This is a genomic window from Methanococcus maripaludis, assembly GCF_013760955.1.
GTDB classification, from domain to species: Archaea; AGJL01; Methanococci; order Methanococcales; family Methanococcaceae; genus Methanococcus; species Methanococcus maripaludis_A.
The window spans coordinates 115,344-230,686 of sequence record NZ_JACDUL010000004.1; the positions used below are offsets into that span (position 1 = coordinate 115,344).

Sequence of the window (115,343 nt, forward strand, 5' to 3'; positions counted from 1 at the left end):
ACAATCTCAGCTTTTCCCTTGTACTGGAATGGGTGTGCCCTACAGTCTGCGACATTTATTGCAACAACCGGATTTTCTTTGATATTATTGAGAGTTTTGTTCATGAAATTATCTGAAATTACGAGTTTATCCCCAACAAACTGGTTTGCACCCATTGGAGCAACGTTTGGAACCCCATCTTTTGAAGATGTTGCTAAAAATAAAAGACCTGTTATATCAGTTTTCATTTCTTCTGTTAACTTAACCATTTATATCCCCTTTTCTGTTTTTATTTTCAGTTTATTTTTTGATTTGTCATTATTTAAACTTAATTATCCTTGTTTTGGTGTTGGAAGGTACGGAGTTATGAAATCAATGAAACTTTCGATATTTCTGGTCTGAATATAAACTTTACCCGTTCCGCTGAAATTGTAGACTAAACCTTCGCCACCAAGAAGTGTTGATTTTAAACCGCCCACTTTTCCAAGATTATATTTTAAATCACCGGTAAATGCAACTAAATTTCCATTATCGACCATTATTGATTCATTGTCTAATTCTATTTCTTCGATTGCACCGTATGATGATAAAAATACATCTCCTGAACCTTCAATTTTCATTAAAAAAAGTCCTTTTCCACCGAAAAATGTTTTTCCACCACCAAATTTCGTATCAATTGATAAATCTGGTGAAGATGCTAAGTACGCACCGCTACTTGCATATAAGGTTCCATTGAGTTCATGGTGAATTATATCTCCAGAAAATCCCGGTGCAAGTGCAAGTTTTCCAGAACCACTTAATTTATTCATAAATATGCTTTCTCCAACAACTGCCCTTTTTAAAACACCTAAAACTCCGCCTTTAGCAGATGTTTCGATATTTACCCCAACATCTTTATAAACCATTGAACCTGTTTCTGTCATTATTTCCTGATTGTTTAAGTTTATTTTTAAAAGGGAGTATGAAGGTCTGCTCGTTATTTCAAAATCGTAGTCTGCCATGTTTTCACCAACCTAGTTCTTTATATTAATATCAAAACTGTATTTTATATATCTTCGCTTTAATTATTTTTTAAATCTTAATTTATAGAGTTTTTTAGATAAATCCAATAATAAATCCCTATTTTGAAGGTTTGATATCCAATTTTCAGGAATATTTGATATTCCATAATATGCCCCTGCAATTGCCCCGTACATACTTCCCATGCTGTCAGTATCCCCTCCCGCATTTACACAAGAAATCATTCCATCTTTAAAGTTATCAGTTCTTAAAAACGTTGCAATTGCTGAAGGAACACATTCAATTGCAGGAAGCCCAGTATTAAATAACTCATAAGCTTCTTCAGCTGAATTTAACTCATTTATAAGGAGTATTTTCTCAGAAAAGTCGTAAGAAACTTCTTCAATAAATTTTGCACATTTTTTAATGGATTTTTCAGATTTGACATTATTTACTGACTCTGCAACAAAAAATGCGATTGAAAGAGCACCGGCAATTGCTTCATCGTTGTTATGGGTTAATTTTGTAGCACTGATTGTTATTTCCTTTAATTTTTCGTATTCTCCAAAATAAAAAAGTCCTAGTGGCCCAACCCTCATTGAAGAGCCGCATGTTCTAGAATCACAACCCGTTTTATCCCCTTCAATTAATTTTTCGATCGCTTTTGTACTCGTTGGCCCCATTCCAACCGGATCATTGTTGTACCACTTTATTAATTCCTCGATAAAAATATCATTATTAAAACCTTTTTCATCAAAAGAATTCAGTATTGCAATTGTTTGATCCGTATCGTCAGTATACTGTCCTGCTTTTAAAATTCCATTAAATTTATTCAGCGGATCTACAAAATTATCGATTATTCCGTATTTTTCTGCAATTTCTTCTTTTGTAAACCATTCTGTTGGCATACCGAGTGCGTCCCCGATAGAAAGCCCCAAAATGCTTCCCTCAAACTTTTCAAGCATTTTGTCCATAATATCCCTCAAAACATTTATAATTCAAAATAACAATATTTAAATCATGGTAAAAATAGGTTGCTCATCACTGTTTTTCTGGGAATATACTATTGAAGAGATTGTAGATATCTTTTTAGAACTCGGCTTAAAAAATATGGAATTTTTCCCGGAAAATCCAGAATTTTGGAAAAAAAGAAATGATTTAGATTATATTAATAGCATTAAGTCTGAAATATCAAAAATAGATATAACAATCCACGCACCCTATATCGAATTAAATCCTTCATCCACCAATGAAAATATACGGTGCGTTACACTGATGGAAACATTTTGGGCAATGGATCTCTCGAAAAAATTCAATGCAAAACTTATTACAATTCATGCTGGAAAAAGACCAACCAATAGGATACCCACAGCTGAGGAATACACTAATTTTGATGATTATCTAGAAAAATCGATAAATTATGCATTAAAAAATGAAATAACCCTTTGTCTTGAAAATTCCCCTAAAAAAATAAATAATATCTGTTACAGCGTTGAATCGATGAAAAAAACCCTTGATAACTTTAAAAGTTTGTATATGACTCTCGATATTGCACATGCACGTGAAAACTCACTTGAATTTATCAAAAATCTCCATGAAAAAATTAAAAATATGCATATATCCGGAGTAAATTCAAAAGACCACTATCCATTAAGCGAATCTAAAATAAATTTTGATGAAACACTAAATCTACTTGTAAATAACTACAACTATAATGGAGCCCTAAATTTTGAATTCAACGATTTAATATACGAAAAAACGCTTTCTAAACATGAAAAAATGGATATTTTAGCCAATGAAATTAATTATCTCGAAAAAATAATAGAATAAATTAAAAACCAAAAAATAATTTAATGGCCTATCATTTCGTCTTTTTCTTCTTCTGACAATATTTTTACAATTTCGTCAGGTTTTCCGATTTTAATTATTTTTCCGCCTCTAGCAAGGGCAGCTCTGTCACATACGTTTAATACAAAGTCCATATCGTGGGATACAATGACATATGTTTGATCGAGGTCACTTCTTGACTTTTGAATGGATTCTGCAACCTGATTTCTGGTTATTGGGTCCATAGTTCCAGTAGGCTCGTCCAAAAGAATCAGGTGTGGTTCACGAATTAAAACTTGCGCAAGTGCAACTCTGTGCTTTTCACCGACACTGAGTTCTGAAGGATATTTATCAAGCATTTTTTCAGCTTCTTCTTCAGTAAATCCAACAGAAACTAATGTGTGTTCTGCTTTCATTTTCGCAAATTCACCAGGCATTTCAAGTCCGATTGATTCTGTCAGGTTATAGAGAATTGTTCTGTGAGGGTAAAGGCTGTATTCCTGGAATAACATTCCGATGTATCTTTTTGCACGTCCCCTAAATAATGGACCTACTTTAGTCATGTCTATCCATTCATCAGCGAGTCTGAACTCATATTTTCCTTTTGAAGGAGGAATTACTGCTGCAATTATTTTTGAAAGTGTGGTTTTACCTGCCCCACTTACACCAACAAGCCCGAAAATTTCTTTTTCATTTATTGAAAGGTTTACTCCATCAACAGCTTTTACAATACCCCTATCAACTGAAACATACCGTTTTTCAACGTTTTCAATAGTTATAAGTTCATCTTTTACTTCAACTTTTTCAAATTCTTTCATTGAAGTAACAGTTTTCATAAATTCTTTTACAACGGATTTACTGTCCCCTGAAAGTTTCATGTCTCCTTTGTCGAGCCATATTGCTTTTTGACAGAGTTCTTCGATTACTTCTGGCCAGTGCGAAGTAATAACCATTGCAATATTGTGTTTTATAACTGCCTCAATAAGGGCAGTGTGAACGAATTTTGCAGTTCTAGGATCGAGTGTTCCTGTTGGTTCATCCGCAAGGAATATAACAGGATTTTTTGCAATCTGCCTTGCAAGAACAACCCTCTGTTTTTCACCACCACTTAAATCCCTTGAAATGTGTGCAATCCTGTGTTCTAACTTTACCATTTTGATAAGATTTAATGCCCAGTCTGTTGCATCTTTTCCTTCGTATCCTGCGGCAGTTAGTGCTTCCATGATGTTTTCTGCAACGGTTTTCTCACCATAAAGTGCAAAAGTTCTCTGAAGCATTATCGCAATTTTTTTCTTTAGAGAATATGTGATTTCATTTTGGTTCCAGAAATCAACGGATTTTGCGACGTATTCTTTTCCGCAGTCGCATTTTTTTCCGACATATGATGGAACTTCAACATTTTCACATCTTGGGCAGTAAGCAACGTGATATATAACCTGTCCAGATGTAGGGTCGTACCCTTCCATGCCCCTCAACATGTGCAAAAGTACTGATTTTCCAGAGCCACTCCTACCTAAAACTCCAATAACTTCCCCTTCATCTAATTCAAAACTTACGTTTTTTAGTACTTCCACATCCCCATAACTCTTTGAAACATTTTTTACTTCCAACAATAACATTGATATCACCTAATCGATGCAATCACTCACTATCCTTTTTTAATGTTAGACAATTTGATACTCCGTATCTACAATTTCTACCCCGTTGACATTCGTCTTCGTAATTACATTCCCTTATTTTGTAGTATCCACCACCAATATCAATCATTTTTCCATTTATAAGGGCATCTGCAACTTTTTTTCTTGCAGATTTTAAAATATTCCAAAATACTCGCCTTGATATACCCATTGCATCCGCAGCTTCTTCATGTGGCTGATTTAAATAATCTACAAGTCTGAGGGACTCCAATTCTTCGAAAGTCAGAACTTCGGATTCAAGTTCTGTTCCTGGCGTTCCAGCAGGCTTGAATAATTTAAATTGGGGTTCTTCAGAAATTAAACGAGGTATTTTTGGCCTTCCTTTTCTAAATTTCATTTACAATCACTATTCTGGTGAATTAACTACTATTCCCAAAACAGGAAGTTCGACTAATGTATATTTTTCATTTTCAAGTCTTTCCTTAACCTGTTCTTTTATTTTCCCAAGACATTCGATATTTACTATAGAATTTATAACAACAGTGTCTTGTGATAATTCATTTACGAGTTTTACAGCCATTTCAGGTTCTTCAGAAATTAAAAAACCTTTCCAATCTCCTGGGGACATTCCCTGGTATTCTTTTAAATAAAATCCAGAAATTCCTCCTTCAGATAATGCATTTATTGCCTTTCCAAGGTTTTGGCTTTCAACAAACAGTTTTAAGAGTATTCTCATACGATTCCCCCCTTATAAAATGACTACTTACACATATGTGTGAAACATTCTATATATAGTTTTTTTATAAAGCACAGGTTTAAATTAATATAATAAAAAAAAAGTGTATTAATAGGACTTATTTATTATTTCAAGGCCATTTTGAAGTATTCTAAATCTTAAATTTTCCCCTTCTTTAGCGTGCCTGTGTTTTTCCAATGTGAGTTTTCTAACAGATTCAGCTTTTTCGAGTTTTATTATCGATTTGCTCCAATACTCTAAAAGCCTCCCTCCAGCAGGTTCAATGCCGTTTGCAGAATCTTTTACCTGATTGGTAATTAAAATTCCAGAATTTTTCTTTCTGGCAACTTTTAAAAGATTTGAAATCTGTTTTCCAAGCATTCTGTTTAGTTTAGTATTTTCATTGATGTTGTCACAGAGTTCAAGCCTGTAAAGTGAAACAATGCCATCAATAATTATAAGTCCAATATTTTCAAGAAGAAATATCTTTTCTAAAGCTTCTGATTGTTCTTCAAATGTTGAAGGCTCATAAATTATAATATTTTTAAGCAACTCCTCACAATTTTTTCCAGAAAGCTGTTTTATTCTTTCGATTGATAAACTACCCTCAGTATCGATATAAACAACACTTTTACCGTTTTCAATTGCATTTAACATTGAAAGGATGCATATGTTTGTTTTTCCAACACCAGGAGGTCCGTAAATTTGAGTTATCGTCTTTTTTTCGATATTTCCGTTTAAAAGTTCTTCAAGCATAAAATCACATTAGATATAATAATAAATTTAATTTATATTTTCAAGGTTAAAATCATATAGCACAAGGGGTTTACTTAAGTGTCTTCTCGCAGAAGGTGGAACTTCGTAAAATCCTTCTTTTAAATCCCTTTTTAATTCATTCAATTCGATTTCATCATAATTAAGCTTTTTACCACAAATATTACATTTATAACCACTTTTTAATCCTTTAGCTTTCAGGGTTCCGCCACAAACACAGGATTTGTTCTTTTCATATATTTTTTGAAGTGTTACTATTTTTAATTTCTCGATGTTTATTTCGAAAGGCTCTTCTCGAACTGTTCCGTAAACTCCAACAAGATCGCCACATATGAGTTTTCTTACAATATTTCTAAATTCTTTAGTTGGTTCATAAGCAATACAGTCTATTTCGCCAGTAATATCTTTTATTTTAAATACGACGTGTCCACCAGTTATTTCTTTTGGATTTTCAACAATTTTACCATAAGAAATAACTCCAGTATCTGAATAAATATCTTTTATTTCAGAAAATCTCAAATGAACGTCAGTTCCCTGATTTGTAATAAAAATCTGGCATTTATCAACTTCACCGGAATTTACAATATTTTTTGCTTTTTCTAAAATTTCCCTTGAAATTCCCCTTATTCCATAAAGAACCGGACATGGCGTGTGCGGAGTAATTATCGATTTTTTTCTATCAATATTATTAAAAGTAAATGGAAATGTTTCTAAATCCATTTTTATTATGGACTCGGCATCGATTTCTCGCTCAGTTCCCCATTTTTCGCTTTTTCGGTATGATAGAAGTTCATATGTAAAAGGCGGTTTTGAAGCAATTGCACCAAGAGATCCGATTATCCCGTGTCCTTTTTTGTATTTTATGTATTCTGCACCGATTTCATTTAAAACCTTTTCAGAATCGTCCACTTTTAAAATATCGTATAAAACTGAAGTATAATAACTTTCAAGCGTTTTTTTATTTTTTTGATAGTTTTCTTCGCTTAAAAAAACAATTCCAGGATTTGTATTTTCACAGTCAAAATCGCTGAATTTTTCAACTGTTTCAATTACCAGTTTTTTAATGGATTCAATTTCGGATTCACTTAATTTTTTTTCATCTTCAATAATCCGTAAACAAACCCCGCCATTTCCCCGGGTTTTATATTTAACCATTGGATTCATCCTGATTAACTTTGGGGCATCCATTTCATAGTTTTTTTCAAGTTCTTCCTGAAGGAGGGTTCCAACATAGGTCGTGCAGTAGTGTTCCCTACTATCTGTGTCGTCAATTCCAATATACATAATTACCACTCAAAATCGGTAAAATTTAAATTAAATTTAATTTAGAAATTTTTCTTCCCTTAAAAACATATTTATGTAAACATCACTATCAAATTATATAAAACTAATTTTTAAATGGAGATTATCATGAAAACCCTTTTCATTCAAAATGCGAGAAAAAAAGAAAGTAACGATATAATTAACCAGTTTAGGAAAGAAAAACAGTTTAAATTTAGAAATAATAAAATAAGGCAGAAATTAAGCGAACTGCCGATAAATATTAACAAATTTATTTTAGATATGGAAAGATTTGACGGAACACTTAAAAAATACCCGGAAGATTTCATTGTTGAAGAGATAACTTCTGAGGAAACGGTTTTAGAAGTTGGAAAAGAAATTGGTTTTAAAGATGTTGAAACGTGGCACGGTTCATTTATCCATTTTACAGTTGAAAAAACGAACTGGAACACGATGGATGCACTAAAACAGATTGTAAAAGCAACAAAAACAAAAAGGAAGAATTTTGGATTTGCAGGAACCAAAGATAAATTTGCTGTAACTACACAGAGATTTGGATGTTTTGGCATTAAAAAAGAACAGCTTGAAAATATCAAAATTAAAGATATTGTAATTCGCGATGTTCAAAAATCGAACAAAAAATTAAGAATGGGCGACCTCTGGGGAAACAAATTCACGATAAAAATTAGAGACCTTGATCTTTCAAAAAAAGAAATTGAGAGAATTTCTAATTTAAAATTGGATTACGTATTAAATTACTACGGAATACAGAGATTTGGGCTTGTTAGACCGATTACCCATATTGTTGGAAAATTTATCTACGAAAGAGATTTTGAAAGCGCGTTTTACACTTACTGCGGAACCCCAATAAACGAAACCGGCGATTCCCTTGAAGCTAGACAGCTTGTTGATATGGGCGAATTTAAAAAAGCTTTGAAATTATTTAATAGAAACCATGACTATGAAAAAAGGTTGATTCAGCAGTATTTAAAATATAAAGACTTTAAAATGGCTTTTACTGCATTACCCCCGCAGTTAAACAGCATGTTTGTAAATGCGTATCAGGCATACTTATTCAATGAAATGATAAACAAAAGATTTGATTACGGGTTTGATGTAAAAGAAGGAGATATTTTAGAAGATAACACTCCAACAGGAACCCTAATTGGATACGATACCAAATTTAGCGGTGGAATTCAAGGCGAAATTGAAAGAGAAATTTTTGAACGGGAAAATCTTGATTTAAAAAAATTCAAAATTGAAGACTTTGGAAATTTCTACGGAACAAGAAGAAAACTGGTAACTCCAATTTATGACTTTAAAAGCAGCTTTGATGACAATATTTTTGAATTAAGCTTTAAACTCGAACGCGGAAATTACGCTACAATCGTTACAAGGGAGTTTACCGGAAATTTGAGTTAAATCAAGTATATATAATAAAAAATATAACATTACTTGGCAGTTGATTTCGTGATACTGTCACTAGCAGTTCTACCTACAAGGCGGCCATCTTGAGTATCTGTTGAGAGTCAATGAAAACATGGTTTTCCAAAGGTAGATACATTAATCCTGCTTTTTTGAAAAATTTAAAAAAAGATTTAGACGATTTTAAAGATTATTTTATATTTATTTGTATTATTCGTTGATTTTTTTTAAAAGCCACGCCATATTTTGGCCAAGTAGTTCCATTGTATGCAGTCCTTCAGCATCTTTTTGAACGTCTCCAATATCGAGCCCCATTCCCAAATTCCAGTAGTCTGAACCAACAGTTACCATCTGGTTTATTGAAAAGAAGTGGTTTAATGTATCAAAAACATGCGTTCCACCAGCTCTCCTTACAGACACAACTGCGGCCCCCACCTTTCTTTTTAAAATATCATCGTTTGCTTTTGCCACAAAGCCTACCCGATCGATTAATGCTTTCATTTCAGCAGTAACGTCTGTAAAATATGTGGGCGACCCTAAAATTATTCCATCAGCTTCAACCATCTTTTCTATGCAGTTATTTATAATATCGCACTCGATTATGCATTTATTGTTCAGTTTTTCAAAACACTTGTAGCATGCGGTACACCCCCGAAGCTTTCCACCGGCAATATGCATGTGTTCCGTAGAAATTCCTTCGTTTTTTAGCTCTTTTAACACCCTATCTATCAAAATAGACGTATTTCCATCCCTTCTCGGACTTCCGTTAAATGCAACTACCTTCAATATCCCACCCTCAAAAATAATCCATGTTTGATTTTATGGGTTTGAGAAATGATATATTTTTGCATTAATTTAATAAAAAAAGGTTTAAAAAAAGATTTATTGTTTTTCTACGATTTTTAGGTCATTTTCAAGATCATCTGAAAATTCCATGCTATAAAATTCTCCAGAAGTTGGAAGAACCATATAAAATTCTGGCGTTGTATCAAATGAAGCTTCAACAGACTCTATTTCAAAATCAAGAATGTGTCCTCCAGCCAATTTATCATCAGTTATGAAATGTAAGTGGTATAAAGGAACATTTAACCCAGACATAAATTCAGGAACCCAAAACCCAACAACAGTTCCAGAAACATTTTCAAATTCAAATACTGACTGATTTTTCACAACATCTACAAGTTTTTCATAAGGTTTTTCTTGGGATGGAACACTTCTCGTTTTCATTTTTGAGAAATTTCCTGTCAATTTTACTGCATAAACCATGTTTTTCGACGGGAATTTCGATTCAAAATAGGATTCAAATTCAGAAATATTCATATCATTTAAAAAATACGTTTCATCGCATTCAAATGAAGTAACCGTTGCAAACGGAGTAGTTACATTTTCAACCACATATGCAACACCATCTGCTTTAACCTGATAGCATATTCCATCCAAAACAACCATTTCCCCATCGAGTTTGTCAAAAGTACCTATTCCAAAATCCCCGTGAGTTACAAGTTCATCCACAGGAATAAATCCATCATATATGCTTTCCATCAATGCATTTATCGTAGATACTTGATATAAAACATCTGAAATCTGTTCTGACTTGATTTCGGAATTAGAACCATCATTCGTAGAGATGCAACCGGAAAATAACACCATCATGATTACCAATAATTTTACAAATACATTCATATTATTCACCTGTTTTAAATGAAAATACTTATAATTAAAAGGTTATAAATAATAAATGATTTGGTTTTAGGTGTAATTTATGAAATGGCTTGAAGAATTGATAGATTTACTGGAGTGTCCGAATTGTAAGGGCGATTTAGAACTTTTGGGCAACAAAGTATGCTGTAAAAATTGTAAAAAAATTTATTCTATTAAAGATAAAATCCCAGTACTTCTTGATGAATAGGTGATTTTATGAGATGTTTCCTTGCAATTGAATTAAAATCTGAATTAAAGGACATTTTGGAAAATTTAAAAAAACAATTTAATTTAAAAGGCATAAAAACAGTTGAAAAAGAGAATTTGCACATAACTGTAAAATTTTTAGGCGATGTTGACGATAAAAAACTTGAAGAAATACTTGAATCTGATTTAAAAATTGAAAAAGTTATTTCTGAAATAAAAGGAGTTGGAACGTTCCCAAATGAAGAATACATCCGGGTAATATGGGTTGGAACTACAAATCTTGAAGAAATATTCAAAAATATTGATGAAAAACTCTTTAAATTGGGTTTTAAAAAAGAAAAAAGTTACGATCCACACATTACCCTTGGAAGGGTTAAATTTATCGAAAATGATTCAAAAGAAACTTTAAAAAATTTAATTGAAAAGAATAAACACGTGGATTTTGGAAAAGTCGAAATAAATTCAATTTCTCTAATGAAAAGTACGCTGACTAAAGAAGGCCCTGTTTATGAAACCGTTAAAAAGTGGGACTAAATTAAAGATATTCTGAAGTGTACAACATTCCATAATGCCCAGTTATAATATTCTTTTTTAGAGATACAATTTTTTGAATTGATTTTTTTGAAAGTTCAAGATCTATTGCAATTGGAAGATCCAAATTTTCTAAAACATTTTCCTTACGATGAACTGCAGCAGGTGCAACCACGTAATCGTCATACATTACAGAAATACTGTCGAAAGTGTGCCCCGGAGTCCATAGTATATCTATCTCCGGATCTTTGAATTCATTTATGGATCCATCAGAATACCTAACAACTTTGGCATTTCTAAAAAGGTCGTTATTTCCATTGTGGTTGTTGTGATTATGCGAACTTATAACATAATCGATATCCTTTAATTTAACGTCCAATTTATTCAAATTCGAGATTATAATCTTCTTCTTATCCCTTGAAGAAGTATCAACAATTATTTTATTCTCTGATGTTTCGATATATGTACAAGATGAACTCGGGCCCACAAACATGCCATTTTCCTCATCGAGATATGTAATCGAACCATCATAAAGTAGTTTTAACAAGTAATCACTTCCATAATATTAAAAGTAATTTAGATTTTAAGTTAATAAAGTTATTTTTTCAATCCACCACGAAGAGTTACCGCGACACCGTAATCGAATTCCATCAATTCACGACCATTGAGTATTGTCGTACCGTATGCGAGTAACTCATCATCAGAATTTACAACCAATACTTCTTCAAATGGCCTTAATTCTGGATCGCAGTCTTTAACGAATTTTGAATAAACGGATTTTCCAGCTCTTGCATATTCTTCAACACTGCTGTCAATTACAATTCTGTACTTTGGAAACTCGAGTTTTTCATGTAAAAGTTCAGCACCGGATTTTGCAGGAATTAAGAAGTTATCGTTTGCTCTTAAGGTAAACAAAACCTCTTTTTCAAGTAAAAGATTTCTAATTCTTCCGGTATTTTTGCTTCTTCTTGTTTTTACTTTTTCCATTAACTCTTCGTCGAGTATTTTTGCTCCGTACTGGTATTCGAGCATTTTTCCAACTCTGAATACATCAGGATTAATTTTATCGCACTCTTTTTTCTTACCGTAGTGATTTATGTAGTAATTGTATGTACTTATATCGAGTATTTTTTCAGAATGTTTTTCCTTAAATTCGCTTACAAATTCATTGTTGTATTTTTTTTCAAAATCATACAAATCAGGCACTTCATTTTGAGCTAATGGATACATTGTATCTATATTTAATGGAACTAACCCAAATACGCCATCTTTTATAAGTACGTCAACATCACAAGGAACATTACTTAAATTTTCATGATAAGGTTTTGAAGTGTTTTCAGAAACGCTTGTTACGTAGATTTTATCGTACTGAATTCTATCAAGCCTTTGTTTGTGCCTGTATATTTCAGGCCGATTCATGCTTTCATATCCTGTGTAGAAAAATCCTGACTTTTTAGAAACAGGGTCGTGTTTTTCGATAAAATCCATGTATTTTGAAATAACTCTCAAACCATTCAAAAGTTTAGGGTGGCTTCTGCATCTCTCTTCAACGAGTTCCCAGAGGTTTCCTTCTTTTATTGCATTTTTAATTCTGTCAATTTCTTCAAAAGTAACGTAGAGATTGTGTTCTGCAAGTAATCTCGTTTTTTCCTTTTCTTCCAAGTTGTAGAGCTGTTTTGGAGTGTATTCACTACATACTTTACAGGTGCAAGGGAAACTTTTCAAATCCTTCATGTCTTCAAGGTGGAGTGTTCCATCTGCTGTTAAATATCTTCCATTTTTAGCGTAAAGAGCATATGCTGCACTATCAAATAAATCACATCCAAGAGCAACTGAAAGTGCAAATAACATCGGGTGTCCGCATCCAAATAAGTGAACAGGCTTGTTTGTTGGTAGATGCATTTTTGAATTTAAAATAACTTCTGCAACTTCTCGATACCTATAATCTTCCATTAAAGGAACTACTGCGCCAATCGGGTAAATATCAAAGTCCATTTTACCCATAACTTCAGCACTTTTCTGCCTTAAATCCAAATATTTTGAACCCTGAATAGTTCCATTAAGTGCGAGTTTGTATCCCATTTCTTTTCTTCTTTTAATCGAGTCTTCTGCTCTTTTAAAAGTTTCAATTAGATCGCTTTCAGCTTTTTCTCTTGAAACATCCGGACCAGTTGGGATATCAAGTATTGTTCCAACATCTACACCGATTTTTTCCTGAAAATCGATTATTTCCATTGGGCCGACATTTACGTCCCCATAAACGCTCAACTGGAATGAACCGCTGTCAGTTACAACAACATTTTTAAAGTCTATTAATTCATGAATTCCTTTTGTTTCCGCAATTTCTCTAAGTTCGGGTGTCGTGTACGTTATATACGAATTTGTAATTACAACATCTGCCATTTTATTTATTAAATCCATTGAAACAGTCTGTTTTTTAGGATTTGGATGAATTACGGGCATAATCGTTGGAGTTTCAATTTTTTTTCCGTTTATCGTGATACTCCCGAGTCTACCCATTGCGTCACGAGCTTTTATTTCAAACATGTTTCCACCATAAATTAAACTTCATAATCGTAAAAATCGATAATTTTCAATAATAATCCCAAATGTTAAAATAGCAATTAACTATTAGATATATTACTTCATATAAAAAGAGGTTCTTATTTAAAATATTTTTGGTTGGCGAGAAAATGTATGAACAGGCTATTGTTATTCGAAATGATCTAAAAATGGGAAAGGGGAAAATGGCGGCTCAAGCCTGTCATGCATCGATTCAAGCTTTTTTACACGCTCAAAAAATAAGTTCATCTGCGGTTAGTGGCTGGATGAATGAAGGGCAGAAGAAAGTTGTTTTAAAAGTAAATTCTGAAAAGGAACTTTTAGAAATATTTAAAAACGTCAATATCGAAGGACTTCCATGCAGTTTGATAAGAGATGCTGGAAGAACCCAGGTTGAACCCGGAAGTCTTACTGCTGTAGGAATTGGTCCTGAAAAAGAAGAAAAAATTTCAAAAGTTACAAAAGATTTAAAATTACTTTAAATTTTAAATTTACAAGAGTTTTGAAAAATTTAAGCACTATTAATAAATATTTGAAAACAAAATAAATAACATACAAAATTTAAGTCTAATCGATTCTTTTATTCTTTAAGAGTTAATTTTAATCTGGTGATAATTGTGGCTGTTAAAATTGCAGAGCTTACCTGCGGAGCAGAATACAGTGGTGTTCAAGCTGAAATTGAAAAAGCTGCGAAAGAAGTCGGTGGAGAAATTGTATATCCTGAAGTCGATTTAGAATATATCGATAAAGTTAACGACTATTTAGGATTTGAAGTCGCGTCTGCTAACTTAAAATTAATGTTTGCAAGAGCAATGTCAATTATTGAAGGAAATACTGATGCAGAAGCAGTTTTTATTTCAACCTGCTTTAGATGTGCCGAAGGAGCCCTTGTAAGAAATGAAGTTAGGAGATTGATACAGCAAAACACTGATTTACCGGTTGTTATGTATTCGTTTACCGAAAGAACGAAAGCTTCAGAGTTACTTACAAGAATGGAAGCACTTGTTACGATTGTTGATAAAAAAGCACTTCTTGCAAGGAAAAAACAAGATGGAGTAAGTTTAGGTCTTGATAGTGGTTCAACTACAACAAAAGCCGTTATTATGAAAGATAACGAGGTTATAGGAACCGGTTGGGTTTATACTAAAGATGTTATCGAATCTGCACAAGAAGCACTTGATGCTGCTTTGAAAGAATCCGGACTTAAAATGGAAGATATTGAAACAATTGGAACTACAGGTTATGGTAGACATACACTTGGAGACCACTTTAAAGCTGATTTAGTACAGGAAGAATTAACTGTTAACTCAAAAGGAGCTGCATTTTTAGCAGGTGCCCAGAAAGGAGAAGCTACCGTGATTGATATTGGTGGAATGGATAACAAAGCAATTTCACTAAATAATGCGATTCCCGATGGTTTTACAATGGGTGGAATCTGTGCAGGTGCAAGTGGTAGGTTCTTTGAAATCACTGCAAAAAGACTCGATGTTTCAATTCAGGAGCTTGGTGACATTGCAGCGACTGGCGACTGGCGAAATGTTATGATGAACAGCTATTGTATCGTATTTGGAATTCAGGATTTAGTAACTGGTCTTGCAGGAGGTGCTACACCAAATGACGTTGCCGCGGCTGCTGCCCACTCTGTTGCAGAACAGATTTACGAACAGCAACTTCAGGAAGTTGATGTACGGGATCCTTTAATTTTGGTTGGTGGAAGCAGTCTTTTAAAAGGAATGGTTCTTGCACTTGAAGAAATACTCGGTAAAAAAATAATAGTTCCAAAATATTCTCAATATATCGGTGCAGTTGGTGCAGCATTGATCTCTTCAGGATATCGGAATCTCAAAAAATAACTTTTTTTGGTTAGTTAAGCTAATAGGTGTGGCTTTATGGACAGTAATATCGATGTTGAAATATTATCTATACTATCAGAATCATCTGCCCCAGTCGGTGCAAAAATAATCGCAGATGCACTGAAAGACAGAGGTTATGATATAGGGGAACGGGCGGTTAGATATCACTTAAAAGTACTTGATGAAACCAGCCTTACTAAAAAATTGGGATATTCAGGAAGAGAAATCACTGAAAAAGGAATTGAAGAACTTGAAAAAGCAAATATTTCATTTAGGATTGGTTCAGTATTTTCACAAGTGATTGAAAAACTTTATTTATCAGATTTTCCTTCAAAAGTTCTTATAAATACTGCAAAATTTGAAGGGGACTATAAAACAATAAAAGAACTTGTCTTAAAATCATTTGAAGCCGGTTATTCTGTAGGAGATTACCTAAATATCAAGAAAAAAGGATATTCAGTATTCGTTGAAACACTTTGTAGTATCACATTCGATAATTTTCTATTGAAAAACGGAATAATTCCTACCCCTGAATACGGTGGAATCGTTAAATTTGAAGACTACGAACCTGTAAATTTTGAAGGAGTAATTGAATTTAAAAGTACCTCAATTGACCCATTGGTTGCATTTATCATGCAGGGAAAAACGGATGTAATTGGAGTAATTGAAAATGGAGAAGGTCTCGTTCCTGCAAACTTTAGGGTAATTCCAAAATCAAGTGAAAAACAGTTTGAAAATATTCTTAAAAAAGATATGTTAAATTCTGTTTTGGCATATGGCACTGAAAACGTACTTGGAATGAATTTAAATCCCGAACAGATTGGAGTAGTGTTGGTTGGTGGATTAACGCCGTTATGTATTCCACATGAATCAGGATATACTGCAGACATCAGTGCTGCCACACAACTTAAAGATATTTCTTCGATGGAGAAAAAAACAAAAGGATTCCTTGAACCAAAGAAAAAGAAAGGAAAATTTAAGGTAACTCCAGTTTTATCAAAAATGCTTTCGAAAATGCAAGCCGTAAATTACGATATTGAAGATAAAAAAGGCAATGTAGTTGTAAATACTGCAAGAGTTCCGATTGAATACAAAGAAGAAGCAATAAACGCATTAAAAGACAGCTACGAAAATAAACTCGCAATTTCAGATAGATTAAAAATAGAATATGACGGAGAATTCTTAAATGCATACACAATCTGTTCATTAACCGTTGATGGGGTATTCTTAAAGAATAAAATCCCCGTAATCCCCTACTACGGTGGAATTTTAGAAGTTAAAACAGATAAAAAACGGTTTATCGAAGCAATTGACTACGAAGGAACTTCTCTTGACCCTCACGAAGTATTTTTCAATAAAGCTGATGGTAAAAACTACATTTTAGCCGGTATTCGAAAAGTTCCGATGTCTGCAACCGAAAAATTAATCGAACTTAACGAAAAACTTGGCTGGAATTCGATAATTGAAATAGGGCGGCCAAATAACGACATTTGCGGCGTTCGTGTTGAAAAATGTATGTTTGGAATTACCACGATTGGTGGAACAAACCCATTTGCAAATATGCGCAAAAATAACATTCCAGTAGAAATGAAGACCCTTCACAGATCAATTGACTATTCAGAACTAACGCATTATGAAGATATTTAAATTTTAATTTAAGGAGATATTTATGGGAAAAAAGGACAAAAGATGGGTTCTTCAAAGGAAAAACGACCATTATTACAATCTAGCAAAAAAAAGAAATTACAGGTCAAGAGCAACGTACAAACTATTCCAGTTGAATGAAAAATTCAATTTAATAAAGGAAAGAAACGTTGTTGTAGATTTAGGCTGTGCTCCAGGAGGATGGCTTCAGGCTGCACGAGATATTGTGGGAGAGAAAGGGTTTATCGTTGGAATTGATTTACAGACTGTAAAGCCACTACCTTATGAAAATGTCATTGCAATTAAAGGCGACATGACAAAAGAAGAAATTTTAAAACAGGCTAAGGACTTACTTCCAGAAAAACCTGACGTTATAATCTGCGATGCATCTCCAAACATCAGCGGGGTATGGGATGTAGACCATGCAAGGTCCCTTGAACTTACAACTATGGCACTCATGACTGCAACAAAAATGTTAAAAAAAGGCGGAAATTTTGTTGTAAAAGTATTTCAGGGCGATTTGTTCGAAAAATACGTTCAGCTCGTTTCAGAATACTTTGATAAAGCATTTACGACAAAACCAAGAGCTTCAAGAGACGAAAGTGCCGAAGTATATGTGATTGGAAAAAGATTTAACGGCAGAAAATTTGACATAAATTCAAAATCGCCAATCGTAAAACTGCTTGATACCAATCCAGAAGAAAAAGAAATTACGAGCCCAAGTTTAAGAAAAGAAATATCTAAAGAAGATAGCGGACTCATGATCAAAAGAATAAAGGAAATGAGATCCAAAAAAGAATAATTTTTGCATTAATATAAATTTAATACTTTTTTAACACTAAAAAAAATTAAAATAAATTTTATTTCCAGAGTCTAAGTTCACTTCTTTTGACATCCTGTCTGTGTCTTTCTAAAAATTTATACATTTTTGAGTGCGACGTTCCCCTTAAGAGCATTTCAATTGCATCTTTTGCAATCTTTGCAGTTTCGATTTCCCCGATTATTGAAACGGTTTTTCCGTAAACTGAAATGTGCGTTGAAGTTAATTCTTCAATGTACCTTCTTGATTTTCCGCCACTCCCAATAATCCTTCCTTTTAATCTTTGAAGAGCTTTATCGGAATTTCCGTATTCTGAAATATCTATTACTTCGAAGGCATATTCATCTGAAACCAGTTTTAAAGCTTTTTCAGGATTAAATCCTCTTCCAATAGCTTTTACAATATCTCTTGCTTTCCAGAGTGCCAAAGGGTCTTCTTGATCTTCAGTTGAATAAATACTAACTTCTCCTTCGGAATCGATTTCTAGTTCAACTCCAAGCTCACTTTCAAGCTGTTTTCTAACTTCTCCGTGAGTTCCAATAAGGATACCGGTTCTCTCTTTTGGAATCTTCACTACTTCCACATTCTCGTACATAATATCTCACCAATTACGCAATTAAATTTCATTAAATATTATATAATCACTACTTAAAAAAAGATGTTGTAAAAAATTTTTTAATACGTTTTTGCCATTTCTTCATCAATTAATTCCAGTTCTTCTCCTGAAACAAATTTATAGAACTCTTTGTAATCCGTATCAATTCCTTTTCGTTTAAAGAAACTGCAGACATTTTTAACATCCCGAATAAGGAGAGTTTTCGAAAGAGGATGTTCTTTAACGACCCCTTGTGAAAAGTCAATGTATACGGGCTCATCTTCATGAACTAAAATATTATATTCTGACAAATCCCCGTGAACTAACTGAGCATCATTATATAATACCTTCATATCTTCTCGTATCATTTCGTAGAATTCGGAATAATCGACTTCGATATCTTTTAATCTTGGAGCTGGAACTCCATCTTCATGAACCATATCCATTAAAAGTATATTTTCCCGTTTTAATAGTGGTTCTGGCGTGTTTATATAATCTCCCGCTCTTAAAAGGTTTCTAAATTCTTTTTCCACCCATGCAGTTATAATCTGTCGAGTACTGCTTCTTCTAAGGTGAAATCTAGGGTCTCCCTGAATATACTTCCACATTGTTTTAAAATCACATGTAGAAACACGATAAACCTTCAGTGCGTAGAGTTCATCTTCTTTATTTGCAGAAAACACAACAGCTTCCTTTCCAGAATTAACAACTCCAGAAATTTCATCGATATGTTTTGCAACAAGTAAATTATAGATATTTAGGAGAGTTCGTTGATCAAAAACTTCATTTTCGGTTTTTAATTCTTCCAAAAACTTCTTTTTTCGCTCAACTATCTTTTTTTGAAATTCCCTATCAAGTTGTTTTTCTTTTTTATCTAAATCCATTTTAAGGACATCTTTCATCAATATCCCTTATCTCATGAAGTCTAGGTATCCTTTTTTGTTCAACCAGTCAACCTGTCCTTTTGTGTATCTCCAGATTACATCGCATTTCTCATCGGACTGTACTTCCCAAGGAGTAACAATTACGACATCGTCTTCCCTTACCCAGATTTTTCTCTTCAATTTTCCGGGAATTCTACCCATTCTGAGCTTTCCATCCATACATCTTACTCTAACTCTGCTTGCACCGAGCATTTGTTCGATTACTCCAAGAACTTCATTTTCATTCTCTCTTGGGGTCCTTACTCTTGTTGGTTGTTGTGGGGGTGCTTGTTGTCCTCGCATAGTTCTCACCTTTTTTTCGATAATTTTAAAAAATTAGTTAATCGATAGTTTTAAGAAATCAAAAGAAAAACGTAAAACGAAGATTATTCGTTTATTTTAAATCTTTTTATAGTAATGAAGTATTAATCATTTATATAGTTAATTATGTATGGTGAGAGTTTGGTAAAATTAATGCTTGCACTTGATGTAATGGATGAAAAAACGGCAGTTTTGATTGCTAAAGAAACTTCAGAGTACGTTGACTCCATAAAAATAGGATATCCCTTAGTTTTGGCTACAGGATTAAATATAATCGACAAAATAAAAGAAGCCACCAACAAAGAAGTGATCTGTGATTTCAAAGTTGCAGACATCCCTTCAACCAATGAAAAAATTGCAGAATTAACGCTAAATCATGCTGATGGGATAATTTGTCAGGGTTTTGTTGGTTCAGACAGCGTTTCTGCAATTTTAAACGTTGCAAGAGCGAAAAATAAAAAAGTAATAATGGTAACGGAAATGTCTCACCCCGGAGCTACAGAATACTTACAACATGTAGCTGAGGATATGGCAAAAATGGCTGACAAATTAAAAGTTGATGGAATAGTTGCACCATCAACTAGACCTGAAAGATTAAAAGAAATCAAATCAATTGCAAAAGATGCTTTTGTAATATCCCCTGGAGTTGGGGCCCAGGGTGGAAATTTAAGTGATGTTTTAAACGTTTTAAGCGAAAATGACTACGTAATTATTGGTAGAGCGATCTATGAAAATGAAAATCCCAAAGAAAGCGCTAAAAATTATAAAATACAGATGTAAAGCCCAAATTAAAAATTTTATAAGGTCATCAAAACGTATTTATAATTTTAATGAGTATATGTTAATAAATTTAATTTATTAAATATTTTAACTACCAAATTGATATTGTTAGGCGATAGTTATGATATTAAATTCAAAAAAAGGACAGCTTTCAATAGAAATGGTTATACTGATTCTTGCAATTTTGTTATCTGGAACAATATTTGCTACATATATGACTAAAAATACTGGAAGCAGTGACGAAATTTCAGATGTTAAAAAACAGGTTTTTAGTGGAACCTCATCATCATTAGTTACAATAAGCCACTCTAATGGACATTTTGATCCAATAGCTACTGAAGATGAAGAACCTGACGAAGGTGGAGAAGAACCTGAAGAAGAGAATAATTTTGATAAAATATATGCTAAAGTATTAAACATAAACCCGACTTCATCAGATGAGAATAATAAATTTGAAGCCACCATATATGGTGGAGGCACTATTGAATTAAAAAAGAAAGGTAATCCCAAAGGAGTTACTGCCAATGGCGTATTTTATAATCTGGAAAATAGCCAAATGGAATTCAATGTAACTAAAGTTATTTTACGAATAAAAGGTGATTCTACAATAATAATTAATGATAGTATAGTATTTGATAAAAATAACAAAAAGTTCACCATCGAATGTGTTGAAGGTGGAACCTGCCCGATACCCGTAACAATTGGAATGGAAAATGGTGCTGGGTCATACTGGCTTGAACTAGATGTAGATGATGTCAAAGTAACTTCTGAAAGTAGTGGCTCTAGAAAAAATTAAAAAATTAATAATTTAAAATTAATCATTCTTTTTTTTTCAACTTTTTAATTAATTATTTATTCTAAAAAATTCTATTTTTATATATGATTATATTATTTTGTCAATTGGGGCGTGGTATATATGACAAAATTTTCAAAAGGCCAGATTTCAATAGAATTAATACTTTTAGTAATGGCCGTACTTCTTGCAGGTATTTTGGTATCATTTCACATGACAAAGTTTACTTTCGAAGGAGATATTCTATCAGATGTTCGGCATGGTGCATTTCAGGTATTTGGATTGAGCACCAATCCAACAATAATAATTTATTCATTGAATTTTTCTGACGTAAAAATAAGCCCTTCAACAAATTTAGATAATGCATGGCTTCAAATAAATGATACTGGAAACGAAACATATCTCTGGTACTATGGCGATGGAACATTCAAAGGTCTGGCAAACACAAGCGATCCTACTGAAAGTATTACTGAAGACAATCTAGTAATATTACCTCATGGAGGATATGCATCAAATATAATATTCAGATCAGATGTTCCAACAGATATGAACTGGGAGGGCATACCCTTTACTTTTACAGACATTAAAAAATTTGAAATAATTGCAAATAACCCAGACATACCGATAAAATATAACATATCTCATGAAGGATCACCAGAACAGTCAAACCAGGCTTATTTAGATATTGAAGCCGATGATGTAACCATAATTGTTACAAAAGCCAATAATAAAGTTTTTGAATTGATCGCAAATACAACTAGTGGAACTATAGAACTGTTAGCATATGAACCATAATTATATAATTATTATTTTTTAAAAATCGTGAAAACATGAACATATGGATTCGTGGCGGAACTAGTGACGCAAACAAAATTTCAGAAGAAATTAAGAAAAATTTTAAGGACTCTTTTTTAATTTTAACCACTACAACGGAATTTGGTGGAAAAATTGCAGAAAAGTATTCTGATCTGGTTATTTCAGAAAAAATGAGCTATGAAAATTTAAAAAAAACACTTCTTGATAAAAAAATAGATGTTTTTATTGATGCAACTCACCCTTTTGCAACCCATGCAAGTGAAACAGGCATAAAAATTTCAAAAGAATTGAATATTCCATATATCCGGTATGAAAGGCCGATTAAAGAGTTTAAAGATGCTTTTTACGTTGAAACTTTTGAAGAAGCTGCTAACCTAGCTTTAAAAATTTCTAAAAAAAATATATTTTACATGTCAGGAATAAAAAATTTAAAAACCGTTTCTGAAATTATCCCTATCGAAAAATTAATTGTAAGAATACTTCCAACTTCAGTCTCAGAAGCTCTAAAAATACTTCCTTCAAAAAATATTGTTGCAATGCAAGGGCTATTTTCAGAAAATTTAAATAAACATTTAATAATTGATTACGATTGTGATGTAATCATTACAAAAGATAGTGGAAAAAGTGGAGGCCTTTATGAAAAGGTTTCATCTGCAATTTTAGCAGGTGCAAAACCAATAATCATTAAGCGACCGGAAATAAATTATCCATTAAAATTTGAAAAAATAGTTGAATTGATAAGTTATTTAAAGACTATGTAAATTAATTACTTCAAATGTTCGAGATCCTCGTCTGCAGGAATATACTCCAGTAAATACCCGCCAGGCCTTAAACCGTAAAGTAATGCCCTATTCATATAATTTAAAATTAAATTCAATACTTCGTCATGCCCAATTCTTAAGGGGCCCATATAACAGTTTTTTTCAGAAAATTCCATGATACAGTCTTTTCTAACATTTTTTCCACTTACCATTATGACATAATCTTCCCCTGAATTCACAAGGTTGCCTATTGCAGGATAAAGCCCATTTGCGCTAATTACAATAAGTGTATCCTCCAAATCAGTGAGTTTTTCAAGACATGCATCTATCTTTTCTATATACTTTACTTTTTCAACAGGATCTTTAATTTGATACTGGGGAATATCTGAAATGGGCACGTGAACTAAATCATAGTGATCCAGATATTTAATTGAAGAATTTATTGAATCTTCAAAATCTTTTGATAAGATATAATCTACTTTTATAAACTTTGAAAATCCTTTTGCAATCCCACATGATGCAATAGATAATGTTTTTAAGCCGTATTTTTCCGAAAATGAGGGTACTTCGAAATATTTACCAGGAAATCTTGTTATAAGAAAGTTTATAGGATATTTTCCTTTTCTTTTTCTTTTGATATTTATTTCATGATTTTCCAAAATTTTATTGCATCGCAGTAAAAATTCATTTAAAGCATCTGAAGTATTTTTTGCACGTTTGCATTCTCCAGAAGAACCACAGAGTTCATAAACTGGCAGTACCTTATTTACATGCCTTCCAGGATAATAAGGATCAGAATCGGAAATTTTATCAGAAATCCAACCGTTTTTATCAGTCATTACTAAAACACAGCCGCAATCAGCACAATTTTTCAGCGTAAATTCGTAACCGCCATAATTTGCAGGGATACTCTTCATTAGCTGGTTTAAGTCATTATCCATTATATCGCATGTTGTTCTATCTATAACCCTGTGACCGTAATTGTCCTCAATTGTTGTAACAAACATGCATTCGAAATATACCGAGTTGTCATTAAGTTCTACGTCTTCCCCAAGTGCCTTTAAAACACTTATCCCTGGAAATTCTTCCACGGGATATCCTGCCATTATAAATAAATCATTTATAGACTGCATTGGCACGCCTCTTTTGTAAGGTGCCAATAATCCGCAAGAACCATTTTGAACCAATTTATCAAAATTAGGAGTATTCGCATATTCTAAAGGGGTTTTATTGTCCAAAATTTCATAGGGGTTATCCAAAAGTCCGTCGAAATAGAAAATAAGCGTCTTCATAAACCACCGCCCTGTAAAATAAACGTATTAATTCATATTAATTATATAATGACGTCTATATAAAGTTAAAAATACGAACTAATTTCGATTAGTTTATATTGTATAAAAAAGAAATATTTAAGTTTATTGAAAAATTAAACTGTAAATAATTAATATTTAGTTTCATTCCAGATTCCAACCATCATCATGTGATCTTTTTCGAAAGGTTCTATATTTATTTCATCAACAATTTCAAATCCGCCTTCGATCAATATTTTTTTCTGTTCAGCAAATATTTCTCTTGGATTTTTTGTAACGTCGACACTTCTTGCTTTTATGGATATCATTGCGTATCCATTTTCTTTTAAAAACCATCTTGCATTCTTTACAAGGATTTCTGCTTGATTTGGCTGTGCAACATCTTCAAAAATAACGTCAACTTTTTCAACGATATTTGAATAGTCCTGAGGCCTGTTTGCATCCCCTAAAACAGGAATTAAATTTTTTCTTTCATTGCATGAATCGATAAATTCTCTCATGATTCTTGGCGCAAATTCAAGAGCATAAACTAGGGAATTTTCTGCAATATCTGCAACGTGTGAAGGAGTAGTTCCAGCAGAAGCTCCAAGATAAAGAACTTTCGTTCCTTTTTTGATAGGCATCTTTTTTAAGCCGTTTATAATTGCAGCACCGAGTTTACTCTTGTTTGGATTCCATACTCTGTATTCGATACTATCAGAGTATACTAACTTTTCACCGTAAACTCTTTTTCCAGGAACTAATGATTTTGTAGCAATTCTTTTAAGTCCGTCTCCAAAATCTACTGAATAAACGTTGTTAAAAATTTCTTTTACCTTAATTTTTTCCATTTAACTCACCATAGGGATTAATTCTGTGAAGAAGTTTTTCCAATTACTTTTCTTTCAGCTTTAACTTTTTTTGTTGAATCTCTTCTTTTTTCGCCAGATCTTTCCTTTGGAGGCTGGTTTCCACTACCTTTTGGCTTTCCACCAAATGGTTTTTTATCACTTTTTCTGTCGTCCCTTCTGTCATCTCTTCTGTCGTCCCGTCCAGCAGGTTTTTTACCAAATGGTTTTCCACCTTTTTTAGAGTCTCCTTTTCTAGGCTCACCTTTCTTGTCGAATGGTTTTCTGTCACCTTGTGACCTTCTATCTCTATCTTGGCCGCCCTTATTACCGAAACTTCTCGTATCAGGTCTTGGTCTTCTTTTTCTCGTTGGTTCAGGAAATTTTTCTTTTATTTCAGCTACTTTTTTGTTCATGTCTTCAACTAACATGTCTGAAATATCATTTCCAAAAGCATCTGCCCTTATCGCAATTGAAATTTTACAGGAAATTGCCCTTGCAATTTTTCCGTGTAACCACCAGGGATTTCCCTGAATGAGCGGGTGCTGGAAGATTACACCGTGTTTTGGAGGTAATGCTCTTTCTCTTAAGTGTGCAAATAATGCTTTTTCTGCACCTATAACCTGAATTGTTGATGCAGGAAGTCTTAAAAGTCTTTCAATTCCACCAGCAAGGCTTATCAATCTTGCACCAAGTGATGCACCTGCAACTTTCGTCAAATTTGGAGCAATCTCTTTCATTGAAGTCTCCAAATATTCTTGCAATTTTTCTCTGTATTCATACATACTTTTTATTTCATTTGCAAGGTTTTTCATGATTTCTAAATCAAATTCAGATACATCTGCACCCATCGATTCTTTTGCAGCAAGTGAAATCGTTCTCGCAACATTTGAAGGCATTGTTTTTTTGAGTTTCGTTCTTGTATACTCTTCCCTATCCCCGTATTCGGAAACTAAACCCACGTAGATATCGTGTTTCTTAATCAAATTATCCATTTCTGGGAAGTATAATGAATACCATTCTCTAAGTCTTTCTGAAAACAAATTTAAGGTTTCATCAAGGTTATCAAGGGCATTTACAGTCTGAACTATCAATTTATCTTTCTGTTCTGATGACTTTTTCATCATCAATTTTGTGAAAGAAGTTGCCCAAGCGTTCATTTTTGAAACAAAATCAGTTTCGTTTTCAAAAACTTCGTATTTTTGACCTAATTCATATAAATTATTTCGAATAAGTTCTCCAAGCGGATTTTTGGAAGTTGTGTATTCAAAACTAACGCTTTCTTCCTCAATTTCCCATTCGTTTTTCAATTCATTGATTATTTCAAAATTTCCCTGTCTCAATTCATACATTACTTTTGGAACATCCTCGTTTTCAAATATTTTGTAATATTTGATGTCTTCTAAGGAATATTCGCCGTTTTTCGAGTTTGCTTCAAGTGCAAATGCTCCAAATGGTGCAAAGGCAATGAATAACATAAAATCACCTAAAAATTTATAAATCCATGAAAAATGTATTCTTAACTTCTAATCAATCTAGAACTATTTAATCATTCGGGTATTTAATACTACGTAAACCCAGATAAAAAAGATTATAAATAATCGCGATTAAATAAATTTAAACGGATTTCATTAAATATAATGGATATTTTAATTTTATCAACGTGATATAATGCTCGATTTTAACATTGAAGGGTTAATTCCAAAAAATATGGAAAAAAGGGGAGAATTAGTACTTAACGAATATTTAAAAGAAATTGAAGATGTGTTTAATCATCGAAAAATTCCAGAAAACGGAATTAATGACGAAAAGATAAAGCTTTTTTTAAAATTTCTCTCGATGATGGACACAGATAAAGATCCAAAATCTGTAAGAATCGGGGAAAGGGAAGCAAGAATTTATTCTAAAATTCACGACGAACTATCTTCAGGATTTTGTCACGGAATTGGAAGAAGTGGAAATTTAGTTGATCCCCAACCAAAAGCGTCTGGTGCGAGTATCATGTATGCACTGACAAACAAGATTCTTGAGAGCTTCTTTAAAACTCTCGGACTAAATGTTCACGCAATTGCAACTCCCGTGTCAACAGGAATGTCCATATCACTGTGTTTAAGTGCTGCAAGAAAAAAATACGGATCAAATGTTGTAATCTATCCATATGCATCCCATAAAAGCCCTATAAAAGCAGTTTCATTTGTTGGAATGGATATGAGACTTGTTGAAACGGTTTTAGATGGCGACCGAGTATACGTTCCAGTTGAAGACATCGAAGATGCGATAAAAAAAGAAATTGAGCTTGGAAATAAGCCTTGTGTTTTGAGCACGCTTACATTTTTTCCCCCAAGAAACAGCGACGATATAGTAGAAATTGCAAAAATTTGTGAAATTTACGATATTCCCCATATAATTAATGGAGCTTATGCAGTTCAAAACAATTATTACCTTGAAAAGTTAAAAAAAGCATTTAAATATCGAGTAAATGCAGTTGTAAGTTCAAGCGATAAAAATTTACTCACACCCATCGGCGGGGGAATAATATATTCGACAAACAACGATTTTATAAGGGAAATATCCCTTTCATACCCAGGAAGGGCGAGTGCAACGCCTGTTGTGAATACATTGGTATCCCTTTTATCAATTGGATCTAAAAATTACTTAGAATTGATGAAAAATCAGAAAAGCAGTAAAAAACTGCTCGATGAACTTCTAACGGATTTATCCAAAAAAACAGGTGGAAAATTTTTAGATGTTGAAAGCCCGATTGCATCCTGCATTTCAGTAAATTCAGATCCTGTTGAAATTGCTGCAAAACTCTACAATTTAAGAGTAACGGGTCCAAGAGGAATTAAAAAAACTGACAATTTTGGAAACTGCTACATGGGGAATTATCCTCATGATTATATCGTAATGAATGCCGCGATTGGCGTTAGAACTGAAGATATTTTAAATTCGGTATCCAAACTTGAAAATATTATTTTATAATTTATTAGGTGCTTTTATGATAGGCGTTTCTAAAATGTATTCTGAAATCATGGAACTTTGTGGAATTAAAGATTTTGAAATTGTAAACCCGTACAAAAATTCCTGTAACTGTGATTATTTACTCATTTCAAAAGGATACTTTGAGAAAGTCCACAAACTAAACCCCAATTCTAAAATAATCGAAATAAATTCTGCTACTTTTTTAGATCTGATTAAAAGTCTTGAAAGCTTAAAAAAAGAAAATATTGGAGATAATGAATCCATAGGTCAATCGATTGAAAAATTAAAAAAACTCGATTTTAAAATAAAAAACGATAATCTTGAATTTGTAAAAAATTTCAAATACAACATCGACTCCGATTCAAAATTTATAAAAAAAATACTTTATGATCTAGGATTTAAAAATAAAATTTGTAGAACTATTAAAATAATTCCCGATTATAATTTAATAGAAAATTCAGATTTAAATGACATTATTGTTTTAAAAACCCACAGATACGATCTCAACCTTATCGAAAGAATTGAAGACAGGTATCTGTCGATACTAAATTCGTTAAATAATATAATCCTAAAGAAAACATAAAAAAGTTATATACTATTTCACTCATATTCTAGTAAGATATAATAAGGCAATTAAAATATCGAAAAGGTTGTGAGAACATGGCTATAACAATTGCAGTAGCTTCCGGTAAGGGCGGCACTGGAAAGACAACAACCTGTGCGAACTTGGCGGTTGCACTATCTCAATTCGGTAAAGAAGTAACGGTAATCGATGCAGATATTGCAATGGCTAATCTCGAACTTATCATGGGGATTGAGGGAAAACCAATTACATTAAACGACGTGTTATCGGGAAATGCAGATATTAAAAGCGCGATTTATGAAGGCCCTGCGGGTGTAAAGGTGGTTCCAGCAGGTGTTTCACTCGATAGCTTTAAAAAAGCAAGACCTGAAAGACTTCTTGAAATATTAACAAAACTTGATGAACAGAGCGAAGTTTTACTTATCGACTGTCCTGCAGGAATTGGTAAAGAGGCACTTACCGCAATTTCAGCTGCAGAACATTTGTTAGTTGTTGTAAACCCTGAAATATCCTCAATATCTGATGCATTGAAAGTTGTATCCATTGCAAACCGGGTTGAAACAAATGTACTCGGTGCAATCATTAACCGGGTTACAGAAGACAGTTCTGAATTAAGTTCAAGATCTATTGAGACTATTTTAGAAATCCCAATTGTTGGAATTGTACCTGAAGATCCAAATGTTAGAAGAAGTTCTGCTTTTGGTGTTCCCATTGTTTTAAAACATAATGAATCCCCAGCTTCGCAGGCAATAATGGAACTTGCTGCAAAATTGGTGGGTAAAAAGTACATCCCTAAAGAAATCAAAAAAGATTCTTTCGTTAAAAAATTCTTTAAAGGAGTATTTGGGGGTAAGAAAAAATGATAAATCTGGATCCAAGTGTACTTACAATTTTAGTTCTTATAAGTATTGTTTTGAACGTATTTTTATTTATGAAACTCGTTGTTCTAAAAGGTGAACTTGAAGGTATTAAACAGTCCACAAGACTCACGAACGATGAAGTCAACAAATTACAGGAACGAATAAAAAGCATTAAATTGAGGTAGGGTGAAAACTTATGAAAAAAATGTATTATCTGTTTTTTTTAAGTTTACTACTTATCCCCGCGATTAATGCTACTGAACTTGCTCCTGACACAGTTAGGGTTAATGACAGCATTTACTTGGTATTTGACTGGATAGCACCAGAAAACATTGAAAATTTTAGTTTAGTAATAGATGCGGACGATAGTATTGTTTTTGATGAATACGAATATAACGTAAGTAAAATTAAAGCAGGTACATCAGTATTTAAAATGTTCAAAGGAACTGCTACTGAAATTGGAAATTACAAAATTAAGCTTTTAAAAAGATACTTTCAGAATGGAAGCTTGATTGGATCTGTTGAATTCTTCGAACTTTCAGTGGTTCCAGATGCAGGCGTTAGAATTGTTGAAAAAATAGTTACTACAGAAAATTACGAACCTCTAGAAGAATTAGAAACTGAAGATGTTTCTGAAGAAAGTTCAAATAGCTATGAAAATGTTTCAGTTTTGGAAAATGAAACTTCAAACGAACCCGAATTAATTGTTAAAGCTGAAGAATCATCAGAAACTCCATCAAAAGTTAATGAAAGTTTAATTGGTCCTGGCGGTATCTATTATATACTAGGAGGACTCATCTTAGGTATATTACTCGGTGCAATTATTGCATACGCAAAAGAATAAAAAAAATCACTTTTACTTTTTTTAATGTGATACGATGATTGCGGTCATTCCGGCATACAATGAAGAAAAAAACATTATCTCTGTTTTAAAGGACTTGAGCGATATAAATATTGACGTAATCGTGGTAGATGACGGAAGTACCGATAAAACAAAAACGATAATTACAGAATTCTTGGAAAAAAACGAATTTAAAAACAAAATATTTCCAATTTTCAAGGAAAAAAATGAAGGAAAATCAAAAGCACTTGAAGATGGCACAAGATATGCAATAAATTTAAATTACGATGCTATTGCATATCTTGACGGAGATTATCAGCACAAACCTTCTGACATTATACCGATGTACGAAAAAATGAAATCTGAGAATGCAGATGCGGTTTTTGGAATTAGAAAATACAAACACATCCCATTTCACAGGCAGTTTTCAAACTTTCTTGCAAGTGTTATAATGTCAATTACGGTTTCAATATTCTCTGGAAATTTCCACATCTTTAGAGACATTCAGTGCGGATTTAGAATAATAAAATCTGAATTTTTAAAGGATTCATATTTTGGTGATGGATACAGTGTTGAACATTTGATTGCACTTCAGTTAGCGAAAAAAAATGCAAAAATAACCGAAGAATACGTGACAATTGAATACCACAACGATGCAATTTCGTATATTACTACAAAAAAGATACTGGATGTTGTAAAAGAAGTTGCAAAATATGTTCTATCTAAAAATTAATTTTTATTTTGCTATTTTTCCAGTTATAGATCTTCTCCCATAGCCCGTTACTTTTATATCAACAAATTTTCCAATTTCAACGTTTTTTTCGGCAATTCCAATCAATATCGGGTAGCTTCCAAACTGCCTTCCAAAATAAAGATCATTTTTCTCTTTAAATTCGACTAACACGTCCTTTAATATCGTTTCTGTTGGAAGCATCCTTTTTAACATTGGATTATCTATTTCAGTTCTTATTTTCTCTTTAAATTTCAAAAATAAATTTTTCCGTTTTTTTGCTTTTTCAACGTCTTTGACAGTTATATCCGTTCCAAAAAATGGAACTACCTGCCTTATATTTATCCTTCTAATCATATTTCCTGAATCATATATCTCTTTTAAATAATCGTAATTTATCTCAAAAGTATCATTTGATTCTCCTTTTAAGCCGGAAAGCAGATTTATTCCGGGAAGAAGATAGGGCATTCCATTTTCTCCCCTTTTTCCACCAATTTCATTTAAAATATCAACTGCTTTTAAAACGTCTTCTGGTTCGGTTAAAAGACAGTTTTTTGAAATTACTTTTTCATCGAAACTTTCAACTCCAAAAGCCGCAACATTTCCCGGAGTACAGTATTTTACAAGTATCTTTGCAATTTCTCGCCCCTCTTTTTCATGCCTTGCGATAACTGACGGGTTTGCATTGTCAATATGCAAAACATTTGGTTTTGAAACTGAAGTTATTCCTTTAAAGAGTTTTTCTATCTCTGAAACGTTTGGTACTGGAACATCTGTTGTTTCTACATCTTTTGCAAGGTATGAAAACATGCACGGCTGCCTTCCGATTCTAAAATACTTAATCCCATTTTCATAGAGATTTCTTACTTCTTCGATTATATCTATCGAATTTCTAAATTTGGGGTAACCATATCGTCTTGGTTCCGTACAAAAACTACATCCACCACTAAATGCTCTTGCACAGCCACGATACGTTTCAATTTCTGCAATGATATTTGGATAGCTTGGATGAAGTTTTACAATTTTTGCGCCAATTCTCGCAAATTCATCGAGTTCATCGTAAGTTCTAAGCTTTGTTCCATCCACACTTTCAAGCTTTAAATTGTTTTTTAAAATATCATGTAAAACAGCATCTAAATCGCCTTCGGAAATCACATCAAAGAAGTATTTCAAATTTGATTCATCTTTTATTTTTCCGCCTTCAGGGGATGAACCAAATTTAGTCGCGACAGGACCTCCAAGAATTTTTAAGCCCTTAAAATTATACAAAATCGATACAAATTCCCTCAATGTTGCAGGATTTGCATTTAAATACTTTCCAGGGGTGTGAAATCCACATATCGCAATTACAGCATCAAATTTATTAAAATCATATCCTTTTTTAAGTTCTTCTCTTAATTTATCAATTGTTATGTAATCAACGTCGTGTTTAAACTTGTAAAGAACTCCTGCGGCATATCTTGGATACATTCCAATATATGGCGGAACTCCAAGTCCTGCTGGCTCATCAGTATACCCATCAAGAATTAAAAATTTCATAATAACCCCTAGAAAAATTGAGATTTGGTTTATAATGCATATGTTTAAATTAGATATATAAAAGATGTTTAAAAAATTCTTTTTTAAGTTTTCCAGTCGGTGATGAAAATAACCAGCTCTGAATTAAACTCAGGTTTAATAATGAAGAACCGTATGAGCTCTGAGACGGAATATCTTTTATTTTTTTATTATCACTTTTTTAAAAAAACAGTTATTTTTATTAACTTTAAAAATTAAAAAATTAAATATACGGGGTGGGAGCTGTGGTAGATGATACTAAAATCATATATTTGCTAATGATTGGATTTACAGTTATGGGAGTCGGATTATCATTTAAATATTATTTAAGCCTAGATTCTGGGGTCAGATATATTATGCACGTAGTTTACGTTTTTGCACTGATCACTGCAGCTTACTTACTTGCAAAGTCGTCAATGCCCGTAAATCCGTGCAAAGAAGCTTAAAAATTTTTTAAATATTTTCAAATAAATATTTTAAAGCGTCTTCTTCCATGAAATGCAGTTTTCCAGGAATTATCACGCAGTGAAGTGGAGTTCCAAAATCATAATTTATTAGGTCTTTTATTTTTCCATAATATAATCCAGGTTTAATGCTTCCAGCTCTTGCAACAACTGCGGCATAAGTTTCTCCAGAAATTACGTTTTCATTTCTTTTTTCTTCGATTTTTAAAAGGGCATCAAGACCTTCGTTTGCAGTCATAAATCTTTCTTTATCTGCCTGAATATCTAAAAGACATAGTGTGTGGTATCCCAGTTTTAAATTGTCTTTTATTACATCATAAGGAGTTTCTGGAAAGTAATTTGGTTCAGGAAATACTACTGACGTTGTTTTTCCAAATTTGTAGAGTTGAAGTCCAGTAATCCCAATTGCAGAATAAATTGAAGGTGCATTTATAATTACAACTTCTATTCCTTTTTTTCGAGCTTCAACTGCAATATCCACGTGGGTTGTTGCAACCATCGGGTCTCCTGCAGTTAAAAACATGATATCTTTATCTACTGCTTCTTCAATTAATTTATTCGTTTCGTACTCTACTTTTTCCCGATCTAACACAGTTATTGGTTTTTGAAGAGTGTTTTCAATTTTTTCCATTGATGTTCCAGTGAGAATTGCCGTATAAAATTCAGCGTAAATTTTATCAACCTTTTTTGCGAAATCGAGAGTTTTTAGTGTAACATCTCTTTCATCGTAAAGTCCTAATCCTGCCATAACAAGCATGTGTTTCACCCATTTTGATAAATACAAATATAACTCATAAAGCTTAATTATAAAATACTTAAGTGCTAACGGTGTAATAAATGGATAGCTATTTTTTATTTTTTATTATTCTAACATCAATTTTCATTGTGCCCCAAATACTCAAAAGATTCAACGTTCCAACAATTACTGCGACAATGCTTGCTGGAATAATTATCGGGCCTTTTGGATTAAATTTACTTCAAACAAGCTCAACACTTGACACTTTCGCATCATTTGGAGTTATATTTTTAATGTTTTTGGCGGGAATGGAAGTTGACAACGAAACACTCAAAGATGAATTTAAAAAATCCCTAGTTTTAAGTTTATTTTCAATGCTTATCCCATCAATTGGCGGATTCTTAATCGGACAGTATTTTGGACTTGATTTTATAGGTTCACTACTTTACGCAGTCATATTTTCTTCACACTCCGTTGGAATAGTCTATGCACTTATGGATGAACTTGGACTTATCAAATCTCGATTTGGAACAACGGTAATCAGCGCATCTGTTGTAATCGACCTTATAAGTTTAATAGTTATTTCAATATTAATAAAAATGGGCGGAAGCGGGATAAATGCAGATATTATTCCATTTATAGTCCTTATTGCAGCATACATCATCGCACTTCTCATAATAATTCCATTAATTTCAAAATTGATATTAAATGAGCTTCAAAAGTTCCACGTCCAAAAAATTCACTTTATTCTCCTGATAATATTAATTTCAATTATCGTTGGAGAACATATTGGAATTCACCCGATAATTGGAGCATTTATTATAGGAATTGCAGTTTCGGAAGAACTTACAAAAGAAGAACATGATAAAATATTAAATGAAAACCTAAATGCAATTGGTTACGGAATATTCATTCCATTATTTTTCTTAAATTTAGGAATGACTACAGATATTAGTGTAATTTTTAATTTTGACAATTTAAGCCTAATACTTGTATCAGTTATAAGTTTAATAAGTCTTAAAATTATTTCTGGATATTTTTCACTCAGAATTTTAAATTATAACAAGCTGAAAAGCTTTTGCGGAGGGCTTTTGACTGTCCCATCCCTTACTGCATCGTTAGTTGGTGCAACACTTGGAAGGGATCTTGGAATACTTCCAGAAAAATTCTTTGTTGCAGTTGTCGTTATTGCACTTTTAACTTCAACAGTTGCTCCGATATACGTTAAAAACCTGGTTTCTAAAAGTTATACTGTATTAAAATGAAATTAGAATAAAAATCAAAACTAAGGGAAAATATGGAATATAAAGAAATTTTACAGATTATTTACGACTATTTATTCGAGTTGTACGGCCCACAAGGTTGGTGGCCACTTTTAGAAGTAAATGGATGTAACCCTACAAAAACAGGTTGTGTAAACGGATACCACCCAAAGAATTATGAATATCCAAAAACAAAAAATCAGTGTTTTGAAATCTGTATAGGTGCAATTTTAACTCAAAATACATCGTGGCCGTCTGTTGAAAAATCATTGAAAAATTTAAGAAATTTAATAGAAATAACTCCCGAAAATGTAATTGAGTTAGATATTAAACTTTTAAAAGAAGCAATTAAACCAAGCGGATATTTCAATCAAAAATCGGAACGTTTGAAAGGGTTTTCAGAGTATTTTATCAAATTAAAAAATACTCCGACAAGAGAAGAACTGCTAAAATTAAAAGGGGTCGGTCCAGAAACTGCTGATTCGATGCTTCTTTATGCATTTAAAGTTCCTAGTTTTGTAGTTGATTCATACACCAAACGAATACTTTTTAATTTAAATTTAATTGAAAATGACGAAAAATACGATAAAATTAAAGAACTATTCGAAGAAAATATCGAAAAAAACCTTGAAATGTATCAAGAATACCATGCACTTTTGGTTGAACATGCTAAAAATTACTACCGAAAAAAAGAAAATTATTGCAAATGTCCACTTCTAAAAATAATAAAATAATTTATTTATTCAGAAGATTTTACTAAGAGTACCGGACAGTGCGACTTTTTCAAAACTCTCTCTGCAACACTTCCGAGTAATAGTTTATCGAGTCCTGTTTTTCCAGTTGTACCCATAACAATCAAATCTGCCTTTTTTGATTCAGCATATTCGACAATTTCTTTTGAAGGAGTTCCTTCCAAAATTTCGGTCTTTATTTCTACACCTTTTTCTTTTGCAATGTCGGTTAAAGTTCTAAGTGCAGTATGACCTTCTTTTTCCAAAACTTCCTTCATACTTTCCCAAAGTCCTTCAGTTGGAAGACCTACAAATGGAACTATGTCAATTACATAAACTCCGTAAACTCTCCCGCCAGTAGCCTTTGCTAATTCCATTGCCTGCTCTGCAGCTTCGATTGAGATTTTTGATCCGTCTGTGGGCATAATAATTTTTTTATAAACCATGAATTCACCCCGTTCTAATTAATTTAATATTAATTTTTAAAATATATATTACTATTTATTTAAATCGATTAAAACAGCCAAAATAAGATATTTTGACTAATGTAATACAATTTAGCATTTAACCAAAAACTAATATAGAAACAATATTTAAATAGGTTAAATAAACCATTTATATATCCTATAGATATTATTTAAGAACGGATGATGATGAAAAGAGGGTTATCTGATAATCGTGATGATATCTTTCAGAAGCTGAATCTGTTATTTTTTATTATTACCTGCATTACAAATATAAATTTAAAAACACAAGTTCATGATGATTATATCAATATTATGTTAGATTATGTTGAAAATTTCTTATAAAATTCTTATCGATTTTAAACGTTGATTTACCGCAATTTGAGGGAAATAATGGAAATAAAAGAAGAATATTCAATAGAACTTGAAAAAAAAGTTCAGGAAAAATGGGAAGATGAAAAAACATTCAAATTTTTAGAAGATGAAAAAAGGCCCCCATATATTATAGACACACCTCCACCATATCCAACGGGTAGAATGCACCTTGGACACGGTCTTAACTGGACATATATGGACATTATTGCGAGATTTAAAAGAATGAATGGATATGATGTGCTTTTCCCCCAAGGCTGGGACTGCCACGGACTTCCAACCGAAGTTAAAGTTGAAGAATTAAACAATATCACAAAGTCCGATATTGACAGACACGAATTTAGAAGACTCTGTGTAGAATTAACCGATGAAAACGTAGAAAAAATGAGAAACCAGGTTAAATCCCTTGGAATCTCGATCGATTGGGATAGGGAATATATTACAATGAATCCCGACTACGTTAGAAAATCACAGACTGCATTTTTAAAAATGTACGAAAAAGGACTGATTTACAGGGGGAAACACCCAGTAAACTGGTGCCCAAGATGTGAAACTGCGATTGCATTTGCAGAAGTAGAATATCAAGAAAGAACTTCCAAATTAAACTACATAAAATTCCCTTACGCTGAAAATGCTGAAAAATACCTTGAAATTGCAACATCAAGACCCGAATTAATGGCTGCCTGTGTTGGAATTGTTGTACATCCTGAAGATGAAAGGTACAGCGATGTTATTGGAAAAACAGTTAAAGTTCCATTATTTAATCAGGAAGTTACAGTTTACCCTGATTCCGATGTAGAACAAGACTTTGGTACCGGAGTTGTAATGGTATGTACTTTTGGTGACAAAACCGATGTTACATGGGTAAATAGGCATAAATTAGAAGTTAAAAAAGCAATTAACGAAAAAGGACAGCTTACAGAAATCTGTGGAAAATACGCAGGTCAAAAATCAGACGATGCACGAAAAGAAATTATTTCAGACTTAATATCCGAAGACTACATGATAAAACAAGACCCCCTTGAACAGAACGTTGGTTCATGCTGGAGATGTAAAACCCCTATCGAGATTATTGTTGGAGATCAGTGGTTTGTAAACGTTACAAAGTTATTAAAAGAAGTAGAAAACGCTGCAAACGAAATTTCATGGGTTCCAGAGCATATGAAAGCACGACTTTTAAAATGGGTCGAAGATATGGGCTGGGACTGGTGTATTTCAAGGCAGAGATTGTTTGCAACCCCAATTCCAGTATGGTACTGTAAAGACTGTGGGGAAATTATTGTAGCTAAACCTGAAGATTTACCAATAGACCCAACAAAAGAAAGCCCGTACACCTGTAAATGTGGAAACTCAAAGCTTGTTGCAGAAACCGATGTTTTGGACACTTGGATGGATTCATCAATTACTCCACTCGTTATAGCAGGATGGCTCGAAGATGAAGAATTCTTCAAAAAACACTACCCTGTTCAATTAAGACCTCAAGGTCATGATATCATCAGAACATGGGCTTTTTACACAATTGTTAGATCACTTGCAATCACCGGCGAAAAACCATGGGATGAAATCGTAATTAACGGAATGGTTTTCGGCGAAGATGGCTTTAAGATGAGTAAAAGTAGAGGAAACGTTGTTGAACCCGGAGAAATTACCAAAACTTACGGTGCAGATGCTTTAAGGCTATGGGCTTCAAACAGCACCATTGGAAAGGACGTTCCATTCGCTTGGAAAGAAGTAGAATACGGTGGAAGGTTTTTGCGAAAAATATGGAATGCATGTAAATTTGCAAAAATGAACATTTCTGATGAAGTAATTTCTGAATTGAAAACCATAAACACCATTGAAATTGAAAATCCTGTTGATTTGTGGATTTTGAGTAAATTAAATGATCTAATTTCAAAAGTTTCAAAAGATCTTGGAAATTACAAGATAAATACAGTTGTAGAAATTCAAAAATTCTTATGGCATGAATTCTGTGATAACTACATCGAAATGGTAAAACACAGACTTTACAGCAAAGAAGAATCTGAAAGCGCTCAAAAAGAAAAATTAATGGCACAATACACCCTTTATAAAGTAATTACAGAATCTGTAAAATTACTTACGCCATTTACCCCGCACTTTGCAGAAATTGTCGGACAAATCTACGAAATTGATAATTTGCATACCTCATGGCCAGTTGCGGATGAAAGCTTGATAAGTTTAGAAAACGAATTTGTCGGAGAAGTTGCAAAAAATACGGTTGCGTCAATTCGAAGATATAAATCAAACAAAGGAATGCCACTTAATGCAGAATTAAATAAAGTTGAAATGTACGTAAGCGATGAAAAAGATTTCAATGCTCTTTCAAAAGTTTCAAAAGATATTGAAAAATCTTTGAAAATTAAAGAATTAGAAATAAATCTTGGAAAACCACTTCTAGAACAGAAGATTGCAGAAGTGACTCCGAACAAGTCCAAAATCGGTCCAGAATTTAAAAAAGATGCTGGAAAAGTAACTGCATTTATCAAAGAAGCTGATGCAGAAACGATTGAAAAAATCCTTTCAGAAGGAATTGAAACCGAATTTGGCGTTTTAAACAAAGAACACATCAAAGAAGTAAAAAGAGCAATATATAACAAAGGAGAAATTGTTGAAACTGCAGATATTGACAATTTGATCGATACAATTGCAATAATCCAATAATTTTTCAAATATTCTTTTTTAAATATTTTTAAAACTTTATTTTTCCAATTTTTAAAATTAAATCATCACGTGCACAATGTATGCGCCAATTATTCCCCCAAATACCACGATTATCACGTTTAATCGATAGTATGCCAGGATTAAAGAAACAATTCCCCCGAATATGGCTGAATAGATGTTTCCTGTCGAATAAATTATTCCTGGAAATATTAAAGATGCGAGTGCCGCATATGGAATATAGCTAAAAAATGCCCTCCAAAAATGAGAAAGTTTTGCATCCTTGAGCATTACAATTGGAAGCATTCTTGGAATATACGTTACAATGGCCATGAATATTACTAATAATACCATTTCTTCCCTAGTCATCGCCATCACCATGCATAAACTTAGCTCCGATAAATGATGCCAAAATTGTCGTAATAATTATAATCCACCCTGTAGATATAAAATTAAACAAAGGAACCCATGTTAAAAGCGAACTGATGAATATGGCAACCATTACTATTTTTAAAACTTTATTTGAGCGCCTAATTGCAGGAATTAAAAGACCAATAAACATTACATAAAGCGAAATTCCCATACTGCTCTGTATTTCTTTTGGAATGCTTTCTGCCAAAAAAATTCCAAGAAAAGTTCCCAAATTCCATGCAAAAAATGCAGTGAAATTCAATCCAAATAAAAATTCAGGACTTAGTTTGGGCTCATTTTTTAACGAAGCTACGGCAAAAGTTTCGTCAGTTACTCCAAAAGAAATTAAACTCAAAAACTTTTTAGATTTTGTGTATTCGATCCTCTGTGAAAGTGACGAAGACATTAAAAAGTGCCTTAAATTTAATATAAACGTTGTTAAAACTATTTCAAAAGATGATGTTCCAATAGCAATCAAATTAACCCCTACAAACTGGCTTGCACCTGCAAATATAATTAAAGACATTAAAATTGAAATTTCGTAAGGAATTCCCATTGATTTTGCCAAAATCCCAAAAGCTATCCCGATCGGAAGGTAACCTATGGATATAGGAATTGCATCTTTTATACCCTCAAAATACAGTTTATTAAATGATAACTGTTTCATAATTTCTCCAAATTTATAATTAATTTTTAAATTATTTAAAATTCGATTATAAAAAATTAAAGATTCTTCAATAATATACCCTTTCAACACATAATACCTTTTGTATTACATATGATAGCCCAAATCAAAAAAATAAAATTTTTAAATTTCAAAAACACTTCCAACGTGTCCAAATTTAAATCCTGCCATATCACTCAATTCTTTTGTCGCATTAAATCCAGTACAATGCATTGGTGAAATTAATCTAAAGTTTTGGGTTTTCAAATAGTCTTTAACTTGATTTATGTAGTTTTCAGATGCGATTCCCATGTGAAAACCACCAATGATCCCGTTTACTTCATTTAGTGTTTTTGCATATTCAACGCAGTTAATTACTCCACTGTGGGTACATCCGCTAAGTATTATGTCTTTTACAATAACAAACATGTCATCAATTATGATATCGTCTGTTTTTTGACCATTTTCTACTTTTTCAAAATCTTCCCTTTCGTAAAAATTATTTCTTGGAATAGTACCCGAAATTATTAAGTTTTCCGAAATTTTAACGGGATCTTCAACAAGTTTTAGATTTTTATAACTTTTTAAAAAATTCCTTATGTTTTCATCAATTCCAATGTATCTATCCCCATGATACCTATCAACAAATGCAGATTTGTGAATATAAATTGGAATATCTAGATTTTCCCCGTATTTTTCAATAAAATAAGTAAATCCATCTGTATGGTCATAGTGACCGTGACTAAAGATTACTGCATCAAAATCATCTTCTTCATTCATTAATTTTAGATTATTTTCTAACACATAATCGTTTTGACCACAATCAAACAGGACTTTCGAGTCTTCGTCTTTAATAATTGCCGAAAATCCTGACTGTGCTAAAAACTTTCCTTTTGCAGTATTGTCCACAAGTATTTTTATTTCCATGAAAAACCACCTTAATAAATATTTAAATCATCTATTTTTATATATTATAGGATTAACTGTTTTATATAAAACACATATGGGCACTGGTGAAATTTTGAAAATATCTGGAATCGTAGACCTCTCAACAATTGATTATCCAAATCATGCATCTGCTATTGTTTTTTTATCAGGATGCAATATGAAATGTGGTTACTGCCAAAATTATGAAACTATTACCACAAATATATCTGAAATGACTGCTGAAGAAGTTTTTAACAGCATGGATTTGATGTTTGCTGAATCACTTGTGATAAGCGGTGGAGAACCAACCCTTCAGCCAGAAGCAGTTTTAGAACTTGCAAAACTTGCAAAAGAAAAAGGTTTTCCAGTTAAACTTGATACCAACGGAACAAACCCTGATTTAGTTGAAAAACTTATTTCAGATAAATTACTGGATTACATTGCAATAGATGTAAAAGCAGGATTTGATAATTACGAGAAAATTACAGGATACAAAAAAGAAATTAAAGAAAATATCTTAAAAATAATAGATACCTGTAAAAAAGCAGGAGTAACTGTAGAATGCAGAACTACATTTATTCCCGAATTAATGGATGAGTCAGACATTGAAGAAATTGCAAAAACAGTTAAAGACTGTGATTTATATACTATCCAGCAGTTTGACGAAGAACACTCCTACGATGAAGAATTGACTAAACTAAAATCAATTACTGAAGATGAATTAATTGCATTAGGAAAACTTGCAAAACAGTACATTGAAAATGTGAAGATAAAAACTCTCTCAAGTGAAATACCAATCAATTAGAGCGATAACATGGATTTAAAAACATGGGAATCCTTTTACAATCAGATACTCGATGATTTTGGATACGGTAGTGCTGAAGACTTAAGAAGTGCAGAAATTCTTGAAGAAATGATTAAAAAATTCAAAAATAATGTAGATTTAAGCGAAATTTCCGAAAAAATCTTTGAAAAAGAAGTCTATATCTTTGGTGCGGGACCATCACTTAAAAAACATGTTTTAAAATTGAAAGAAACCATCAATCAAGACATTGCAATTATTGCAGCAGATGGCGCTACCAAAGCACTTTTAGAAGAAAATATAGTTCCAGATATTATTGTTTCGGATTTAGATGGAGATATTGATTCAATTTTAAAGAGTAACGATCTCGGTTCAATTGTTGTAGCCCATGCTCATGGCGATAATATTGATAAACTTGAAAAATACATTAAATTACTAAAAAACATTGTAGGAAGTACGCAATTCCCGAAAAAATTTGATTTGCTTGTGAATTATGGCGGATTTACTGACGGGGATAGATGTTGTTTTTTAGCAGAAGAATTCGGCGCTAAAAAAATGATACTCTGCGGAATGGACTTTGGAATCTATGTAACAAAATATTCTCGCCCAAATATCGAAAATGACGTTGAACTTGCCGATGAAGTAAAAGTGAAAAAATTAAAATATGCGGAAATGTTTGTAAATTGGCTTGTTAACAATGGAAAAAGCCCCATTGAGTTCATGGCCTAAGTTTATTTCTTAGATGTTTTAAAAAACCATAGTTAAGTTTAAATAATATATATTTCAATACTTTTTCTGATAATTCTATTTATTGCTCGTGGAGATATTTATGTCAAATTCTTCGGAAAAAAGACTCGAAGAAATTAGAAAGCGAATTAACGAAATTGACGAACAGTTAATCGAATTGATTGCTGAAAGAACCAGTTTCGCACCTGAAATTGCTACACTTAAAAAGTCACTTGGAACCTGTGTCTTCGACCCAAAAAGAGAAGAATCAATCTGCGAAAAAACACGTTTGATGTGTGAAAAACACCATATAGAACCCGAAGTGGCCTTAAAAGTTATGAAAATTCTTATGGATTATAATAAAGAAGTCCAAAAAGACAGCATCGTAAGGTAAACTTAGCTAAATATATAAATTATAATTACAAATGTAATATGAAATGAAACAAGATTTATCCAACTCACATAGGTGATAACTTGGGAAGAATAAGACAAACATTCATCAAAAGAACCGGCGAAGAACTCATCGAGAAATTTGCAGATAAGTTCACAAGCGATTTTGAAGAAAACAAAAAAGCTGTTGAAGAAGTTGCAATGATCTCGACAAAAACATTGAGAAACAGAGTTGCAGGCTACGTTACTGCTAAAGTAAAAAAAATGAACGCATAAGGGTGTAATTATGCAAGGTGTATATCCTGCGATTATTACTCCATTTAAAGACGGTAAAGTAGACTATGACGGCCTACAATCAAACCTTGACTTTCTAATTGAAAATGGAGTTAGTGGAGTTATTCCTGTTGGAACGACTGGTGAATCACCAACCTTAACTCCATTAGAGCATGAACAGGTCATTGAAAAAGTTGTTGAATTTGTAGACGGTCGTGTTGAAGTAATTGCAGGTACCGGTTCTAATTCAACTTCAGAAGCGCTAGAATTTTCTCAATATGCAGAAGATGTCGGCGTTGATGGAGTGTTATTGATAACTCCATACTACAATAAACCAAGTCAGGAAGGCTTGAAAAGGCACTTTGGAGAAATCGCAAATTCAATAAACGTGCCTATCGTTCTATACAACGTTCCTTCACGAACTGCGCTAAACATAGAACCATATACTATTAAATACTTATTTGAAGAATACAGTAATATAACAGCCATAAAAGAAGCTAATCCAAATTTATCTCAGGTTTCTGAGGTACTGGATTCGTGCAACATTGACGTACTGTCTGGAAATGATGAATTAACTTTGCCAATCATATCCCTTGGAGGAAAGGGTGTTGTCAGCGTTGTTGCAAATATTGCACCAAAAGAATTCGTTCAAATGGTTGATTTTGCAAATGCCGGCAAATTTGACAAAGCAAAAGAAATTCACTATAAGTTGTTTCCACTAATGAAATTGATGTTTATCGAAACAAATCCAATACCGATTAAAACTGCGATGAACATGCTTGGAATGCCTTCAGGCGAGTTAAGGTTACCACTTTGCGAAATGGCGGAAAGCAATAAATCAAAATTGCAAAATGCACTTAACAACTTGGGCCTATTAAAATAATCATAGTTCGTGATATTATGATTAATGTTGAAAAAATTCAAAAACAAGCTGATGAAATCGTTGCTCAACTTTCAGAAGTTTTAGAAAACTTCGATCTCGAAACTGAGGAAGAGTATCACATTCTCGAAACAAAAAATGTTCTCAGGGATGACGATGAAGCTTTTCTTGATGAATCATTCAAAAATGATGCATTAAATGTGGCGCCTAAAGTAAAAGACGGATCAATTGTCGTTGAAAAAAGTAAATGGAGCCAATAATTATAATAACTAAAAAATGGAGCGTGAGACTATAAAAAGAAGCTCAAGAAGATGGAAAAAGAAAGGACAAATGAGATGGAAACACTACAAAAAAAGAATTAGAAGAATGAAAAGAGAAAAAAGAGAAAATAAATAATTAAGTAAATAATTATACTATTTTTTATGTTTTAAATTTTAATTTTTGTTAATTGTGAGAACTAGCTTTTTTTGATTTGTTAAAAAATAATTTATAAAAAAAGTTTTGGGGAGAATTTCTAATTTTTAGTTAGTAGTTTATTAGGGGGATTTTAGTGTATTACTATGGACTTTAAATTATATTTGGTAAATGATGTTATCGTTGGTTTAAGCTACACTCTCTATCGACCAGGGACACCACCCCTTTATCGACATATTACTCTTCTTTTTGGTTTATATTTATTCTTTTCCCCAAATAAACGTTAATAATAGCCATCTATATTTTCAATGGGTATTTATTTTAAATATTCAAAAAGTGAGTTCAAAAAAATTAATTGAGTTAAATTTACAACCATTAAAAAAATTTACAGATCAAAATATACATTTTTAAGATTTAAAATTAATTTACTGCCCAGAATAATTATCTCACATACTTTTGAATTCAATATACTTATTCTACATTACTTCGTAAAACTTTTTTAAAATTTAACCTGTGATCATCAACTTAAAAAAATCACTAAAAATACGCCCATCTTTTTTACAATTTTCAACATCATATTCATTCAAAAATAAATTTAATATTTAATGGTAATCTAATTAGATTGCAGTTTATAAAAAAAAGTAACTGTTATATATTATTTAATTTTAAAGGGATATTATTTAAAATAGTCAAAATTGTGATTTTCATAAATACTAAAACTAATCGGAGGCCAATCATGTCTGAAAACAGGAAAAAATTCGACAAAAAAGGTGCCAATAACATGGATGAGATTTCAAAAACACTATTTGCACCAATATACCCTGTGATCGCAGAAAATATTATTAACCGTTTTAAAATAACCAACGGCACCTGCGTAGACATTGGAAGTGGTCCCGGAGCGCTATCAATTGCGTTAGCAAAGCAGACCGATCTTTCGATAATAGCTTTGGACTTTTCTAAACACATGAACGAAATAGCCTCGAAAAATATTGAAGATGCTAACCTAAACGATCGAATCCAAATTGTTCAAGGGGATGTACACAATATCCCAATTGATAACGATTATGCGGATTTAATCGTTAGCAGAGGTTCAGTATTCTTTTGGAATGATATTGCCACATCATTTAGAGAAATTTATCGAATTCTCAAGCCAGGTGGAAAAACTTACATTGGTGGAGGATTTGGCAACAAAGAATTGCGTGATTCAATTTCAGCCGAGATGATACGCAAAAACCCAGATTGGAAAGAATTCAACCGAAAAAACATATCCCAAGAGAACGTTGAACGGTTCCAAAATGTGCTTGATGAAATAGGTATTCAATCTTACGAAATTATCCTTGAAGACGAAGGATTCTGGATTATAATCTCAAAAACCGGTCGAGGGGAGATCTAATGAAATGTACAGTATGTGAAATCGGGTGTGATATCCCAGAAGGGCGTTACGGTCGATGTAATATGTATACAAATCAAAACAGTAAGATAATCGAGAGGTTTCCTGAATCTTACCTTACAGTACTCCCCATTACAATTGAAACGATGCCCATGGTTCATTTTGCACCAAAAAATAAATTTTTACAGGTGAACACTGTTGGATGTAACTTTAAGTGTCAAGGATGTATCTCAGAAACTTTAACTTCAAATGTTGATGCATTAGCTGGTGCCCTCACTAAAGCTTCAGCCGCAGATATCGTACATCGTGCAAAAACTGAAGAATGCCAAGGTATTGTTTTTTGTCTTAATGATCCTGCTGCATCATATTATACATTTTTAGCCCTGGCAAAAGAAACGAAATCGGCTAATCTTTGGGTTGGATGTTCAACAAACGGTTATTTCACTGAAAAAGCCCTCACCACAATAATCCCATATCTTGATTTTGTCAATATTGGCTTGAAAGGTTCATCAGATGCACGTTATAAAGAATGCGGTGCAAAATCTGCAGCTCCCGTGTTTCGAAATATTCGCATGCTTCACGAAGCAGGAATACACGTGGAAACCTCTGCAATGTATATAAATGGCAATGATGAAGAGATATTAAAAGCCGCAAAGGAAGTGGCATCTGTTTCAAAAGATATACCATTACAGGTGATGCGTTTTGTACCTTTTGGAGAAGCAAAACCTGAACTAGAACCCACCATAAATAAATCCGAACAAATTGTAGGCCAGTTACGCTCCATTCTAAACTACGTCTACCTTTTTAATTCACCAGGAACTGAATATTTAACAACTGCCTGCCCAATCTGTGGGAATGAAATCATTAAACGTGAATTCTACGGGCCTATGGGATGCCGCACAACTGATTCTTGCGAAAACGGTAAGTGTTCCTGTGGATGGCTGGCGCCAGTAAAAGGGCCCATCAATAGTGAACAGTTTACTGAATACGGTATGCTTGGAGGATACCGGACTACACGTGCTATTGAAATGGCCCATGCCATTCTGATCACACTCGGAATCCGGGATAATGAAGAACTTGGAGAGATTCTTGGGGATATCATTAAAGAAGACTTCATTCGAGGGTTGCATGACCGTATTCAACAGATCAATTCTTGGATCGGACTTATCAACGATCTCGCTATGCGAACTGGGCGGGAAAAAGAAGGTAGTGAACTTATCACATTCATTCAAGAGCGTGTTGATAAGATATCTGAAGGTAGCAAACTGGTAAAATCACGTCCTTCTGTTTACTATTCAATGGGTTATCCATTATTTGCTTTGAATGCCGAGCGATTCGAAACCAATCTTGTAGAATCTGTTGGAGGCATTTGCGTTAATAAAAGTCTTACACGCAAAGGTAAACCTGGTGTTAATATCTCGGTAAATGAAATAAATGAACTCGGCCCTGATATAATGTTTATATCAGGATTTCTCTCTTCACCGGCTTCTGACTATATTCAATACTGTAGCAGGCACGGAATAGATAATAAAGCCGTTCAGATGGGAAATATATTTAATGTGCCTGCAGGGTGGGATTTTGGAAGTCCCAGGTGGATACTCGGATTCATGTTCCTTGCAAACGCCATTCATCCAGAAATATTCTCTTTCGACTTGGAAACTGAACAAAAAGAGTTCTATAAACGTTTTTATGGCATTGATGCAGAGAACGTTGTTACAAACCGTGACTTTTCAAGACCGGCATTAACTACCCCAAAAGAAATATAATTCCAAATTATCTTTTTTTTAAATAACGCTGTTTAAACCAAATATTAAAGTCAATTTAAAACAATAAATACAACTAAAAAAGACAGTACGGTAAATTATTAAAAAATTCATCTATCAAAGCATGCATTTTCAAGTTCTGCCAATGTATTTAGGTTTATAAATATATTGCATGATTCATCGATTTTTTCAGCATCCACGTACAATGGATTCAATTCATCTATCAAACGCCTTATAGGAAATGATCTATTCTTTTCAAGCATTTCTTCGACGATTGTTCCAAGTACATTTACGGATGAAATGTGATATAGTGAAAAAAGTGGCTCAATGAACCCATTTTTATGTTTTGGAACTATACAATCATTCCCATTTAATTCTGCTTCTTTTATGCAGTCAAGTATGTTTACGATAGATTCTTCGGTAATAAACGGCATGTCACATGGAACCAAAAAAACCCACTGTGAAGTAGTATTTAACATTCCAGAAAGCATTCCAATCAATGGACCCATTTCTGGGACAAAATCCCAAGTAATCGTTTGATGGTACTTTTTATAATAATAAAGCTGTTTTTCAATTTCGCTTTCAGATTTTTCCATAAATCTAGGGTTTCTAAATACTGTAACAAATGGAATCTCCATATCCAATAGCATATCCGCAATATTTTCTATCAAATATTTATTGCCAGACTTTCTAAAGGATTTTTCGCCACCCATACGTTCTGCTTTTCCGCCAGATAATATAATCGCTGATATCATAAGTGTCCCGATTTTTAAAACATGATTTTGACAAGATTTATATACTCTTTTATTTATACTTGTTGTGATAATCGTTGCGATTGGATTTATTGAAACAAATGGTGAAATAATGGAAAAAGGAAAACTCGTAAAAATTTCATACGACGGATATGTTGAAGAAAACTTGTTTGATACAACAAACGAAGAAACAGCTAAAGAACAAGGAATTTTCAATCCAAACATGGTTTACGGTACAGTTACCGTATCCGCTGGCGAAAAAATGTTAATCCCTGGACTCGACAACGCTATAATGGAAATGAACGTTGGAGAAGAAAGAGAACTTGATTTAGCTGCTGAAGAAGCTTTTGGTAAAAGAGACCCTTCACAAGTAAAAATCGTTCCAATGAAAGAATTCAAAAAACACAACGTAAACCCAATCCCAGGAATGCCTGTAAACATAGACAACAAAATCGGAAAAGTTGTTAGCGCAAACGGTGGAAGAATATTGGTTGACTTCAACCACGAACTTGCAGGAAAAGCTTTAAAATACAAATTAAAAATCGAAGAACTTGTAGAAGCTCCTGAAGCTATTGCTTTAGAAGTTGCAAAATTATTCATTCCAAGAATTTCAGAAGAAAACTTAAAAATAACCATTGACGGCGAAAACGTAACATTGGACCTCCCTGAAAACACGGCATTCATGCAAAACCTCCAAATGGTTAAAATGGGAATTGCAAACGAATTAATCAAAAGATTAGAAGCTAAAAAAGTTTCATTCATTGACAACTTCGTTAAAAAAACAGAATAATTAAAATTAAATAATCTTCTCTTTTTCACGTTTTATTCGGGTCATTTTAAATAGTAACTTTTTTAAATTACATGATACATAGTTAGTGTAAACACTACCCCTTAACCCCTATTGCACACTGTGATAACCATGGAAGACCGATATGGAAGAGAAATCCGTTCTTTTAGACTTTCGATAACTCCAAAATGTAATTTAAAATGCTTTTACTGCCATAAAGAAGGTAGAAATGAGGAGCACGGCAAATTAATGAGTGCTGATGAAATTGGAAAAATTGTAAAATCTTCATTAGAATTTGGAGTTAGAAAAATTAAGATTTCTGGTGGAGAACCACTTTTAAGAACTGATTTACCAGAAATTATTGAAAATATTAAAGATGACCAGATTAAAGATATTTCACTAACTACAAATGGGATATTGCTTGAAAAATATGCACAAAAATTAAAAGATGCCGGACTTGATAGAGTAAACGTGAGTTTAGATACGCTAGATCCTGAACAGTACAAACAAATTACTGCTGGCGGAAACATTGAAAGCGTAAAAAAAGGAATTGAAAAAGCTATCGAAGTCGGTTTAACACCATTGAAAGTTAATTTTTTGGCAATGGACTGTACAATAAACCAACTTCCAGCTATCATGGATTACTGCAGAAAAATTGGTGCAATACTTCAGGTAATTGAATTTATTCCAATGGAAGAGGAGTTAAAACATCACCACATAGATGTCGTTCCAATTGAAGAAGAAATTGGGAAAAAAGCAGATCAGGTATTTACGAGAAAATTCATGCAAAATCGGAAAAAATATATTGTTGATGGATTAGAAGTTGAATTTGTTCGGCCAATGGACAATACCGAATTTTGCGGACACTGTACAAGAATAAGACTTACTTACGATGGTTATTTAAAACCTTGTCTTTTAAGAGACGATAATTTAGTGGATGTCGCAAATCCGCTTAGAAATGGAGAAGATATTAGAAAATACTTCATAAAATGTATCGAAGAAAGAGAACCTTTCTGTAAAGCTCAGTGAAATAATGAAAACTGCAGAATATTTCATTAAAAAGCTTGGTTTAGAAAAACATCCTGAAGGGGGCTTTTATAAACGGATATATCAATCTGACGAAGTAATTTCAAAAGATAAGTTGCCAGAACGATACAATTCAGACCGGTTCTATTCTACTTCGATATATTATCTTTTAAATGGAAATGATGTTTCAAAATTCCATCGTTTAAAATCTGATGAAATATGGCATTACTATTTTGGAAGTCCTGCGATTATTCATATTATTGATGATCTTGGAAATTATTCTTTAAAAAAATTAGGGCCCAATCTCGAAAAAAGTGAAAATTTTCAGGTGATTATCCCTAAAAATTCATGTTTTGCTGCAGAAGTTGTTGAAAAAAATTCTTTTGTAATTGTTGGATGTACTGTATCCCCGGGTTTTGATTTTGAAGATTTCAGACTTGCTTCAAAAGATGAACTATTAAAAAAATATTCTGAGCATGTTAATTTAATTAAAAAATTCTCTGATTAATTTTAATAAGATTACAGTAGTATCTATCATTCAGATAAAAAATATTCTTAACTAGGCGAATGGGTGAAAGTTTGAAATCGGTTCTAAAAAAAATAGGATGTATCCTATTTGGAAGTACACTATTATCTACGTCCTTTATGGCAGTTTATGCCCTCGAAAAATACGGGAATGTAAATGACTTTTTAGATGATGATTTGGTAAAGAACGGAAACCCCGACGTTTATATCGTAGTTGGAGAAAATTCTGCTGCACTGGATGTAACTTCAGCAAATCAAATCTCTGCAAAAATTGGAACTCTTACTTACTCTGAAATAGTTATTGAAGAGGAATCTACCGTAGAATACCAAATTATTGGGAAATCTGAAAGTATTAATTTACTGGATGGGACTGACAAATTAGATAGTACCGGTACCGAAAAATCCTGGATTTTAGTTACTGCAGCCGATGATAGTTATTCTAACTATTTTAACAATGATGAAGGAAATTCTTTTTCATATTCTGGATTTTCAGAAGCAGATCAGACAAAATCGCTTGGAGAATTTGGATATTTACTTGAATTGGATGATATGGATCCAGAAAATCATTTTGAATCTGATGATGATGCTACAGAAATAATATTTACAAGAATTATTGATTCAAACAAAAATGTAAATTCTCAAACGTTTGATATTGGAAAAGACATGGTTTACGCATCAATAATTTATCCAAATCAGGTTTCGGCATTTAAATTATCAAAAGAACTAAAAGAAGGTTATGAAATTCCATTTTTAGGTGACAGATACCGTATTGTAAAAATTGATGAAAATGAGGGTATAATCTACCTTGGAACCCCTTCATACGATGGAACTATTGAACAGAACGAATACATAAGTTTGGGGGAGTATCAAGTAGTTTTGGGTGAAATTTTAGAAAGCGAAGATAAATATAGCGTTCAAATTTCAGTATTAAGAAATGGTAAAATAATTAAAGAACATACTGAGATTTTAAGTTCAGATAAATCATTTTCATTTATTGCTGGCGGTATTGGAGTTACAGTTCATGATGTATGGTTAAATAGTGCAGCAGATACTGGTTATGCAGATATCACGATATGTAAATCCATACTTGAATTAGAACTTGGGGAAGAATACATTGATGACTGGGAAGTAAGAACTGTTAACAATAACGGCGGAACTATTGACTTTTTAAAAACTTATGAAGACAGTGCAGTTGGAATTGCTCTTGTGTACACTGGAAGTGACGTTGAAAGAATAAAGGATGGGGACAAGCTTGAAATTGCAGATTACGTAAAGTTAGTATTTGACGATGAAGACGATCTTGATAAAATGATTGCCCAATATAAAGCTGAAAGAACAGTAACTACCGGATCTACTGGTGGAACCGTCATTACACAATCCGGAAAAGTTCCGGAAGTGATTCTCGATATTGAAATCGAACTTGATGAAGCGGATAAAAATTTAATCCTCATTGGTGGCCCTGTTGCAAACAAACTGACAGAAGAGTTGCAAAATGATGGAAAAATCAATATTGACAATGAAAGCCCGGCAACCGCAATATTGGTCGAAGGTGCTGCAAATGGAAACGACGTCCTTGTAGTTGCAGGAGGAGATAGATACAGTACAGAAAGTGCAGTACTATCCATCATAAATCTCATTTAATGTCATTTTAAATTATTTCTTTTTTCAAATTTGTTCGAAATATCGTGTTCAACAGATAATTTTTTAAAACTTAAAACCATATTCATAGTGAAAAGTATGGCCGTAATACCTATACTTCTTAAAAAACTGGAAATTAGAGGATAAAAATGGCTGAAAAAAACCACGTCGGTATTAAAATTAAACAGACACGAGAAAGACAGAATATGTCCATCGAAGAACTTGCAAAAGCAAGTAACAGCAGTGTAAATCTTATCGAAAGCTTGGAAAATGGAGATTTAGTTCCGTCATTAACCCCTCTTTTTAAAATTGCAAGAGCCCTTGGCGTTAGACTCGGTACATTTTTAGACGATGCTCCTCAGAGCGGCCCTGTAGTAACCAAATCTGGAAGCTCAGAAAGTATTGTCAGATTTTCAGGAAAAATTGATGGAAGTAAAGACAGTAAATTGGATTTTTACGCACTTGCCAGTGAAAAACAGGACAGGCATATGGAACCATTCATAATAGACGTTTATCCAATTGAATCTGAAGAATATAAGCTCTCTTCACATGAAGGAGAAGAATTCATCTATGTAATGGGTGGAGAAATTGAAGTATTGTACGGAAAAGAAAAATACCTTCTTAAACAAGGAGACAGCATATACTACGATTCAATCGTTCCACATGACTTGCATGCATTTGGAAAAGATGTTGCAAAAATTCTTGCAGTAATATACTCACCATTTTAATCCTTATAAATCGTGATAATAATGTTTAAAACAACCGTAACCCCCCGATTTGGCGATGTTGATGGATTAAAACATGTAAACAACATCGTACCTGCAATTTGGTTTGAACAGGCCAGAAATCCATTATTCGAAATATTTGTACCAGACTTTGATTTAAGCTACGAAAAATGGAATTTGATAATGGTAAGAACGGAATTTGACTTCGTAGGCCAGATGTATCTTGGAATGGATGTTGAAATTAGATCATATATCTCAAAAATTGGAAACTCATCATTTACAATGTACCAGGAAGCATGGCAAAACGGCAAATTGGCAGTAAAAGGAAAAGCAGTTGCTGTTCACTATGATTTTATAAATCAAAAGTCAGTTCCAATACCGGATTCCATTAAAGAAAAGTTAAAAGAACACTTTATCGAAGGAATCGATTAATACCACAATTAGAGGTACATTATGCTTTTTACAAACGATACTATTGGAGCACTCTTTGAAAAGCAGGTTCGAAAAGACCCTGAAAGAGAATTCATGGTATATCCAGATAGAAATCTTAGATTAACATATAAAGAATTTGACGATAGAGTAAATATGCTCGCAAAAGGTCTTCTTGAAATTGGTATAACCAAAGGAGACCATGTTGGAATATGGGCTAAAAACGTTCCAGACTGGCTCACATTCATGTTTGCTACTGCAAAAATCGGAGCAGTTTTGGTTACCGTAAACACTGCATACAAAAGCCACGAACTTGCGTATGTCCTTAAACAGTCAGACATGAAAGCTCTTGCAATTATTGACGGATTTAGGGATACAAATTATATCGATATTTTGTATGAACTCGTTCCAGAATTAAAAACATGCCAGAGAGGCTGTTTAAACAGTTCGGAGTTTCCATTCCTAAAAAGCGTAATTTACGTTGGACAGGAAAAACACCGTGGAATGTACAACACGAACGAATTAATGCTTCTTGGAAAACACAACCCTGATGACGAACTCTTAAGGATTAAAAAAGAGTTAAATTGTGATGATGTAATCAACATGCAGTACACTTCAGGAACTACAGGCTTTCCAAAAGGAGTTATGTTAACACATAAAAACATCTTGAATAACGGGTTTTACATTGGCGATAGGCAGAAATTTACTGAAGAAGACCGTTTATGTATCACTGTACCGCTTTTCCATTGTTTTGGTATTGTTCTTGCGGTTATGGCAATTTTAACCCACGGGGGAACAATGGTAATGGTGGAGCTTTTTGACCCGCTTTTGGTTCTTGCAGCAGTTCAAAAAGAAAAGTGTACTGCCCTTTATGGGGTACCAACCATGTTTATTGCAGAATACAGCCACCCGATGTTTGAAATGTTTGATCTTTCAAGTCTTCGTACTGGAATTATGGCAGGATCCACACCACCAATAGAAGTCATGAAAAAAGTGGTTAAAGACATGTATATGACTGGAATAACGAGTGTATACGGTCTAACAGAAGGATCCCCAGGATTTACCCAAACCAGTATTGATGACTCGTTAGAAAAAAGAGTAAAAACTGTTGGAAGGAAATTACCCGAATGTGAAGTAAAACTTGTAGACCCTGAAACTGGCGAAACATTAGGCCCTGGAGAAATTGGGGAAATATGCTGTAAAGGCTACAATGTCATGAAAGGATACTATAAAATGCCTGAAAAGACTAAAGAAGTAATCGATGAAGATGGCTGGCTCCACAGTGGTGATTTAGCTACGGTAGATGAAGAAGGATACTATTCAATTGTGGGCCGTATCAAAGAAATGATTATACGTGGTGGGGAAAATATCTACCCGCGAGAAATTGAAGAATTTTTATACACCATGCCCGGAATTAATGATGCACAAGTAATTGGAATTCCTGATGAAAAATACGGAGAAATTGTTGGTGCATTTGTAATCCCTAAAGAAGGTTATGACATTAGAGAAGAAGACGTTAGAGACTTTGCACTTGATAAAATTGCAAGGTATAAAGTTCCAAAACATGTATTTGTAGTAAAAGAATTCCCTATGACTGCAAGCGGAAAAATACAGAAGTTTAAATTAACTGAACTTGCAGTTGAACTCTTAAAAAAAGAGAATGAAATATTATAATACCTTTTTTATAATTTTTAGATTTATGGTAAAATTATGCAGTATATCGATAAATCAAAAGAAGAATTTTTATCCGAAATTTACAGAATAGTTGAAAAAATAAGATTAAAAATTGGCCTCAATAAGTCAGAAATTACAATTTCGGATTTTGAATTTAAAATTGATGCCGAAAATAAAGATAATCTAATTTTAATGTTTTATACGCCTACAAGAACTGACAAATCGCTATTAATCGGGCCTGGTGGATGGGTAATCGGAAAATTAAGAGAAAAATTAAATGATAATTTCAAAGAAAATTTGATTATTCGCGTAGAAAGTTATATCGATAGAAAAAAGGAACTTGAAACCATTGAAAATTCAGTTTTCCAGTTGAAAAAGAATGGATTAGACATATCTTCTAAAAAAGATGCTTTAGTAGTTATACAGTGTGAAAACGATCTTTCATCAATTGATTTTATAAAAAAATATTTTAACCCGTTTTGCATAACGTTCGACCTTGGAACTGCGATGCTACCCCATAAAAACAGGAACAGGATTGAACAAGTTTTGAACGACAAAAATATAAATTACGAAATTTTAAGTCCCTATTTATTAAATAATAAGCAGATTATTGACGCCATATCAAAAAACCCCTGTGAAATCGTTTGTAATACATTAATTTCTGAAATGATAACTTATGCAGAAGATAAAAACTTTGAAATAATAATTTTCAACCATTTTAACAAAGATTATGAATTAATAAATGGAATTCACATAATAAATTTCTTAAAAATGTTTCCAGTTAAGTTGAACTCATTGATACATAAGGGCAGAAGTTTAGATTGCCCACTGTTCATACAATCCTGCAAAAGAAACAAAATAACGAAAACATTCAAAGTGAAACAGATCGTTTCAGAAGTCTACAGCGGTCTCGTAGAACCTACTGAAGGTGCAGAAGAAATTATGAAATATTTAAAATAAATTTTAAAGAGTGAAAACTTGAATGGCAAAAAAATATTTCTTTTTGAATTTACGGTTGGGACAGGACTCGTTCCCGATGAACTCCTTGCTGAAGGAAAATTAATGTTTGATATATTGCTAAATCAATTTTTAGATGAAAATTATACTGTTAAAACCGTAATTTGTGAAAAAATAGTTAAAAAATATCCAGAATATGCCAAAATAGAAAATTTAGAGGTAACAGTATCTGATAATTACATAAATTCAGTTAAAGGGTGTTTAAAGGATTCAAATTTTGCACTTGTAATTGCTCCTGAAGAAGATATGATATTATACGACTTAACCGAACTTATCGAAGAAAGCGGCTGTTTAAATTTAGGCTGTGAAAAATTGGGCGTAAAAATTGCAGGAGATAAATTTTTAACATATGAGGCGATTAAAAATGTCGTAAATACTCCAAAAACGTTTCCCCTAAAGAGATACGTTGTAAAAAACAGGCTCGGCTGTGACAGCACTCACGATATGTTTGATGAAAACTACATTGTTCAGGAGTTTATTGAAGGAGAACCTTATTCCATTATTTTTATTGCGAAAAATAAAAAATTCTATCCGCTCTGCATGAACAAACAGTATATTGAAGAAAGATACTGCGGTGGGGAAATAAATATTGACCATCCGTTAAAAGAAAAGGCAATTTTAGAATGTAAAAAAACTCTTGAACAAATCGATGGAATTAACGGTTACGTTGGAGTAGATTTCATGATTGATAGGGAAGAAATATCGATTTTAGAGGTAAATCCGAGAATTACAACTTCTATTTGTGGAATTAAATCAAAACCATCCGTTGGAAAGCTTTTGATCGATAATGTACTCAAAAAAGAGATAAATTTTGAAGTTGAACCTGGTTTAAAATTTAAAAGAAATGAGTCAGGATTTGAATTTTTATAAGATTTATTTTAAATTCTAAAAATTTAACTATTTTAAAATACAGATATTGCTACGAGGGATAAACCATGGACTTCGTAAAATCTGGAAAATGTCTTTCATTTTTTGTTGAAGAATTTAAATCCGAAGTTGAATCTAAAAACGCTAAAAAAGTAGTTTATATCGGTTCAAAAGGGGTTTGCTTTTCAATGGCCCAGCTTTTTGGATATTCGATTAGAAATACTGTTGAAAATCAATATTTCGTTCCTGATGGAGAAATTGAAAATTCTGTAGAATATGAACTTACCGATATTGGATACCGTTTTTTTGGACTTGAAAATAAAAAAAATCTGATAAATCCTGATATTTTAGTTATTATGGGTGGAATTGCAACGAAACATTCAAAAGCTACGCCTGATGAAATAAATAATGTAATAAAACGTTTGAATCCTAAAAAAATTATTGGAATAAGCATTTGTGATGTGATTAAAGAAGCCGGATGGTTAAGAAAAATTGATTTTGATCTAATAATTGATGGAACATTGGATCCCGTAAATTTATGGAAAAAATAGATTTAAAATATTTATCGCCGATATAACCTTTTTTAGTAAATTGCCCCAACAAAACTGTTCTTTTTTTAAATATTCCCGCAATGTGTATATATTATTGAAAAAAGATAATTATACGTTGAAATTAAAATTATATTTTGGGGTAATTATGGGGGCACTTACAGAATATTTAGAATTAAAAGATGAAGCATACCAGATAAAAGAAGAAGTTTCAAGGATAATGATCGATAGAAATAGAACCACATCTGAAAGACGGGAAATTGTAGAAAGCTTGCAAAAGAAATTGAGATCAAAAAATCAAAAAATTAGAATATTACATGACAAAATAATAACATACTACCTCTTTCCAGGAATGCTCATTATCGTAGCGGCTTTAGCATTTCAATATTCGGAATCTTTTAAGGAAATGATGATTGAAATGGTGATGAAGTTTATTTAAATGCTCTTTTTTGTTTTTAAATTATTTTCGATTCCTATTTAACGGAAAAATACATTATACAATTTTATTAGTTTTTAAAAGATTACGGTGTAACTATGGATGAAAACGAATCATTTTCTGATGAAAAATTATCTGAATTAATGGAAATTGTTAAAAAAAGATATGGGAAAATCCCATACATTATTGAAAAAATGAAAAACAATCTAAAGCTTTTGGAATCAAAAATCAACTACGATGAAGCTGTTGTTGATGATTACAAACATATTGACCCAAAAACTGCTGAATTAATTTCTATTGCAGTTGTTTCTGCTCTAGGGTGTGACCACTGCATCGAATTTCATATCGAAGCTGCGAAAAAAATGGGAATTACTGAAGAACAAATCATGACTGCTGTTTTGATTGCAGGATCGCTCTCAAATGCAGCAGTTCTTTCAAAGTCAACCCGTGCAATCCAAAAAGTAAACAATACGCTAAAATACAATGAAAACAGCATCAGCTGTCCAGAATGCAATATTTCTGGAATAAAATAAGTTTTTACTTTTTTAAATTTTTGAAAATTTTGCATCAACTACGATATGCCAAACTCCGGGAGAATACTTCTTTATTTTATTAATTTTATATTCATCCATTTTATAGCCGTTTTTCTCTGCATGATATTTTAAACGCTCAATCGGGCGAGCGTCCAGTATATTTTCATGAACTGTTTCGTGGTAGTGGATTATCCCACCATCTTCATGAAGTATTTCAAAAGCTTTATCCAAAAATTTGTGGGTTTTTAAAACATAGCCCATCGAAATCCTGTTTGCAATGTTTTTTAGTGGAAAGTCCCTATTGTCGCCCCAAATTGGAGTTACATTTTCGAGTTTATTTAATTTTATATTTTCAGAAAGGTAATAATAGGAATCAGGGTTTAATTCAAGAGCATAAATCATTTTAGGATTTGAATATTTTGCGATAGGAATTGTAAAGTACCCAATTCCTGCAAACATGTCAACAACAGTTTCATTGCTGTTTGAAAGAATACTTATTCGTTTTCGCTCTTCTAAATTTCCCATGCTCCACATTACTTTTGATACATCGATTTTAAAAAAACATCCGTGTTCTTTGTGTATCGTTTCTGTTTCATTTCCGTAGATCAATTTTATTTTTGGAGTTCTCAAGTCTCCCGTGATATAAGTATTGTATTTTACAATAGTTTTACATTTTGTCTTATTTACCAAGTAATCGATTTCAATATCGTTTAAATTCTTTTTAACGATTAAAATGTCGCCTATTTTTTGATATTTTGGTGTTTTAAATTCCATACTATTCACGTAAATTTTAATTAAGATTAATCTCGATTTATAAAATTTAAAAAAAAGAAATTCTTATTTTCCAAGCGCTTCTGCAATTTTTAATCCAAATTCTTTTGCAGCATCGGGGTTTCTTCCAGTAATTACTTTTCCATCGACAATTACAGCTTCATCAAGGTAAATCGCCCCATTCTGTTGCAGAACTGAAATAGATTCGTCATCAGGATATACTGTTGCTTTTTTACCAGTTAAAAGTCCTGCTTGTGCAAGAACTGCTGGTGAAATACATATTGCAGCAGTAATCTTCCCTTGTTTGTTAAATTCTTTTAAAAGTTCAAGTAATTTTTCGTTATTCCATAGAAAATCTCTTGAACCTCCTCCTCCAACAATAACTATCGCATCGAAATCATTTGGATTTATTTCTTCAATTGTTTTTGTTGTGGTCATTACTTTGCCCATAACTCCCTTGTGCTGTCCAATTTTAGTTGAAACTACCTGTGTAGCGATATTTTTACTCTGAAATACCTGTAAAGGTTCAAAAAGCTCTTCATCCCTAAATTTTTCTGGTGCAATTACCATTACTATAGCCACGAAAATCCCTCCTTCTTCGCTTTCGATATTTAAACATATATATCTTAATTTATAAAAACGTAAATAATGTAAATACAATTTAACTATTAAAAAGTACAATATTTGAACCATTCGTGAAAAAATGAACATTAATTCGATAAAACCCGATTTCAAAAAATTAATAATTTCTATTGCCCTAGATATCGTTGGTATGACCACATATTTAATTCCAGGACTTGGAGAATCTGGAGATTTAGTATGGGCGCCAGTATACGCATTAATTATTAGAAATTTATACCATTCCTCACTTTTAGGAATTTTTGGTGGAGTTGAAGAAATTTTAATTGGAACAGATGCAATTCCTTCAGCAACAATATTTTGGATACTTGAAACGCTTGGAATTATCAAAAATAAAGAATTTCAGGAACTTTACAAATAAAGGGATAATTAATGGATACAATTTGTAAATATATCGATGAAAATTATAGCGATATTAAAAATAAAGAGTTAAAAATCGCAGAACTTGGAATTGGCTTTTATTTCGATAACGCTAAAAAGTTAAAAGATTCCGGCTTTGATGTGATTGTTATTGATATAAACAAAAATGCAGTTTTAGATGCAGAAAAAAACGGCCTAAATGCATTTTATGATGATTTATTTAACCCAAATTTTGAAATTTATAAAAATGTTGGACTAATTTACTCGTTTAGGCCCCCAAGGGACCTCCAACCATTTATTTTAGAAATTGCAAAAAAAATAAACTGTGATTTGATTGTAAAAGCACTCAGTGGCGAAGAGCCTATTGAAAAATTAAAACTCGTAAATTACAATGGAAAACCAATTTACGTGTGGAAAAGGGATTAAAATGGATATTTTAAAAGAACTTCCAATAACCGACAATCACATCCATATCGACCCAGTAAATGGACTCGGTCCTGAAAAAGTTACAAAGACTTTTAAAAATGCAGGCGGAAAGGTGATGATTATACCAAATAAACCTGCATTTAGCACCAATTTGACTAAACCAATGGATGAAATGGTTTCAATAATCGAAAAAGTAAGGGAAAATGGAGTAATCGCATTTGGAATTTTAGGAGTTCACCCTGCAGAATTAACGGTAATGATTAAAAATGGAATCGAACTTGAAACTGCAAAAAATTACATGACAAACGCACTTGATTACGCGAAAAATTTGGTTTTAGAAAATGACAATTTAATCGGAATTGGCGAAGTTGGAAGGCCACATTATGAAGTTGAAGAAAAAATATGGGATGTTTCAAATGAAATTCTGACTTATTCAATGGAAATTGCAAAAGATATTGATTGTGCAGTGCAGATACATGCGGAAAGTTGCTCAAGAGAACAGTTTAAGGAATTTTCAGAAATGACAAAATCTGTGAAACTTTCTCCAGAAAAAGTTATAAAACATCACTCATCAGACATGGTTTTAGAAGGTGAAGAATTTGGAATTTTTCCGTCAATCGTTGCTTCAAAACCGGTTGATACTGCAATTGAAAAATCTACCCGTTTTTTGATGGAAACTGACTATATCGATGACTTAAAAAGACCTGGAGTTGTTCTTGGAATAAAAACGGTTCCAAGAAAAACCAGACAGTTGCTTGAAAATGAAATAATTGATGAAGAAAAGTGCTTTAAAATTCATAAAGAAAACGTAGAAAAAGTGTATGGAATTGAAATCGAATTTTAGAATGGAATTATAAGATCGAGTATTCTGTCCCCGATTATTGGAGTTACTAAATATGAAAGCGTTATTGGAATTATAAGCGGAATCTGTGGAGTAACCCATAATTCTTCTTCATCGACATATTTTGAAAAATCTTCGTCATCTGATGCTGGGAAAAAATTTATCTTGTTGTTTTGACCCATTATCAGTCTTTTTTGCTCTTTTGCAACATTTACTTTCATTTTTTCTCCAAAAAACATTAAAATAAATTCTTTACCAGTTTTTGGTTTTATGCCGTTTAAAATATTTCTAAATAATATAACAAACGGCAAAAATACCATGAAAAATATTCCATTTATAAAAACCATTATCGGAAAAGTGGGCATGTAATTTAAGTTTAAAAGTGTTCCAAGGGACGTGTAAATTGGCATCTGGAATTTTGGAACTAATGCACCAAGTCCGATTAGCATTTTTCCATCTCCGCCACCAATTCCTGATAAAAACATCATATATCCCAAAATAAAGCAGATTACAAACCCCGAAATTGAATTTATCAAAATTGAATAATCTGAAAAAGTAATTGATGCATAAATCGCAAATAAAACCCCAAATACTGCTAAAAAAATCCAAATGTAGTCTTCAATTTCTCGACTTCTGAAATCCATAACTGATGCCATAATTAATCCCAGTGCTCCGATAACGTATTCTATCAAACTATCGCCCCTTAATTTAATAAATATAAATTATGTTAAAACTATTCTTTATCTGTTTTTAATGATTTTAAAACCCTGTATCCGCCAGATATTGTGACTGTTTCAACATTTCCATAAATTTCTTCCATAAATTTGGTAAGTGATTTTGCACCATGCTTTGTTTGGATAACTACCCAGATCGATCCGTTTTCATTTAAAAGATCGTGTCCTTCAGAAATAATTTTGTGAATTAACTCTTTTCCTGCTTTTATCGGTGGATTTGAAATAATTAAACTGTATTTTTTATTTTTTACTTTTTCATACAAGTCCCCTTGGAAAACTTCGATGTTTTTCTCGGATTTTCCATTTAATTTTACATTTTTTCTTGTGAGGCTAACAGAACGGTTGTTTACATCAGTCATTGTAACTGAATTAACTTCGTCGACAATTGAAATTCCAATAACTCCGTATCCGCATCCAACATCTAAAACATCGTCTGATTTTGAAAGTTCCAATTCCTCGACAAGTATTATGGTTCCCTTATCGATTTTTTTTGGAGAGAAAACTCCTCTGTCTGTATTAAATGAAAATTTTTTTCCACGAAGTATACCTGAAACTGTGGATTCGTCATGTTTTGAATCCGGATTTTCTGAAAAGTAGTGCATGACATTTCAACTCTTGATTGTACGTACCTAATATTTAGGAATATTTTAAATATAAGATGTATATTAAATTTTATCTTCAATTGTATTTTTGATTGTTTTAATGTTTTTAGTGGTGGTACTATGGATTTATTAACACTTTGGAATTTAGAGCGAGAAGAAGTTTTAAAAATTATTGAAAACGCCGAATACTTTAAGAAAAATAGATACGGTCATGATATCTTGAAAAACAAGAGTATTGCCTTGATTTTTGAGAGCCCGTCTACAAGAACCAGAATGAGTTTTGACCTTGCAGTACATGAACTTGGAGGGCACTCCTTGATGATGAATGAAGGAGAAATCCACCTTGGAAAAAAAGAAAGCATTGCTGATACCGCAAGAGTTATGAGCAGATTTGTTGATGCAATCGTTGCTAGAGTCAAAAGCCACAAAACACTTGAAGATCTTGCAGAGTACGGCAGTGTTCCAGTAATCAATGCACTTTGCGATCTTGCACACCCTTGCCAGATTTTAGCAGACTTACTTACGATGAAAGAAAACGGAAAAAACTTCAAAGGACTTAAATTAGCTTACTTTGGAGATGGAAACAACGTGTCAAACTCATTAATGATTGCGGGTGCAATTTTAGGAATGGATGTTGTTATTGCAACCCCTAGAAGCTATGAACCAAGCGGACTTTTCGTTAAAAAAGCCCTCGAAATAATTGCAAAGTACGGGGAAGGAAGTTTAACTTTAACTGACGATCCAGAAATCGCTGCAAAAGATGCAGATGTACTTTATACGGACGTATGGATCAGTATGAGTGACAAAAATAAAAATTTGGATGAAATCTTAAAAATATTCCCTAAATTCCAGATAAATGCTGAACTTTTATCAAAAGCAAAAGAAGATGCAATAGTACTCCACTGCCTTCCTGCAAATAGAGGATTGGAAATTACTGATGAAGTAATTGATGGAAAACAGTCCAAAGTGTTCGATCAAGCTGAAAACAGATTACATGCTCAAAAAGCAGTTTTAAAATACATTTTTGAACACTAAATCATTTTCTTTTATTTTTTAATTTTCAATAGATTTAGGAAATTTACTTTTTTCGACTGTAACGATTATTACAGACATTAGAATTAAAATACTCCCAAACCCAATTTTAACGCTCATTAATTCATTTAATAAAATTATACCAAGTATTATACTTACAATTGGTTCTAATGTGCTCAATATTGCCGTATTTGATGGGCCTATCAATTTTATTCCTTCTAAAAATGCAATTAATGCTAAAACTGTGCAAAATATAGAAATAATCCCTATTGATGCATAGCTTGAAAATGCCATATTTAATGTTAAAGTGTTCGTAAATATGCCATAAATGAAAAGTAAAACTGATGAAAGAATTGATAAGTAAAATATGGTCACATACGAATCTATTTTCGAATATTTACATTTTCCAGCAGAAACGATGTATCCTGCATAAACCAAGCCGGATCCTGCTGCAAGCAATACCCCATAAATATCAAAACCTGCACAGTTTCCACCAACTAAACAGTACATTCCTAAAAATGAAAAAATAAGTGCAAATGCCTTGTTTATTCCCATTTTTTCTTTAAAAATGCTTATCATTAATAATGTAACGGTTACGGGATAGATAAAGTGTAATGTTGTTGCAACTCCTGTAGGTATAGAATTATACGCTTCGTAAAGGAATACTGTGTTTAAAGCGTACAAAAATGCACCGTAAAATAAAATTTCTACAAAATTATGTTTTGAAATTTTTAAGCTTATTTTTTTAAATTTTAAAAATACATATAAAATTAATCCTGCAATCAAAAAACGAAGCATTAATGTGGTAACTGCATTTGCCCCACCATCATATGCATATTTAGTTAAAAAAGGCATTATACCAAATGCAACGGATGAATACATTGTATATGCAGTTCCTTTTACTTTGTTCATTGTATAACTCGCGAATATCATTTGAAACTAGTGATAAATCGCTTTAGGTATATAAATATTGCTAAGTTACATAAATTATCGTTCAAATGCGCCATTTAACTTTTTTTCAATTTTCCACGAGATTATCGAGATTATTGACACCAATACCAAATATATGAGCCCGATTGTTAAATATATTTCAAAAGGTCTCGATGTTTTTGTGTAGATGAGCTGTCCTATCCTCGTAAGTTCAGTAATCGCAAGAACCGATATCAACGAACTTTCTTTTAGAATTGCTGAAAATGAATTTACGAGTGGGGGAATAGTTATTCTAAAAGCTTGTGGAAGTACAATATATATCATACTTTCAATTTTACTCATTCCAAGTGATTCTGCAGCCTCAAACTGCCCTACTGGAACGGATTGTATCGCAGCTCGTATTATTTCTGAAATATATGCCCCGCCATTTAGTGAAAGTCCAAGAACTGCTGCAAACGTACTTGACATTACAATTCCAATTGATGGCAGACCATAATATATGAAAAAAAGCTGAATTAAAAGAGGAGTTCCCCTAAAAACTTCAATGTATGCCATTAAAATCAGATTTAAAGTTTTTGAAAAATTCATTGCACGTATAGAACCAACTAAAACCGCGATAACAACGGCCAATAAAAACGACATTATTGTTATTTTAAGAGTAACAAAAACAGCATCGATAATGAAAGGAATATTGTTATAAACAATGTAAAATTTCATAAAAACACCAAAATTAGTTTAAAAGTTTAGAAAATTATTCTAAACTTAACCATTTGTCTTGGATTTCATCGTACTTTCCATTTTCTTTTATGTTTGAAAGTGCTTCGTTTAATTTAGCAGTCAGTTCTTCAGCACCTTCTTTTTGAACCATTACAATTTCTGCAGAAGCTACTGGGGTATCGAGAACTTTTAAATCAGGATATTTTGAAATTTCAGATAATGCGTATGTGTATCCCACAACAACTGCGTCAGACCTATTATTTTGAAGATCAATCATTGCTTCAGGATTGTAATTATATCTTTTTATTTCTTGTATTCCTGAAAGTGCATCAACTGCCTGTTCACTACCTGAACCAAGCTGTACACCAACTATTTTTCCAGATAAATCTGAAACACTGTTAATTTCATTGTTATCATTTCTTACAACAATTACATCGTTTAATTCGTAGTAAACGTCACTCATTTCTACATTTTCGACAGATGCTTCTTTTTTGGACATACAAGTGATTAACGTATCGTAATCTCCTTTTGAAAGCCCGCCTAAAAGTGCTTGCCATTCAGCATCGATAATTTCAACTTCAACACCCAATTCTTCACCGAGTGCTTTTGCGAGATCTACATCAAAACCTTCGATTTCACCAGTTGTTTCATTTCTTGATTCGAATGGCGGCCAAGCAGCACAAAGACCTACTTTTAATACGCCATTTTCTTCAACATTTTTCCATGAAATGTCATCTGTAGTTTGAGCTTCAGAACTGGAAATACAGCCTGAAGACATTAAAACTGTTCCAATAATTCCGATAATAAGGATTAAAAGTTTGTTATTCATGTAATCCACTCCAAATATTCAGTTTAGAAATATTCACTTTAATATAGATATTAAAATATATATTAGTTGTTGAAAGATTATCTAATAGTTAAAGTATATTATAAATTTATTAATAACAAATAAAATAAAAAAATACGGATTGATAAAATTTAAAAAAGTAAAAATAAGATTAAATAAATTTTTTTAAGTGTTTAAGAGAATCTTCAATATTTTCTTCATCTATTGCAGTACAGTTAATTACTATTTCATTTTCTTTGAGGATTTTTAGGATTTCATCCATAAATATTCCTTTTTCGGGAACCATTTCTAATTTTTCAAGTTTTTCGGCCATGTTTCCATTGCTAGAATATCCGCCCCATTCTTTTGAAGAACATGTTTCGTTTATTCCACAACTGGGGCTTTTGTCAATCCCCACCAAAAGAGATACTTCGTATCCGTTTTTTACATAATCAAGAACCTGTTCTAAAATCGGTTGAACTAGTTTTCTAGTTACATTTCTAAAATGAGGGGTATCAAACTGCTCTTTAACATGTCCCCATCTTTTTATACCGTAAATTGCCATTTCAGGACAGGGTAACTGGATAATTCCAAAACCTTCGTCCATCAGGTAACATATAACTTCCCTTAAGGCACCGCCATACTCAGAAAGACCTTCAACTTTTGAATTGCAGTTTAAAATACAGTGTGCAACAAGTGCTATTTTCTTGTTCCTATCCATTATATCAACTTAAATTACGCCTTTTGTACTAACAATTCCTTTTCTTTCGTCTATCTGTGTTGCCATGTCCATTGCAACCCCGAATGCTTTAAAGAGAGCTTCGACTTTGTGGTGTTCGTTTTCACCAGTAACTTCAAAGTGTAAGTTTATTTTTGCATTGTTTGAGAACGATTCAAAGAAGTGTACTACATTTTCAGTTGAAAAATTACCTATTTTTTCAGTGCTTGGAGTGTAATCCCCAACAACATAAGGTCTTCCACCAATATCAACGGATACTGATGCTTTTGCTTCGTCCATTGGAATTATTGCCCAACCAAATCTTTTGATGTTCTTTTTTTCCATGTTTTCAAAAGCTTTTCCAAGAACAATTCCAACATCTTCTACGGTGTGGTGATCATCAATTTCCAAATCTCCTAAAACATCCAATTTTAAATCGAATGCTCCGTGTTTTGCAAATGAAGATAAAACATGGTCAAAAAAGGCAATCCCTGTCGTTATTGCATATTTTCCGGTTCCGTCAATATTGAGTTCAAGGTGTATTTTCGTTTCGTTTGTATCCCTTGTTACTTTGAAGGCTCTCATAATATCCCCTGATTTTTTGGCTAATAATATATTACGTCGCGTTATTTATATTTTAATCATTATTCTTACTTTTAAATGTTGCAGATTTTTTCTAAATTATTAAATATTTTAAGTAAATTTACCGTTTTAACTGTTTACCGACAATTTCATCAACTTTTTCCAAAAATTCATTTAAATAATTTTTCTGTATCGCTGCACCTGATGCAATGTTGTGTCCGCCACCATCTCCACCAAATTCTCTTGAAATTGCCATTGCTTCTGAAAGAGTTAGTCCGCACTCGACAAGTTCCTTGCTCCCTCTTGAAGAAACCTTATAAATTTCGCCCTGTTCATTAAATCCAAGCACGGGCTTATCTTTTACCATTAATGCTGCAATTATTCCAGTTTTTCCCTTTTCCCCGATAAAGTATTCAATATTATCCATTGAATTTAATTTTACGTTTTTTAACTCTTCAATTAGTTCTTCTTTGTATTCAACGTACAGTTTTTCACCATGTTTGATGCATTCGTCATCTCCAAGCAAAATTCCAATTCCAACTGCAGTCATCTCTTTTCTGCCGCAAGCATTCAAAACTTCTGAGAGGTAAAATGCATCATTTATCTTATTATTTATTTCGTACCTATCAACCATTAATTCGTCATTTTTGTTAAATTTTTCAAAACATTTGAGCAAATTTTCTGCTTCATTTACACTCATTCCTTTTTTTTCAGGATTTAATTCTAATCCCTCAAGAATCTCTTTTATTTTATCAATACTGCTTAATTCTCGAATATATGGTTGAGTTGAATAGTATATGGACCTTGAAATTGGTAAATTATAGCAATTGTAAACGATATCTTTTATAACGCTTAAATAACGGTATTTTCTTGCTTCATTTAGTATATACTTATTCAATCCTATAAACGGCAAGTGCTGCATGTCTCCAATTGCTCCAACAATTGCAATAGGCGCTAAATCATAATATTCAAACAATCTTGCAATTAAATAACATACTCCGCTTGCAGAAATCTCTTTTGCACCATTTGCTCCAAAAATGTGTGGATTTAACTGTAAAATATTTCCAATTTCAGTTTCTGCAATTTCTGGAGGATGGTGGTCAAGAATTACGGCGTTAAATCCAAGTTTATCCATCAAATCAATCTGGCCACTCCCCATATCACAAAATATAAACATTTTATCGTTTTCTTTTGCAAGCTCTTCGATAGATTCTTTTGATAAATGCTCCAAGATAGTCATGTGTGCATTTTTATTTAACCTAATAAGTGTTTTTAGCACAATTGCACCAGATGTAAGCCCGTCTGGATCGTGATGGGTGACAACTCTTATCAGTCCATCACAATTTTCAATTTTTTCTTTTATTTTTCCAGTAATCTGATTAAATTTAGAAATATCTTCAATAGGCAGTATATCCATGAAAATCACATTAAAACAGTTTTACATTTAATATATTTTCCAAAATTAAAAAAGTATGGGTTAACATCCGGTATATGTTGATTTTTCAACAACTGGACCACCAGGTATAAGCTCTTCGAACACTTGTGCCTGAAAAGACTTTATTTTAACGTCGTAATCAATCCATGCCGTTACAGGAAGTCCTGCTTTTAAACAGAGGTTCGATAAAAACTGTTTTGTATCCCAGTTATATTCTGTAGCCACCTGCGGAAGTAGTAGCCCCCGGTAAGGTCCAAATTCAATAATAAGCCCATCTCTTCCAACCTTTAGTTTTTCCAAATATTCCATTGGATCTTGAACTTCAACGTCTTCAGGAGTCGTTAAAACGCTAACTTCAATTATCGTGTTTTTAAGTTCTGCATGCTTCAAAGGTTGAAATCTTGGGTCATGGACTGCAGCACTTATCGATGTTTCCTTTATTGCATCTATAAGTGACATTATAGGCTCAGGAATTCCAATGCATCCCCTTAAATCATGTTCTGGATGCGTATGTAGTGATACAAAAATTCCTAAAACATTGTTAAATTTATCGGGATACTTTTGAATATCCGGCTCTTCACCTTTTAAATATTGTTCGAGCATATTTCGAGCATATTTAATTATTAAAGTCCCCTCTTCAAGATTTAATTTCAATTTAGACCCCTCCAAATAATAATCCCAAAAATGATAAATTCCATTAATTAATTTATTTAATTGATAATTTTTAAATATATCTAAAATCTTAAAAAAATAAAAATTAGCATTCGTAAATGATTTTTCCAGTATCTTTTGACTTTTTAAACGGAAGTTCTTCTTTTTTGAGTGTTTCTATGAATTTAATTATATCTTCGTCGTATAATTTTTCTTTAGGAATTAAAAGGTCGTAATTTTCATCCGCAATTGGGAGAAATTCTAAACCATAATGGTCAGAAATCGTACTTATTCCAAGGCCGATCTGGGCCTTACCCATTGAAACTGCTGCGCCAACTGCGGAATGAGTTTTTGCTTCGATATCGTACCCATTTAATGAATTTTTATCGATATTATTTTCTTTTAAAAATTTATCAAAGAGTATTCTTGTTCCAGAACCTTTATTTCGATTAATTATTTTATAATCCCGAATTTTTTCGATCAAATCTTCCATTGAGTTTATTCCAAGCTCCTTTTTAAACATGAAACCCTGTTCACGAACATAACCTCTGACTAAAACAGCATCAGTTACATTGTATTTTTTTAGATATGAAATATTATATTCTCCAGTATTGTCTAACAGGTGAATTCCGGCAAGATCTGCTTCTTTTCTTTTTACTGCCATTATTCCACCAAGAGATCCAGTATTTACAGTTCTTGCAAGAATTTGACCTTTTCGTAAAATCCTATCGATTCCAACACAGTGGCTTCCAATAATATTAAGTCCAATTCGAATATCACCAAACATATGAACATCAAATATCTCATCTTCAACAATTTCCCTGTTTTCTGGAATTATAATATATCCATCAGCATATGCAAGTGATGTTATTGCCTCACTTCCTTTTAAAACAGGATATGCGCCGTAACCATCTTTTCCCCGAATTATCGAAACTGGAAGGTATTCTTCCCTTCCTTTAGCAGACATATATCTATTATAAACTTGTGCCCGCATTGTTTTTCCTTTTTCATTGAATAATACATCAAAAATAGTTAAACATGATGTTGGGTAGCCTGGAAGGCCTACAACCAATTTTTTACCAATTCTTCCGATAATTGTTGGTTTTCCGGGCTTTATTTTTATTCCATGTACCAAAATTTCCCCGCCAAGCTCTTCGATTGCAGTGCTCGTTAAATCACCGACCCCTGCAGAAGTCCCACCACTTAAAAGAATTACATCTTCATTCATTGCTTTCTTTAGTTTTTCCATTAAATCTTCTTTATTATCTCGCACAATTCCATAAAAATTAAAATTCCAGCCTTTTTCTAAAATGGATGATGCTATCGTATAGGTATTCACGTCGTAAATTTTGTATGGTTCTAATTCATCTTCTGGACTTATCAATTCATTTCCAGTTGATAAAAGCCCAATACTTGGATTTTTAAATACTTTCAACTTGTTTTTACCTACTGCGGATATTGCACCGATATCTCTTGGAGAAATAACCGTATTTTTTCTCATTATGAGTTCTCCAACCATTATATCGTTTCCACATGGCTGAATATTTTCATGAGGAGAAACTGCTTTGTAGAGTTTTACAGAATTTTCTTCAATTTCTGCAAATTCAACCATAACTACCGCATCTGCACCTTTCGGAAGAGGGGCTCCTGTCGCAATCTCCATACACTGCCCTGAAACTAATTCTAATTCAGAATTTCCTCCTGCACGTATTTTATCAATTATTTCAAGCGTTACGGGCTTATCTTCTTCTGCCTCATAAGTATCTTTTGCTCTTACCGCATAGCCATCCATCCTTGAACGATCAAATGGAGGAACGTCTACATTTGAAACTATATCTTCTGCAAGTATTCTTCCAGGAAGTTCAAAAAGACTTACTTCTTCCGTGCTTAATTCATCTAAAAGAGTTTTTACAACTTCTTTGGCATGCTCAATTGTGCAAAGTTCTAGGTATCTCAAAATATCACCTAAATAATTAAAAATAATTTAAAGTATTAAATCTAAGTCTCTACCACATTTTGGACATTTTGGTGTTTTTGATGATGTATCAATATGTAATTCTGGTTTTTGATATCCAAAACGGTCTACAACAATAGATTTGCATTCCGGACAGTAAGTGTTGTATCCTGCACCAAATGGAACGTTTCCCGCATAAACATAATGCAATCCTGCATTTAACGCCATGTCTCTTGATTTTTTAATTGTATCCATGCTGGTAGATGGTACAGATGTTAGTTTGTAGTGTGGATAAAATGCAGTAAAATGAAGTGGAGTTTCTACCCCAAGTTCATCTTTTACAAAATTAATTATGAATTCAATATCTTTTGGATTATCATTATATGTTGGAACGATTAAATTTGTAATTTCAACGTGTATTCCGAGTTTTTTTGCTAAAATACACGTTTCAAGAACAGGTTCCAATTCTGCAAGGCATATTTTTTTATAAAACTCACTATTTCCTTTTATATCAATATTCATTGCATCTATTTCAAGTTTTTTCAATGGTTCCTTTTCAATGTACCCGTTCGTGACCATTACATTAAATAAATCGTGTTTCTTTGCCAGTTTTGCTGTTTCTTGCATAAATTCGTAAAATATAGTTGGTTCGGTGTAAGTATATGCAATTCCTTCGCACAGGTAATTTTTAGCAAGTTCAACAACGTCTTCAGGCGTTAATTCACTGAAAGGAACTTCTTCAGGTAAAGACTGACTTATTTCCCAGTTCTGGCAGTGTTTACACTTAAAATTACATCCTGCAGTAGCTATTGAAAAAACGCTTGTACCGGGCCGATAATTAAATAAAGGTTTTTTTTCAATTGGATCAACTGCTGTTGCACATATTTTTCCATAATTTACTGCATAAAGTGAGCAATCAATATTTTCTCGAACACCACATACTCCTCTTTTTCCAGAAGAAATTATACAGTGTCTTGGACATATGTTACATTTTACCTTGCAATTTTCAAGTTTTTCATAAAAAAGCGCTTCTTTTAACATCAAATCACTTCTGATTAAATGTGATCTTCAAGATTAAACATTTCGGTTATCGTCATTATTACCTTGTTTTTATGGATTATGTTATAGGTTCTTTGGGGAATTTTACTTCGTTTTGGATTCAATTTACTTATAACTTCATCTGGAACTTCTTTTACGTCAATTTCGATGATTTCACGCCTTGTTTCTAAATTGTGAATCTTTAAAATTTTTCCAATCGGGATATCTGCTGAAAGAAGGTCGTTTCTTATTTTTTCACGTATATGTATCTCATCTATGCTTTCAAGCGGTGTTTCTGAAGTTGCATAAATTAGGGGAATTCCATTTACCTCGAGCAGTACTGCCCTGTAGTTTACATTGTCGATTATTTTCTGATATAGTGTTTCGACAACAACCTCTTCACCAAAAAGAATTTCCAAAAGGTTTGTAATACTTCCGTCGGTTCCTAAAAGGATTTTTTCTTCGTTTTTTAACCCATGTATTTTTGAAAGGTCCCCTATGACAATATAGGGCTTTAGATAACTATCATTCATAATTTTCACATAATAAGTATCAATAAATTAAAATAAAATTAGAGTTCTTCTTCAACGATTTCTTTTATCTTCATTTCTTTCAATTTGTCGTATAACTCGGTAGCTTTTGCTTTTAAGTCATTTATTTCAGCGTAAGTCTTCAAAAGTTCTTGATGTTTTTCAGCACTTACTCTTGCATTGTTGAGTACTTTTTTATGTTCTTCTGAAGATTGGTTTACAAGTACAGAAATTCCATCAGACATTGTCTTTATAGTTTCGTTTAAATCTTCTAATTCGACTGCTTTGTCGTATAACTTTCTGTGAGATTCAATTTCTCGAACCAGTTCTTTTTCCTGATCCATTGACATTGGTTTTGTCTGAAGAGTGGTTTCCATCTGTTCTATCTTTTGTGCAAGATATGACTTACTTATTTTCATTGACTTAAACTCAGCAAGCATGTCTGCTCTTTTTTGTTTTAAGAGCCTAATTTCTTCGATCTGATCTTTGACATTTATATTGATTTCTTCCCTTAAATCTTTGTATTTTTTGACATCGTCGTTTGCTGTGTCCCTAATTTCTTTTAATTCTTTGGCATTTTCATACAAATCTTTTATCTGTGTATTTATTTCGTCAAGTTTAGTTTTTATTGTAGTGTAATCCATTTTTAACACCGAACCCCCATTTAACATATTATAAATTTTTGTTGTAAGCTATATAAATATTTTTATTTGATACAAAGCAAAAAAGTTCTAAAAAAGCCGTTTTAGGTCAAAAAAAGCGAAAAAAGTTAGTTAAGGTAGTTCAATATTTCTTTTAAGTCCTTTTTATCGATGCATATATCTGCCTTCGATCTCAAAATTTCTTTTGCGCAGAATGCTATTTTGAAGCCTGCTCGCTCAAACATGCTTATGTCGTTTGCCCCATCCCCAACTACAACTGTGTTTTCAAGAGAAATATTTTCATTTGCTGCAATTTCTTCTAAAATATCGCCTTTTGCAGTCTCACTCATTACTGGGCCGACGACTTCACCAGTAAGAATTCCATTTTCAGATAAAAGAGTATTTGAATAAGCGTAATCAAGTTTAAGTACTTTTTTAACATGTTCAGCCCCAAAATCAAATCCGCCACTAACAAGAGCTGTAATATATCCTTGTTTTTTAAGTTCCCCAATTAATTCCGGTGCACCAGTCATTATGGGAATATTTTCTGCAAATTTATAGAGTTTCTCAACAGGAATTCCTTTTAAAAATTTTACCCGTCTTTTTAGCGATTCTTCAAAGTTTATTTTACCTTTCATCGCTTCTTCAGTTATTTTTTTAATTTCTGATTCAACACCTGCAAATTTTGCAATTTCGTCAATTACCTCGCAATCTGCAAGTGTGCTATCTAAATCAAATAAAATAAGTTTTTTTACTGAATTATTTGTCATTATTCCACCAATTTGGTAAAAGAAAAATAAAAATAATTTATTTTAAACATCCGATTCTTTCAGCAACGATTTTGTATTTTTCTAAAACATCGCCTAAGTCTTTTCTAAATACATCCTTGTCAAGAACATCTTTTGTTTCTTTATCCCAAAGTCTCATTGTATCAGGGCTAATTTCGTCAGCAACTACGATTTCGCCGTCTGCAGTTTTTCCAACTTCGATTTTGAAATCAACTAAAATTATTCCTTTTTCGTCGAAGAATGCTTTTAAAACATCGTTTACTTTTAAAGCGAGTTTTTTGATTTCGACTAATTCTTCTTCTGTTGCAAGACCAAGTTCAATTGCAATTTCATTATTTAGCATTGGGTCTCCGTAGTCGTCATTTTTGTAATCGTACTGTGTAACTGCTGTTTTTAATACCTGTCCCTGTTCAAATGGGTATTTTTTGCAGAGACTTCCTGCAGCAATGTTTCTTACAATTACTTCCAGGGGAATTATTTTAACGTTCTTTGCAATCATGTGGTTTGGCTCGATATACTCGATAAGGTGTGTTGGAACGTTATTTTTTTCGAGTACTTTGAAAAGTTCGTTTGAAATTATAGTGTTTAAGTATCCTTTTCCAGATTTTACATCGTGTTTTGCGCCATTTCCAGCAGTTATATCGTCTCTAAATTCTACCAAAACTTCTTTTTCATTTTCTTCAATTTTGTAGATTGATTTTGCTTTTCCAGTATAAATTGGCTCATTTGCAGTTATTTTTGAAATATCATATGACATAATCTCACCAGATGCGAATTATAAAATTTAAGTATAATAAAAAAATAAAATAAGATTTTACCCATTTATATTAATAGTGCAGTTACACCCTTTTTGCAACTTCTTGACCCATCTCACTTGTTGAAAGTGTACCGCCAAGGTCAGGTGTTGTCAATCCAAGGCTTAAAACTTCTTCGAGAGCTTTTTCAACTCTGTCGGCAGCTTCGTTTTCTTTTAAATATCTCAACATCATTACCGCAGTTAAGATTGTTGCAGTTGGGTTTGCGAGTCCTTTTCCAGCGATATCTGGAGCTGAACCGTGAATAGGTTCGAAAAGGCCGTGGTCGTCGCCAACATTTCCTGATGGGGCCATTCCAAGTCCCCCAACCATTCCTACTGCACCATCTGATAAAATGTCACCAAATAAGTTTGAGGTAACTACAATATCGAAGGTTTCAGGTCTTGAAATTATGTACATGTTCATTGCATCGACGTAAAAGTCTTCAGTTTTTATATCTACGTAATCTTTCGAAACTTCGTAAAATGTTTTCTTAAATAATCCATCGGTAATTTTTAAGACATTTGCTTTGTGTGCGCAGGTAACTTTTCCAGCCATTCCCAGTTTTTTCCTATCTTTTGCCATTTCAAATGCATATTTGAATATTCTCTCAGAAGCTTCTTTTGTAATAACTCTTGTTGCTACAGTAACTCCTTCGGTAATTTCAGATTCTATTCCTTTGTAGAGACCTTCTGTGTTTTCTCTTACGATTATGTAATCAATACCTGTTTTAAGGCAGTTTATTCCATTGTATGATTTTACAGGCCTAATATTTGCATAAGTATCCAATATCTTTCTTAATTTTACAATAACATCCGCAGCAGTTTCTCCAGCAGCACCAAATAATACTGCATCAGCAGTTTTTGCAGCGTTGACTGTTTCTTCTGGAAGTGCCACTCCGGTTTTTTCAAATACTTCATCGCCTGCTAAAGCGTAGTTAAATTCAAATTCAACACCAGTAGCTTTTAAAACTTCTACAGCAGCAGGAACCACTTCTTTTCCGATTCCATCGCCTTCGATTACACAGATTTTATGCATTGCAAAATCACCTTTACGGGTTAAACCCTTGTTTCACGTTGACGTTTGGAACTATATTGATTATCGATATATTAAAATCTAACGCCGAATATCAATTTTAAAGTTATAAAAAAGCAGACATTATTCATAATTAAAAATAAAAAATTAAATTTTACAAAAAATAAAGCTTATTTGCGGTTATTTCGTATATAATCTTTTAAATCATCTTTTGTTTTAATTTCTGGAACTTTTTTATGGTAAAAAGTCCTAAATCTATCGATATCATCCATTAAATCTAGATTATATTTAGTTTTAAGAGTATCAAGTACCTTAGTTGTGCATTTTTGATTATTTAACTTGATACTAGCATATACCATACCAATGAGATTTTTAAATTCATCGTCGGAACTATGGCCATTATTTATAATATGCTTGATGTTTTTCTTAATTTTTGAATATTCCTCGTCAGAATACGGCAAAGACATCCCTTTTAAAGCACGTTGTGATCATTAAACGATTTATTATTAACTACCTCTTTTGAATTTCCAAATATATATACTAAATACAAATGAATCTGGCCAAAAAAATATAAATAATCTTAAAATAAAAAATTAAGTCAATTGCATGTTTATATCTGTGAATTAACCATTTAAGGAATTTAATTTATAACCATTACCAAACTAAAAATATTCAAAGAAATGATTAATCTTTTTCACTTACAAAAATTAGCGGAAATACAATGTCGCTTGTACAGCAAGGAATCCATACTGCAATAAATAAAAATAAAAATATTTCAAAATACATCAAAATACTCAATACTGATCCTAAGGCCATTATTATATGAAAAAGTGATGCTGCAGTACTTAAAAATACATGTCCTGAATGTGGTATTTTTGTAAACGGCTTAAAATATGCCAAAACTATTCCAATTACTGCTAACGAGTTTACAAGCCAGAATTCTTCAATAAATCCAATATGTGCTCCACGATTTGGTAAATCTAAAATAATTTCTCCAATATAGGGAATTAACGAATCACTTATAGTTGCAATAATTAAAGATCCAACATAACCTATCAAAAATAGTGCTAAAAAACCTTTTAAACCCCCAAAACTACTTCTTTTATGTAATTTATACATGGAAGTTGTGGTAAATGCACTTAAAAATACATGTATTGGATGGAGCGTATAAAATATTGAATATGATTCACTAAAAGAAAGTCCATTAAAAATAATCAACAAGATTATGCCAAAAACAGCACCTAGTGCAGTAAAGGGCATGTGTTCTCTTAATTCTTTAGTGATTTGGTTAATCATAAAAAACCCCAAAATTGTTAGTAACCCCAATAAATCCATTCTAAATGTTACTATAATAAAAACAATATATAAATTAACCGATGAGATAGTTATGAACAATACTGATATCCCATTTATTAAATTTTTAGACGTCTTGGACGAAAATTTAAAAAAAGATGCCGTAGTTGACAAAATATCTAAAAATTCGAATGAAAATGAACGGGCTTTTAAAATATTAGTTTCTACTGTGATAAGTGCGCGAACTAAAGATGAAACTACTGCAAAAGTATCAAAAGCGCTATTTAAAAAAGTAAAAAGTCCAAAAGACCTTTCTGACATTTCTTTAGAAGAACTTGAAAAATTAGTTCATCCTGCAGGATTTTACAAAACTAAGGCTAAAAATTTAAAAAAATTAGGTAAAATATTACTTGAAGAGTATGATTCAAAAATTCCAAACTCGATTGAAGAACTTGTAACTCTTCCCGGAGTAGGGCGAAAAACTGCAAACTTAGTAATGACCCTTGCATTTGATGATTACGCAATCTGTGTTGATACACACGTTCACAGAATTACAAATCGCTGGAATTATGTTAATACCGAGTTTCCTGAAGACACAGAAATGGAACTTAGAAAAAAACTTCCGAAAAATTACTGGAAAAGAATTAACAATCTGCTTGTTGTATTTGGGCAAGAAATATGCAGCCCGATTCCAAAATGCGATAAGTGTTTTTCCGAAATTCGAGAAATCTGTCCGCACTACAATTCATTAAAAGAACTCGAAAAAATTTATAAAGATTTTAACTTTAAAAAGACTCCAAAAACCAAAATTCCAAAAGATAAAGGTACTTACGTCTTAAGAATAAAAATGAACGCTCCAAGAACCATTCTCGTTGGAAAAAGGGAAATTAAATTTAAAAAAGGAGATTACTTCTACATTGGTTCTGCAATGGGGGACAGCATGAACCTTTACAACAGGATAAACAGACATCTGTCTGAAAATAAGAAAAAAAGATGGCATATTGATTATTTACTTGAATTTTCAAATGTAAAAGAAGTAAACGTAACTCTTGGACGATTCGAATGTGATGTTTCACAAAGATTTAATTTAGTTTTCGATTCAGTAGAATCTTTCGGATGCTCGGACTGCAAGTGTAAAAGTCACTTATATTACATTAAACCCTGAACTAAACGTAAAAATATGGGGAAACCATGAACACAAAATACGTAGTTATAATTCAATGCAACATGGCTAAAAACCGGTGCAGCGGAATGAGATGCACCAATGCATTTTATGAGAAAACTGATGCGTTTAAAAATTATAATAAAGATACAAAATACATTTCTTTTACTTGCGGAGGGTGCTGTGGGAAATTAGTAAGTTCAAAACTTGCAAACTTTTCAAGATGGCTTAAAAAATATACCGATGTTGAAAAAGATGAAGTTAAAATACACCTTTCATCCTGCATGTCAACAGATAATGCTCATTACGACAGATGCCCCAATATTAACTACCTAAAACAGATTATAAATAAAAAAGGGTACGAAAATATCGTTGAAGGAAGTGTCTTTAGTAAAAAGTCTGAAAAATTGCGAGAAAAAGGAATTTATAAAAAATACCAATAATTAATATATTAATTATGAAAAATTTAAAATAAATTAAAAGCTCCATTTTCAAAAAATAATATCATTTTTAATCTCTTTTTTTACCAATAACATTCAATCTTGTTTTTTAAAACATATCATCAGATAACGCCCTTGTTTTAGGTAAGGGAAAGTATAAATCTTTTGAAAACATATATTATATTCATGTTTGGCTACCGACCACTATTTCCGGAAAAATTTCTGATAGAAAACCATGAAATTGAAATCGAAGAACTTGATGGTTTGTTAAAATATAGCAGAGGAGATACCTCAAAATTAATCAAAAAATCATCTTATTCCTTAAAAATTATACCTAGTCCTGCGATTGGATACGGTGTTCACTATTTAACGGTTAAATTTAAAGAACCCGTGGTTGTTCCACCAAAGGATACATTTAAAGGCTACGTTGAATCAATATGCGATATTGAATTAAAATTAGGTGAGATGGAATTAGACCTGATTAAACCTCAAAAAGAAAAATACACGATTCACGGAACTGTCGATATCGGCGATATTTCAAGATACCACTTAAGCGAAGTATATACAAAAGAACCAGATTCTCTTTGTATTACAAAATTTATCCTTAGTAATGGTTCAAATGACTGGAAAACTTTTGAAAAGTTGGTATTTCCCATCTGGGAAACCATAATGTACTATTCTGAAGATAAAGCATATTACCCTACAATCATAAATCTCACAAAAAATGGAACTTTTGAATTAATAAATACTGCAAAATCACCTAAACCGGGGCTAATTGGAACCAAGAATATAACCCCAGTATCAAGTTTTTTGAGGAGAATTTAAATGATTTTAGAAGTGCTCGAATTCTTACAAAACAACTTTTTTTATGGATTGTCCTATTATTTGGGAATAAAATTAATTTTAGTAGTTATTGTCGGTTTATTGTTATCATATTTTATTGAAAAACAGGTTAAAACTTTATCGGAAACTACAAAACATACTTGGATAATAAATGAAGAAACTGCGGGACTTATTTCGACATTTGTACTTGCAATATTTGTAGTTATTGCATTAAACGTCATTGAAAGTTTTGTAACCTACCAAATATTCGGATTTGACTTAAAAATTTTGATTTACTCGATACTTTTATTATACTTCACATACCGAGTTTCTAATCGTTCTAAAAGGTATTTATTACTAAAAGGTTCACAAGAAGGAAAATTTGCGGAATATCGATTAAAAGCAACCCTATTTCACTATTCTGTAATGATCATAGCATTTGGAATAGTATTTCAGATGTTGGGGCTTACTGACCGTTTGGGAACCCTTCTTGTTGCAGGGGGAATTACAGGTATAATTTTGGGTTTTGCATCCCAAACCGTTGTTGCAAACTTCATCTCTGGAATATTCCTTTATTTTGATAAACCATTAAAAATTGGAGATTCAGTAGAGATTGGAACGAGTTCTGGAATTGTAAATGATATTAAAATGATGTCAACAAGAATTAGAACCTGGGATGGAGTATTAGTTAGAATTCCTAATGAAAAAGTCTTCAATTCAGAGATTATAAATAACAAAAAATACCCTGCAAGACGTGTAGATATCGAAGTTGGAATTGCATACAAAGAAGATGCAGACCGTGCAATAGAACTTATATGGAACATGCTTGAAGATATGACTTACGTTTTAGTTGATCCGGAACCCCAAATATTTGTAAAAGGGCTTGGAAACAGTAGCGTTGATATTTCGGTAAAAGCTTGGGCTCCAAGTGAAAAATGGTACGATGTAAAACGAGAAATTATTAAAAACATTAAAAAAGAATTTGATGGGGAAAAAATAGAAATTCCATTCCCACAGAGAACCATATGGTTCCCACAAGACCTTAAAATTAAAATTGATAGGGAATCTAATGAAAATAAATAATAAAAATTAATTATCACCTATTGTAATTTTTACCAATACAATAACTGCTACAAGACGATATAAAACTAAAAGTGTTCCAACCGCCAGTTACACCCTAAACCATTTAAAATCGATTAAATTTAAGTTTTTAATGTATAATTTTAAAACAATAATTGGTAAATAACACCAACATAATTACAAAACCGGATATAAAATGATATCCACCTTAAAAAATACTAAAATAGTAAAATTTTAAAAATTAATATTTGAATTAACTTTCGATAATGTCTTCAACCTTGTTTACAAAATCGATAGATTTTTTCTGAAGTTCCAATACTTTAGACTCACTAAACATTATATCTGTTGAATAGCTTGCTTTTTGGCGTTCCGATTTTAAACTCGTATAGAAAGTTGCATCTTTTTTAGTGATTGATAATTCATCGACCAGTTGCAGTTCTTCTTTTCTAAATTCGTTTGTATAGTTTTTTATCAAAAAAATCATTGTCGCGTTGTGACTTCGTGAAATAAAACCTTTTTTGGTAACTAGCGCTAGCGCAGCATGATAAACCGCATAATAAAGTCCAACAATACTCCAATCTTGAAAATTACCATTTTTTATGTTTTGGTTTACAAATGCAAGATTGTGTTTTGCCTTATCAAGATGTGCATGCACAAGAGATTTTGCATGCCGCTCTTTTTCAATATTCTTCTTGTAAATATGGAAATCATAAGCGCTTTCAAGTTTGTCCTTATTTTTGAAATATTCTTCAACGTTTAACATTTAAAATTACCTCGTGGTAATTCTGATGCCCAAAAACTGGAAATCCAGTTAATTTGGCCTGCTCTACAATATGATCTTTTGACGTTAAAAAATAGTTGAGTTCAACTGCAACTATACTTAATGGATATATCGCCCTGCTTTCGGCTTTTGATTTTGCATACTCAAGTTTCTGGTTAATCTCTTCCCTGTACCTTTTTTGTAAATCCGGATCTTCGAATGAATGAGTTATAACCATCAAATCTATGTCGCTATCTTCTGTCTCTTTTTTCCTAGATGCAGAACCAAAAAGAATCATAAAATCGATTTCTTTTGGAAAATTTTCGAGAAAATCCAATATTGGGGCCCTTACATTCCTATTCAATTTCCAAAATCGTTCATCATCGATTTCTGAAAATTTGAAAACTGTTTTTTTGGTATTCTTTAAAATATAATATGTGTTTGATTTTTCTTTTAATTTTAAAATTTGCTTTTCAGATTCGAGTTTTCTTAAAGCATTTTGAAGAGAACTGTTTGAAAGTCCAGTGAGTTCTTTTAACTCGCTAAAATATAATTTACTTTTATTTGCTGCGTAATAAGCCCGATATAATTTATCTAAAGCGTTCATAACCAAAATGTATATTTTTAGATATATATAAGTTACCAATTTTTGGCAACATATTACCAATTTTTGGTACCCTTCCTATCAAAAATTTTTAAATTGTCCTGAAACACGGGTACTTTCGATATCTTTATATACTGATATTACGATGCGTTATAATCTAAAAAAATCAAAAACCTTCGTACCTAATATAAAAGATGCGTAACCTCTGGAGGGCACCAGCATATGAAAATTAATCAGAATTTAAATTATGAAAACCTTAAAAATGACTTATTTGCAGGATTTACTATTGCAATAGTCGCATTACCCCTTGCAATGGCCTTTGCAATAGCCTCAGGAGTTTCGCCTGAAAAAGGATTATTTACTGCGATAATCGCAGGTTTTCTAATTTCACTACTCGGGGGAAGTAAATATCAAATAGGGGGACCAACAGGAGCTTTTGTTGTAATACTTTTTGGAATTATAGCCTCATACGGCTACGAAGGTCTTGTAATCGCAACATTAATGGCAGGTTTTATTTTAATTGCCATGGGATTATTAAAATTAGGAAACATTATAAAATTTATTCCATATCCTGTCACGATGGGATTTACATCCGGAATTGCATTAATTATTTTTTCGACCCAAGTTAAAGATTTCTTTGGACTTTCAATTGAAAGCGTTCCTGCGACATTTTTAGGCCAGTGGTCCACATATTTAACACATTTACAGTTATTAAACCCTTATGCACTGTTCATTTCAATATTATCGTTAATTATACTTACAAAATCAAAAAAAATATTTTCAAAAATTCCTTCCCCAATAATTGCAATAATCGTTGGAATTTTTTTAGTTTATGGTTTTAATTTACCTGTTGAAACGATTGAATCTAAATTTGGCCAAATTCCAAATAATATTCCGTTCCCAAGTCTTCCGGAATTAAATCTTCAAAAAATGGAACTTTTGTTTCCAAGTGCACTATCTATCGCATTTTTGGGCGCAATAGAGTCATTGATGTGTGCAGTTGTTGCAGACGGTATGACAGGATATAAACACAACTCAAATAAAGAGTTGGTGGGCCAAGGAATTGCAAATATCGGTTCTGCGTTATTTGGAGGAATTCCTGCAACAGGGGCCCTTGCACGTACTGCAACAAATATTAAAGCAGGAGCTACATCAAGATTATCTGGAATAATTCATGCAATAATGTTATTTTTATTCATGCTATTGTTATCCCCGTTAATTTTAAAAATACCTCTTGCAACACTTTCCGCAATACTTGTAGTTGTAGCTTGGAACATGGCTGAGGTAAAACACTTTAAATCGATATTATTTAAATCTCCAAAAAGAGATAGACTCGTATTACTCGTTACATTCCTCCTTACGGTGTTTGTAAATTTAAATACTGCAATACAGATTGGAATGTTACTTGCCGTAATTGTCTTTATGCAGAGATTGATTGAAGTTAGTGAAGTTTCAAATTTAAAAACCGTGCCACAGGACGAAGACCCAGATTCAATAACATTAAAAGATGTTCCACCATGTATTGAAGTTTACGAAGTAAATGGGCCATTTTTCTTTGGCATTGCAGATAAATTCAAAAGTACTCTAAACGTGGTTGCTAAAAGAAAACCTTCTGCAATAATTCTTCGTATGCGAAATGTTCCACTAATTGATGCTACAGGAATAAAACACTTGGAAGAATTTATTGAATCATCTGAAAAACAGAACATATGCTTGATTATTTCTGGTGCAGACTATAAATTAAAAACTAAATTTGAAAAATACGCTTTAACAGAAAAAATTGGTAAAGAAAATATTTGCGAAAATATCGATTCTGCACTGGTTCGTGCACGAGAAATTATAAAAATAAAACATCCTGAAACCGGTTTGTGTCCAGAATAACACAAATTGAACTAAATAATAAAAAAATTAAATGCATGCTTTCTGTTTAAAAACAATTATGGTGCACAGCATGCATTTCGTGTTTCAACCGAAAACTGGTTATGGATCTGTGACGTTTTAGGCCAATTTTATCTAAAGAACCAATGCGTTCTTTAAAACTCCCCAATATACCCCAGAAAAATTAATTCTGGGATAATATATATTCTCTATAACGCAATATTTATTATTTTGGGGATTAATGTTGATAAAAACGGATTAAAATGGAAATATTGTAAAAAACACTGCATAAATGTTATTTTACATTTAAATTAATATTATACTATTTTAATTGGAATTAATTCTAAATAATGATTAATAATATACAGTTCATTAAAAAGAATATTAAATAGCATACTTTTTGATTTTTATTATGTTTAAAAATAATTATATTCGAAAAAAGGACAGATCTCGATGGAGATTGGGATTCTTATTGCAGCCGCAGTTGTAGTCTCAGCCATTGCAAACTATTTTTATGTAATAAATGTTAAATATTCAGATACCTATTCTGGAGAAACTGCACATAGAACCAGTGAAGCTTTTTTAAATGTCTCAAAAAACGCAAGTGTGGCCATTTCTAATATATCGTTTACATAATTATATTTTATTCAATTTTACTTTTTTGCTTATTCCGTGTTCATATCTTAAAATTATACCTCTAAGTTCTAGATCGCTTAAAGTTCTTGAAAGGGTCGATTTTGGAATTTTGGTTCTTTCAAAAAGTTCACTTTGAGTCATTTCCCCATGATCCATCAAAATTTTCACAATTGTTTTTTCGTTTCCTTTTAAAATCTTGATAAAGTTTTCTTTTCTTAATTTTTCTTCATTTTCAGTGTTTCTTGATTCCGTTTCTACTTCAACTTTTTGAATTTCATTAATGTTTCCATTAAGTTTATCATCAACTTTTGAAGATACAATTTTACCAATATGGTCGTTTAAATCACTTAAATCTATTTTATTAACGCTATTTTTCTCCGAAAGTTCCAAATCCCGAACTGTAAAGTAAATTAAAGTAGTACTCAAACAAAGTGAAAAAGATGCCAAAACCATGAGCATACAATCATAAAGTGTATACACGTTAGGAACATCTTGAACATACGTGGTATCCCCTTGGACAATTACCTGAACTGTTGGAGGGTATAAAAATTTAGAAGTTAGCACTATTACTGAAACGATAAATATCAACATGTATATGGCTATTTTAACTTTTGAACTCATAACTTTCACACATTTTAATTTAACGGCCTGCCCATTTTGAAAACTTTTCTTTCAGTAATGTCCACCATTACCACATATCTCAAACCATCTTCGACATCTAAAATAACCATTGCATATGTGGCATTTTGGAAATTTCGATTGCTTAAGTACACCATGTCTTGAATAGTTATATTGTAATCCCTATTTTTTATAACTTGAGCTGTTTTTGGGTCCTTGGATAATATTTCTTGAACTGTTTTTATATCTTTATCCGTAAATCCCGTAGCTTTAATCTCAGAATATCCATCTTCATGCTCAATCACAAGCGTTTTAGATTTAATTTCAAATGTTGTATAGTTTTGTATCGATTCAACTTTGTTTTCGTCAACATTTACAATAACATATACTAACGTGTCATTTTTCGATAAAAGAACCCCTCTGAAATTTTCACCATACTTTTCAAAATCCTCTTTTAATAGCATAGTACCCGGTACAAGCAGGTAACCTTCAGATAAATACGTTGAAACTGTATTATTAGAAGTTGCAATTTCAATTGCAAGATTTTGACCTTCACTCAAATGGGGGGCTTCTTCAGGATATGGATTAAATTCAGTCATGTTGTGATTAGCTTCGAAATCGGGGGCAATAAATATATCATCTTCGATAAGTACTGAATCAAAAGGTCTCATTATACCAATTGCAATTCCAATAATTGTCAGTACTAAAAATATAATTAAAATTCGTTTCATGATACCAACCATTTTTTATTAATTTAACAATTACATTGTCCAAACAGTATAATTATTTGATGTGGAACACCTGTTCCATTTAATGGAATCGTTCATTTTTACAGCATAGTATATAAACACTGATTTATAACCCTTTCAAAATTTTGAAAATTTTTTTTGAAAAGTATCGAAAGTATATTAAATATCATCAAAAAACTGGTTTTTTTAAATTTAAAAAGTTTAAACAATTTTTTAATTAATATAATGAAAATTTTAATGATATTTTTAAAAAATAATCGATTATTATTCGCCGAATACCGTTTCATAATATGGAAATGCCGTTTCAAAATACATTCTTATGCCGTTCCCACAGTAGGTTAGTTGAAAGTAATTGTGAGAACACTTACTTTCAGAACCTAATTGTTTGGGGATTCAGTTAGGATTTAAGGAATTATTAGATCCCAATAATTCCTAAATTAATAACCTGAAAAATATAATTTCCAAATTAGTGCCTTTTGGAAATTAAGTATGTGATAACATGAATAAAAATCTGAAAAAAACTGCTGGAACCATTCTTATGGTTATCACAATTGTCCCATATTGTATGGCTATGGACGAACAAACTTCTGAAAACTCCGGCGGTATATTTAATAACATATTAAATTGGTTGAAATCAACATTTGGAACTGATACCCAAATTGAACCTAAAACTGTTGAACTTACAAATAACAGTTCTAATATGCCAATGATGCCAGTAAATAATTCTGAAAATATGAATATGCCTGAAATAAATAACAATACGCCTGAAAACGAAATGAATAAAACACGAAATACCCCGAATAGTATGCCTGAAAATTTCAATGAATCATACGTGCCAGAACATGGAAATATGCCAGGTATGCCTGAAAACATTAATAACACAAAATACCCACCCCAAATTCCTGAAAACTTTGAAAATAACACCCCGATCGAAATAAATTCAAACATTACCCAATAAAAACTTAAAAATTATAAAAAATATATTATAGGGTGCAAATCGTGAGAAAAATTATACTTGGAATATTGATGGTTCTTGCACTCGTATCCATATCTTATGCCGCATCAGAATTCAAGGATATGGGAAAACAGGAACCTGGAAAAATGTGCCCCTTTGACTTTCAGAACATGACGACTGAAGAGATTCAGGAAGCTCTTGAAGAACAGCTTGCTGAACTTCAGGACGAATATGATTCTTGTGAAGACGAACAAATGCAGGAAAGAATTCAAGAAAGAATTGAGATGACTCAAGGATTGATTGATGATCCTGAAAAACTTGAAGAAATGATGACTAATATGCCTGAAAGAGAAGAAAAAGGCGTTATTATTAACTTTCAGAACATGACGACTGAAGAGATTCAGGAAGCTCTTGAAGAACAGCTTGCTGAACTTCAGGACGAGTATGATTCTTGTGAAGACGAACAAATGCAGGAAAGAATTCAAGAAAGAATTGAGATGACTCAAGGATTGATTGATGATCCTGAAAAACTTGAAGAAATGATGACTAATATGCCTGAAATGCCTGAAAGAATGCATGAAATGCCTGAAAGAAAAAGAGAAGGTTTCATCGAATTCCAAGACATGACGACTGAAGAGATTCAGGAAGCTCTTGAAGAACAGCTTGCTGAACTTCAGGACGAATATGATTCTTGTGAAGACGAACAAATGCAGGAAAGAATTCAAGAAAGAATTGAGATGACTCAGAGCTTGATTGATGATCCTGAAAAACTTGAAGAAATGATGACTAATATGCCTGAAATGCCTGAAAGACATGGAGAAGGCCCAAAAGCTAACTCCGAATAAAATAACACCCCCAAAATGAAAACATTTAAATATCCATATTTTTAATTTTTTAAAAGTGTGATAAAAATGATTAAATTACTGCTCCCAATACTATTGATTTTATTAATCATATTTGGGATGATTTCATTAGTTAACTTAAGAAAAGAGTCCAAAAATATGATTAATCGTATACAAAAAGTTTCCAAGTGAAAATATGTACAAAATTATAAGTCTTGAAGATGTTTGGAAAATCTACCAGATGGGTGAAGTTGAAGTTCAAGCCCTAAAAGGAGTTTCCCTTGACGTAAATAAAGGTGATTTTGTCGCAATTGTTGGATCGTCAGGTTCTGGAAAATCAACCATGATGAATATGATAGGATGCCTCGATGTACCAACAAAAGGTGACGTTTACCTTAAAACCAAAAATATCTCACACATGACTGAATCAGAACTATCTGAACTTCGTGGAAAGACAATTGGTTTTGTATTTCAGCAATACAATTTAATTCCAAACATGACTGCACTTGAAAACGTACTTTTACCTTTGCAAATACAAGAAGTCAATGATTCCACTGCAGATAGGGCTGCAAAGAGAGCATTGAAACAGGTTGGTCTGGAAGATAGGATGAATAACAAACCATCACAGCTTTCTGGAGGCCAACAACAGCGAGTATCGATTGCAAGAGCGTTAGCATGTGACCCCGAAATAATTCTTGCAGATGAACCAACTGGGGCGCTCGACAGTGCGACTGGTAAAGAAATTATAAAATTATTTATGGCCCTATGGGAAAGTGGAAAAACCATTATTATGATTACGCATGACCCCGATCTTGCAAAATACGCGAAGACCATTGTTGAATTAAAAGACGGAAATATTATTAGTATAACAGACAACAAACCAAATACAATTCATGAGTGATATTATGGATAAAAAATCCTTAAAAATCGGATCGGTAATGTTGATAATGCTTTTCTCATTTGTGGGAAATTACGCATTCACGTTTACTGAAGATGTAAGTGATTACGTGATTTTAAACATTAATAAGGTAAATCAAGATCCCGATCCTGCAATCGCAGGAGATGTATTCGACCTTAGAATAAGTATTGAAAATGATGGTGGAGAAGGTGAAGGAGATTTCATTGTAGAAATTGAACCAAGTTACCCCTTTGAAGAAGTAAATGGCGAAGATTTAACACAAACTATTGGAATTATAGAAGGATATGAAGATTCAAATGATGCAATAATTGCAAAATTTAAATTAAGAGTTAATGAAGATGCGACAGCAGGAGATTACCCAATAGAAGTCCACATTTACAAAGAAGGAGAAGATTCATCTTCAGGATATACTAAAGAAATTACCGTAACTGTAGGAAATGAAGAAAGTGCAGAAGTTAGCTTGGATGCTGATGAAGTAGTGGCAGGAGATAAAACCAATATTACATTCACCGTAGAAAATACCGGTTCTGCACCAATTAAAAACCTTGAATTTTCATGGGAAAGTGAAAACAATGCAATACTTCCATTAGGTTCAGGAAACGTAAAAACAATTTCATACATTGGTGTTGGAAGTAGTGTTGATGTAACATACACAGTACTTGCAAGTACCGATGTGGAACCTGGAATTTATGAATTAACCATGAATTTAAACTATGATGATTCATTAAGTGGAACTACTGAAAGCGTAGAACATATTGGCGGAATTTTAGTACTTGGAAAAACCGACTTTGAAGTTAGTTATTCTGGAGAAGATAGTGGCGAATACACCCTTACTGTAATGAATGTTGGAAAAAGTGACGTTAATTCAGTAATCGTTTCAATTCCAGACCAAGATGCATGGAGTATTTCTGGAGTTAGTACCTCCATTATCGGAAATCTAGATGGTGGAGATTACACATTCTCAAACTTCGAATTATCAACCACGAACAGTAACGCTCCACTTATCGTTGAAATAACATACACGTCACCAGAAGGAGATAGGGTAACAATTCAAAAAGAAGTGGAAATGCCAAGTACAACTTCGCAAGTTATGAGTATGAATTCTGATGAATCAGGTGCTCCACAAGACTTTGCAGGAGGCCCCGGCGGAAATAGAAATCCACTTTCAACAATTCAAAATTCAATAACTTCAGCAATACCCTATGTTATTGGAGGACTTGTAGCACTTGCTGCAATTATAGTAGTTGTATATAAAATAATTAAAAGAAAAAAATTAGCTAAACAAAATAAAACCGAATAAGGGTTGATAATTTATGAAACCCTTAAAATTATTTAATATGGCATCTAAAATGGTAAAATCCAGTAAATTACGTAGCTGGATTACCATTTTGGGTATTGTCATTGGAATTGCATCAGTTATCGCAATCATATCTGCTGGAGACTATCTTTCAACCTCAGTCAGCAGTCAACTTGACGACATGGTAAGTGATGAAATAACACTTACTGCATCAGCCTCACCAGGTAGTGATGATGACGATGATCCCGAACTAACAAAGATGGATGTACTGATTCTAAACGGGATATCGGATATAGAGTACGTGGATGTGCGGGTTTCGACCAAGAATGAAATAAGTTTTGCAGGAGGTCATGAAACTGCAACAATTACCGGAGTCGACCCTGCAGTGTGGTCGCAGATGACTGATGAAGAATTATATGCAGGAAGGCTTTTACAGGCCAGTGACTCAAACGCAGTGGTTATTTCATACTATACTGCAACAGAAGCGTTTGATAGAGAAATTGGAATAAACCAAGTAATAAGCATTGGTAATAAACAGTTCAAAGTCGTTGGAATACTCGAAGAAGACGAAACACAAGGCTTTGGTAGAATGGGTGGTATGAGCTCAAATACTGTCTACATGCCATATGAAGCAGTATACACGTTAGAATTAGATGAAGATGCATCATATTCAATTCAAGAAAAAGAAGAAGGAGTATATGATGAAATAATCTTTACGCTGTATGAAGATGTGAATCAAACCACTGCACTTGAAAACATTGAAGAAAAATTGATGATGTCAAGACACGTTAATGAAAACACAATTGACTTCTCATTAAGAACTCCAAATAGCCCAGAAGGGCCTGAAGAGATAATTTCGATGCTTACAACGTTCCTTTCAGCTATTGCAGGAATTTCATTGATTGTTGGTGTTACAGGTATTTCAAATACCATGTTTACAACAGTTCTTGAAAAAACCCGAGAAATTGGAATAATGAAAGCAATTGGTGCCAAAAACAAAGACATAATGCTGCTGTTTGTCTTTAACTCTGCAATCATTGGACTTGTTGGAGGAATTTTGGGACTTATACTTGGTACCATAATTTCCCAGATAATAGTCTGGTTTATTGCATCGAGCATGGATAGCAGCTATGAGTTTGTACTGAGTATCAGCTCCGTTGTAATTGCGATTGGATCTTCACTTGCAGCTGGAATTATTGCAGGAATCATCCCAGCATACAATGCTTCAAAATTAAAGCCTGTAGATGCTTTAAGAAGCGAATAATTTTCTTTTTTAAATTTTTTTAAATATTTTAATCATTTTTAAGCATAATTATATAGTTTTCAAAAACCAGATATTAATCTATAGATTTTATTTTAGGGGACTTGGAAAAAATGACATTTTTTAAAGGTTTTAAGGAAGATTACTTCGGACTTACCGATTTGGAAGTAAAAAAATACCAAGAAACTTACGGAAAAAATGAATTACTCCAGAAAAAGAAAAAAACATTCTTAAGTCGTATTTTAAAGATATTTTCTGAACCGATGTTTGTACTTTTATTTATTGCTGCTTTTGTTTATTTTTTCCTTGGTGAACCCCGTGATGGATTAATAATGGTTATTTCCGTTGTTTTTATCTGTGCAATTGAATTTTTCCAGGAATGGAGGACCGATAGAACATTGCAGGCGTTAAAGGATTTATCATCCCCCAAATCAACCGTCATTAGAAACGGAAAAATGATGACGATAGATAGTAATGAATTAACTGTAGATGATCTTTTAATTCTAAAAGAAGGGGAAAAAATAGCTGCTGACGGAATTATTATTGAAAATTATGGATTAGGAGTAAATGAATCCACCTTAACCGGAGAATCTGATGTTGTGTGGAAAAAAATTGATTTAGATACGGAAGAAAATTCAGAACACTGGCAAAAGAATATCTGCTATGCAGGAACGTCAGTAACCCAAGGGCGAGCCGTTATTAAAATACTAAATGTAGGTTCAAAAACTGAATATGGAAAAATTGGAAAAGATATTTTTTCAGTCAATTCTATGCCCGCCCCACTTGAAAAACAGACGAAAGAACTTGTAAAATACTCTGCAATAGCCGCTTTTTTCATGCTATTATTGATCGTATTTGTTAATTTTTATTATATGGGAAGTGTAACGGATAGTATTTTATCAGGCGTAACTGTTGCAATGGCAATTATACCTGAAGAATTCCCAGTAATTTTAACAGTTTTTCTTGCAATGGGAGCCTGGAGGCTTGCGAATAAAAATTCACTGATTAGAAGAATTCCTGCAGTTGAAACACTCGGTTCAATATCAGTTTTGTGCGTTGATAAAACAGGAACCCTCACAAAAAACCAGATGGAAGTAAAAGAAATATTTTTTGATTCAAAATTTAATGAAAATGAACTTATGACTTTTGCTTCTTTAGCATCAGAAACTGAAGCATATGACCCGATGGAAAAAGCAATTCTGGCGTATTCAAAGTCTATTGGAATAAATATAGATGAATTATTTGATGGCTGTCTTTTGCATGAATATCCATTTAGTTCGGAAACCCAAATGATGGGAAACGTATGGGATAAAGATGATAAAAAATTTATCGCTTCAAAAGGTTCTTTTGAAAATATTACAAATCTATGTGACTTAAATGAATCCGAAAAATTAAATTTAGAAAAAAAATTAATTGAAATGGCAAAAAAAGGATACCGGGTAATTGCCGTTGCAAGAAAAATGAATGTAACAGACATTAACCAACAATTAGATGAATATACCCTTGAATTTGTGGGATTAATTGGTTTGATGGATCCACCAAGAGAAGGAGTTTCAAAAGCCATGAAAATATGTAATGATGCAGGGATTAGAGTTGTAATGCTTACGGGAGACAATGGAACTACTGCAAAATCAATTGCAAAAGCGATCGGGATAAAAAACAGCGAAAATGTGCTTACTGGAAAAGAAATAGATTCGATGAGTGATGAAGAACTCTTGGAAAAAATAAAAGTAACAAACATATTTTCAAGAGTAATTCCAAGACATAAATTAAAAATCATTAAAGCGTTTAAAGAACTCGGTGAAATTGTTGCGATGACGGGTGATGGCGTAAATGATGCACCTGCACTAAAATATGCAGATATTGGGGTTTCGATGGGTAAACGAGGTACCGAAGTTGCAAAAGAAGCATCTGACATGATTTTACTTGATGATAATTTTGAAACCATTGTTGAAACAATACATGACGGAAGAAGAATTTACGATAATATAAAAAAAGCAATAGGTTATGTTTTTGTTATTCACATTCCAGTATTTTTAACTGCACTTTTTGCGCCACTATTTAAATTACCGCTCCTACTTCTTCCAATAAACGTGGTTTTAATGGAATTTATTATCGATCCAACCTGCTCAATCGTATTTGAAAGACAGCCTGCAGAAAAAGGTATCATGCTTAGAAAACCAAGAATACCTAACGAACCGATTTTGGATTATAATCTTCTATTCAAGGCAGTAATTCAGGGTTTTTCAATTTTTGCATTTGCATTTGGCTCTTATGTTTATTTACTACATCAGGGATGTAGAACGGATCTTGCAAGGACTTTTGCATTTGTAATTCTTATTGCATCTAATTTCTTCCTTGTATATGTTAACCAATCAGAAATAGACTCAGTATTTTCGGCATTTGGAAAATTCAAAAAGGATATAGTTCTCTGGCTTGTAAATATCGGAATATTTGGGGGAATTTTAATAATGCTCTATGTTCCATCGGCAACAGTAATTGCGAAAACAGTTCCACTTACTGAAAAACAGTTATTTGCTGCACTATTGCTTTCAGGCGTATCAACACTCTGGTGGGAATTGGTAAAACTTTTAAAAAGAATTAAACTGAAAAAATAGAAGTTGGGTGGTTTTATGAATTATTTGAAATGCGGATTTTTTGGATTACTTACCTGGTTAATTCCGTTCGTACTATCATTTTTATTTTATTCTGAAAGTGAAGGTTTATTAATTGATATATTTTTATTTAAATCGATTATGATTGTTGTATCCGGATTAGTTGGCGTTAGTTTGCTTATAATATACTTTAAAGACATTCATAAAGATTACTTAATTGAAGGAATATTTGTGGGGGTTTCCTGGCTTGTTATTAACCTGATACTTGATATTTTAATATTGATCCCGATGTCTGGAATGACGTTTATAGATTATTTTTCACAGATTGGGCTTAGATATTTGATAATTCCAACAATCAGTATAGCGATGGGATTTTTATTAAAACTAAAATTATAGCTTTTTTCATTTTAAGTCATATATAAAAATCCATTTTGTAATATAATATATTGAGAATACTTTTGAACCAGAAATATCTTTTAGGGGGGGTATTATGGAAAATAGAACTCTGCCAATTGGAAAAGCAGACGATTTTTTTGAAGTTTTTGTAGTTGATTTAATGGTTACTTGGGAGTGTGACTGTGCATTTAAAATAGATATCTTTGAAGACGGGCACTTTATTGAAAAAGAAGGAGACAAGTTAAAAAGGGTCGAATCTTCAATTCATCGAGGATCACTAATTATTACACCAAAAAACGCTAGAAAAATGTTAAACGCTCTTAAAAATGCAATTGAAGTCACCAATAAAGAATACTGCAAATAAATTTTTATAACTTAATTTTAAATAATGATTTAAAAGATTCAATATATTAATTTAATTTTAAAAAATTAACGTGAAAACATGCTTGATTTAATATACAAAGGAATTTTAAAATTTAATGAAGAAAAAACAAGAATTTTAGAAGTAGCTTCATCAGTTACATTTATAGAAACCGAAAAAAATAAAATAATAGTCGATACTTCCGCTAAATCAAGAAAAGAAGATTTAAAACAGTACTTTATTGATAAAAATATCAATATGGATGACATAAACTATGTGATTAATACGCATGACCATTTTGACCACGTTTCAAATAACGACCTTTTTAAAAATGCTAAAATAATCAACCATTCTAATTTTAAAGAGTTAATGGATCCAGAAATTGAAATTATAGAAACTCCTGGGCACACAATGGATAGTATTTCTGTAATTTATGATGATTACATAATTTCAGGAGATGCATCACCATTAAAAAACAATATATTAAAAGAAAGAGCTCCGGGAGTTTTTGTAGATTTAGACCTTGCACTAAATTCCCTAAAAAAAATAAAAAGTCTTCAAAAAAATATCGTTACAGGACATGACGGAATTTTGTATAAAACTGAATATTAAATATAATTTATTTTAATTTGTTATAATTAATCTATTTTTTCAATTATTGCCTTTATATCCGCAGCTTTTCCAAAATAAAGCGATGATGTAACAATAACTTCGACACCTGTTTTAGCATATTCTTCTATATTTTGAATGGTGATTCCACCTGCTGCAACCACGGTAACATTTGGATTTATTTCTTTTGCAGCTTTTACGAATTTTTCAACAGTTTTAGGATCGCATTTATCGAGCTGAATATAATCAAATCCCATTTTAATATATTTTATACCTGTTTCAAAATTGTCAGCTTCTATTCCTATCTTTTTTTCTAGGGCATTTGCTTTCATTTCATTTAAAACTTTTTTAAGTTCCTCATCACCATTTACAAATTCCAAATGTTCATCAAATATAAGTACGGTTTCAGATAATCCAATTCTGTGAGGATATGCCCCACCTGCAACTATTGCCTTTATTGTCGGTTTTTTAGTTCCTGCAAGGTTTTTCCGAGTGGTTACAACGTTTATGTTTTCATTTTGCTTTCTTGCCAATTGCACAAATTCGTAAGTTCTTGTAGCCATTCCGCAATATCCTTCAAAAAGTCTAAGAACACTTTTCCAAGCAAGATGAACATTGTCAGCCCTTCCCCGAGCTTCAAAAAATATTTCGCCTTCTGTTACACAAGTTCCAGTACGTTTATATGAAAGCACATCTAACCCAAGCATTTTACATATTCTCTCAGCTTCCTCAGTACAGCACAAAACCATGTCATGTCGTGCTTTGTATGCGAGCCTTGCATTGAATCGATCCAATTTCATTATTTGCGAGGTTAAATCAAGGGGATTTACATCCTCTTCAATTATTTTTTCAAGTTCGTAATCAGGGATATAAAATGACATGTTAAACCTCTTTAAAATTTATTCTTAAATATAATTCAAGAAAACCACTTATTCACTTATTTTAACATTTTGTATGCTATTATATATCTTTTTTCGATATTATTTTTTACGAATTCAACCGATCTGCCATTTTTCCAGTTAAGTATATTGACAAAAATGACATTAAAACAAGAATAATAACCAAAATATTTGCTAAATTATAATCTCCAGTCTGAAACGCCTGATAAATTGAAAGTGACATTGTATTTGTTTTTCCAGGCATGTTTCCTGAAACCATCAATGTTGCACCAAATTCTCCAACGGACCTTGCAAAGCTGAGAATTGCACCTGCAATTATTCCTTTTTTGGATAGTGGAAGTGTTATTTTAAGCGCAGTTTTAAGTTTTCCCTGCCCCAAAGTATATGAAACATGTTCTAATTCTTTATCAACTGCGGAAATTGCAGCAGTTGTTGTTTTTACCATTAATGGAAGTGATACAATAAACGATGCAATTACTGCCGCCTCCCAGGTGAATAAAATGCCTGAACCTGTGAGTTTGTAAAATAAACTTCCAATAATTCCATTTTTTCCAAGCTGGAGTGCGAGTAAATATCCCAAAACAGTTGGCGGTAAAACCATTGGAAGCGTTACAAGAATTTCTAAAGAATTTCTACCGCGAAATTCCATTCTTGCGAGAATGTAAGATATGAAAATTCCTATAAAAAATACAAAAAAAGTAGATAAAAAAGAAATTTTTAATGTAAGCAATATTGGAAATAGAATTGAATCCATAAATACCCCTTATTCAGCAGTAAATCCATAATCAGTCAATATTTGCTTACCTGTTTCTCCGGTTAAGTAATCAACAAACATCTGGGCTTCGTCTTTATTTTCTGATGCTTTTAAAACACATACTGGATAGCTAATTTCTGTAACTGTTGGTATGGTGGTTATAATTTCAATGGTATTGTTTTTTGCAATTTTTGCATCTGTCATGTAAACGAATCCTGCGTCAACGTCACCAGCTTCAAGATATGTTAAAACTTGTCTTACATTTTCACCATATACGGTTTTTTCTTCTAAATTGCCCCACAAACCCATGGATTCAAGTGACTCTTTAGCATATTTTCCAACCGGTGCGGTTTCAGGATTTCCTATTGATATTTTTACAACATCTTCATTTGTTAAATCTTCTGCAGACGTAATTCCAAGCGGATTTCCGTCTTGAACAATTAATACAAGCGAATTTTTAGCAAACGTAACTCTTGAAGCATTTTCAATAAGATCCTGCTCCTGTAACAAATCAACGTGCTTTTGTGATGCCGAAGCAAACACATCTACGGGCGCGCCCCCTTCGATCTGCTGCCTCAATGTACCTGATGCTGCAAAATTCAATTCAACATTAATATTTGGATTATCTTCTTCAAATGCTGCTGCAACATCGGTCATTGCATCGGTTAAACTTGATGCCGCTGAAACTGTTATCGTGGTCGTAGTTTCTTCAGGAGATTCAGAAACGCAACCTGCAAACAACAGAATTACTGCAAGCAGACCTGCAATAACTACATGATTTTTCATTATTCCTTCACCTTTATGATAAGTATTAAGTATTAATAGTTACTATTTTAATTAAACAGTAATTACTATTATTTACCAATATATAAGTATATGTTTTTAAGCTGATTTTTGGAATTTTCATATTAGATTGATTTATATATTGTAATTGCTATTAATTAATTACATGATAAATGAGTAATCTTTAGACATTATTTTTTGGGTATATTTTATAGGAATATTGGTTTTTTGTGTGAAAAAATGATATCAGTGCCGGAAGCAGAAAATATTTTAAAAAAATTTAAATTTGAAAAAACAGAACATGTAGACCTTTTTAATTCATATGGTCGTATTCTTGCAAAAGATATTGTATCACACCAAGACATTCCAGAATTTAGAAAATCTAACATGGACGGATACGCTGTAATGAGTCCTTGTTTAGAGAATTATATATTAATAGATGAAGTACATGCCGGAGATTTTAGAGATATAAAAATAAAAGATAAAGAATGCGTTTGGGTTGCAACGGGCGGGAAAGTTCCAAAAGAAGCGCAGTGTGTGATACCTGTTGAAAATACCGTCATTGAAAATAAAATAATGAACATTGTTGAAATTCCTGACAATACTTACGTTGTCGAAAAAGGGTCTGACATTGCAGATGGAGACTTGGTTTTAGAAAAAGGAAGTCTTATTAATGAACGAAATATCGGTTTGATTGCTTCGTTAGGAATTTCTGAATTAACGGTATACAAAACACCAAAAGTTGCGATAATATCTACTGGAGACGAACTTGAAAAAATTTCAGATGTGAATTCAAAATCTATTGCAGGAATTGTTAAAAAATCTGGTTGTGAGCCTGTTTTTTTAGGAATTTCTAAAGATGATCGAGCAGAATTAAGAAATAAATTAATAGAAGCCCTAAATTATGATGTAATAGTAACATCAGGCGGGGTTTCTGCTGGAAAAAAAGATTTCACGTCAGAAATAATAAGTGAACTTGGAACCGTACTCTTCCACGGGGTAAAAATGAGACCTGGAAAACCCGTTCTTGCAGGAGAAATCGATGGAATTCCAATTATTTGTACGCCTGGAAAAGTTACATCCTGCATAATCTGTTCGTATCTGTTCCTTTACCCGCTACTTTGCAAGTTTTCCAACTCCAAAAAATGTAAAAAGGTTGTAAATGCAAAAATAATGGGCGAATTTAAAAAAGAATCCGACAAAAGATTTTATCTGCCTGTTGTATACGATAATGGATTTGTAAAACCCGTATTTAAGGATTCAAGCCACATCACATCCATTGCCTATTCGAACGCGATAGTTGAATTAAAAGAAGGAATTTCAATTGCAGATGGAGAAGTTGAAGTCTGGCTATACGATTAATTCATTTTTAAAAAATAAAATAGTCTATTTTTTAAATTAATTTAAATTTTAAACTTGAAATTTTAAAAAAAGCTTTTTTAGAAAAATAATTATTAAAAATTTAAAAAAAGTTGGATTTGAGATATTTCTAAGTATTTCGTTAAAATCATTCTCTAGTTAATATTGCTCCAAATAATTGTGCAATTAAGGCATATTAAGGGCATAATACATATAAAGCTTAAAAGAAACTTATTGGAAGAATAAATCTTTCCAAAAGTAACTCAAATCTTATTTTTTATTTTTTTCTCTGATTTCTTTTACCAATTCATACAATTGCTCCATTGTGTCTTCATTGCTTTTCGTGAAGGCAAATGGTGATTTTGCAAATGGTTTGTAGTATATTGGTATCTCATCAAATCGATAGAATGTACCGTCACATTCTAATGCGTCGATAACTCCAGGTAATACCACGTCTGCAACTGAAGTTGATGGACATGGTGCAATATCAAGAGTAATTACAGGAATATTTTTTAAGTGACTTACTGAATCCTGCGGGTAGTGTGCACCAACGTCTGATGCCATGATAAATGCACAGTCTACTTCTTTTTCCCTCAAAACATCGTTTGCAGTGAATTCTCCAGGATTATATCTTGGGTAACCTTTTGCAAAGTCGAGTCCGAATGGGAATCCGTACAGGTATGTTGCAAGCACGTTAAATCCTGCAACGTTACAGTGTCCTCTGATTAAACCGATTGTAACTTTTGTGTGTCTTTGAAGTTCTTTTACAAGTGTCAAAACACATTCCAAGTTTCTCTGTTTACCAAATGAAGATGCTAAACCAAGTCCACCGTAGATGGATGCGAATTTAGCGTTTTTGATTATTTCTGCAGTTTCCATTATGGTGTCTACAGGAATACCCGTTACTTTTTCAATACTTGGGTGTGGTCTTTTGCCTCTTGAAGCCATTAATAAGGCAGAAAACAACTCGTAATCAGTATTTGGATTTAATTGTAAGTGTATATCTGATGCTTTTGCAGTTGCAGATTTTCTAGGGTCGATTGTAATAACAGTTCTACTGTTTCTTCCCTTCTCTACAAAGTAACCTCTTGGAAATACACCGTATCTTGACAAGTGTCTTGGCATTGAGTCCATAGGATTGGTTCCCCAATAAATGACAACGTCAGCTCTGTTTTTTGTTTCCCCAGCAGTTGAGCCAGGTTTTCCAGCTTCTTGAACTCCCATTAAGGAAGGCCCGTGTCACACCGTAGAACAGGAATCAACGATTCCCCCTAAGTACTCACCCATGTGAAGCCCTGTTGTCATTGCTTCACAGGATGTTTCTGCACCCATGTAGAGAAGCGGTCTTTTTGAGTTTGCCAAAATTTCAGCAGCCTTTTCTAGTGCTTCTTCCCATGAAACGTCAACTAATACGCCATTTTTTCTAATTTGTGGCGACATGATTCTGTGGTGGCTTACTATCTCTTTAAATTTAGCAGCACCTAATTTACACGCGTTTCTAACGGTTAAATCTCTTTTTTCTTCGTCCCAGACGATTTCGATGTCATCACATGCTCCACCGCATACTGGACAGACGATGTCTTTAAATGTTTGACCTGCCATCTAATTCACCTGTAGATGTTATCTATAATGTATTCTGCTTCCAGTATTTCTCCTTCAGAAGGCTCTACGTATACGATTCCCCCTTTGTAGATAGGAGATCCTGTACTAACTGAATAAGCATCCACGATAACGTTTGCCCAAACACTTCTTGGAATAAAGACATTTCTTCTCAAAACATCTTCATTAGGTTCAGCACGTACGAGAACACTGTATTTTCCATTTCCACTTGTAACTTTTACCTTTTCAGGTTTTCCAAGTAAAATGTAATCTTCAGGGTGCATATTACATACGGCACATACTTCTAAGTACTCGTGTGAATATTTGTTTCCACCTTTGATGATTCTACCTTGTTCAATAGTACTTCCAGTGTTTAAGATAACTTTTAAAGCGTTTCCTTGGAATTCAATAGGTCTTTCTGTAGCAGGCAATTCGTCATTTAATAAATCGTAATTTTCGATTAATGAAACGTATAACTTACCTTTTGGTTTGTTAAAGAATGCCTGGTCTCCATTAAAACCAATTAATTTTCCAGGAAGTGCTAAACCAGAAAGTCCTGTTTCGTAATCACTTACAACACCTGTTGATACAAATCCGGGTGCAAAGTTCTTAATATTTCCAGCAACTACAATAGTTCCGCCTTTCATTTCTACTCCGACAGCCCTAATTGCATTTCCACCGACGTAAAGTAATCCGCCGTTTAATCTAATTCCACAGAATGCTCTTACATTTCCGTTTACAACGATTTTTCCGTCAACCATACCGTCTCCAACGTTGTTTCCAGCGTCTCCTTCTACGATAATAGTTCCACCAAGCATTCCTTCCCATCTTCCTCTGTAGCAACCGCCTAAATGGTCACCAGCATTTCCGAAGATATGGAGAAGTCCTCCTTCCATTTCCATTCCTGCCCAAGGTTTAGCATCCCCTTTTACAAGGATTTCTCCGCCTTTCATTTCACGACCTACGTGATATCCGGCGTCTCCTTCTACGATAATTTTACCTGCAGTCATTTGGAATCCAATTAATTTAACGTTTCCGGCATTTCCTGCAATTTTAATTATCATATTTTCCTTTTTGCTTGCAAAATCTCCAGAAATTTCAAAAATATCTGAGAGAAGGTGTTCTTCAGGACCGATAAGCACTTTTAAAGCACTTATTTCTTCTTGTGATTTTCCTTCGAAAATGTCAGGCGTAATTACCTCACATTCTACAGGTATCGTACCATCGTATTTTGGTTTAAGTGTAATTTCTCCCATGCTTCTCACCTATCTCACATTAATGTTAAGGGGAGTTGGTCTTGTGAGGTATAGCTCAGAAACCGGATAATTTGAGAAGTTAACTGTATAGTATCTTCTAAACCAATCCTGTACATCTGCCACAATCTCTTTCTGTATTTCATCATTGAATCTAGCGTCAATATAATAAGTCCTACCCTTTGGAGTCTCGATTATTCTTCCATCTTTTGTGATAACTTCGCCATCTTTTATTGTATATAATGCAGTTGTGAATGCTTTTTCGATTGCTTTGTAATCATTAGGATTGTAATCTGGACTTATATCGTAAACTGTAATGTCCGCGTCAGCACCTGGGCTTAAATGTCCTTTTCTGTGTCCCATACCTATTGCTTTAGCAGAAGTTGCTCTAGTAACTGTAGCTAAGTCGTAAAGGCTGTATTCCTTATCATTACCCGCAAGGCCACTTCTTTCACCGGCCCATTTGTGGCATATTTTCATTGTGTCTTCTCTTGCCTTTTGAGACATTAACCAAGTTATAACTAACGGGTATTTCGTGAAAGGTCCTGCGTTAGGGTTGTCGGTAGTCATGATTACTTTTTTAGGATCTGTTAATAATAAAAGCTCAAGACCTATTGCCCATTGAACGCTGTGTACTTTGTTTTTCATGCTGTAAGTAAATGGAACGACACCTGAACCACATTCAAGTTCAACATCCACGTTTGCCCATTTTTGACCATTCATAACAGCCAAATCATAAAGACCTGGACCATCTCCAGTCATACAAATAGCATTTCCAAACGCAATGCTACCACTGTCCATTACAACGTGGTCGGATTTGTTAACGTATTTTGAAATTTCTTCTGCTTTTGATTCAAAATCTTTCCATGAAGTTCCACCAAATGCGTGGAATTGCATGTGGGTCATGTAGATGCTTTGTTCCCTTTCATGCGAATACTTCGTTTTTACGCCAGTATCATAGGTTTTTTTATTAACAGCAGGTTTGATACCTTTTGTTAAATCCATTGTATCAATTGTGAAATCCCAGTTTCCAGGGTGGCCAAGATTGTTTGCGTGAACGTGTATTGACATTGGAAGGCCAAGCATTTCGTTTACGTCACAAAGTCCTTTAATTACCTCACCTGATGAAATACCAAAGTGAATGTTTTCTTCTTCGAGTGAGTGTACGTTCTTACCCCATGCCCAGCTTTCAACACCTGCAGGGTTTACAAGTTTAATACCAAAGGTTTTTGTTGCTTCAAGCGCCCATGCAACATATGCTGCCGCTTTTTCAATGTTTCCTTCTTTTAAATATTTCATTACAAACCAGTTGCTTCCCAAAAGTAAGTATCCTGCTTTGTCAACGATTGGCATTACTTTAAACTCTTCGTGAGTGTGCCTTGCAATCATAGGGGGTACTGCTGCTTCAAACAAAGTTGTGTAACCCATTGAAGTGTATTTGTACCCTTGTGCATAGGTTGAAGGAACAATTTCTCCCGAACCACAGTGTGTGTTGTGGGTTTTTTTCAAAGGGGATTTGTAGTGGTCTTCTGGACACATTACTCTTCCAGTATTTACTTTAGGTCCTGCTACGTGAGTGTGTGAGTCAACTCCTCCAGGCATTACCACTTTTCCTTTTACATCCAATATTTTAGCATCTTTTAATTCGCCATCGGACAGGTTTTCAACGATTTTCCCGTCCTTGATGAAGATATCCATTACTTCTCCATCAATACCATTTAGGGGATCATAAACCGTCCCGCCTTTTATAACCATTTTGGTCATCATACCACCAATATATTAATTCGGCAAATTCAAATTTTAAGATTATTTAGAACAAGCTAAACATTTTTTTTCGCCATTTTGTTGTATGAATGGTTCTTTGCATACTTCGCAAAGTTCAACCTTCTTTTTAGGCTTAGCTGGTGCTATAACACCGATAAATTCGTAAGAATAAACGTCTTCCCCTGCATTCAAAAGTTCGGCTACTGCATCCTTGTGGGATATCTTAGCAGTATTCATGTACCACGCATGGAGTAATGGGTAATTAACAGTCTTTACAGGATCCAAGATTACACGAACTCCTTTTATATTATCTCCTGCAGGAGCCCATGGGTTTATCCTTGCAGCCATTTTACCATGGTCTTCTATCCTTAAACCCTTATTTCCAGTAGTGGCACCGCCTAAAATTTGAAAAGCATCAGGTAAGCAGTTATAAGTCTCACTTACGACGTAGATTCTATCTTTGTCATTAAAATTTAGCAATTTTTTTGATAAATTGTACATCTGAATTCCAATGAACGCTCCCGCAGTCGGGAATCCATGAAATTCAACTACTCTTTCAAATTGACTTAGAAGATCGGGGTCCTCCACCAAGTCCAAAATTTCTTGTGCTTTATGCATGTATTCACCCAGATATGTCTAAATCTACTTGAGAATTTTTTCAGATTGTAATATCTGATTATTAAACATACCATATTACCTAATTACCCATATGTAATTATATCTATTTGCACTAAAGACAAGTCGAAACCAATATATATTACATATATTTTATCCAAATATATAAATATAACAAAATTGACTAAAAAACGATTATTTTAAAAAAATAATCCTTAAATAAGCTTAAAAAATTAGTAAAATATTTCCATAATAGTTATTCTTTCACGTTGTGTTCATTGAATAATATTACAATATTTTTAAAATTAAAAACTTATGGTTAACAATTCATCTTTTTTTGATAACTTATTAAAGTTTTTGGGCTATGTTTATATATTAGTAATTATTAGTAATTACTATTTTACCCACATATTAATTTAAATTAATTACGTATTTTTTGATTTCTGGCAATTATTATCCGGATATCAAAGCGTAAAACCCATTTGAGGTAAAGTATAAATACTGAGAATACATACCGGAATTATACTTCCTTATAATATTGTATAAAACGGAAATAAAATTCCGTATTGAAACCCATCATGGTGAACTAAAATGAAAAAATCATTGCTCAGCATAATCTCGATATTATCATTAACATTGCTGTTTTCAGGTTGTGTTGACAGCACTGGCGCAGAAGAACAGGCAGTATTACATGCATACGTTGGTGCAGGAATGCAGATGCCAATGGATGAAATTGCACTTGAATTTGAGGAAAAATACGGAATAAAAGTCGAATATGATTATTCAGGTAGTGGTGCACTTCTGTCAAAAATAGTTGCATCAAATCAAGGTGACATATTTATGCCTGGAGACTGTTCATACGTTTACCAGTTACAGGAAAAAGAAATGATTACTGAATACGCTAATGTTACAAAACACATCCCTGTTATCGCAGTTCAAAAAGGAAACCCTAAAAATATCACCGGACTTTCAGATTTAGGGCAGGATGGATTAGAACTTGCACTTGGGGACGATAGCATCTCAATTGGAAAATTATTCTCAAAAATACTCGCAAAAGCTGAAACTAAAGGCGTAAACGTCACTGAAGCAGTTAATGCAAATACTGTTGTAACAGGTGCTACTGTAAAACAGGTATTACTATACGTTAGCGAACAAAACGTAGATGCAGCAGTTGTTTGGAAAGCAGATGCATATGAAAACTCAGATACTGTAGATATAGTACCAATCGAAAGCGAATTTAATATTGTAAAAACAGTACCTATCTCGATATTATCAACAACCGAAAATTATGAAAACGCAAAATTGTTCTACGACTTTGTAAATGATGAAGGAAAAGAAATCTTTGAAAAACATGGCTTTGTAGCTTTGGAGTAATGCATGGGATACTATGAAAAATAATGATTTTTTAAAATTTTTTTCACTTTTTGCACTATCTGTATTCATATTGTTCATATTAATGATAGTGATGTCCATCGTTACGAACATATCTTTAGAAACGTTTTACTATGCGTTATTCTCAAAAGAAATCCAGTTTGCAATAAAATTAAGCCTTGAAACTGCGAGCATTGCAACAATATTTGGAACATTACTTGGCGTTCCTGCGGCATACGCACTTGCAAGATACGACTTCAAAGGAAAAAATATCGTTGACAGCGTTGTCGAACTTCCAGTAATTCTTCCACCATTAATAACTGGCTTTGCGTTACTGGTATTTTTTGGGAATACGGTGTTTGGAAAATTTATAACAGAACATATAATCGAAATCCTTTTTACATACAAAGGAACGATTGTTGCACAGTTTTTCGTTGCAACACCATTTATAATAAGAACATCTAAATCAGTATTTGAATGCATTGATGAAAAGTACGAACTTATTGCCCAAAGTCTCGGCTCTAAAAAATACGAAAGTTTCCTCGATGTTGTAATTCCGATGGCCAAAAATGGAATTATTGCAGGAGTGATACTTGCCTGGGCAAGAAGCATTGGGGAATTTGGGGCTACAATGATGCTTGCAGGGGCTACAAAGATGAAAACAGAAACACTTCCAATAGCGGTGTTTTTAAATATTTCACTTGGAGACCTTGAAAAAGCACTTGCGGTATCATTGATATTTTTAATTGTCGCAACTTTAGTATTATTTATAATTAGATTGATTTTAAAAATAGGTGAGAACAATGATAGACTTTAAATCAGAATTGGAACGAATAGCAACTGAAAACAATCTCTTAGATGAAAATATAGAAATAAAACCTGTTAATGTAAATTTAGAATCAAAAACTATTGATGATTACCCACTAATGCAGGGAAAAGAATTTTTACTCCGTGCATTCTTTAAAGGCGATGTTGGAGATGCATTTACAAACAATCTCGTCGAATTTAAAGGTAAAATTTCAGAAGTTATTGCTTCAGGAAGTAATCAGATGATCATTGCTGCACTAAATTCAGTCATGAAAAATCTAAAAATGGTTGAAAAATCAGAACACTGCATAAAAGGAGAACCCGAAGTTTGCGCAAAAGAATTATCTGACTTTTTAATTGAAGAACTTGGAAAAGACATAAAAATCGGAATTATCGGGTACCACCCTGCAATAATAAGACAGATGGTAACCACATTTGGAAAAGATAAGGTTATTACAAGTGACATGGATCTAGATACAATTGGAAGAATCAGACAGGGAATTGTTATAATGCACGGTAGTATGAACGAACATTTAATAGAAAACTCTGATATCATTCTTTCGACAGGCAGTACTGCTGCAAATGGAAGCCTCGAAGAAATTTTAAATTATACAAAAAAATATGATAAAAGAATAATATTCTACGGAACTACTGTCGCTTGTGCAGCAAAAATGCTCGATTTGGAAAGATTCTGTGCCCTTGGAAAATAATTGTTTGTGGTAGTGATGCTTGTAATTGAAAACTTGAGAAAAGATCTCAGTAATTTTGAATTGCATATCGAAAAACTTGAAATTAAGGATGACGATTACTTCGTATTTTTAGGTTTGAGCGGTAGCGGTAAAACTACAATTCTTGAAATGATTGCAGGATTTATTAAACCAGATTCTGGAAAAATAATATTAAATGGAGAAGATATCACAGATAAACCAATAAATGAACGAAAAATTGTTCTTTGTAACGGTAAATATCTTTTTCCCCATTTAACGATTCAAAAAAATATAGAATACGGGATAAAACACCTGCCAAAATCTGAAAAAAAGGAAAAAGTAGACAAAATTTCAAAATTACTTAATATTACACATCTGTTAAACCGAAAACCCGAAAGATTGAGCAGTGGTGAACAACAACGAGTAGCTCTTGCAATGGCTCTTGTAATGGACCCTGAAATAATATTGTTAGATGAACCGCTGTCATCCCTTGATAGGTTACTCCATGAAAAATTGATGTATGATTTAAAAGATGTTCACAAGTCTTCAAATGTCACATTTATACACGTTACCCACGACTTTTCAGAAGCCGCAGTTTTATCAAATAAAATGGCGATACTTCGAAATGGAAAAATAGAACAGATTGGAACACTCCAAAATGTATTAAAACGTCCCAAAAACGAGTTTGTTGCAAAATTCGTTGGAATTAAAAATATACTTTACGGAAACTGCATACAAAAAGATGAAAATTATGTTATCCAACTTCTAGGGTTTGAAATACCAATTAAAGAAGCGATTTATGGTGAAATAACGCCGGACACATTTCCACAAATACTCCGTAACTGGTCGTTTTTCGTGAGTCTTGCAAATTATGGTGAAATAACACTAGGGATATTTCCAAAAGATATCATATTTTCAAAAAAATCTGAACAGAACTCTGAAACTTATTCTGGAAAAATAAAAAGCATTGTTCCATCAGGCCCATTTGATTCAAAAGCTGTGATCGAATTTAACGGCATAGAACTGATTTCAGAAATACCAAACAGCGAACTGTTAAAAAATCCGCTAAAAAAAGGAGATTCTGTAGAATTTTATATCGATTCGATCTCGATAATTGGATAAATCAAAATATAACCATTTAGTAATCTTTTTTTTAAATATTTTGATCATTAATTTTTAAATTAAAATTTAACACTCCAAATTTTAAAATATTCCAAACGCGTGCGAAAGACATATAAATTGAAACATTTAAATTCATCTTGGGAATGGGATAGTGAACCACACCGTGCACTTTATTTTTAAATTTGATCATTTTCTAGATCTAAAATATTTTTCTAGATTATTTAGATTATTTTTAAACATTTTAAAGGATATTTGGTATTATTTTCAAATAATTTTAAATATTATAACTGGATATTGGTATTTGGGGTAAATTCGGATCTATAATTGCACAAAACGCAATCGTACAAACTTATCGATTTTGAATTTTTCCCTATTCTGATCCCATTTTTTCTGGTATTATAGTCAATTTTTTCCAAATGTCTAAAAATGAATATAATTTTAAATATGCTGTATTCTCTTGTTTTTTAGATTGTAATAGTTTACACATTTTGACGAAAATAATAGTTTAAATTCTATGTAATGATAATTATTATGGGGATATATACTAAAGGGGCAGATTATTTTAAAAAAATTATCATCGCATTTTTTAAAGTCATTTTAAACACCCGAATACATCCCCTTTGCACATAGGTACCTGAACAGTACATTTCTCTTTCTTTTTTGTTAAAAAACAGACTTTTTTCAATCTTTAAAAAAATTTATTTCAAATTACAATTAATCCAAAAATATGTAAATGTAGTATGTTTGTTTATAATGTAATATCATAATCTTAAACGTGAAACAGATGATCCCAGAATCTCCAAATATGCTAGAATATATCCCAGAAGACTTTAAGTACTGGCGAAAGTACCAGCAGGAAAAAATTGAGGAGATTTTAGGCCATATTTCAAACGGTAAGAAAATAATTGTTTTAAATGCGCCAACTGGAGCTGGAAAATCACTTTACAATATTTCAGTTGGTTCAATTTTAAATTCATTGAACGAAAATAACAATGCTTTTGTTTTAACTTCAACAAAAATGCTTCAAAATCAGTATTCAGACGAGTTTCCCGAAGTAATGGTAATTAAAGGACGTGCAAATTACCCTTGTAAATCATGGGAATGGCTTTACAATTTAAGAAAGAATGAAGATGCTAAAAAAGGGAAAAAAACTGAAGAATACGCGCCAAAAACCTGTGAAGACTGTTATAAAATTGCTAAAAACACAAAATGTAACTTCGAAGGAATTTGTGAATATAAAGTTGCTAAAAAAGAGGCTTTGGAATCTACTTTCGCATGCATGAATATGGCTTACTTTATCCTTGCAGTTCCAAACGAAGAAGTAGGCTTTGAAAACAGGACTTTATGTATTATTGACGAAGCACACCATATCGAAGATACATTAATGAATCACTATACAATTGAAATTACCAAAAAACGTGTAGAAAAGTTAAGAAAGAGTTTAAAAGAACAAAAAGAAGTTAACTTTCCAAAAGAAAAATGGAATGGAATTCTACCCGTAAATATCTATTTTAAAGATATTATTAACTACGCAGTCGATGCAGCATTTGAAAATATCTACGAAGGGGAAGCTGAGCTCTTAAATTTTTTGAAAAAAACAGTTTACAGCGATATAAAACTAATCCTCGATAAGCCGTTGGTATCTAAAGATATCTTTTTTATGAAAGTTAAAAACCAAAAAAACCTAGTAAATATGTCTAATTTAGAAAGAAAACAGAAATTGATTAGTTATTCAAAAATGTTTTTACCTTCAAACTATATCGACCTTTCAGAATCTGAAACAACGAGATTTATGGATTCTATTGAAAAATACCAAAAAAGAATAAAAAATGCCATAAATTTATTCGATGATTTATACAAAATTGAAGAAATTCAAGAATCTGGCGAAATGGGTGCTAAATGGATTCCAACCCATGTTGAAAGAAATTATGGAAAAAATGTTGGAACCCATTTAGAAAAAATCATTTTAAAACCAATCGACGTTAAAGACTTAAAAGAAGAACTGTTCGATCAGGCTGATTTCTATATTTTATCATCTGCAACGCTTTCAAAGCAGCATATGAAAGATTTAGGATTTAATGAAAAAGATTATGCAGTTGTAAGTGTTCCTGCATCATTTCCAGTTAAAAACAGGCCATTAAAAGTAATAAATGAATTTAACATGAATTATGAAAATTTAAATAAAAAAGACTATTTTAAAAAAGCTGTTGAAAAGTTGGATTTAATATTAAAACATCACGAAAATGAGCGTGGAATCATACACGTTTCATCAAATAAGCTCATGAATGATATTTTTAAAAATTCGAAATATAAAAACAGGATGATAAAAGTAACTTCTAATGGAAATCTGCTTGATGGAATAGAATCTATCGATTCTGGATTACATTATCATGAAAAGAATAATAACAGTGTTTTAATTTCACCAAGTCTCCATACTGGAGTTGATTTTAGGGATGACAAAGCAAGATTTCAGATTATCTTTAAAGTTCCATTCATGGCAGGAGATGAACAGGTGTCTGCAAGACGAAGGAAGGATCCAAACTGGTATTTTGGAAAAGCAGTAACCCAGATGATTCAGTCTTACGGAAGAACTACCCGTTCGGTAGATGATTATTCTGTAACGTATATATTAGATAAACGAGCACTTCATTATTTAAAAAATGATAATTTTACCCCCGAATGGGTAAAAGAAGCTGTTATTAAATATGATACTGTTGAAGATGCTTTAGAAGATAATAATTGTTTTAGTAAAAAATAAAATCATAGTTATTTTTTGATGGTTTACAAAACTAAAAAATTTAGAAAATTAGTGAATGGTAAGATTGCCATTAATTCCACCTAACTCCTTTATTTCTTCATAACCCGTATTTGTTATTTCGGTAATTGTTTGAGGTGGCCCTTTTAATATTCCGTACTTTTTTAAGGTTTCTAACGATATTGGAGGGGATAAATGGAAATGCATATTAAATATCATCACAGTTGTAGGTTTTTTAGCAATTTCTTCAATATCTTTTGCAGAATAAGCGGTTTTATTTCCAACAAGGTTCATAATCTCTTCAATACTTGTCAAATCTTTTTTGAATTCTTCTAAAACTCCCAAAGACGTAATTTCTTTATGGTCTCCTGAACGGTAAAATAGTAAAATATCTCCCTTTTTAATATTTTTTACAGGCGTATGTGATAGATATGCTTTTTTAATAGAGTCTCCTTTGATATCAGGATCTCCAAAATATTCATCAAGAGTCATTGAAGTTCTTTTATTGTAATCTGTAAAAAGTTTTTCGTGGTATTCGGGTTTTATCGGGACTACTAGCTTTTTAACACGTGTTCCATCGTAATATAATGGATAATATTTTTTAAAAATATCATCGTAGTTACAAAACATTAACTGGCGGTTATCTGGCTTTAAATCTTTAAAAAATACATTTTCTCCATTATTATTCAATCCTATATTGAAAAAGCCATATTCTGTTATCAAATTTACCAAATGGTCGTAATTAGAATGAATAATATGATTTAAATATAATTCATCGATTGAATTATCGATACAATGATCTATTGCTTTTTTTAGCAGTACTTCGTCCAAATTGTAACCTTCATGATCGAATTTTAAAACATGTATTTTAAAACGCCTTTTTTTAGGAAGTGGGGGGTTTGTATCAATGATTTCATAATCGTCATTGGAGAATATTAAAATAGCACCAATTCTGCCTTCATTTTGATAACACCAACATTTCATTCCTTCTATTGCGTTTTTAGAATACCATTCGTTAAATTCGGGATAATCATTCCTTGATGAATCAAATATCGGATCATTTACATCAAGTTTGTATATGGGCAGTAGTTTGATTTGGGGTGGAACATTTCGTTTTTTAATCGAATAAAATTCCTTAAAGAATTCTACTGCTTCATTTAATGATAAAACTCGGTCTTTTATATTTAATTGGACTGATTTTTTATGAATATCCTTATCATCAGTTAAAAGATAGTTTACTGCACCATTATAAACGGAATATAAAATGTTATTGTCGATTTCGTCTTTTGAAGTATTAAATGCTCCAACAATTGAGTTAAACGTTAAATCTTGCATGGGTGAGGGAGCTTGTTCTAAAAGTGAGTATGAATCTAATTTTAAAAGAATTTTTTCGTTAATTTCGGTTTTAATTCCTTCAATAGATGAGGGGTGTATTAAAATAGTATCTTTTTTAGGAATTATATCAAATAATTCATTTAAAGTTTCTGGAATTTCAAAATTGTCCTTTTTATGGATAAATATGTTTGTATCTAAAAGTACTTTCAAATTATCCCCCGTATAACAAAATTATAGTATATTATGCCCCCAAAATATTAATTTTTTTCGATATGGAATGCTTAAAAAAATTAAAAATAAAAAAGAAAAATTAAAAATCTTTTGAATATTCTTTTAATGACTTATTTATTGTCCAGACCAGATCCCAAGCAGTAATTATTGATAGTAATATCATCAGTACTACAAAAATGGCTGCAAGATCTGTAACTTCGTAAGAAATATAGTTAGTCAGAAACGAAAGAATTTCTGGATTTAAACCGACAGAATATGCGAGTACTATCCAAAGAATTAGTAGAAGAATAATATTTAGTTCTTTTTTCATAAGAATCTACTCTTCTTCTGGTTCTTTTACATCAGCTTTTTCAAACTTTTTTGTAATTTCTGCGGCTTTTCTTTCAATATCTTCTGAAAAAATATTTCCTACGCGAATTATTACAAATATCGCCCAGATTATAAGCAGTACTAAAACGATTCCTGCAAGTGCTGCAAATATGCCTGCAAGAAGTGGCAGGAAGAACATATAAGCAATTATTGCAAGTAATACATATCCAAGTCCCCTAAATCCAGACCGGTAATGCTGCAATTTTTCTTCATTCAAATCATCTTTCATGAATTTAACTGCAACCATATCTGAAATACCATCAGTTAGCATTAATATATTTTTAAGTATTTTTAAAAGAACTATCACAAGCGCAATTATGATTACTCCCGAAATTATGGCTTTCATCCCCATTAATCCAAAGATAAACGGATTCCCTAAAAAATCACCAAGTGGTTGGAATACCAAAATTGCAAGAAGCCATATTACAAAGGCAACTATTAAATTTACAATTATTTTTGGAAAACTTTCATGTATTTTTCTTTGAGAATCTGCATAGATTCTATCTTTCTCCCACATATTTTTCACCCCGTGTTAAATTATCTTAACAGTAGTATAAGAAAGTAAATTTTAACATAAAAATTAATTAAAAAAATAAATTGTTACGTTTTATTTTTTTAAAATCGACCATATTTTAAAATTTAAAGTAAAAATTTTAGACGTTTACACATTTCAAAAGAGTAATAAAATTAGCTTTTAGCTTTACTATTTTTAACCTTATTCCTAACGTAACTTTTCAAATCATCTTTTGTTTTTAGTTCAGACTTTTTATTATGATAAAAAATTCTTAAATTATCAATATTTTCGGTTAAATCAACGTCATAACGCTCTTTCAACCTTTTCAATACATTATCCATACATCTATGATTTTTCGAAGTTAAACTTGCATATGCATGGCCCAGAAGTGTTTTGAATTCATCATCCGAACTAAAAGAATTATTTATCAGTTTTTTAATATTTTCCCTGATTTTTTGATATTTGTCCTTATCACTATCCACAATACCCCATTAGTTAGTTTTTTAAAGGTAAGTATGATTGTTAAAACTCAATTGTAAATAAGCAATAAATTTAGCTGGATTGTATATCTCAAAACATAAACTCCCATTAGCTTGCTAAAGGGCATTTTTGGTCAAAACATTTTTTATAAAAATTATGTTTTGTAAATAGTACAATATGTTACCTTTAAATGTTTAATTTACTACTATAAATGGTTATTTTGTGAATCGGGGCCCACAAACCAGTAAACATGTTTTAAAATTCAAAAAATAATATTTTAAAATTAACTTTTAAAAATGTCTTGAAATTAGTAATAAACATACCT

127 protein-coding genes (1 of these 127 only partly in view) are annotated in these 115,343 nt (G+C 32.5%); 67 read left to right on the forward strand and 60 right to left on the reverse strand.

The features are described 5' to 3' along the window. The 3 genes from HNP90_RS08165 to HNP90_RS08175 all read right to left on the reverse strand — a co-directional run. A protein-coding gene (locus tag HNP90_RS08165) for a pyridoxamine 5'-phosphate oxidase family protein (RefSeq protein WP_012068165.1) crosses the window boundary here: on the reverse strand, window positions 1-248 show its 5' portion. It extends 154 nt beyond the left edge of the window; only the first 248 of its 402 coding nucleotides appear in the window; its start codon is at window positions 246-248; its stop codon lies off the left edge, out of view. A gap of 63 nt (window positions 249-311) precedes the next feature. Then, window positions 312-980, reverse strand: coding sequence for a TIGR00266 family protein (locus tag HNP90_RS08170; protein WP_012068164.1), 669 nt, complete (start codon window positions 978-980; stop codon window positions 312-314). Window positions 981-1,043: 63 nt separating this feature from the next. Continuing rightward, window positions 1,044-1,952 carry an ADP-ribosylglycohydrolase family protein gene (locus HNP90_RS08175; protein ID WP_012068163.1) on the reverse strand — a complete coding sequence of 303 codons (909 nt, stop codon included), beginning with the start codon at window positions 1,950-1,952 and terminating at the stop codon, window positions 1,044-1,046. Between the two features lie 46 nt (window positions 1,953-1,998). Between HNP90_RS08175 and HNP90_RS08180 the strand changes: the two genes are divergently transcribed. Beyond that, window positions 1,999-2,808 (forward strand): sugar phosphate isomerase/epimerase family protein, encoded by an 810-nt coding sequence (locus HNP90_RS08180; RefSeq protein ID WP_012068162.1) that lies wholly within the window; start codon window positions 1,999-2,001, stop codon window positions 2,806-2,808. Window positions 2,809-2,828: 20 nt separating this feature from the next. Here HNP90_RS08180 and atwA read toward each other — a convergent pair whose 3' ends face one another. From atwA to HNP90_RS08205, 5 genes are all read right to left on the reverse strand, one after another. Then, complete coding sequence (gene atwA / locus HNP90_RS08185) at window positions 2,829-4,424, reverse strand: methyl coenzyme M reductase system, component A2 (protein ID WP_012068161.1); 1,596 nt, start codon at window positions 4,422-4,424, stop codon at window positions 2,829-2,831. Between the two features lie 22 nt (window positions 4,425-4,446). After that, on the reverse strand, window positions 4,447-4,839 hold the full coding sequence (locus HNP90_RS08190; protein WP_012068160.1) for a DUF134 domain-containing protein: 393 nt from the start codon (window positions 4,837-4,839) through the stop codon (window positions 4,447-4,449). Between the two features lie 9 nt (window positions 4,840-4,848). Next, window positions 4,849-5,178, reverse strand: coding sequence for an MJ1244 family protein (locus tag HNP90_RS08195; RefSeq protein WP_012068159.1), 330 nt, complete (start codon window positions 5,176-5,178; stop codon window positions 4,849-4,851). Window positions 5,179-5,286: 108 nt separating this feature from the next. After that, the gene (radB, locus tag HNP90_RS08200) at window positions 5,287-5,934 is read right to left on the reverse strand and encodes a DNA repair and recombination protein RadB (RefSeq protein ID WP_012068158.1); all 648 of its coding nucleotides are present in this window, start codon (window positions 5,932-5,934) and stop codon (window positions 5,287-5,289) included. A 27-nt stretch (window positions 5,935-5,961) separates the two neighbouring features. Further along, complete coding sequence (locus HNP90_RS08205) at window positions 5,962-7,236, reverse strand: TiaS agmantine-binding domain-containing protein (protein ID WP_012068157.1); 1,275 nt, start codon at window positions 7,234-7,236, stop codon at window positions 5,962-5,964. A 126-nt stretch (window positions 7,237-7,362) separates the two neighbouring features. Here HNP90_RS08205 and truD point away from each other — a divergent pair, with 126 nt between their 5' ends. Further along, complete coding sequence (gene truD, locus HNP90_RS08210) at window positions 7,363-8,655, forward strand: tRNA pseudouridine(13) synthase TruD (RefSeq protein ID WP_012068156.1); 1,293 nt, start codon at window positions 7,363-7,365, stop codon at window positions 8,653-8,655. Window positions 8,656-8,868: 213 nt separating this feature from the next. Here the strand turns inward: truD and HNP90_RS08215 are convergent, their stop codons facing one another. Both HNP90_RS08215 and budA read right to left on the reverse strand, forming a co-directional pair. Then, on the reverse strand, window positions 8,869-9,444 hold the full coding sequence (locus HNP90_RS08215) for a flavodoxin family protein (RefSeq protein ID WP_012068155.1): 576 nt from the start codon (window positions 9,442-9,444) through the stop codon (window positions 8,869-8,871). Between the two features lie 96 nt (window positions 9,445-9,540). Further along, on the reverse strand, window positions 9,541-10,341 hold the full coding sequence (gene budA / locus HNP90_RS08220; RefSeq protein WP_012068154.1) for an acetolactate decarboxylase: 801 nt from the start codon (window positions 10,339-10,341) through the stop codon (window positions 9,541-9,543). A gap of 79 nt (window positions 10,342-10,420) precedes the next feature. Here budA and HNP90_RS08225 point away from each other — a divergent pair, with 79 nt between their 5' ends. Further along, complete coding sequence (locus tag HNP90_RS08225) at window positions 10,421-10,567, forward strand: Trm112 family protein (RefSeq protein ID WP_012068153.1); 147 nt, start codon at window positions 10,421-10,423, stop codon at window positions 10,565-10,567. Between the two features lie 8 nt (window positions 10,568-10,575). Next, entirely contained in the window at window positions 10,576-11,100 is a 525-nt protein-coding gene (gene thpR / locus HNP90_RS08230) for an RNA 2',3'-cyclic phosphodiesterase (RefSeq protein WP_012068152.1), read from the forward strand. 1 nt (window position 11,101) lies between these two features. On the opposite strand, the gene HNP90_RS08235 is transcribed toward thpR, so the two are convergent. Together HNP90_RS08235 and tgtA are read right to left on the reverse strand one after the other, a co-directional pair. Beyond that, window positions 11,102-11,644: an MBL fold metallo-hydrolase gene (locus tag HNP90_RS08235; protein ID WP_012068151.1), complete on the reverse strand. Its 543-nt coding sequence runs from the start codon at window positions 11,642-11,644 to the stop codon at window positions 11,102-11,104. 50 nt (window positions 11,645-11,694) lie between these two features. After that, a complete protein-coding gene (gene tgtA / locus HNP90_RS08240) occupies window positions 11,695-13,644 on the reverse strand; it encodes a tRNA guanosine(15) transglycosylase TgtA (RefSeq protein ID WP_012068150.1) in 1,950 nt (649 codons plus the stop codon). Window positions 13,645-13,790: 146 nt separating this feature from the next. Between tgtA and pth2 the strand changes: the two genes are divergently transcribed. The 4 genes from pth2 to HNP90_RS08260 all read left to right on the forward strand — a co-directional run bounded on the left by pth2 (window position 13,791) and on the right by HNP90_RS08260 (window position 17,958). Next, window positions 13,791-14,141 carry a peptidyl-tRNA hydrolase Pth2 gene (pth2, locus tag HNP90_RS08245; RefSeq protein ID WP_012068149.1) on the forward strand — a complete coding sequence of 117 codons (351 nt, stop codon included), beginning with the start codon at window positions 13,791-13,793 and terminating at the stop codon, window positions 14,139-14,141. Between the two features lie 135 nt (window positions 14,142-14,276). Further along, window positions 14,277-15,512: a methanogenesis marker 15 protein gene (locus HNP90_RS08250; RefSeq protein ID WP_012068148.1), complete on the forward strand. Its 1,236-nt coding sequence runs from the start codon at window positions 14,277-14,279 to the stop codon at window positions 15,510-15,512. A gap of 36 nt (window positions 15,513-15,548) precedes the next feature. Next, window positions 15,549-17,159 carry a global nitrogen regulator NrpR gene (gene nrpR, locus HNP90_RS08255; protein ID WP_012068147.1) on the forward strand — a complete coding sequence of 537 codons (1,611 nt, stop codon included), beginning with the start codon at window positions 15,549-15,551 and terminating at the stop codon, window positions 17,157-17,159. A 22-nt stretch (window positions 17,160-17,181) separates the two neighbouring features. Continuing rightward, on the forward strand, window positions 17,182-17,958 hold the full coding sequence (locus HNP90_RS08260; RefSeq protein WP_012068146.1) for an RlmE family RNA methyltransferase: 777 nt from the start codon (window positions 17,182-17,184) through the stop codon (window positions 17,956-17,958). 58 nt (window positions 17,959-18,016) lie between these two features. Here HNP90_RS08260 and HNP90_RS08265 read toward each other — a convergent pair whose 3' ends face one another. The 3 genes from HNP90_RS08265 to eif1A all read right to left on the reverse strand — a co-directional run bounded on the left by HNP90_RS08265 (window position 18,017) and on the right by eif1A (window position 19,797). Next, complete coding sequence (locus tag HNP90_RS08265; RefSeq protein WP_012068145.1) at window positions 18,017-18,571, reverse strand: KH domain-containing protein; 555 nt, start codon at window positions 18,569-18,571, stop codon at window positions 18,017-18,019. A gap of 80 nt (window positions 18,572-18,651) precedes the next feature. After that, complete coding sequence (locus HNP90_RS08270) at window positions 18,652-19,473, reverse strand: serine protein kinase RIO (RefSeq protein WP_012068144.1); 822 nt, start codon at window positions 19,471-19,473, stop codon at window positions 18,652-18,654. A gap of 9 nt (window positions 19,474-19,482) precedes the next feature. Next, a complete protein-coding gene (gene eif1A / locus HNP90_RS08275; protein WP_012068143.1) occupies window positions 19,483-19,797 on the reverse strand; it encodes a translation initiation factor eIF-1A in 315 nt (104 codons plus the stop codon). A gap of 144 nt (window positions 19,798-19,941) precedes the next feature. Between eif1A and pyrF the strand changes: the two genes are divergently transcribed. The 4 genes from pyrF to cobK all read left to right on the forward strand — a co-directional run bounded on the left by pyrF (window position 19,942) and on the right by cobK (window position 22,965). After that, the gene (gene pyrF, locus HNP90_RS08280) at window positions 19,942-20,595 is read left to right on the forward strand and encodes an orotidine-5'-phosphate decarboxylase (protein WP_181486647.1); all 654 of its coding nucleotides are present in this window, start codon (window positions 19,942-19,944) and stop codon (window positions 20,593-20,595) included. Between the two features lie 121 nt (window positions 20,596-20,716). Beyond that, window positions 20,717-21,391, forward strand: a complete 675-nt coding sequence (locus HNP90_RS08285) for a class III signal peptide-containing protein (protein ID WP_012068141.1) — start codon at window positions 20,717-20,719, stop codon at window positions 21,389-21,391. Window positions 21,392-21,511: 120 nt separating this feature from the next. Beyond that, entirely contained in the window at window positions 21,512-22,183 is a 672-nt protein-coding gene (locus HNP90_RS08290; protein ID WP_012068140.1) for a class III signal peptide-containing protein, read from the forward strand. 35 nt (window positions 22,184-22,218) lie between these two features. After that, the gene (gene cobK / locus HNP90_RS08295) at window positions 22,219-22,965 is read left to right on the forward strand and encodes a precorrin-6A reductase (RefSeq protein WP_012068139.1); all 747 of its coding nucleotides are present in this window, start codon (window positions 22,219-22,221) and stop codon (window positions 22,963-22,965) included. A 5-nt stretch (window positions 22,966-22,970) separates the two neighbouring features. On the opposite strand, the gene HNP90_RS08300 is transcribed toward cobK, so the two are convergent. The 3 genes from HNP90_RS08300 to HNP90_RS08310 all read right to left on the reverse strand — a co-directional run bounded on the left by HNP90_RS08300 (window position 22,971) and on the right by HNP90_RS08310 (window position 26,580). Then, window positions 22,971-24,257, reverse strand: coding sequence for an alkaline phosphatase family protein (locus tag HNP90_RS08300; RefSeq protein WP_012068138.1), 1,287 nt, complete (start codon window positions 24,255-24,257; stop codon window positions 22,971-22,973). A gap of 149 nt (window positions 24,258-24,406) precedes the next feature. Beyond that, entirely contained in the window at window positions 24,407-25,105 is a 699-nt protein-coding gene (locus tag HNP90_RS08305; RefSeq protein WP_012068137.1) for a fibrillarin-like rRNA/tRNA 2'-O-methyltransferase, read from the reverse strand. Window positions 25,106-25,122: 17 nt separating this feature from the next. Next, complete coding sequence (locus HNP90_RS08310) at window positions 25,123-26,580, reverse strand: hypothetical protein (RefSeq protein WP_012068136.1); 1,458 nt, start codon at window positions 26,578-26,580, stop codon at window positions 25,123-25,125. Window positions 26,581-26,773: 193 nt separating this feature from the next. Here HNP90_RS08310 and spcS point away from each other — a divergent pair, with 193 nt between their 5' ends. The 6 genes from spcS (at window position 26,774) to HNP90_RS08340 (ending at window position 31,101) form a co-directional block, all read left to right on the forward strand. Continuing rightward, on the forward strand, window positions 26,774-28,084 hold the full coding sequence (gene spcS / locus HNP90_RS08315) for an O-phosphoseryl-tRNA(Sec) selenium transferase (protein WP_012068135.1): 1,311 nt from the start codon (window positions 26,774-26,776) through the stop codon (window positions 28,082-28,084). Window positions 28,085-28,100: 16 nt separating this feature from the next. Beyond that, the gene (locus HNP90_RS08320) at window positions 28,101-28,667 is read left to right on the forward strand and encodes a hypothetical protein (RefSeq protein WP_012068134.1); all 567 of its coding nucleotides are present in this window, start codon (window positions 28,101-28,103) and stop codon (window positions 28,665-28,667) included. A gap of 77 nt (window positions 28,668-28,744) precedes the next feature. Continuing rightward, window positions 28,745-29,530, forward strand: a complete 786-nt coding sequence (minD, locus tag HNP90_RS08325) for a cell division ATPase MinD (RefSeq protein ID WP_012068133.1) — start codon at window positions 28,745-28,747, stop codon at window positions 29,528-29,530. Further along, the gene (locus HNP90_RS08330) at window positions 29,530-29,712 is read left to right on the forward strand and encodes a hypothetical protein (RefSeq protein ID WP_052288949.1); all 183 of its coding nucleotides are present in this window, start codon (window positions 29,530-29,532) and stop codon (window positions 29,710-29,712) included. Before minD ends, HNP90_RS08330 begins: the two co-directional genes overlap by 1 nt. Window positions 29,713-29,723: 11 nt before the next feature. Next, entirely contained in the window at window positions 29,724-30,371 is a 648-nt protein-coding gene (locus HNP90_RS08335) for a hypothetical protein (RefSeq protein ID WP_012068131.1), read from the forward strand. 34 nt (window positions 30,372-30,405) lie between these two features. Further along, window positions 30,406-31,101, forward strand: coding sequence for a glycosyltransferase family 2 protein (locus HNP90_RS08340; protein ID WP_012068130.1), 696 nt, complete (start codon window positions 30,406-30,408; stop codon window positions 31,099-31,101). A 3-nt stretch (window positions 31,102-31,104) separates the two neighbouring features. Here HNP90_RS08340 and HNP90_RS08345 read toward each other — a convergent pair whose 3' ends face one another. Continuing rightward, window positions 31,105-32,637, reverse strand: coding sequence for a radical SAM protein (locus tag HNP90_RS08345; protein ID WP_012068129.1), 1,533 nt, complete (start codon window positions 32,635-32,637; stop codon window positions 31,105-31,107). A gap of 263 nt (window positions 32,638-32,900) precedes the next feature. Here HNP90_RS08345 and HNP90_RS08350 point away from each other — a divergent pair, with 263 nt between their 5' ends. Beyond that, a complete protein-coding gene (locus HNP90_RS08350; protein ID WP_048060473.1) occupies window positions 32,901-33,101 on the forward strand; it encodes a hypothetical protein in 201 nt (66 codons plus the stop codon). Window positions 33,102-33,108: 7 nt separating this feature from the next. Here HNP90_RS08350 and dph5 read toward each other — a convergent pair whose 3' ends face one another. Beyond that, entirely contained in the window at window positions 33,109-33,876 is a 768-nt protein-coding gene (gene dph5, locus HNP90_RS08355) for a diphthine synthase (protein WP_012068127.1), read from the reverse strand. An 80-nt stretch (window positions 33,877-33,956) separates the two neighbouring features. Between dph5 and HNP90_RS08360 the strand changes: the two genes are divergently transcribed. Together HNP90_RS08360 and HNP90_RS08365 are read left to right on the forward strand one after the other, a co-directional pair. After that, window positions 33,957-35,120 carry a cation:proton antiporter gene (locus HNP90_RS08360; RefSeq protein WP_012068126.1) on the forward strand — a complete coding sequence of 388 codons (1,164 nt, stop codon included), beginning with the start codon at window positions 33,957-33,959 and terminating at the stop codon, window positions 35,118-35,120. A 32-nt stretch (window positions 35,121-35,152) separates the two neighbouring features. Continuing rightward, window positions 35,153-35,851, forward strand: coding sequence for an endonuclease III domain-containing protein (locus HNP90_RS08365; protein WP_012068125.1), 699 nt, complete (start codon window positions 35,153-35,155; stop codon window positions 35,849-35,851). Window positions 35,852-35,856: 5 nt separating this feature from the next. On the opposite strand, the gene HNP90_RS08370 is transcribed toward HNP90_RS08365, so the two are convergent. Beyond that, window positions 35,857-36,294, reverse strand: coding sequence for a universal stress protein (locus tag HNP90_RS08370; RefSeq protein WP_012068124.1), 438 nt, complete (start codon window positions 36,292-36,294; stop codon window positions 35,857-35,859). A gap of 411 nt (window positions 36,295-36,705) precedes the next feature. On the opposite strand from HNP90_RS08370, the gene HNP90_RS08375 reads away from it, so the two are divergent. Next, window positions 36,706-39,366 (forward strand): valine--tRNA ligase, encoded by a 2,661-nt coding sequence (locus HNP90_RS08375; protein ID WP_012068123.1) that lies wholly within the window; start codon window positions 36,706-36,708, stop codon window positions 39,364-39,366. A gap of 57 nt (window positions 39,367-39,423) precedes the next feature. On the opposite strand, the gene HNP90_RS08380 is transcribed toward HNP90_RS08375, so the two are convergent. From HNP90_RS08380 to HNP90_RS08390, 3 genes are all read right to left on the reverse strand, one after another. Further along, the gene (locus HNP90_RS08380; RefSeq protein ID WP_012068122.1) at window positions 39,424-39,732 is read right to left on the reverse strand and encodes an AzlD domain-containing protein; all 309 of its coding nucleotides are present in this window, start codon (window positions 39,730-39,732) and stop codon (window positions 39,424-39,426) included. Continuing rightward, window positions 39,725-40,441 (reverse strand): AzlC family ABC transporter permease, encoded by a 717-nt coding sequence (locus HNP90_RS08385; protein ID WP_012068121.1) that lies wholly within the window; start codon window positions 40,439-40,441, stop codon window positions 39,725-39,727. Before HNP90_RS08385 ends, HNP90_RS08380 begins: the two co-directional genes overlap by 8 nt. Before the next feature lie 141 nt (window positions 40,442-40,582). After that, window positions 40,583-41,365, reverse strand: a complete 783-nt coding sequence (locus HNP90_RS08390; protein WP_012068120.1) for an MBL fold metallo-hydrolase — start codon at window positions 41,363-41,365, stop codon at window positions 40,583-40,585. Between the two features lie 76 nt (window positions 41,366-41,441). Here HNP90_RS08390 and HNP90_RS08395 point away from each other — a divergent pair, with 76 nt between their 5' ends. The 8 genes from HNP90_RS08395 to HNP90_RS08430 all read left to right on the forward strand — a co-directional run bounded on the left by HNP90_RS08395 (window position 41,442) and on the right by HNP90_RS08430 (window position 48,006). Further along, on the forward strand, window positions 41,442-42,170 hold the full coding sequence (locus HNP90_RS08395; RefSeq protein WP_048060512.1) for an anaerobic ribonucleoside-triphosphate reductase activating protein: 729 nt from the start codon (window positions 41,442-41,444) through the stop codon (window positions 42,168-42,170). Window positions 42,171-42,179: 9 nt separating this feature from the next. Next, a complete protein-coding gene (locus HNP90_RS08400; RefSeq protein ID WP_012068118.1) occupies window positions 42,180-42,896 on the forward strand; it encodes a 6-hydroxymethylpterin diphosphokinase MptE-like protein in 717 nt (238 codons plus the stop codon). A 100-nt stretch (window positions 42,897-42,996) separates the two neighbouring features. Continuing rightward, window positions 42,997-43,287, forward strand: coding sequence for a chorismate mutase (locus HNP90_RS08405; RefSeq protein ID WP_012068117.1), 291 nt, complete (start codon window positions 42,997-42,999; stop codon window positions 43,285-43,287). 80 nt (window positions 43,288-43,367) lie between these two features. Beyond that, entirely contained in the window at window positions 43,368-43,559 is a 192-nt protein-coding gene (locus tag HNP90_RS08410; RefSeq protein ID WP_011868789.1) for a 30S ribosomal protein S17e, read from the forward strand. A gap of 10 nt (window positions 43,560-43,569) precedes the next feature. After that, window positions 43,570-44,439 carry a 4-hydroxy-tetrahydrodipicolinate synthase gene (gene dapA / locus HNP90_RS08415; RefSeq protein ID WP_012068116.1) on the forward strand — a complete coding sequence of 290 codons (870 nt, stop codon included), beginning with the start codon at window positions 43,570-43,572 and terminating at the stop codon, window positions 44,437-44,439. A gap of 17 nt (window positions 44,440-44,456) precedes the next feature. After that, window positions 44,457-44,696, forward strand: a complete 240-nt coding sequence (gene gatC / locus HNP90_RS08420) for an Asp-tRNA(Asn) amidotransferase subunit GatC (protein ID WP_011868791.1) — start codon at window positions 44,457-44,459, stop codon at window positions 44,694-44,696. An 890-nt stretch (window positions 44,697-45,586) separates the two neighbouring features. After that, the gene (locus tag HNP90_RS08425; RefSeq protein WP_012068115.1) at window positions 45,587-46,243 is read left to right on the forward strand and encodes a class I SAM-dependent methyltransferase; all 657 of its coding nucleotides are present in this window, start codon (window positions 45,587-45,589) and stop codon (window positions 46,241-46,243) included. After that, window positions 46,243-48,006 (forward strand): radical SAM protein, encoded by a 1,764-nt coding sequence (locus tag HNP90_RS08430; protein ID WP_012068114.1) that lies wholly within the window; start codon window positions 46,243-46,245, stop codon window positions 48,004-48,006. The genes HNP90_RS08425 and HNP90_RS08430 overlap by 1 nt, the downstream gene beginning before the upstream one ends. A gap of 107 nt (window positions 48,007-48,113) precedes the next feature. Here HNP90_RS08430 and HNP90_RS08435 read toward each other — a convergent pair whose 3' ends face one another. Next, a complete protein-coding gene (locus HNP90_RS08435; protein WP_012068113.1) occupies window positions 48,114-48,758 on the reverse strand; it encodes a molybdenum cofactor guanylyltransferase in 645 nt (214 codons plus the stop codon). A 109-nt stretch (window positions 48,759-48,867) separates the two neighbouring features. On the opposite strand from HNP90_RS08435, the gene HNP90_RS08440 reads away from it, so the two are divergent. The 12 genes from HNP90_RS08440 (at window position 48,868) to HNP90_RS08495 (ending at window position 58,960) form a co-directional block, all read left to right on the forward strand. Further along, on the forward strand, window positions 48,868-49,545 hold the full coding sequence (locus HNP90_RS08440) for a peptidylprolyl isomerase (RefSeq protein WP_048060472.1): 678 nt from the start codon (window positions 48,868-48,870) through the stop codon (window positions 49,543-49,545). Between the two features lie 129 nt (window positions 49,546-49,674). Further along, window positions 49,675-50,571, forward strand: a complete 897-nt coding sequence (gene moaA / locus HNP90_RS08445) for a GTP 3',8-cyclase MoaA (RefSeq protein WP_012068111.1) — start codon at window positions 49,675-49,677, stop codon at window positions 50,569-50,571. 4 nt (window positions 50,572-50,575) lie between these two features. Next, window positions 50,576-51,076, forward strand: coding sequence for a cupin domain-containing protein (locus tag HNP90_RS08450; RefSeq protein WP_012068110.1), 501 nt, complete (start codon window positions 50,576-50,578; stop codon window positions 51,074-51,076). Between the two features lie 71 nt (window positions 51,077-51,147). Then, window positions 51,148-52,734: an S-layer protein gene (locus HNP90_RS08455; RefSeq protein WP_048060471.1), complete on the forward strand. Its 1,587-nt coding sequence runs from the start codon at window positions 51,148-51,150 to the stop codon at window positions 52,732-52,734. A 146-nt stretch (window positions 52,735-52,880) separates the two neighbouring features. Further along, complete coding sequence (locus tag HNP90_RS08460; protein ID WP_012068108.1) at window positions 52,881-53,459, forward strand: helix-turn-helix domain-containing protein; 579 nt, start codon at window positions 52,881-52,883, stop codon at window positions 53,457-53,459. 21 nt (window positions 53,460-53,480) lie between these two features. Continuing rightward, a complete protein-coding gene (locus HNP90_RS08465) occupies window positions 53,481-53,888 on the forward strand; it encodes an acyl-CoA thioesterase (protein ID WP_011868798.1) in 408 nt (135 codons plus the stop codon). A 21-nt stretch (window positions 53,889-53,909) separates the two neighbouring features. Continuing rightward, entirely contained in the window at window positions 53,910-55,559 is a 1,650-nt protein-coding gene (locus tag HNP90_RS08470; RefSeq protein WP_012068107.1) for an AMP-binding protein, read from the forward strand. Window positions 55,560-55,595: 36 nt separating this feature from the next. Then, complete coding sequence (locus HNP90_RS08475; RefSeq protein ID WP_012068106.1) at window positions 55,596-56,519, forward strand: hypothetical protein; 924 nt, start codon at window positions 55,596-55,598, stop codon at window positions 56,517-56,519. 18 nt (window positions 56,520-56,537) lie between these two features. Then, the gene (gene mfnD, locus HNP90_RS08480) at window positions 56,538-57,446 is read left to right on the forward strand and encodes a tyramine--L-glutamate ligase (RefSeq protein WP_012068105.1); all 909 of its coding nucleotides are present in this window, start codon (window positions 56,538-56,540) and stop codon (window positions 57,444-57,446) included. 65 nt (window positions 57,447-57,511) lie between these two features. Continuing rightward, window positions 57,512-57,994 carry a DUF2124 family protein gene (locus HNP90_RS08485; protein WP_012068104.1) on the forward strand — a complete coding sequence of 161 codons (483 nt, stop codon included), beginning with the start codon at window positions 57,512-57,514 and terminating at the stop codon, window positions 57,992-57,994. 145 nt (window positions 57,995-58,139) lie between these two features. Continuing rightward, window positions 58,140-58,430: a hypothetical protein gene (locus HNP90_RS08490; protein ID WP_012068103.1), complete on the forward strand. Its 291-nt coding sequence runs from the start codon at window positions 58,140-58,142 to the stop codon at window positions 58,428-58,430. Window positions 58,431-58,525: 95 nt separating this feature from the next. After that, complete coding sequence (locus HNP90_RS08495) at window positions 58,526-58,960, forward strand: carboxymuconolactone decarboxylase family protein (protein WP_012068102.1); 435 nt, start codon at window positions 58,526-58,528, stop codon at window positions 58,958-58,960. 12 nt (window positions 58,961-58,972) lie between these two features. Here HNP90_RS08495 and taw2 read toward each other — a convergent pair whose 3' ends face one another. Then, complete coding sequence (gene taw2 / locus HNP90_RS08500) at window positions 58,973-59,734, reverse strand: tRNA(Phe) (4-demethylwyosine(37)-C(7)) aminocarboxypropyltransferase Taw2 (protein WP_012068101.1); 762 nt, start codon at window positions 59,732-59,734, stop codon at window positions 58,973-58,975. A 63-nt stretch (window positions 59,735-59,797) separates the two neighbouring features. Further along, window positions 59,798-60,313 (reverse strand): DJ-1/PfpI/YhbO family deglycase/protease, encoded by a 516-nt coding sequence (locus HNP90_RS08505; RefSeq protein WP_012068100.1) that lies wholly within the window; start codon window positions 60,311-60,313, stop codon window positions 59,798-59,800. Window positions 60,314-60,434: 121 nt separating this feature from the next. On the opposite strand from HNP90_RS08505, the gene HNP90_RS08510 reads away from it, so the two are divergent. From HNP90_RS08510 to HNP90_RS08520, 3 genes are read left to right on the forward strand one after another with little or no spacing between them, the layout of a single operon-like run. Further along, a complete protein-coding gene (locus HNP90_RS08510; protein WP_012068099.1) occupies window positions 60,435-60,731 on the forward strand; it encodes a hypothetical protein in 297 nt (98 codons plus the stop codon). Window positions 60,732-60,742: 11 nt separating this feature from the next. After that, complete coding sequence (locus HNP90_RS08515) at window positions 60,743-61,156, forward strand: UPF0146 family protein (protein WP_012068098.1); 414 nt, start codon at window positions 60,743-60,745, stop codon at window positions 61,154-61,156. 1 nt (window position 61,157) lies between these two features. Further along, the gene (locus HNP90_RS08520) at window positions 61,158-62,000 is read left to right on the forward strand and encodes a TatD family hydrolase (protein WP_012068097.1); all 843 of its coding nucleotides are present in this window, start codon (window positions 61,158-61,160) and stop codon (window positions 61,998-62,000) included. On the opposite strand, the gene flaK is transcribed toward HNP90_RS08520, so the two are convergent. Both flaK and HNP90_RS08530 read right to left on the reverse strand, forming a co-directional pair. Further along, window positions 61,997-62,689 carry a preflagellin peptidase FlaK gene (gene flaK, locus HNP90_RS08525; protein WP_012068096.1) on the reverse strand — a complete coding sequence of 231 codons (693 nt, stop codon included), beginning with the start codon at window positions 62,687-62,689 and terminating at the stop codon, window positions 61,997-61,999. The two genes, HNP90_RS08520 and flaK, sit on opposite strands and share 4 nt — an antisense overlap. Window positions 62,690-62,730: 41 nt before the next feature. Beyond that, window positions 62,731-63,333, reverse strand: coding sequence for a class I SAM-dependent methyltransferase (locus HNP90_RS08530; RefSeq protein WP_012068095.1), 603 nt, complete (start codon window positions 63,331-63,333; stop codon window positions 62,731-62,733). 120 nt (window positions 63,334-63,453) lie between these two features. Here HNP90_RS08530 and argF point away from each other — a divergent pair, with 120 nt between their 5' ends. Next, on the forward strand, window positions 63,454-64,368 hold the full coding sequence (gene argF, locus HNP90_RS08535) for an ornithine carbamoyltransferase (RefSeq protein ID WP_012068094.1): 915 nt from the start codon (window positions 63,454-63,456) through the stop codon (window positions 64,366-64,368). A gap of 18 nt (window positions 64,369-64,386) precedes the next feature. Here the strand turns inward: argF and HNP90_RS08540 are convergent, their stop codons facing one another. From HNP90_RS08540 to HNP90_RS08615, 16 genes are all read right to left on the reverse strand, one after another. Continuing rightward, complete coding sequence (locus HNP90_RS08540) at window positions 64,387-65,277, reverse strand: DMT family transporter (protein WP_048060470.1); 891 nt, start codon at window positions 65,275-65,277, stop codon at window positions 64,387-64,389. A 75-nt stretch (window positions 65,278-65,352) separates the two neighbouring features. Beyond that, a complete protein-coding gene (locus HNP90_RS08545; protein ID WP_012068092.1) occupies window positions 65,353-66,012 on the reverse strand; it encodes an amino acid ABC transporter permease in 660 nt (219 codons plus the stop codon). A gap of 34 nt (window positions 66,013-66,046) precedes the next feature. Further along, window positions 66,047-66,841, reverse strand: a complete 795-nt coding sequence (locus tag HNP90_RS08550) for an ABC transporter substrate-binding protein (RefSeq protein WP_012068091.1) — start codon at window positions 66,839-66,841, stop codon at window positions 66,047-66,049. Window positions 66,842-67,010: 169 nt separating this feature from the next. Further along, entirely contained in the window at window positions 67,011-67,559 is a 549-nt protein-coding gene (locus HNP90_RS08555) for a CD3072 family TudS-related putative desulfidase (protein WP_012068090.1), read from the reverse strand. 9 nt (window positions 67,560-67,568) lie between these two features. Beyond that, on the reverse strand, window positions 67,569-68,141 hold the full coding sequence (gene hisB / locus HNP90_RS08560) for an imidazoleglycerol-phosphate dehydratase HisB (protein WP_012068089.1): 573 nt from the start codon (window positions 68,139-68,141) through the stop codon (window positions 67,569-67,571). A 118-nt stretch (window positions 68,142-68,259) separates the two neighbouring features. Further along, window positions 68,260-69,555, reverse strand: coding sequence for a single-stranded-DNA-specific exonuclease RecJ (locus tag HNP90_RS08565; RefSeq protein WP_012068088.1), 1,296 nt, complete (start codon window positions 69,553-69,555; stop codon window positions 68,260-68,262). 60 nt (window positions 69,556-69,615) lie between these two features. After that, window positions 69,616-70,227, reverse strand: coding sequence for a TIGR00296 family protein (locus tag HNP90_RS08570; protein WP_081430743.1), 612 nt, complete (start codon window positions 70,225-70,227; stop codon window positions 69,616-69,618). Window positions 70,228-70,330: 103 nt separating this feature from the next. After that, entirely contained in the window at window positions 70,331-72,181 is a 1,851-nt protein-coding gene (locus HNP90_RS08575) for a molybdopterin biosynthesis protein (RefSeq protein WP_012068086.1), read from the reverse strand. A gap of 27 nt (window positions 72,182-72,208) precedes the next feature. Continuing rightward, window positions 72,209-73,219 carry an AmmeMemoRadiSam system radical SAM enzyme gene (gene amrS, locus HNP90_RS08580; RefSeq protein ID WP_012068085.1) on the reverse strand — a complete coding sequence of 337 codons (1,011 nt, stop codon included), beginning with the start codon at window positions 73,217-73,219 and terminating at the stop codon, window positions 72,209-72,211. Window positions 73,220-73,233: 14 nt separating this feature from the next. After that, window positions 73,234-73,749 (reverse strand): chorismate--pyruvate lyase family protein, encoded by a 516-nt coding sequence (locus HNP90_RS08585; protein WP_012068084.1) that lies wholly within the window; start codon window positions 73,747-73,749, stop codon window positions 73,234-73,236. Between the two features lie 38 nt (window positions 73,750-73,787). After that, the gene (locus tag HNP90_RS08590; RefSeq protein WP_012068083.1) at window positions 73,788-74,390 is read right to left on the reverse strand and encodes a DUF7121 family protein; all 603 of its coding nucleotides are present in this window, start codon (window positions 74,388-74,390) and stop codon (window positions 73,788-73,790) included. 125 nt (window positions 74,391-74,515) lie between these two features. Next, window positions 74,516-75,157 carry a phosphoserine phosphatase SerB gene (gene serB / locus HNP90_RS08595; RefSeq protein ID WP_012068082.1) on the reverse strand — a complete coding sequence of 214 codons (642 nt, stop codon included), beginning with the start codon at window positions 75,155-75,157 and terminating at the stop codon, window positions 74,516-74,518. A 37-nt stretch (window positions 75,158-75,194) separates the two neighbouring features. Further along, entirely contained in the window at window positions 75,195-75,932 is a 738-nt protein-coding gene (purC, locus tag HNP90_RS08600; protein WP_012068081.1) for a phosphoribosylaminoimidazolesuccinocarboxamide synthase, read from the reverse strand. Window positions 75,933-76,014: 82 nt separating this feature from the next. After that, on the reverse strand, window positions 76,015-77,007 hold the full coding sequence (locus tag HNP90_RS08605) for a 3-isopropylmalate dehydrogenase (protein WP_012068080.1): 993 nt from the start codon (window positions 77,005-77,007) through the stop codon (window positions 76,015-76,017). A gap of 167 nt (window positions 77,008-77,174) precedes the next feature. Then, window positions 77,175-77,471: a hypothetical protein gene (locus tag HNP90_RS08610; protein ID WP_048060469.1), complete on the reverse strand. Its 297-nt coding sequence runs from the start codon at window positions 77,469-77,471 to the stop codon at window positions 77,175-77,177. 217 nt (window positions 77,472-77,688) lie between these two features. Then, window positions 77,689-78,300, reverse strand: a complete 612-nt coding sequence (locus HNP90_RS08615) for a hypothetical protein (protein ID WP_012068078.1) — start codon at window positions 78,298-78,300, stop codon at window positions 77,689-77,691. Between the two features lie 91 nt (window positions 78,301-78,391). Between HNP90_RS08615 and HNP90_RS08620 the strand changes: the two genes are divergently transcribed. The 4 genes from HNP90_RS08620 (at window position 78,392) to HNP90_RS08635 (ending at window position 81,804) form a co-directional block, all read left to right on the forward strand. Next, window positions 78,392-79,462: a DUF123 domain-containing protein gene (locus HNP90_RS08620; protein ID WP_012068077.1), complete on the forward strand. Its 1,071-nt coding sequence runs from the start codon at window positions 78,392-78,394 to the stop codon at window positions 79,460-79,462. Window positions 79,463-79,488: 26 nt separating this feature from the next. Beyond that, window positions 79,489-79,902 (forward strand): CGGC domain-containing protein, encoded by a 414-nt coding sequence (locus HNP90_RS08625; RefSeq protein ID WP_012068076.1) that lies wholly within the window; start codon window positions 79,489-79,491, stop codon window positions 79,900-79,902. 162 nt (window positions 79,903-80,064) lie between these two features. After that, entirely contained in the window at window positions 80,065-80,724 is a 660-nt protein-coding gene (locus HNP90_RS08630; protein WP_258558956.1) for a DUF432 domain-containing protein, read from the forward strand. After that, complete coding sequence (locus tag HNP90_RS08635) at window positions 80,725-81,804, forward strand: mechanosensitive ion channel family protein (RefSeq protein WP_012068074.1); 1,080 nt, start codon at window positions 80,725-80,727, stop codon at window positions 81,802-81,804. It abuts the gene before it with no gap. Between the two features lie 250 nt (window positions 81,805-82,054). Here the strand turns inward: HNP90_RS08635 and HNP90_RS08640 are convergent, their stop codons facing one another. Both HNP90_RS08640 and HNP90_RS08645 read right to left on the reverse strand, forming a co-directional pair. Continuing rightward, window positions 82,055-82,564 carry a HEPN domain-containing protein gene (locus HNP90_RS08640; RefSeq protein WP_012068073.1) on the reverse strand — a complete coding sequence of 170 codons (510 nt, stop codon included), beginning with the start codon at window positions 82,562-82,564 and terminating at the stop codon, window positions 82,055-82,057. Then, window positions 82,551-83,207, reverse strand: a complete 657-nt coding sequence (locus HNP90_RS08645; RefSeq protein ID WP_258558957.1) for a nucleotidyltransferase domain-containing protein — start codon at window positions 83,205-83,207, stop codon at window positions 82,551-82,553. Before HNP90_RS08645 ends, HNP90_RS08640 begins: the two co-directional genes overlap by 14 nt. 180 nt (window positions 83,208-83,387) lie before the next feature. Between HNP90_RS08645 and HNP90_RS08650 the strand changes: the two genes are divergently transcribed. Together HNP90_RS08650 and HNP90_RS08655 are read left to right on the forward strand one after the other, a co-directional pair. Continuing rightward, a complete protein-coding gene (locus HNP90_RS08650; RefSeq protein WP_012068071.1) occupies window positions 83,388-85,046 on the forward strand; it encodes a SulP family inorganic anion transporter in 1,659 nt (552 codons plus the stop codon). 450 nt (window positions 85,047-85,496) lie between these two features. Next, window positions 85,497-85,679, forward strand: coding sequence for a hypothetical protein (locus HNP90_RS08655; RefSeq protein WP_012068070.1), 183 nt, complete (start codon window positions 85,497-85,499; stop codon window positions 85,677-85,679). Here the strand turns inward: HNP90_RS08655 and HNP90_RS08660 are convergent, their stop codons facing one another. Beyond that, entirely contained in the window at window positions 85,680-86,300 is a 621-nt protein-coding gene (locus HNP90_RS08660) for a helix-turn-helix transcriptional regulator (RefSeq protein ID WP_012068069.1), read from the reverse strand. 14 nt (window positions 86,301-86,314) lie between these two features. Next, a complete protein-coding gene (locus HNP90_RS08665) occupies window positions 86,315-87,040 on the reverse strand; it encodes a hypothetical protein (RefSeq protein WP_012068068.1) in 726 nt (241 codons plus the stop codon). A gap of 505 nt (window positions 87,041-87,545) precedes the next feature. On the opposite strand from HNP90_RS08665, the gene HNP90_RS08670 reads away from it, so the two are divergent. The 9 genes from HNP90_RS08670 (at window position 87,546) to HNP90_RS08710 (ending at window position 96,304) form a co-directional block, all read left to right on the forward strand. Beyond that, on the forward strand, window positions 87,546-88,004 hold the full coding sequence (locus HNP90_RS08670) for a hypothetical protein (protein WP_012068067.1): 459 nt from the start codon (window positions 87,546-87,548) through the stop codon (window positions 88,002-88,004). A gap of 41 nt (window positions 88,005-88,045) precedes the next feature. Continuing rightward, window positions 88,046-88,846, forward strand: coding sequence for a hypothetical protein (locus tag HNP90_RS09440; RefSeq protein ID WP_012068066.1), 801 nt, complete (start codon window positions 88,046-88,048; stop codon window positions 88,844-88,846). A 193-nt stretch (window positions 88,847-89,039) separates the two neighbouring features. After that, a complete protein-coding gene (locus tag HNP90_RS08680) occupies window positions 89,040-89,744 on the forward strand; it encodes an ABC transporter ATP-binding protein (protein ID WP_012068065.1) in 705 nt (234 codons plus the stop codon). A gap of 4 nt (window positions 89,745-89,748) precedes the next feature. Next, window positions 89,749-91,062: a COG1361 S-layer family protein gene (locus tag HNP90_RS08685; RefSeq protein WP_012068064.1), complete on the forward strand. Its 1,314-nt coding sequence runs from the start codon at window positions 89,749-89,751 to the stop codon at window positions 91,060-91,062. Window positions 91,063-91,075: 13 nt separating this feature from the next. Beyond that, the gene (locus HNP90_RS08690; RefSeq protein ID WP_012068063.1) at window positions 91,076-92,323 is read left to right on the forward strand and encodes an ABC transporter permease; all 1,248 of its coding nucleotides are present in this window, start codon (window positions 91,076-91,078) and stop codon (window positions 92,321-92,323) included. A 110-nt stretch (window positions 92,324-92,433) separates the two neighbouring features. Continuing rightward, window positions 92,434-94,938, forward strand: a complete 2,505-nt coding sequence (locus HNP90_RS08695) for an HAD-IC family P-type ATPase (RefSeq protein WP_012068062.1) — start codon at window positions 92,434-92,436, stop codon at window positions 94,936-94,938. A gap of 15 nt (window positions 94,939-94,953) precedes the next feature. Then, complete coding sequence (locus HNP90_RS08700; protein ID WP_012068061.1) at window positions 94,954-95,331, forward strand: hypothetical protein; 378 nt, start codon at window positions 94,954-94,956, stop codon at window positions 95,329-95,331. Window positions 95,332-95,425: 94 nt separating this feature from the next. After that, entirely contained in the window at window positions 95,426-95,695 is a 270-nt protein-coding gene (locus HNP90_RS08705; RefSeq protein WP_012068060.1) for a hypothetical protein, read from the forward strand. Between the two features lie 78 nt (window positions 95,696-95,773). Continuing rightward, window positions 95,774-96,304, forward strand: a complete 531-nt coding sequence (locus HNP90_RS08710) for an MBL fold metallo-hydrolase (protein ID WP_012068059.1) — start codon at window positions 95,774-95,776, stop codon at window positions 96,302-96,304. A 26-nt stretch (window positions 96,305-96,330) separates the two neighbouring features. On the opposite strand, the gene modD is transcribed toward HNP90_RS08710, so the two are convergent. The 3 genes from modD to modA (HNP90_RS08725) all read right to left on the reverse strand — a co-directional run bounded on the left by modD (window position 96,331) and on the right by modA (HNP90_RS08725) (window position 98,740). Beyond that, window positions 96,331-97,182 carry a ModD protein gene (gene modD / locus HNP90_RS08715; RefSeq protein WP_012068058.1) on the reverse strand — a complete coding sequence of 284 codons (852 nt, stop codon included), beginning with the start codon at window positions 97,180-97,182 and terminating at the stop codon, window positions 96,331-96,333. 106 nt (window positions 97,183-97,288) lie between these two features. Beyond that, window positions 97,289-97,954, reverse strand: a complete 666-nt coding sequence (modB, locus tag HNP90_RS08720; RefSeq protein WP_012068057.1) for a molybdate ABC transporter permease subunit — start codon at window positions 97,952-97,954, stop codon at window positions 97,289-97,291. 9 nt (window positions 97,955-97,963) lie between these two features. Further along, window positions 97,964-98,740, reverse strand: coding sequence for a molybdate ABC transporter substrate-binding protein (gene modA / locus HNP90_RS08725; RefSeq protein ID WP_012068056.1), 777 nt, complete (start codon window positions 98,738-98,740; stop codon window positions 97,964-97,966). Between the two features lie 237 nt (window positions 98,741-98,977). On the opposite strand from modA (HNP90_RS08725), the gene HNP90_RS08730 reads away from it, so the two are divergent. After that, entirely contained in the window at window positions 98,978-100,099 is a 1,122-nt protein-coding gene (locus tag HNP90_RS08730) for a molybdopterin molybdotransferase MoeA (protein WP_012068055.1), read from the forward strand. A 267-nt stretch (window positions 100,100-100,366) separates the two neighbouring features. Here HNP90_RS08730 and HNP90_RS08735 read toward each other — a convergent pair whose 3' ends face one another. The 4 genes from HNP90_RS08735 to HNP90_RS08750 are packed head-to-tail and all read right to left on the reverse strand — an operon-like array spanning window position 100,367 to window position 105,330. Continuing rightward, window positions 100,367-101,698 carry a formylmethanofuran dehydrogenase subunit B gene (locus tag HNP90_RS08735; RefSeq protein WP_012068054.1) on the reverse strand — a complete coding sequence of 444 codons (1,332 nt, stop codon included), beginning with the start codon at window positions 101,696-101,698 and terminating at the stop codon, window positions 100,367-100,369. Between the two features lie 5 nt (window positions 101,699-101,703). Further along, window positions 101,704-102,951 carry a formylmethanofuran dehydrogenase subunit C gene (locus tag HNP90_RS08740; RefSeq protein WP_012068053.1) on the reverse strand — a complete coding sequence of 416 codons (1,248 nt, stop codon included), beginning with the start codon at window positions 102,949-102,951 and terminating at the stop codon, window positions 101,704-101,706. A gap of 9 nt (window positions 102,952-102,960) precedes the next feature. Next, the gene (locus tag HNP90_RS08745) at window positions 102,961-104,712 is read right to left on the reverse strand and encodes a formylmethanofuran dehydrogenase subunit A (protein WP_012068052.1); all 1,752 of its coding nucleotides are present in this window, start codon (window positions 104,710-104,712) and stop codon (window positions 102,961-102,963) included. A 42-nt stretch (window positions 104,713-104,754) separates the two neighbouring features. Further along, window positions 104,755-105,330 carry an FmdE family protein gene (locus HNP90_RS08750; protein WP_012068051.1) on the reverse strand — a complete coding sequence of 192 codons (576 nt, stop codon included), beginning with the start codon at window positions 105,328-105,330 and terminating at the stop codon, window positions 104,755-104,757. 588 nt (window positions 105,331-105,918) lie between these two features. Between HNP90_RS08750 and modA (HNP90_RS08755) the strand changes: the two genes are divergently transcribed. From modA (HNP90_RS08755) to HNP90_RS08775, 5 genes are all read left to right on the forward strand, one after another. Next, window positions 105,919-106,701 (forward strand): molybdate ABC transporter substrate-binding protein, encoded by a 783-nt coding sequence (gene modA, locus HNP90_RS08755; protein ID WP_012068050.1) that lies wholly within the window; start codon window positions 105,919-105,921, stop codon window positions 106,699-106,701. 13 nt (window positions 106,702-106,714) lie between these two features. After that, complete coding sequence (locus HNP90_RS08760; protein ID WP_012068049.1) at window positions 106,715-107,515, forward strand: ABC transporter permease; 801 nt, start codon at window positions 106,715-106,717, stop codon at window positions 107,513-107,515. Beyond that, window positions 107,502-108,215 (forward strand): Rossmann-like domain-containing protein, encoded by a 714-nt coding sequence (locus HNP90_RS08765; protein WP_012068048.1) that lies wholly within the window; start codon window positions 107,502-107,504, stop codon window positions 108,213-108,215. Before HNP90_RS08760 ends, HNP90_RS08765 begins: the two co-directional genes overlap by 14 nt. Window positions 108,216-108,230: 15 nt before the next feature. Next, window positions 108,231-109,334, forward strand: a complete 1,104-nt coding sequence (locus tag HNP90_RS08770; RefSeq protein WP_012068047.1) for an ATP-binding cassette domain-containing protein — start codon at window positions 108,231-108,233, stop codon at window positions 109,332-109,334. A 784-nt stretch (window positions 109,335-110,118) separates the two neighbouring features. Next, a complete protein-coding gene (locus HNP90_RS08775) occupies window positions 110,119-112,092 on the forward strand; it encodes a helicase C-terminal domain-containing protein (RefSeq protein ID WP_012068046.1) in 1,974 nt (657 codons plus the stop codon). 48 nt (window positions 112,093-112,140) lie between these two features. Here HNP90_RS08775 and HNP90_RS08780 read toward each other — a convergent pair whose 3' ends face one another. From HNP90_RS08780 to HNP90_RS08795, 4 genes are all read right to left on the reverse strand, one after another. After that, window positions 112,141-113,634: a hypothetical protein gene (locus tag HNP90_RS08780; protein WP_012068045.1), complete on the reverse strand. Its 1,494-nt coding sequence runs from the start codon at window positions 113,632-113,634 to the stop codon at window positions 112,141-112,143. 100 nt (window positions 113,635-113,734) lie between these two features. Further along, a complete protein-coding gene (locus HNP90_RS08785) occupies window positions 113,735-113,965 on the reverse strand; it encodes a hypothetical protein (protein WP_048060467.1) in 231 nt (76 codons plus the stop codon). Between the two features lie 6 nt (window positions 113,966-113,971). After that, window positions 113,972-114,541 carry a hypothetical protein gene (locus HNP90_RS08790; RefSeq protein ID WP_012068044.1) on the reverse strand — a complete coding sequence of 190 codons (570 nt, stop codon included), beginning with the start codon at window positions 114,539-114,541 and terminating at the stop codon, window positions 113,972-113,974. 170 nt (window positions 114,542-114,711) lie between these two features. After that, window positions 114,712-115,020: a hypothetical protein gene (locus tag HNP90_RS08795; RefSeq protein ID WP_012068043.1), complete on the reverse strand. Its 309-nt coding sequence runs from the start codon at window positions 115,018-115,020 to the stop codon at window positions 114,712-114,714. Between the last annotated feature and the right edge of the window lie 323 nt (window positions 115,021-115,343).

What these genes read in the sequence shown, in the direction of transcription:
- HNP90_RS08170 (WP_012068164.1), bottom strand. Translation starts at nt 980, where the DNA reads ATGGCAGACTACGATTTTGAAATAACGAGCAGACCTTCATACTCCCTT.
- HNP90_RS08175 (WP_012068163.1), bottom strand. Translation starts at nt 1,952, where the DNA reads ATGGACAAAATGCTTGAAAAGTTTGAGGGAAGCATTTTGGGGCTTTCT.
- HNP90_RS08180 (WP_012068162.1), top strand. Translation starts at nt 1,999, where the DNA reads ATGGTAAAAATAGGTTGCTCATCACTGTTTTTCTGGGAATATACTATT.
- atwA (WP_012068161.1), bottom strand. Translation starts at nt 4,424, where the DNA reads ATGTTATTGTTGGAAGTAAAAAATGTTTCAAAGAGTTATGGGGATGTG.
- HNP90_RS08190 (WP_012068160.1), bottom strand. Translation starts at nt 4,839, where the DNA reads ATGAAATTTAGAAAAGGAAGGCCAAAAATACCTCGTTTAATTTCTGAA.
- HNP90_RS08195 (WP_012068159.1), bottom strand. Translation starts at nt 5,178, where the DNA reads ATGAGAATACTCTTAAAACTGTTTGTTGAAAGCCAAAACCTTGGAAAG.
- radB (WP_012068158.1), bottom strand. Translation starts at nt 5,934, where the DNA reads ATGCTTGAAGAACTTTTAAACGGAAATATCGAAAAAAAGACGATAACT.
- HNP90_RS08205 (WP_012068157.1), bottom strand. Translation starts at nt 7,236, where the DNA reads ATGTATATTGGAATTGACGACACAGATAGTAGGGAACACTACTGCACG.
- truD (WP_012068156.1), top strand. Translation starts at nt 7,363, where the DNA reads ATGAAAACCCTTTTCATTCAAAATGCGAGAAAAAAAGAAAGTAACGAT.
- budA (WP_012068154.1), bottom strand. Translation starts at nt 10,341, where the DNA reads ATGAATGTATTTGTAAAATTATTGGTAATCATGATGGTGTTATTTTCC.
- HNP90_RS08225 (WP_012068153.1), top strand. Translation starts at nt 10,421, where the DNA reads ATGAAATGGCTTGAAGAATTGATAGATTTACTGGAGTGTCCGAATTGT.
- thpR (WP_012068152.1), top strand. Translation starts at nt 10,576, where the DNA reads ATGAGATGTTTCCTTGCAATTGAATTAAAATCTGAATTAAAGGACATT.
- tgtA (WP_012068150.1), bottom strand. Translation starts at nt 13,644, where the DNA reads ATGTTTGAAATAAAAGCTCGTGACGCAATGGGTAGACTCGGGAGTATC.
- pth2 (WP_012068149.1), top strand. Translation starts at nt 13,791, where the DNA reads ATGTATGAACAGGCTATTGTTATTCGAAATGATCTAAAAATGGGAAAG.
- nrpR (WP_012068147.1), top strand. Translation starts at nt 15,549, where the DNA reads ATGGACAGTAATATCGATGTTGAAATATTATCTATACTATCAGAATCA.
- HNP90_RS08260 (WP_012068146.1), top strand. Translation starts at nt 17,182, where the DNA reads ATGGGAAAAAAGGACAAAAGATGGGTTCTTCAAAGGAAAAACGACCAT.
- HNP90_RS08265 (WP_012068145.1), bottom strand. Translation starts at nt 18,571, where the DNA reads ATGTACGAGAATGTGGAAGTAGTGAAGATTCCAAAAGAGAGAACCGGT.
- HNP90_RS08270 (WP_012068144.1), bottom strand. Translation starts at nt 19,473, where the DNA reads ATGAAAGATGTCCTTAAAATGGATTTAGATAAAAAAGAAAAACAACTT.
- eif1A (WP_012068143.1), bottom strand. Translation starts at nt 19,797, where the DNA reads ATGCGAGGACAACAAGCACCCCCACAACAACCAACAAGAGTAAGGACC.
- pyrF (WP_181486647.1), top strand. Translation starts at nt 19,942, where the DNA reads ATGTATGGTGAGAGTTTGGTAAAATTAATGCTTGCACTTGATGTAATG.
- HNP90_RS08285 (WP_012068141.1), top strand. Translation starts at nt 20,717, where the DNA reads ATGATATTAAATTCAAAAAAAGGACAGCTTTCAATAGAAATGGTTATA.
- HNP90_RS08290 (WP_012068140.1), top strand. Translation starts at nt 21,512, where the DNA reads ATGACAAAATTTTCAAAAGGCCAGATTTCAATAGAATTAATACTTTTA.
- cobK (WP_012068139.1), top strand. Translation starts at nt 22,219, where the DNA reads ATGAACATATGGATTCGTGGCGGAACTAGTGACGCAAACAAAATTTCA.
- HNP90_RS08300 (WP_012068138.1), bottom strand. Translation starts at nt 24,257, where the DNA reads ATGAAGACGCTTATTTTCTATTTCGACGGACTTTTGGATAACCCCTAT.
- HNP90_RS08305 (WP_012068137.1), bottom strand. Translation starts at nt 25,105, where the DNA reads ATGGAAAAAATTAAGGTAAAAGAAATTTTTAACAACGTTTATTCAGTA.
- HNP90_RS08310 (WP_012068136.1), bottom strand. Translation starts at nt 26,580, where the DNA reads ATGTTATTCATTGCCTTTGCACCATTTGGAGCATTTGCACTTGAAGCA.
- spcS (WP_012068135.1), top strand. Translation starts at nt 26,774, where the DNA reads ATGCTCGATTTTAACATTGAAGGGTTAATTCCAAAAAATATGGAAAAA.
- HNP90_RS08320 (WP_012068134.1), top strand. Translation starts at nt 28,101, where the DNA reads ATGATAGGCGTTTCTAAAATGTATTCTGAAATCATGGAACTTTGTGGA.
- minD (WP_012068133.1), top strand. Translation starts at nt 28,745, where the DNA reads ATGGCTATAACAATTGCAGTAGCTTCCGGTAAGGGCGGCACTGGAAAG.
- HNP90_RS08335 (WP_012068131.1), top strand. Translation starts at nt 29,724, where the DNA reads ATGAAAAAAATGTATTATCTGTTTTTTTTAAGTTTACTACTTATCCCC.
- HNP90_RS08340 (WP_012068130.1), top strand. Translation starts at nt 30,406, where the DNA reads ATGATTGCGGTCATTCCGGCATACAATGAAGAAAAAAACATTATCTCT.
- HNP90_RS08345 (WP_012068129.1), bottom strand. Translation starts at nt 32,637, where the DNA reads ATGAAATTTTTAATTCTTGATGGGTATACTGATGAGCCAGCAGGACTT.
- dph5 (WP_012068127.1), bottom strand. Translation starts at nt 33,876, where the DNA reads ATGCTTGTTATGGCAGGATTAGGACTTTACGATGAAAGAGATGTTACA.
- HNP90_RS08360 (WP_012068126.1), top strand. Translation starts at nt 33,957, where the DNA reads ATGGATAGCTATTTTTTATTTTTTATTATTCTAACATCAATTTTCATT.
- HNP90_RS08365 (WP_012068125.1), top strand. Translation starts at nt 35,153, where the DNA reads ATGGAATATAAAGAAATTTTACAGATTATTTACGACTATTTATTCGAG.
- HNP90_RS08370 (WP_012068124.1), bottom strand. Translation starts at nt 36,294, where the DNA reads ATGGTTTATAAAAAAATTATTATGCCCACAGACGGATCAAAAATCTCA.
- HNP90_RS08375 (WP_012068123.1), top strand. Translation starts at nt 36,706, where the DNA reads ATGGAAATAAAAGAAGAATATTCAATAGAACTTGAAAAAAAAGTTCAG.
- HNP90_RS08380 (WP_012068122.1), bottom strand. Translation starts at nt 39,732, where the DNA reads ATGACTAGGGAAGAAATGGTATTATTAGTAATATTCATGGCCATTGTA.
- HNP90_RS08385 (WP_012068121.1), bottom strand. Translation starts at nt 40,441, where the DNA reads ATGAAACAGTTATCATTTAATAAACTGTATTTTGAGGGTATAAAAGAT.
- HNP90_RS08390 (WP_012068120.1), bottom strand. Translation starts at nt 41,365, where the DNA reads ATGGAAATAAAAATACTTGTGGACAATACTGCAAAAGGAAAGTTTTTA.
- HNP90_RS08395 (WP_048060512.1), top strand. Translation starts at nt 41,442, where the DNA reads ATGGGCACTGGTGAAATTTTGAAAATATCTGGAATCGTAGACCTCTCA.
- HNP90_RS08400 (WP_012068118.1), top strand. Translation starts at nt 42,180, where the DNA reads ATGGATTTAAAAACATGGGAATCCTTTTACAATCAGATACTCGATGAT.
- HNP90_RS08405 (WP_012068117.1), top strand. Translation starts at nt 42,997, where the DNA reads ATGTCAAATTCTTCGGAAAAAAGACTCGAAGAAATTAGAAAGCGAATT.
- dapA (WP_012068116.1), top strand. Translation starts at nt 43,570, where the DNA reads ATGCAAGGTGTATATCCTGCGATTATTACTCCATTTAAAGACGGTAAA.
- gatC (WP_011868791.1), top strand. Translation starts at nt 44,457, where the DNA reads ATGATTAATGTTGAAAAAATTCAAAAACAAGCTGATGAAATCGTTGCT.
- HNP90_RS08425 (WP_012068115.1), top strand. Translation starts at nt 45,587, where the DNA reads ATGTCTGAAAACAGGAAAAAATTCGACAAAAAAGGTGCCAATAACATG.
- HNP90_RS08430 (WP_012068114.1), top strand. Translation starts at nt 46,243, where the DNA reads ATGAAATGTACAGTATGTGAAATCGGGTGTGATATCCCAGAAGGGCGT.
- HNP90_RS08435 (WP_012068113.1), bottom strand. Translation starts at nt 48,758, where the DNA reads ATGATATCAGCGATTATATTATCTGGCGGAAAAGCAGAACGTATGGGT.
- HNP90_RS08440 (WP_048060472.1), top strand. Translation starts at nt 48,868, where the DNA reads ATGGAAAAAGGAAAACTCGTAAAAATTTCATACGACGGATATGTTGAA.
- moaA (WP_012068111.1), top strand. Translation starts at nt 49,675, where the DNA reads ATGGAAGACCGATATGGAAGAGAAATCCGTTCTTTTAGACTTTCGATA.
- HNP90_RS08450 (WP_012068110.1), top strand. Translation starts at nt 50,576, where the DNA reads ATGAAAACTGCAGAATATTTCATTAAAAAGCTTGGTTTAGAAAAACAT.
- HNP90_RS08460 (WP_012068108.1), top strand. Translation starts at nt 52,881, where the DNA reads ATGGCTGAAAAAAACCACGTCGGTATTAAAATTAAACAGACACGAGAA.
- HNP90_RS08465 (WP_011868798.1), top strand. Translation starts at nt 53,481, where the DNA reads ATGTTTAAAACAACCGTAACCCCCCGATTTGGCGATGTTGATGGATTA.
- HNP90_RS08470 (WP_012068107.1), top strand. Translation starts at nt 53,910, where the DNA reads ATGCTTTTTACAAACGATACTATTGGAGCACTCTTTGAAAAGCAGGTT.
- HNP90_RS08475 (WP_012068106.1), top strand. Translation starts at nt 55,596, where the DNA reads ATGCAGTATATCGATAAATCAAAAGAAGAATTTTTATCCGAAATTTAC.
- HNP90_RS08485 (WP_012068104.1), top strand. Translation starts at nt 57,512, where the DNA reads ATGGACTTCGTAAAATCTGGAAAATGTCTTTCATTTTTTGTTGAAGAA.
- HNP90_RS08490 (WP_012068103.1), top strand. Translation starts at nt 58,140, where the DNA reads ATGGGGGCACTTACAGAATATTTAGAATTAAAAGATGAAGCATACCAG.
- HNP90_RS08495 (WP_012068102.1), top strand. Translation starts at nt 58,526, where the DNA reads ATGGATGAAAACGAATCATTTTCTGATGAAAAATTATCTGAATTAATG.
- taw2 (WP_012068101.1), bottom strand. Translation starts at nt 59,734, where the DNA reads ATGGAATTTAAAACACCAAAATATCAAAAAATAGGCGACATTTTAATC.
- HNP90_RS08510 (WP_012068099.1), top strand. Translation starts at nt 60,435, where the DNA reads ATGAACATTAATTCGATAAAACCCGATTTCAAAAAATTAATAATTTCT.
- HNP90_RS08515 (WP_012068098.1), top strand. Translation starts at nt 60,743, where the DNA reads ATGGATACAATTTGTAAATATATCGATGAAAATTATAGCGATATTAAA.
- HNP90_RS08520 (WP_012068097.1), top strand. Translation starts at nt 61,158, where the DNA reads ATGGATATTTTAAAAGAACTTCCAATAACCGACAATCACATCCATATC.
- HNP90_RS08530 (WP_012068095.1), bottom strand. Translation starts at nt 63,333, where the DNA reads ATGCACTACTTTTCAGAAAATCCGGATTCAAAACATGACGAATCCACA.
- argF (WP_012068094.1), top strand. Translation starts at nt 63,454, where the DNA reads ATGGATTTATTAACACTTTGGAATTTAGAGCGAGAAGAAGTTTTAAAA.
- HNP90_RS08540 (WP_048060470.1), bottom strand. Translation starts at nt 65,277, where the DNA reads ATGAACAAAGTAAAAGGAACTGCATATACAATGTATTCATCCGTTGCA.
- HNP90_RS08545 (WP_012068092.1), bottom strand. Translation starts at nt 66,012, where the DNA reads ATGAAATTTTACATTGTTTATAACAATATTCCTTTCATTATCGATGCT.
- HNP90_RS08550 (WP_012068091.1), bottom strand. Translation starts at nt 66,841, where the DNA reads ATGAATAACAAACTTTTAATCCTTATTATCGGAATTATTGGAACAGTT.
- HNP90_RS08555 (WP_012068090.1), bottom strand. Translation starts at nt 67,559, where the DNA reads ATGGATAGGAACAAGAAAATAGCACTTGTTGCACACTGTATTTTAAAC.
- hisB (WP_012068089.1), bottom strand. Translation starts at nt 68,141, where the DNA reads ATGAGAGCCTTCAAAGTAACAAGGGATACAAACGAAACGAAAATACAC.
- HNP90_RS08565 (WP_012068088.1), bottom strand. Translation starts at nt 69,555, where the DNA reads ATGGATATACTGCCTATTGAAGATATTTCTAAATTTAATCAGATTACT.
- amrS (WP_012068085.1), bottom strand. Translation starts at nt 73,219, where the DNA reads ATGTTAAAAGAAGCGCTTTTTTATGAAAAACTTGAAAATTGCAAGGTA.
- HNP90_RS08585 (WP_012068084.1), bottom strand. Translation starts at nt 73,749, where the DNA reads ATGAATGATAGTTATCTAAAGCCCTATATTGTCATAGGGGACCTTTCA.
- HNP90_RS08590 (WP_012068083.1), bottom strand. Translation starts at nt 74,390, where the DNA reads ATGGATTACACTACAATAAAAACTAAACTTGACGAAATAAATACACAG.
- serB (WP_012068082.1), bottom strand. Translation starts at nt 75,157, where the DNA reads ATGACAAATAATTCAGTAAAAAAACTTATTTTATTTGATTTAGATAGC.
- purC (WP_012068081.1), bottom strand. Translation starts at nt 75,932, where the DNA reads ATGTCATATGATATTTCAAAAATAACTGCAAATGAGCCAATTTATACT.
- HNP90_RS08605 (WP_012068080.1), bottom strand. Translation starts at nt 77,007, where the DNA reads ATGCATAAAATCTGTGTAATCGAAGGCGATGGAATCGGAAAAGAAGTG.
- HNP90_RS08610 (WP_048060469.1), bottom strand. Translation starts at nt 77,471, where the DNA reads ATGTCTTTGCCGTATTCTGACGAGGAATATTCAAAAATTAAGAAAAAC.
- HNP90_RS08615 (WP_012068078.1), bottom strand. Translation starts at nt 78,300, where the DNA reads ATGATTAACCAAATCACTAAAGAATTAAGAGAACACATGCCCTTTACT.
- HNP90_RS08620 (WP_012068077.1), top strand. Translation starts at nt 78,392, where the DNA reads ATGAACAATACTGATATCCCATTTATTAAATTTTTAGACGTCTTGGAC.
- HNP90_RS08625 (WP_012068076.1), top strand. Translation starts at nt 79,489, where the DNA reads ATGAACACAAAATACGTAGTTATAATTCAATGCAACATGGCTAAAAAC.
- HNP90_RS08635 (WP_012068074.1), top strand. Translation starts at nt 80,725, where the DNA reads ATGATTTTAGAAGTGCTCGAATTCTTACAAAACAACTTTTTTTATGGA.
- HNP90_RS08640 (WP_012068073.1), bottom strand. Translation starts at nt 82,564, where the DNA reads ATGTTAAACGTTGAAGAATATTTCAAAAATAAGGACAAACTTGAAAGC.
- HNP90_RS08650 (WP_012068071.1), top strand. Translation starts at nt 83,388, where the DNA reads ATGAAAATTAATCAGAATTTAAATTATGAAAACCTTAAAAATGACTTA.
- HNP90_RS08655 (WP_012068070.1), top strand. Translation starts at nt 85,497, where the DNA reads ATGGAGATTGGGATTCTTATTGCAGCCGCAGTTGTAGTCTCAGCCATT.
- HNP90_RS08660 (WP_012068069.1), bottom strand. Translation starts at nt 86,300, where the DNA reads ATGAGTTCAAAAGTTAAAATAGCCATATACATGTTGATATTTATCGTT.
- HNP90_RS08665 (WP_012068068.1), bottom strand. Translation starts at nt 87,040, where the DNA reads ATGGTTGGTATCATGAAACGAATTTTAATTATATTTTTAGTACTGACA.
- HNP90_RS08670 (WP_012068067.1), top strand. Translation starts at nt 87,546, where the DNA reads ATGAATAAAAATCTGAAAAAAACTGCTGGAACCATTCTTATGGTTATC.
- HNP90_RS08680 (WP_012068065.1), top strand. Translation starts at nt 89,040, where the DNA reads ATGTACAAAATTATAAGTCTTGAAGATGTTTGGAAAATCTACCAGATG.
- HNP90_RS08685 (WP_012068064.1), top strand. Translation starts at nt 89,749, where the DNA reads ATGGATAAAAAATCCTTAAAAATCGGATCGGTAATGTTGATAATGCTT.
- HNP90_RS08690 (WP_012068063.1), top strand. Translation starts at nt 91,076, where the DNA reads ATGAAACCCTTAAAATTATTTAATATGGCATCTAAAATGGTAAAATCC.
- HNP90_RS08695 (WP_012068062.1), top strand. Translation starts at nt 92,434, where the DNA reads ATGACATTTTTTAAAGGTTTTAAGGAAGATTACTTCGGACTTACCGAT.
- HNP90_RS08700 (WP_012068061.1), top strand. Translation starts at nt 94,954, where the DNA reads ATGAATTATTTGAAATGCGGATTTTTTGGATTACTTACCTGGTTAATT.
- HNP90_RS08705 (WP_012068060.1), top strand. Translation starts at nt 95,426, where the DNA reads ATGGAAAATAGAACTCTGCCAATTGGAAAAGCAGACGATTTTTTTGAA.
- HNP90_RS08710 (WP_012068059.1), top strand. Translation starts at nt 95,774, where the DNA reads ATGCTTGATTTAATATACAAAGGAATTTTAAAATTTAATGAAGAAAAA.
- modD (WP_012068058.1), bottom strand. Translation starts at nt 97,182, where the DNA reads ATGTCATTTTATATCCCTGATTACGAACTTGAAAAAATAATTGAAGAG.
- modB (WP_012068057.1), bottom strand. Translation starts at nt 97,954, where the DNA reads ATGGATTCAATTCTATTTCCAATATTGCTTACATTAAAAATTTCTTTT.
- modA (WP_012068056.1), bottom strand. Translation starts at nt 98,740, where the DNA reads ATGAAAAATCATGTAGTTATTGCAGGTCTGCTTGCAGTAATTCTGTTG.
- HNP90_RS08730 (WP_012068055.1), top strand. Translation starts at nt 98,978, where the DNA reads ATGATATCAGTGCCGGAAGCAGAAAATATTTTAAAAAAATTTAAATTT.
- HNP90_RS08740 (WP_012068053.1), bottom strand. Translation starts at nt 102,951, where the DNA reads ATGGGAGAAATTACACTTAAACCAAAATACGATGGTACGATACCTGTA.
- HNP90_RS08745 (WP_012068052.1), bottom strand. Translation starts at nt 104,712, where the DNA reads ATGACCAAAATGGTTATAAAAGGCGGGACGGTTTATGATCCCCTAAAT.
- HNP90_RS08750 (WP_012068051.1), bottom strand. Translation starts at nt 105,330, where the DNA reads ATGCATAAAGCACAAGAAATTTTGGACTTGGTGGAGGACCCCGATCTT.
- modA (WP_012068050.1), top strand. Translation starts at nt 105,919, where the DNA reads ATGAAAAAATCATTGCTCAGCATAATCTCGATATTATCATTAACATTG.
- HNP90_RS08760 (WP_012068049.1), top strand. Translation starts at nt 106,715, where the DNA reads ATGAAAAATAATGATTTTTTAAAATTTTTTTCACTTTTTGCACTATCT.
- HNP90_RS08765 (WP_012068048.1), top strand. Translation starts at nt 107,502, where the DNA reads ATGATAGACTTTAAATCAGAATTGGAACGAATAGCAACTGAAAACAAT.
- HNP90_RS08770 (WP_012068047.1), top strand. Translation starts at nt 108,231, where the DNA reads ATGCTTGTAATTGAAAACTTGAGAAAAGATCTCAGTAATTTTGAATTG.
- HNP90_RS08775 (WP_012068046.1), top strand. Translation starts at nt 110,119, where the DNA reads ATGATCCCAGAATCTCCAAATATGCTAGAATATATCCCAGAAGACTTT.
- HNP90_RS08785 (WP_048060467.1), bottom strand. Translation starts at nt 113,965, where the DNA reads ATGAAAAAAGAACTAAATATTATTCTTCTACTAATTCTTTGGATAGTA.
- HNP90_RS08790 (WP_012068044.1), bottom strand. Translation starts at nt 114,541, where the DNA reads ATGTGGGAGAAAGATAGAATCTATGCAGATTCTCAAAGAAAAATACAT.